The organism is Pseudomonas batumici, from assembly GCF_000820515.1.
GTDB lineage: Bacteria > Pseudomonadota > Gammaproteobacteria > Pseudomonadales > Pseudomonadaceae > Aquipseudomonas > Aquipseudomonas batumici.
Window position 1 is genome coordinate 286,895 of record NZ_JXDG01000003.1, and the last position, 115,343, is coordinate 402,237.

The 115,343-nt window shown below is 57.6% G+C and carries 61 protein-coding genes, 1 tRNA gene and 2 pseudogenes (2 of these 64 running past the window's edge); 52 read left to right on the forward strand and 12 right to left on the reverse strand.

The features are described from left to right. The 30 genes and pseudogenes from UCMB321_RS29390 to UCMB321_RS01995 all read left to right on the forward strand — a co-directional run. Nucleotides 1-4,054: the 3' portion of an SDR family NAD(P)-dependent oxidoreductase gene (locus UCMB321_RS29390; RefSeq protein ID WP_167337408.1), read on the forward strand. The gene continues 2,654 nt to the left of window position 1, outside the view; 4,054 of the gene's 6,708 nt are visible here — the last part of the coding sequence; its start codon lies beyond the left edge, outside the window; the stop codon is at nt 4,052-4,054. A gap of 11 nt (nt 4,055-4,065) precedes the next feature. Then, on the forward strand, nt 4,066-28,107 hold the full coding sequence (locus UCMB321_RS30540; RefSeq protein WP_157015836.1) for a non-ribosomal peptide synthetase: 24,042 nt from the start codon (nt 4,066-4,068) through the stop codon (nt 28,105-28,107). A gap of 59 nt (nt 28,108-28,166) precedes the next feature. Further along, complete coding sequence (locus UCMB321_RS30545; protein WP_052451044.1) at nt 28,167-43,616, forward strand: SDR family NAD(P)-dependent oxidoreductase; 15,450 nt, start codon at nt 28,167-28,169, stop codon at nt 43,614-43,616. A 129-nt stretch (nt 43,617-43,745) separates the two neighbouring features. Continuing rightward, complete coding sequence (locus tag UCMB321_RS01865; protein ID WP_040063574.1) at nt 43,746-43,994, forward strand: acyl carrier protein; 249 nt, start codon at nt 43,746-43,748, stop codon at nt 43,992-43,994. Then, nucleotides 43,984-45,201 carry a beta-ketoacyl synthase N-terminal-like domain-containing protein gene (locus tag UCMB321_RS01870; RefSeq protein ID WP_040063402.1) on the forward strand — a complete coding sequence of 406 codons (1,218 nt, stop codon included), beginning with the start codon at nt 43,984-43,986 and terminating at the stop codon, nt 45,199-45,201. The genes UCMB321_RS01865 and UCMB321_RS01870 overlap by 11 nt, the downstream gene beginning before the upstream one ends. Nucleotides 45,202-45,231: 30 nt before the next feature. Beyond that, a complete protein-coding gene (locus UCMB321_RS01875; protein ID WP_040063403.1) occupies nt 45,232-46,494 on the forward strand; it encodes a hydroxymethylglutaryl-CoA synthase family protein in 1,263 nt (420 codons plus the stop codon). Beyond that, on the forward strand, nt 46,491-47,258 hold the full coding sequence (locus UCMB321_RS01880; RefSeq protein ID WP_040063576.1) for an enoyl-CoA hydratase/isomerase: 768 nt from the start codon (nt 46,491-46,493) through the stop codon (nt 47,256-47,258). Before UCMB321_RS01875 ends, UCMB321_RS01880 begins: the two co-directional genes overlap by 4 nt. Continuing rightward, entirely contained in the window at nt 47,255-48,007 is a 753-nt protein-coding gene (locus UCMB321_RS01885; RefSeq protein WP_040063404.1) for a polyketide synthase, read from the forward strand. Before UCMB321_RS01880 ends, UCMB321_RS01885 begins: the two co-directional genes overlap by 4 nt. Nucleotides 48,008-48,132: 125 nt before the next feature. Further along, the gene (locus UCMB321_RS01890) at nt 48,133-49,881 is read left to right on the forward strand and encodes a carbamoyltransferase family protein (RefSeq protein ID WP_040063405.1); all 1,749 of its coding nucleotides are present in this window, start codon (nt 48,133-48,135) and stop codon (nt 49,879-49,881) included. A 118-nt stretch (nt 49,882-49,999) separates the two neighbouring features. Further along, a complete protein-coding gene (gene fabV / locus UCMB321_RS01895) occupies nt 50,000-51,190 on the forward strand; it encodes an enoyl-ACP reductase FabV (RefSeq protein WP_040063406.1) in 1,191 nt (396 codons plus the stop codon). Nucleotides 51,191-51,309: 119 nt separating this feature from the next. After that, nucleotides 51,310-52,275 (forward strand): acyltransferase domain-containing protein, encoded by a 966-nt coding sequence (locus UCMB321_RS01900; RefSeq protein WP_040063407.1) that lies wholly within the window; start codon nt 51,310-51,312, stop codon nt 52,273-52,275. Next, a complete protein-coding gene (locus tag UCMB321_RS01905) occupies nt 52,269-53,066 on the forward strand; it encodes a 4'-phosphopantetheinyl transferase family protein (protein WP_040063408.1) in 798 nt (265 codons plus the stop codon). Before UCMB321_RS01900 ends, UCMB321_RS01905 begins: the two co-directional genes overlap by 7 nt. Before the next feature lie 27 nt (nt 53,067-53,093). Then, nucleotides 53,094-53,960, forward strand: a complete 867-nt coding sequence (gene fabD / locus UCMB321_RS31180) for an ACP S-malonyltransferase (protein WP_040063409.1) — start codon at nt 53,094-53,096, stop codon at nt 53,958-53,960. A gap of 48 nt (nt 53,961-54,008) precedes the next feature. Next, nucleotides 54,009-55,376, forward strand: coding sequence for a PfaD family polyunsaturated fatty acid/polyketide biosynthesis protein (locus UCMB321_RS31185; RefSeq protein ID WP_040063577.1), 1,368 nt, complete (start codon nt 54,009-54,011; stop codon nt 55,374-55,376). Between the two features lie 49 nt (nt 55,377-55,425). Then, nucleotides 55,426-57,591 carry an SAM-dependent methyltransferase gene (locus UCMB321_RS01920; RefSeq protein WP_167337409.1) on the forward strand — a complete coding sequence of 722 codons (2,166 nt, stop codon included), beginning with the start codon at nt 55,426-55,428 and terminating at the stop codon, nt 57,589-57,591. 70 nt (nt 57,592-57,661) lie between these two features. Beyond that, nucleotides 57,662-58,558: an SDR family NAD(P)-dependent oxidoreductase gene (locus UCMB321_RS01925; RefSeq protein WP_040063411.1), complete on the forward strand. Its 897-nt coding sequence runs from the start codon at nt 57,662-57,664 to the stop codon at nt 58,556-58,558. A gap of 902 nt (nt 58,559-59,460) precedes the next feature. Next, on the forward strand, nt 59,461-60,549 hold the full coding sequence (locus UCMB321_RS01930; RefSeq protein ID WP_040063412.1) for an acyl-CoA dehydrogenase family protein: 1,089 nt from the start codon (nt 59,461-59,463) through the stop codon (nt 60,547-60,549). After that, nucleotides 60,546-63,125, forward strand: coding sequence for an aminotransferase class III-fold pyridoxal phosphate-dependent enzyme (locus UCMB321_RS01935; protein WP_052451046.1), 2,580 nt, complete (start codon nt 60,546-60,548; stop codon nt 63,123-63,125). Before UCMB321_RS01930 ends, UCMB321_RS01935 begins: the two co-directional genes overlap by 4 nt. Before the next feature lie 57 nt (nt 63,126-63,182). Continuing rightward, a complete protein-coding gene (locus tag UCMB321_RS01940) occupies nt 63,183-64,634 on the forward strand; it encodes a DUF2156 domain-containing protein (RefSeq protein ID WP_052451047.1) in 1,452 nt (483 codons plus the stop codon). 10 nt (nt 64,635-64,644) lie between these two features. Next, a complete protein-coding gene (locus tag UCMB321_RS01945; RefSeq protein WP_084614762.1) occupies nt 64,645-65,958 on the forward strand; it encodes an NAD(P)/FAD-dependent oxidoreductase in 1,314 nt (437 codons plus the stop codon). A gap of 40 nt (nt 65,959-65,998) precedes the next feature. Further along, nucleotides 65,999-67,672: a choline/carnitine O-acyltransferase gene (locus tag UCMB321_RS01950; RefSeq protein WP_040063415.1), complete on the forward strand. Its 1,674-nt coding sequence runs from the start codon at nt 65,999-66,001 to the stop codon at nt 67,670-67,672. 16 nt (nt 67,673-67,688) lie between these two features. Beyond that, a complete protein-coding gene (locus UCMB321_RS01955; RefSeq protein WP_040063416.1) occupies nt 67,689-68,474 on the forward strand; it encodes an SDR family NAD(P)-dependent oxidoreductase in 786 nt (261 codons plus the stop codon). Between the two features lie 19 nt (nt 68,475-68,493). Continuing rightward, a complete protein-coding gene (locus tag UCMB321_RS29805) occupies nt 68,494-69,522 on the forward strand; it encodes a 2Fe-2S iron-sulfur cluster-binding protein (RefSeq protein ID WP_084614766.1) in 1,029 nt (342 codons plus the stop codon). A 16-nt stretch (nt 69,523-69,538) separates the two neighbouring features. After that, on the forward strand, nt 69,539-70,675 hold the full coding sequence (locus UCMB321_RS01965; RefSeq protein ID WP_040063419.1) for a fatty acid desaturase: 1,137 nt from the start codon (nt 69,539-69,541) through the stop codon (nt 70,673-70,675). Further along, nucleotides 70,668-71,489 (forward strand): fatty acid desaturase family protein, encoded by an 822-nt coding sequence (locus tag UCMB321_RS01970; protein WP_040063420.1) that lies wholly within the window; start codon nt 70,668-70,670, stop codon nt 71,487-71,489. Before UCMB321_RS01965 ends, UCMB321_RS01970 begins: the two co-directional genes overlap by 8 nt. Nucleotides 71,490-71,593: 104 nt before the next feature. Further along, entirely contained in the window at nt 71,594-71,749 is a 156-nt protein-coding gene (locus tag UCMB321_RS30550; RefSeq protein WP_157015837.1) for an acyl carrier protein, read from the forward strand. 99 nt (nt 71,750-71,848) lie between these two features. Then, on the forward strand, nt 71,849-73,585 hold the full coding sequence (locus tag UCMB321_RS01980; protein ID WP_052451049.1) for a fatty acyl-AMP ligase: 1,737 nt from the start codon (nt 71,849-71,851) through the stop codon (nt 73,583-73,585). 39 nt (nt 73,586-73,624) lie between these two features. Continuing rightward, nucleotides 73,625-74,650 (forward strand): fatty acid desaturase family protein, encoded by a 1,026-nt coding sequence (locus UCMB321_RS01985; protein WP_167337410.1) that lies wholly within the window; start codon nt 73,625-73,627, stop codon nt 74,648-74,650. A gap of 3 nt (nt 74,651-74,653) precedes the next feature. Next, nucleotides 74,654-75,511: pseudogene (locus tag UCMB321_RS01990) on the forward strand (aminopeptidase N C-terminal domain-containing protein); the annotation flags it as partial. Nucleotides 75,512-75,844: 333 nt separating this feature from the next. Further along, nucleotides 75,845-76,816, forward strand: coding sequence for an IS110 family RNA-guided transposase (locus UCMB321_RS01995; RefSeq protein ID WP_040063012.1), 972 nt, complete (start codon nt 75,845-75,847; stop codon nt 76,814-76,816). Nucleotides 76,817-76,915: 99 nt separating this feature from the next. Here the strand turns inward: UCMB321_RS01995 and UCMB321_RS02000 are convergent, their stop codons facing one another. Further along, the gene (locus tag UCMB321_RS02000) at nt 76,916-79,309 is read right to left on the reverse strand and encodes a PAS domain-containing sensor histidine kinase (protein WP_040063424.1); all 2,394 of its coding nucleotides are present in this window, start codon (nt 79,307-79,309) and stop codon (nt 76,916-76,918) included. A gap of 72 nt (nt 79,310-79,381) precedes the next feature. Here UCMB321_RS02000 and UCMB321_RS02005 point away from each other — a divergent pair, with 72 nt between their 5' ends. Further along, the gene (locus tag UCMB321_RS02005; protein ID WP_040063425.1) at nt 79,382-80,371 is read left to right on the forward strand and encodes an alpha/beta hydrolase family protein; all 990 of its coding nucleotides are present in this window, start codon (nt 79,382-79,384) and stop codon (nt 80,369-80,371) included. 172 nt (nt 80,372-80,543) lie between these two features. On the opposite strand, the gene UCMB321_RS02010 is transcribed toward UCMB321_RS02005, so the two are convergent. The 3 genes from UCMB321_RS02010 to UCMB321_RS02020 are packed head-to-tail and all read right to left on the reverse strand — an operon-like array spanning nt 80,544 to nt 83,010. Next, nucleotides 80,544-81,311: a TerB family tellurite resistance protein gene (locus UCMB321_RS02010; RefSeq protein WP_040063426.1), complete on the reverse strand. Its 768-nt coding sequence runs from the start codon at nt 81,309-81,311 to the stop codon at nt 80,544-80,546. 2 nt (nt 81,312-81,313) lie between these two features. Further along, nucleotides 81,314-81,988, reverse strand: coding sequence for an N-acetylmuramate alpha-1-phosphate uridylyltransferase MurU (gene murU / locus UCMB321_RS02015; protein ID WP_040063428.1), 675 nt, complete (start codon nt 81,986-81,988; stop codon nt 81,314-81,316). Further along, nucleotides 81,985-83,010 carry an aminoglycoside phosphotransferase family protein gene (locus UCMB321_RS02020; RefSeq protein ID WP_040063430.1) on the reverse strand — a complete coding sequence of 342 codons (1,026 nt, stop codon included), beginning with the start codon at nt 83,008-83,010 and terminating at the stop codon, nt 81,985-81,987. The genes murU and UCMB321_RS02020 overlap by 4 nt, the downstream gene beginning before the upstream one ends. A gap of 130 nt (nt 83,011-83,140) precedes the next feature. Here UCMB321_RS02020 and UCMB321_RS02025 point away from each other — a divergent pair, with 130 nt between their 5' ends. The 11 genes from UCMB321_RS02025 to UCMB321_RS02075 all read left to right on the forward strand — a co-directional run bounded on the left by UCMB321_RS02025 (nt 83,141) and on the right by UCMB321_RS02075 (nt 97,277). After that, nucleotides 83,141-85,951 (forward strand): LPS-assembly protein LptD, encoded by a 2,811-nt coding sequence (locus UCMB321_RS02025; protein ID WP_040063433.1) that lies wholly within the window; start codon nt 83,141-83,143, stop codon nt 85,949-85,951. Next, nucleotides 85,932-87,248 carry a peptidylprolyl isomerase gene (locus UCMB321_RS02030; protein ID WP_040063584.1) on the forward strand — a complete coding sequence of 439 codons (1,317 nt, stop codon included), beginning with the start codon at nt 85,932-85,934 and terminating at the stop codon, nt 87,246-87,248. The genes UCMB321_RS02025 and UCMB321_RS02030 overlap by 20 nt, the downstream gene beginning before the upstream one ends. Beyond that, a complete protein-coding gene (gene pdxA / locus UCMB321_RS02035; protein ID WP_040063435.1) occupies nt 87,245-88,234 on the forward strand; it encodes a 4-hydroxythreonine-4-phosphate dehydrogenase PdxA in 990 nt (329 codons plus the stop codon). Before UCMB321_RS02030 ends, pdxA begins: the two co-directional genes overlap by 4 nt. Continuing rightward, on the forward strand, nt 88,231-89,049 hold the full coding sequence (gene rsmA, locus UCMB321_RS02040) for a 16S rRNA (adenine(1518)-N(6)/adenine(1519)-N(6))-dimethyltransferase RsmA (protein ID WP_040063437.1): 819 nt from the start codon (nt 88,231-88,233) through the stop codon (nt 89,047-89,049). Before pdxA ends, rsmA begins: the two co-directional genes overlap by 4 nt. Before the next feature lie 108 nt (nt 89,050-89,157). Next, entirely contained in the window at nt 89,158-89,538 is a 381-nt protein-coding gene (gene apaG, locus UCMB321_RS02045; RefSeq protein ID WP_040063438.1) for a Co2+/Mg2+ efflux protein ApaG, read from the forward strand. Beyond that, complete coding sequence (locus UCMB321_RS02050) at nt 89,538-90,413, forward strand: symmetrical bis(5'-nucleosyl)-tetraphosphatase (RefSeq protein ID WP_040063440.1); 876 nt, start codon at nt 89,538-89,540, stop codon at nt 90,411-90,413. Before apaG ends, UCMB321_RS02050 begins: the two co-directional genes overlap by 1 nt. A 35-nt stretch (nt 90,414-90,448) precedes the next feature. Next, nucleotides 90,449-90,778 carry a thiosulfate sulfurtransferase GlpE gene (glpE, locus tag UCMB321_RS02055; RefSeq protein WP_040063441.1) on the forward strand — a complete coding sequence of 110 codons (330 nt, stop codon included), beginning with the start codon at nt 90,449-90,451 and terminating at the stop codon, nt 90,776-90,778. A 299-nt stretch (nt 90,779-91,077) separates the two neighbouring features. Further along, on the forward strand, nt 91,078-93,000 hold the full coding sequence (locus UCMB321_RS02060; RefSeq protein WP_040063444.1) for a PrkA family serine protein kinase: 1,923 nt from the start codon (nt 91,078-91,080) through the stop codon (nt 92,998-93,000). Between the two features lie 140 nt (nt 93,001-93,140). Further along, the gene (locus UCMB321_RS02065) at nt 93,141-94,412 is read left to right on the forward strand and encodes a YeaH/YhbH family protein (RefSeq protein ID WP_040063445.1); all 1,272 of its coding nucleotides are present in this window, start codon (nt 93,141-93,143) and stop codon (nt 94,410-94,412) included. Next, nucleotides 94,409-95,983, forward strand: coding sequence for a SpoVR family protein (locus UCMB321_RS02070; protein WP_040063448.1), 1,575 nt, complete (start codon nt 94,409-94,411; stop codon nt 95,981-95,983). Before UCMB321_RS02065 ends, UCMB321_RS02070 begins: the two co-directional genes overlap by 4 nt. Nucleotides 95,984-96,047: 64 nt before the next feature. Beyond that, a complete protein-coding gene (locus tag UCMB321_RS02075; protein WP_040063449.1) occupies nt 96,048-97,277 on the forward strand; it encodes a multifunctional CCA addition/repair protein in 1,230 nt (409 codons plus the stop codon). Nucleotides 97,278-97,286: 9 nt separating this feature from the next. Here UCMB321_RS02075 and folK read toward each other — a convergent pair whose 3' ends face one another. After that, nucleotides 97,287-97,805, reverse strand: coding sequence for a 2-amino-4-hydroxy-6-hydroxymethyldihydropteridine diphosphokinase (folK, locus tag UCMB321_RS02080; protein WP_040063451.1), 519 nt, complete (start codon nt 97,803-97,805; stop codon nt 97,287-97,289). Further along, nucleotides 97,796-98,149, reverse strand: a complete 354-nt coding sequence (gene folB, locus UCMB321_RS02085) for a dihydroneopterin aldolase (protein WP_040063453.1) — start codon at nt 98,147-98,149, stop codon at nt 97,796-97,798. The genes folK and folB overlap by 10 nt, the downstream gene beginning before the upstream one ends. A gap of 74 nt (nt 98,150-98,223) precedes the next feature. Between folB and plsY the strand changes: the two genes are divergently transcribed. Beyond that, nucleotides 98,224-98,793 (forward strand): glycerol-3-phosphate 1-O-acyltransferase PlsY, encoded by a 570-nt coding sequence (gene plsY, locus UCMB321_RS02090; protein WP_040063455.1) that lies wholly within the window; start codon nt 98,224-98,226, stop codon nt 98,791-98,793. Between the two features lie 47 nt (nt 98,794-98,840). On the opposite strand, the gene tsaD is transcribed toward plsY, so the two are convergent. Further along, entirely contained in the window at nt 98,841-99,866 is a 1,026-nt protein-coding gene (tsaD, locus tag UCMB321_RS02095) for a tRNA (adenosine(37)-N6)-threonylcarbamoyltransferase complex transferase subunit TsaD (RefSeq protein ID WP_040063458.1), read from the reverse strand. 195 nt (nt 99,867-100,061) lie between these two features. On the opposite strand from tsaD, the gene rpsU reads away from it, so the two are divergent. The 5 genes from rpsU (at nt 100,062) to UCMB321_RS02120 (ending at nt 108,336) form a co-directional block, all read left to right on the forward strand. After that, nucleotides 100,062-100,277 (forward strand): 30S ribosomal protein S21, encoded by a 216-nt coding sequence (rpsU, locus tag UCMB321_RS29810; protein ID WP_002551877.1) that lies wholly within the window; start codon nt 100,062-100,064, stop codon nt 100,275-100,277. Between the two features lie 242 nt (nt 100,278-100,519). After that, on the forward strand, nt 100,520-102,481 hold the full coding sequence (gene dnaG / locus UCMB321_RS02105) for a DNA primase (protein ID WP_040063461.1): 1,962 nt from the start codon (nt 100,520-100,522) through the stop codon (nt 102,479-102,481). A gap of 67 nt (nt 102,482-102,548) precedes the next feature. Continuing rightward, nucleotides 102,549-104,396, forward strand: a complete 1,848-nt coding sequence (gene rpoD, locus UCMB321_RS02110) for an RNA polymerase sigma factor RpoD (RefSeq protein WP_040063462.1) — start codon at nt 102,549-102,551, stop codon at nt 104,394-104,396. A gap of 107 nt (nt 104,397-104,503) precedes the next feature. Beyond that, nucleotides 104,504-108,244: a bifunctional diguanylate cyclase/phosphodiesterase gene (locus UCMB321_RS02115; protein ID WP_040063463.1), complete on the forward strand. Its 3,741-nt coding sequence runs from the start codon at nt 104,504-104,506 to the stop codon at nt 108,242-108,244. 15 nt (nt 108,245-108,259) lie between these two features. After that, nucleotides 108,260-108,336: transfer RNA gene (locus tag UCMB321_RS02120), tRNA-Ile, on the forward strand. Between the two features lie 135 nt (nt 108,337-108,471). On the opposite strand, the gene UCMB321_RS02125 is transcribed toward UCMB321_RS02120, so the two are convergent. The 5 genes from UCMB321_RS02125 to UCMB321_RS02145 form a co-directional block, all read right to left on the reverse strand. Further along, on the reverse strand, nt 108,472-108,696 hold the full coding sequence (locus tag UCMB321_RS02125) for a type II toxin-antitoxin system RelB/DinJ family antitoxin (protein ID WP_040063464.1): 225 nt from the start codon (nt 108,694-108,696) through the stop codon (nt 108,472-108,474). Between the two features lie 120 nt (nt 108,697-108,816). After that, on the reverse strand, nt 108,817-109,212 hold the full coding sequence (locus UCMB321_RS02130) for a hypothetical protein (RefSeq protein WP_040063465.1): 396 nt from the start codon (nt 109,210-109,212) through the stop codon (nt 108,817-108,819). Between the two features lie 610 nt (nt 109,213-109,822). Then, nucleotides 109,823-110,845, reverse strand: a complete 1,023-nt coding sequence (locus UCMB321_RS02135; protein WP_040063586.1) for a type II toxin-antitoxin system PemK/MazF family toxin — start codon at nt 110,843-110,845, stop codon at nt 109,823-109,825. Nucleotides 110,846-111,781: 936 nt separating this feature from the next. Beyond that, nucleotides 111,782-112,552, reverse strand: coding sequence for a nuclease-related domain-containing protein (locus UCMB321_RS02140; protein ID WP_040063466.1), 771 nt, complete (start codon nt 112,550-112,552; stop codon nt 111,782-111,784). Nucleotides 112,553-112,557: 5 nt separating this feature from the next. Beyond that, nucleotides 112,558-113,127 carry a hypothetical protein gene (locus tag UCMB321_RS02145; RefSeq protein ID WP_040063468.1) on the reverse strand — a complete coding sequence of 190 codons (570 nt, stop codon included), beginning with the start codon at nt 113,125-113,127 and terminating at the stop codon, nt 112,558-112,560. A 796-nt stretch (nt 113,128-113,923) separates the two neighbouring features. On the opposite strand from UCMB321_RS02145, the pseudogene UCMB321_RS02150 reads away from it, so the two are divergent. The 4 genes and pseudogenes from UCMB321_RS02150 to UCMB321_RS02165 form a co-directional block, all read left to right on the forward strand. Then, a pseudogene (locus tag UCMB321_RS02150) lies at nt 113,924-114,307 on the forward strand (type II toxin-antitoxin system HicB family antitoxin). 169 nt (nt 114,308-114,476) lie between these two features. Continuing rightward, nucleotides 114,477-114,749, forward strand: a complete 273-nt coding sequence (locus UCMB321_RS02155) for a CopG family ribbon-helix-helix protein (protein WP_040063587.1) — start codon at nt 114,477-114,479, stop codon at nt 114,747-114,749. After that, nucleotides 114,749-115,024, forward strand: coding sequence for a type II toxin-antitoxin system RelE/ParE family toxin (locus UCMB321_RS02160; RefSeq protein WP_040063469.1), 276 nt, complete (start codon nt 114,749-114,751; stop codon nt 115,022-115,024). Before UCMB321_RS02155 ends, UCMB321_RS02160 begins: the two co-directional genes overlap by 1 nt. Nucleotides 115,025-115,322: 298 nt before the next feature. Beyond that, nucleotides 115,323-115,343, forward strand: the beginning of a protein-coding gene (locus tag UCMB321_RS02165; protein ID WP_209437116.1) for a LysR family transcriptional regulator. Its footprint extends 948 nt past the window's final position; 21 of the gene's 969 nt are visible here — the first part of the coding sequence; its start codon is at nt 115,323-115,325; its stop codon lies beyond the right edge, outside the window.

Sequence of the window (115,343 nt, forward strand, 5' to 3'; positions counted from 1 at the left end):
CACAGCGGACGGTGACCCAGTGAATGCCCGATGCGGGCTCGGCTCACTCAAGACCAATTTTGGACATCTCGAGGCCGCCGCGGGCATCGCCGGATTGCTCAAGGCGATGTTATGCCTACGGCATAACGTGATTCCCGGGTCGTTGAATTTCGATCGCTTGAATCCGCTTATCGACCTTTCGGGCACCCCGTTCCATGTCGTCGACGCTACGACAGCATGGCCCGCCTCCCATGAGGAACCACGTCGTGCTGGCGTCAGCAGCTTCGGATCCGGTGGGACCAATGCGCATGTGATCGTTGAGGAACACCGTCTGCCGCTGGCAGTCGAAACACCAGGGTTGGCCGTCTCACCGCAACGCCTGGTTTTGATTCTGCTTTGCGCGAAGAGTGCGCAGCGTCTGCTGGAAAGTGCGCATTCACTGCGGACCTGCCTTTCCCATGACCGCTTCGCCGATAAGGATCTCGTCGATATCGCTTATACGTTGCAGGTGGGCCGGGAGTCGATGGAGCATCGACTTGCCTTGACTGCTACCTCAATACGTGAACTTCACGAGAAGCTTGACGCTTATATCGCAGCGGCGGCCGTGCAGGTCGAATACGGCGACGTTCACGTAGGGGAAGTGAAAAAGGGCAGCGAGGGGCTGATTGCATTGGGCCAAGACGCGGACTTCTTGAACTTATTGAATATCTGGATCGCGAAAGGCAAACATAGCCCATTACTCGCTTTATGGGTGCGCGGTCTCGATGTCGACTGGTCGAGCCTGTATCGCGAGGGCGGTGCCTACGAGGCGCTGTCGCCACGCCGAGTCAGTCTTGCGACCTATAGCTTCGAACGCACACCGCATTGGGTCGGTCGGCTGGCGAGTGCGAATGGGCGTATCGGTTCAGTCGCGACGTTGTGCGAGTCAACGCGGGCGTCTTCCTTTCCGGATGACAGCGTGACGGGCGGGGCGTCAACCGAGCCGGCTTTCCTCGTTCCGGTGTGGGATGCATGGGTCGGTGAATCGGTGGACGAGCCGAGTGCCGATGAACGTATCGTGGTGCTCGGTGGTACAGCAAGACAAAAAAGCTCAATCCTCGAACGGTATCCGCAGGCGCGCTTTGTCGCGTTCGAAGAGGGCGAGGGGGGCGAAGCACTAATCGAGCGTTTGCGGGCACACGAGGTGATCGAGCACATTGTGTGGATCACGCCACAACAGTCCGACACCAGTACCACGATGCTCGATAACGAATTGATCGCGGGTCAGCAACGGGGTGTGATCAATGGCTTTCGCTTGATCAAGGCCTTGCTGCAGTTGGGCTATGGTAGAAAAACACTCGGATGGACCGTCGTCACCTGGCAAACGCAAGCGGTGCATCCGCAGGACGTCATCGATCCGACGCATGCCAGTGTGCACGGATTGATCGGCTCGCTGGCGAAAGAGCACGCGCAATGGAAGATTCGCTTGGTCGACTTGCCCGGCGACGATGAATGGCCGTTGGAGCAGAGCATGAGATTGCCTGCCGATGGGGAAGGGAATGCTTACGCTTATCGTCAGGGAGAATGGCATCGTCAGGTGCTAGTGTATTGCGATGTACCGTCGCTGCAACCGGCCCCGTACCGCAAGGCCGGCGTGTATGTCGTCATTGGCGGAGCGGGTGGTCTCGGGGAGGTATTCAGTCGTGTCCTTATCGAACGCTACCAGGCGCAAGTGATTTGGATCGGACGTCGCCCCGTCGACGCGGTGATCGAGCAGAAGATCAACCGGCTCGGTGCGCTAGGCGTCACGCCGACTTACGTGCGCGCCGATGCGACCGATTACGCCGAACTGGAAGGCGCCTATCGTCAGATCAAGGCGCGTTATGGTGCTATCCACGGTGTGATCCATGCCGCAATTACACTGCAAGACAAGACCATTGCGAATATGGACGAAGAGCGGTTCAGGTCCGGGCTTGCCGCGAAGGTGGATGTCAGCGTGCGTCTTGGACAGGTCTTTGCCCAGGAACCATTGGATTTCGTGCTGTTCTTCTCGTCCATCCAGAGTTTTTTCAAACCTGCTGGGCAAAGTAATTATGCGGCGGGCTGCACGTTCAAAGACGCTTACGCACACGCGCTCGGCCGGGCATGGCCATGCCCGGTGAAATGTATGAATTGGGGATACTGGGGGACCGTCGGCATCGTGGCGTCGCCGGCGTACCGAGCGAGGTTGGCGAGTCAAGGCATCGGCTCGATTGAGCCTGCCATTGGCATGGATGCAGTGGACGTGTTGTTGCAAAGTCCATTTGAACGATTGGCCTTCATGCAGCTGAGTAAAAAATCTGCTGTGGCGAAAATGATCGGGGATGAATGGTTGTTGCAATTGCCAGCGGGAGGACAAAGCGCAAGTGACGCGCAGCAGTCGCCGGCGGTGCTGTCGATCATCGACAGGCCGGTCGAGCGGGACACAGTTGGCATGGAGTGCGCTGTTTCGAGTGAATTGCTGGCGCGGCTGCTGTTTGTCCAACTACGTTCGCTGGGGTTTGAGATCGACGCAGAGGGTGATCTGCACGGTCACAACGTCGCGCATTGGAAAAAGAACATCGGACTGTCCGCACTCTACGAGCGCTGGTTGCATCATGGTGTCCGTATTGCACACCCGTACCTGCGTGGGGACATGACCGGCTCTGGCTCGTTTGACACCGTGTCGATGAGCGATGCACAACTATGGGGTCAGTGGAACGAACACAAGCGTGAATTGTCGGCGCAGCCCGGCATGCGCGCTCAGGCCGAGTTCGTGGAAGCCGCACTACGTGCGTTACCAGACATTCTGGCCGGACGACGTGCGGCGACTGATGTGCTCTTTGCGCGCGGATCGCTTGATTTCGTCAGCGCGGTATATCGAGGCAATCCGGTATCCGACTTCTTCAACGATGCACTGGTCGAGGAGCTGATTGCCTATATCGAGGAGCGTGTGCGCAACGATCCAGCGGCGCGCATCCGGATCCTTGAAATCGGTGCCGGGACCGGAGCAACGACGGCGCGCATTATCAGCAGTCTTGGGGCGTTGCGTGAATGCATCGACGAGTATTGCTACACGGACTTGTCGAAAGTGTTTCTTCTGGATGCCCAGCAGCAATTCGCGGCGCATGCCGATTACTTCAACTATACGTTGTTCAATGTCGAGCACCCACTTTGCGAGCAGGCGATTGAAGTCGGCAAGTACGATGTCGTCGTCGCCAGCAACGTTCTGCATGCCACCCAGAATATTCGTCAGACGTTGCGCAATACAAAGGCCTGTCTGAAACGACAGGGTTTGCTCCTTCTCAACGAGTTGTCCGGAATTAGCCTGATTCATCATCTGACCTTCGGTTTGCTTGAAGGCTGGTGGCGATACCAGGACAAAGTGACGCGTATTGCAGGTTCACCTGCACTGGAAACCGAGCAATGGAGGCGAGTACTCGAAGGAGAAGGTTTCAAACACATCCATTTCCCTGTTTTGGATGCCCATCGTTTTGGACAGCAGATTGTCGTTGCAACCAGTGATGGATGGGTCCGTCAGAAAGGCCGTTCAGCTGTGTCCGATTCGAACTCGGTTCTCGAGCGGTTCCTGAAGGCTAATGAAAAAGATGCACGGGCTGTGGCAGCCGAGGCTGTCGATACCGGACCGATTGCGTTCCCAGCGCGATCGGCAGCGTCACTAGAAGAGACACTGGATCGGGTGATCCGACGCATGTCTCCGGTCATTGGCATGCACATGGAAAAGATCGATGTGGACACCGATTTCATGGTGTACGGCATCGATTCGATTCTCTCCATGAAGGTGCTCCATGAGTTGGAGCTGGAGTTCTCGATACAGCTATCCAACAGCATGCTGTTCGAGCATAGAACCATCGCTGATCTATCGACGGCCATTGTGCGGATCGTGAGCGCACAGCCTCGCGAGGCGTCATCGGCGCGGACGCTTGATGTGGTCGTGGGTGAACGCTTGGACACTCAGTCCTCTGATGATCGGACGATGAAAATGCTTGAAGATTTCAGAGACGGAAACGTAAAGATCGAAGAGGTCGAAGGGATTCTGGATCGCTGGACAAAATAGGGATTATTTTTGTGACTCGTCGCGATTTGTTATTTGCTTACAAGAACCGCTCACTTACAACTCAGGAACTGGTAGCAGCGCTGACCGAATTGAACACCGAAAGACGGTTTTCGCTGACGGCTGGGCAGCAGGGCCTCTGGGTGGCAGGGCATTTGTCTGATCAGGCATATGCATACAACGTTCCGCTGTGTTTCCGTATCGCAGCGACGATCGATGTGCCGACATTGCGCACGGCGTGGAGCCTGACGCTTCTCGAACATCCCTCTTTGCGTTCGGTTATCGAGCAACAGGCTGACGGTCAACCGCTTCAGTGTGTGCGGCCGTGGGAGGTCTTGCCGTTTAAACATGAAGATGTATCGGCACTGGACGAGAATGCCATCGAATCTTTGATTCAACAGCATGCGCGCGCGCCGATATCGTTGTGCAACGGCCCCTTGTGCAGATTACATCTGTTGTCGAAGGGGGAGCACGAGCACATTGCCCTGATCATCGTTCATCACATCGTATTCGATGGTGGCTCGGCGGAACCTCTGCTCGAGTCGCTGCTCGGCAAGTATCGGGCTTTGCAGCGTCAGGAGTCGATTGTAGCGCCTCTGCCGTCATCTGTGGATTACGCCGATTTCGTGGAATGGGAGCGCGAGTACTTCGAAAGCGATGCCGTACAGCAGCATCGACAGTATTGGCAAGATCAACTCACCGGTACGTTACCTGTTCTGGCGTTGCCCACGGACCGTCCGCGGTCGACAGTGTCCGGCGTCGATGGGCGTACCCACGCTCATGTGCTGCCTGCAGGGCTGGTCGAACGGATCCGCCAAGCCGCCCAGGCGCTGCGGGTCAATGTCAGCGTGTTGCTGCTCGGAGTATTCAAGCTTCTATTGCATCGTTATACCGGCGAGTCAGAACTCGTCGTCGGGGTGCCGACCCTCGGGCGTCCTCAATCCCGGTTCGACAAGATCGTCGGATATTTCGTCAACACCATCGCATTGCGCAGTCGGATCGAGAGCGACCGGCCATTCGCCGAGTGGGTGCAGTCGCTGCAACGAACGATGAATGACGGCCTCGACCACGCCGCGTATCCCTTCGCACGGGTTGTGAGCGATCTTCAAGGGCCACGGGACGGTACCCATCAGGCGGTGTTTCAGGTCGCCTATGAGTATGAGAGTGGCAGCATGTTTGACTTTCGTCGCACATTGGAGCGCTTCGAAGAGTTGCTGCTCGAACCGTACGAGTGTGTCCAGCAGGATGGCTACTACGAATTCGTACTGGAAGTGGTGGAGCGTGATGCAGGTCTGGTGGCGAACTTCAAATACGACGCGAACCTGTTCGACGAAGGTACCGTCGCGAGGATGGCCGTTCACTACGAAAACATCCTGACACAGGTGTTGAACCAGCCTCATCTGGCGTTGGGCGCCTTTCATCCAATGACTGACGAAGAAGCGCAGCGGCAACTCGTTCAGTGGAATGCGACAGATGCTGCCTATCCTGAAGACCGCTGTGTACACCAGTTGATCGACGATGTGGCGAGCCGTACACCGAAAGCGACCGCCGTGGTTTTCGGCGAACAGTCGCTCACCTATCGGGAGTTGAGCGAACACAGTGAGCGGCTTGCCGCACGTCTTGCGGACAGCGGTGTACGACCTGGTGATCGTGTCGGCGTTTGCCTGGAGCGCTCGCTGGCGTTACCAGTCTGTCTGCTTGGCATATTGAAGGCCGGAGCTGCCTACGTTCCGCTTGACCCGGCATTTCCTCGTGATCGCCTGCAGCACATGCTGCAGGACAGCGGTGCACGGTGTGTGGTCGTCCAAGAGCGGCAGCGCAGTTTGGTCGAAGAGGTGGCTGGCGATGCTACGCAGATCGTGTGTATCGACCAGGACGAATGGCATAAGAACCAACCACCCGCCCCGGCAGCGGCCGAGTGGCACGCTGCGCTGGCCAGCCGGACAACAAGTTCCACCGCACTGGCCTATGTGATGTACACATCGGGGAGTACCGGTCAGCCCAAAGGTGTAATGATAACGCATCAGTCATTGACGAATTTTCTGATCTCGATGAGTCGTGAACCCGGAATAACGGCTGATGACCGGCTCTTGGCAGTGACAACCTACAGTTTCGATATTGCCGGACTCGAGTTGTATTTGCCGCTCATTGTGGGTGCGACCTGCCATTTATGCGATGCGGCCCTGGTCAAGGATGCCGAGCAGTTGAAGCAGGAAATCGCCCGAGTCCGCCCGACGATGATGCAAGCGACACCAGTGACTTGGTCGATGCTGCTGCAGGTAGGCTGGCGCAATGAAACCCGCACGAAGATTCTGTGCGGTGGCGAAGCGCTTTCGCAGGCGTTGCGTACGTGCTTCGTCGAGTCTGGATGGGACGCGTGGAATCTGTACGGTCCCACAGAGACCACTATCTGGTCGACCGTCGAAAGAGTCAGTGACATCGATGCGCATTCCATTGGCAGGCCAATCGCCAATACCCAGATCTACATTCTCGATCAATATCAGCAACCGGCTCCGATTCTCGTGCCTGGTGAGTTATGCATTGGGGGCGCCGGGCTTGCCTCGGGCTACTTCAATCAGCCGACGCTGACGCAGATAAAATTCACCGATAACCCGTTCAAACCAGGTAGCAAGCTCTACAGGACCGGCGACCTGGCGTATTGGCGGGCTGACGGTACGCTCGGCTATATCGGTCGTATCGACGGGCAGGTGAAAATTCGGGGTTATCGCCTTGAACTGGACGAAATAGAAGGCTGCCTAAATCGGCATCCGCAGGTTCGCAGTTGCGCAGTTGCGGTCGTGGAACTGGACGGGCACAAGTCCCTTGTCGCTTGCTGCATGCTGGACCACGGTTTTGACTTGAAGTCCAAGGCGGCAGTGCGCTCCTTACGCGATCATCTCGGTGTGACGCTGCCGGAATACATGATTCCGGTGCAATTCATCGAAGTCGACGGGTTGCCGCTAACTCCGAACGGCAAGTTGGATCGACGGCAACTGACGGCGATGGCCTCGGCCGTGATCACGACCGATCGTGATACGTCCGAGTCGGCGCCAGAGCAATCCGGTGCACCTGGCGAAGCCTCACGCACAAGTATCGAACTGCGCGTGCGGCGTATCTGGCAGAGCGTGCTGATCACGAACAACCTGGGGAGCGATGAAGGATTCTTCGACGCCGGTGGAGACTCGATGTCAGCGGTTATTGTGGCAGCGCGAATCAAGGCGGATTTCGACTGCCAGTTCGATGCCACCGACATGTTCCGTTTCGGCACGATTCGACGAATCGCTGAGCATCTGGCAGATTCATTGACCGATCATATGCAGTCTGTCGGGCAGCATTGTGTCAGCGAGCAAGCCGCACGGCATTCGCCGGAGCCGCAAGGACTGCCGGTCAACGCTGAACCGACGTCCGACATACCGGATTACTACGATGAAAGTGTCGCGATTATCGGTATTTCCTGTCAGCTCCCGGGAGCTGAAAGCCATCGCGCGTTCTGGAAGAATCTGGCTGACGGCACCCAGAGCATAGAGGTTCTATCACACCAGGCGCTGCGTGACGCCAATGTTCCTGACGAGATTCTCGCCCGGGATGATTTTGTACCCGCCCTGGGACGCATTACCGGCAGAGAGTTCTTCGACGCCGAGTTTTTCAAGGTTTCGCCGCGTGATGCCGAACTCATGGACCCCCAATTGCGCCTTCTGCTGCAGCATGCGTGGAACGCCATCGAAGATGCGGGCTACGTGTCAAAGGAAATCCCCGATACCTGCGTGCTGATCGCCAGCAGCCGCAACGGTTATGCGACCGGACAGACAGGAACCAGCGGTGCCGACGTGCTACACAGTAGCGAGCAATACGTGTCCTGGCTGCTGTCGCAGAGCGGTACGATTCCGACGATGATTTCCCATCGACTCGGACTCAAAGGTCCCAGTCTGGCCGTTCACTCGAACTGCTCGTCTTCCCTGGTTGCCTTGAATGTGGCCTACCGCAGCCTGCTTGCAGGCGAAGCACGGCAGGCGTTGGTCGGTGCGGCCGCTCTCCTTTCCCCGTGCGACTTGGGCTACGTCTATCAGAAGGGCCTGAATTTTTCGAGCGACGGGCGCGTCAGAACCTTTGATGCATCCGCCGACGGAATGGTCGGAGGCGAAGGCGTGGCGGCGGTGTTGCTCAAGCGCGCGACCGAGGCGGTTGCCGATGGTGATCACATCTACGCATTGATTCGTGGTATTGCGCTTAATAACGACGGTGATGCCAAAGTAGGGTTTTATGCGCCAAGCATGGAAGGTCAGACAGATGTCATCGAGAAGGTGCTGCGTGAAACCGGCATCGATCCGCAGTCCATCAGCTACGTAGAAGCGCACGGTACGGGCACAGAGCTCGGTGATCCGATCGAGCTGGCGGCGCTCAGCAACGCATACCGGCTCCACACAGATCGAACACAGTTCTGTGGAATAGGCTCGGTCAAGACCAACATCGGCCACCTGGATACCGCTGCGGGTCTGGCGGGCCTGATCAAGGTGGCATTGAGCCTTTCAAAGGGCGCGATGCCGCCGACTCTGAACTACCATACGCCTAATCCCCAGTTCGCCCTCGACCGCTCGCCGTTCTATGTTGTCGACCATTACACCGCCTGGCACCAGGATCACGGCCCGAGACGGGCAGCGCTGAGTTCCTTCGGTATCGGTGGCACCAATGCCCATGCGATCCTTGAGGAGGTGACAGCACCGGTACGCCGACAGTTGTCTCCGTTGTCGATTTATCCGGTACTGCTGTCTGCCAGAAACGATGCACGCCTGCATGACCGTGTAGTTGCGCTGTATCGCTATTTGCTCGAGAGCGAACCGGCGTCAATCGACATCGCTGATCTTGCCTATACCTTGCAGGTCGGGCGTGAACCGATGGAGCAGCGGCTGGCGATAGTTGTCACCTCACTGGAGGACTTGCAGGAAAAGTTGAGCGCCTGCATCGAGCATCTTGCCGATGCCAGCCAGATACCGGGCTGCTATCGTGGCCACACGCAGGGTAGCGATGAGCAGTTATCGATCTTCAATACCGACGACGTACTGCAGCAGGCTATCGGAACCTGGATCGAGCGCGGTCAATACGATCGGTTGTTGGAGCTGTGGGTAAAGGGCCTGGCGTTTGACTGGAAGAGCCTGTACCGCACAGAGGGACCGCTCGCGCAGACACAACCGCGGCGGATGCCGCTTGCGACGTATCCCTTTGCCAAGGAACCCTACTGGAAACCGTCGCCGGCACCGGCGAGCGGGGAGGAGCGTTCAGACACGCGCCGTGTAGCATCAAAGGGAAGTGAATGCCTGTTGTTCGGCGAAGAGTGGCAGGATCTCGCGTTGAGCCAAAGTCCGCAGAATGCGCCACAGACCGTCGCGATGTTTCTCACCGATCCAGGCCTCCAGCGCGAAGTGGCGCAAGCTGTCGAGCAACTTTGCCCAGGCGTGCGCTTGGTATTTATCCAGCAAGCCGTTGCGCATGAAATCATCCCGCCGCACGCAGGCATGGCGCTCGAAGCGGATACGTTGGTTCGCTACACGGTACGGCGAGAGGAGTCGCAATCCTACGCTCGGGTGTTTACCCGTATCCAGCAGGCGCAAGGTTCCATCGATGCGATCTGGTATGGCTGGGCGCTGGAAGACGCAACGTGCGTAACTGATCGGCAGCCGATTACCGGCCTTCTACAGGCGCTGGCCCATGCAGGCACCGGAAATATTCGCGTGATATTGGCGGGCGTCTACGACACTGACGTGGCGCGCTGCCACATCGAATCGTGGATCGGCTATGAGCGTTCGGTACCGCGAATTCTGCCGGCGGTTCAGACCGCCGTCATTCTTGAGGAATTGAACGGACATGCCTCTGCCGACAATCACATCAGCACCTTGGCGATGGGGCCGTGGGCGCAACGGCTGTGGCGTGAGTCGTGTGCCCGGACCCTCGAGAGTGCACATTATGTCGATGGTCGCCGTCAGGTGTTGCGCGTCACCCCGCTCGAATGGTTTGGTGATGAAGCGGCCGAAGTCTTTCGCGAACACGGTACTTATCTGATCACTGGCGGTCTGGGCAGTCTCGGCTACGCGTTTGCCAGGCACCTGGCGCAGCGCTATTCAGCTAACCTCATCCTGACCGGCCGTTCCAGTCTGAGTGCCGACGGGCAGGCCATGCTTGATGTATTGCACGCCTCGGGTGGGCGCGCGCGCTATGTTGCCGCGCACATGAGCGACGCAGAGCAGATGCGCTCGGCCTTGGAACAGGGCGAGGAGTTGTTCGGCGAAGTGCACGGGGTGATTCACGCGGCCGGGGCGGACAGCGATGCGACTCTCCTGACAGCGGGCTTGCGAGATATCGACGCGGTGACACCGCCGAAGATTGCCGGGACTCTGGTGCTGGCCGAACTCCTCAAATGTCGCCAACTGGACTTTGTCTGCTATTTCTCGTCCAGCGCCGCCATTCTGGGTGATTTCGGTCTTTGCGATTATGCGGTGGGCAATCGTTTCGAACTCGCCCATGCCAAGTACACGAAACACAAGGCCCTGGCTATCTGCTGGCCGCTGTGGGCGGATGGTGGGATGGGATTGAAGGACGCCGCCGGGACCCGGCTTTATCTGCAGTCGAGCGGGCAACGCACGCTCGGGACGCAGGAAGGCATCGACGTGTGCGAACGGCTGCTTGCGCAGCATCGTCTCGATGGGTTACGTCATGGGCTGGTGATGGTTGGGGAGCGCGACCGGATTCACAAGATGCTCGGCGTGGCGTCGGCCGAACCGGCTGGCACCCTGTCATCCTCGTCTGTGCACAGCGAGCAACCGAGCGCTGAAGAGCAGGGCTTATCCGTCGACCAATACGTGCTGTGGCAACTGAAAGAACAGGCCAGAGAGCTGTTGAAGCTGCCGTACGACCGGTTGGGCCAGGAAGTGAATCTGGTTGATTTCGGGTTCGATTCCATTGCATTGGTGACGTTTGCGAAAAAATTGTCCCAGTGCTTTGGTTTCGATGTGTTACCCAGCGTTTTTTTCAGCCATTCGACATTGGGCAAGCTGACGAGCCATTTCGTCGCGGAACATGCCGACCTGCTGAGGTATCGCCAGCAAGAGCACGTCGGCGCGCGAACGCGGGTTACCGTCCGTGGCGAAGTGTCCATGCCGGCAGTTGATATCCCAGGGTTGGCTCGCGAGGCGGTGCCGGCCGACTCGCAGGCGTCCACTGTTGCGCGGCGTGGCCTCGCGCCGCAGGAACCGATGGCAATCATCGGCATGAGCGGACGTTTTCCCGGTGCACGCGATGTTGACGAGTTCTGGCATGTGCTTCTGGAAGGACGGGATGCCGTACAGGAAATACCTCTTACACGCTTCGATTGGCGAAACTACTACTGCGCGCCAGACACATCGGTCGGCGCGCAACAGATACCCGTCGGCAAGACCAACGGCAAATGGCTGGGGATGATTGATGGGGTCGAGGAGTTCGATCCGTTGTTCTTCGAGATATCGCCGAAGGAAGCGCAGTTGATGGATCCGCGGCAACGTCTGCTATTGCAAGAGTCGTTCAAGGCGCTCGAGGATGCAGGTTATGGCAATACTCAGTTGTGTGAGCACAGAATCGGCATGTTCGTCGGCGCGGAACAGGGCGACTACCAGACACTGGTCGGTAATGCCGGAAATGTAACGGCCAATCACGACGGCGTCTTGGCGGCTCGTCTGTCGTACTTCCTGAACCTGCGCGGCCCAGCGATGGCGATCAACACATCGTGCTCGTCGGGACTGGTCGCTGTGCATCAAGCCTGTGCAAGCCTGCGGGCCGGGGAATGTGATACCGCGATCGCGGCAGGCGTAAACCTCATTCTCACACCGCAGGTGTACGTGGATTTGGGGCAGGCGGGAATGCTTTCGTCGAATGGGCGGTGTCATGCCTTCGATCAGCGTGCCAGTGGAATGGTCCCTGGCGAGGCAGTTGTGGCGATAGTGCTCAAGCCACTGTCACAAGCGGAGGCGCAGGGCGATACCATCTATGCGGTGATTCGCGGCAGTGGTCTCAATCATGACGGCAAGACTAATGGCTTGACGGCACCGAGCGGGACATCGCAAACAGAACTGATCAACGATGTTTATGATCGGGCTGATATACGTCACGCGGACATCGACTACATCGTGACTCACGGCACGGGGACACGGCTGGGAGATCCGGTAGAGATCAATGCGTTGCGAGATGCCTTCAAACGCACGTCGGCGGCAATGCCGTTCTGCGCGCTGACGTCGACGAAGTCGAATGTAGGCCATGCTTTTGCGGCCTCGGGTCTTGTCAGTCTGGTGAGCCTGGTACAGGCACTGCGGCACCAGACTATTCCGGCGAGTCTGCACTGCGAACAGTTGAGTGACTATATCGACTGGACCCAAAGTCCGTTCTACGTGAACACCTGCAACCGGGAATGGAAAAGGGCGGCGAACAAGGCCCGCTTCGGCGCAGTGAGCGCATTCGGCATGAGCGGTACGAACGCGCATATGGTTCTACAGGGGTACGAAGCCAAGCGTCGAGACAGTTCTTTCGACATACGTCCCTGCTATTTGCTGGTCTTGTCGGCCAAGTCGGAGCAAGCGCTACGCCAGCGCGCCGATGATCTGATCGCCTTCCTGAAGGAGGGGCGAGAGCAGTGGTGCAACTCCACGTTGGCAGCGCTGAGCCATACGTTGCTCAATCATCGTCAGCACTTCAACTTCCGTTCCGCGATGTGGGTCACTGATTTCGATGAAGCACTTCATGCTCTGGAGCGGGTCAACACCGAAAATGGCTCACCGCTAGGCGTGTGGGCAAGGGTCTCCCGGGATTTCGAGGAGCAGGCGGCGCTCAGGCAGCAGGGGCAGACCATACTCGACAGCATCGGCACGCTTTCAAACGACCCACATCTCTATAGGCAATCGCTCGCGGTGCTTGCCGATCTCTATTGCCAGGGCTATGAATTGCCGTGGCGCAGGCTGTTCGGCAAGGAGCCGCCGCAGCGCATCTCCCTTCCCACGTATCCGTTCCTGAGGGAGCGATATTGGATCGATGAGGATCGATCCAATGAATGGGAGTGGATGCGAGAGCCGGTGAACGATCAGATGGCACAGGTGAACTCGCCTCGATCCGAAGACAAAACAGTATTGTTACTGGCCCCGTCCTGGGAGCCGAAAACCCTGTCGGAACAGAGTGCCGGAGCAGACCGCTGGGCAGAGCAGCGGGTGATGCTGGCGGGAGGTTTTGCGGCGCACCTGAGCGAGCTGCAAGCGCGTGGACCGCTGGCGCAGTGGGTGTTGCTCAATGGCGGGTCGAGCGGCGAAGGCTTTTCTGCCGAGCCCCTGCTGGCGGTGGGTGCGCAGGTGTTTGCCGATGTGCAGTCGATGTTGAAGGCCAAACCCAGGCAGCCGGTGCTCCTGCAGGTGGTGACCGAGAGCACTTCTGACCAGGGCCAGATGATGCTCGCGTTGGCCGGATTGTTCCACAGCGCAAGGTTGGAGAACCCGGCGTTCGTGGGGCAGGTGATTGCCCTGCCGCGAACGGTCACGGCGGATGAGATGGGCCGGGTGCTGGTAGAAAACGCGGGCGCGGCGGGCCGCGAGGATACGCAGATTCGCTATGTGGCGGGTCGACGGCAAGTGGCCGTGTGCACGCCGCTGAAGGGTGGAACAGGGGGGACACCGTGGACCGTGGGCGGGGTGTACCTGATCACCGGTGGTGCCGGAGGTCTGGGGCTGATCGTTGCGCAGGAGATCGTGCGCCAGGTGCGCGATGTGACGATAGTGCTGGCCGGTCGCTCGCAACTGAGCGAGGCGAAACGCCTGGAGCTTGAGGCGCTGCAGGCCCGAGGCAAGGGCGTTCGGATCGAATACCGTGAGATGGATGTGAGCGATGCCGATGCGACACGGGCCGGTGTGGCGCAGATTGTGGAACGACACGGCGGGCTCAACGGGATCATCCACAGCGCCGGCATTATTCATGACGGTTTCATCATCAAGAAGAGCTCTGCGCAGTTCCGTTCGGTGCTGGAGCCCAAGGTGCTCGGTGCGTGGCATCTGGACGAGGCGACGCGCGACCTTGAGCTGGACTTCATGATCCTGTTCGCCTCGATGTCGGGGGTGGCGGGCAACGTAGGGCAGAGCGATTACGCGATGGCTAACGCGTTCCTGGATGCGTATGCGCACTATCGCAACGGGTTGGTCCGGGTAGGACTGCGACAGGGCCGAACGCTGTCGATCGATTGGCCGCTGTGGGCGGAAGGTGGGATGGGCGTCGATGAGAAGACGCTGGAGCAGATGCGTGCGCAGGGTCTGGACACACTTGAAACGGCGGCCGGCATCGATGCTTTGTACCTTGCATGGGCCAGTGAGGAGTCTCAGGTGATGGTATCGGTACAGCTGCAAAACGTACCGAATGAACGTGCACTGTCTGTGCTCGAAATGTCGTCGCCGAACGATGCTGCAACGTCCATGGAGGATCAGATCATCGTCGACTCCATTGCCCTGCAGTCTCGTAGCCTGCAACGTTTGAGACAGTTGTTCAGTGATGTCACGAAACTGGGCGCGGAGAGGATAGATGTGGACGAGCCATTGACGGCTTACGGCATCGATTCGCTGATGATCCTGCATCTGAATCGCAAGCTCGACGAAGTCTTCAGCAAGTTGTCGAGGACGCTGTTTTTCGAATACCCGACGCTCAGAAAGCTGGGCGAGTACCTGACCAGTGTGCGGCAAGTCGAATGCATGCGCTGGTGCGGACTGCAGTTGAATCCACCGATGCCGGCTACCCGACACGAAGAGGTTGCGAGAGACGACAGAGCCCCGGACGAAAAACGGCTTGAGCGTCCACATCCTGTGCGTTCGTCGGCCGATCCGATTATGCGCGAAGGCATCGCGATTATCGGCTTGAGCGGTCGTTACCCGGGAGCACGAACAGTCGCAGAGTTCTGGGAGAATCTACGCGATGCAAAAAACTGCATCAGCGAGATACCTGGCGAACGCTGGTCCTTGACTGGCTTCTATGAACCCGACATGGAGACGGCGCTGGACCAGGGCAAGAGCTATAGCAAGTGGGGGGGATTCGTTGAAGGCTTTGCGGATTTCGATCCACTGTTCTTCGGTATCTCTCCGCGAGAGGCCACCAACATCGATCCGCAGGAGCGGCTGTTTCTGGAAGCCAGTTGGAGCGTGCTTGAAGATGCCGGTTATACGCGGGAAAGCCTAGCCGCACGGCATGCTGGAAATGTCGGGGTGTATGTTGGCATCACCAAAGCGGGATTCAACCTCTATGGTCCGCCGCTGTGGCAGCGCGGAGAGAAGAGCATGCCCTACACGAGCTTCAGCTCGGTCGCGAACAGGGTATCTTATGTACTCGATCTGCATGGTCCGAGCATGCCGATCGACACCATGTGTTCTGCTTCGCTTACAGCGATCCATGAGGCTTGCGAGAACCTGCTGCGAGGCGAATGTGAACTGGCGATCGCCGGTGGCGTCAATCTGTATCTTCATCCCAGCAGTTATATCGGTCTATGCGCACAACGCATGCTGTCCCTCGATGGGCAGTGCAAGAGTTTCGGCGCGCAGGGCAACGGATTCGTGCCGGGTGAGGGCGTTGGTGCGGTGTTGCTCAAGCCTTTGGGTAGAGCCATTGCCGATGGCGATCACATCTATGGCGTGATCAAGGGCACGAGCGTCAACCACGGAGGTAGGACGAACGGCTATACAGTGCCGAGCCCGACGGCGCAGCGCGATCTGGTGCTTGCAGCGCTGAGGAAGGCCAACGTCGATCCGCGAACGATGAGCTACATCGAGGCGCATGGCACCGGCACGGAGTTGGGCGATCCGATCGAGATCGAGGGGTTGGTGCAGGCGTTCGAACAGTACACGCACGACAAGCAGTTCTGCGCCCTGGGCTCGGCGAAATCCAATATCGGCCATCTGGAAAGCGCAGCGGGTATTGCGGGGGTCACCAAAGTGCTGCTGCAAATGCGGCATCGCACCCTTGTGCCCAGCTTGCATTCACACCACTTGAATCCACTGATCGATTTCGCGCGTACACCCTTCAGGGTCCAGCAAGCGGTAGGTGAGTGGCCTCGTCCGGTCATCGACAGCAATGGCATGTCAATGGAGCATCCGCGGATCGCAGGCGTTAGCTCCTTCGGTGCCGGTGGCGCGAATGCCCATGTGATTATTGAGGAGTATGTCGAACCACACTCGGGATCGACCCATGGACCTCGGTCGACACTGAACCAGCCGGCACTGATCGTCCTGTCGGCCAGGACACATGAGCGGCTGAACCGGTATGCGCAGCAGTTGCTGGTGCATGTGTCGGGGCCTTTGGTGACCGATTCGGACCTCTACCGTATAGCCTACACGTTACAAGTAGGCCGAGAGGCGATGGAGCATCGACTGGCCTTCACGGCAATGACAATAGACGGGTTGCGGCAAGCGCTGACGGCGTTCATCGAAGGTCGTGTCGAAGCCGGCGGCATCGAGTTGCTTTATTGCAATGACGTCAGGAAGCACAAGGATGTTGTTTCAGTCTTCAATACTGACACCACAATGCGCCAGGCGGTTGCGCAGTGGATTGGGCAAAGGGAGCACGCACAGTTTCTTGAGCTTTGGACCAAGGGCCTTTCCTTTGACTGGGCACAGCTTTACGAAGATGCCGGTGTATATGGGCCGGAAGGCGCCTGCCGCATCTCGTTGCCCACCTATCCTTTTGCGTGCAAGAAGTACTGGCCGGGTGACGCACATGACAGGAGTGACGCCGCCAAACCTGCACCCGAACCCAGTATGGTTGTACCACCTCGCATAGCAGAGACATCGAGCAACGGCCAATCGTTCGGCATCGCGCTGACTGACCCGGCGAGCGGCAGTATCCCGTCGGGCATCACTGCGCAGCGCCAACTCGTCCTTCAGGACATCGTCGTAGCCGGTGATTCGGTCGATGACGCCACATCGGTGGACGCGCTCAGGCTGGCGCTCATCGAAGGTCTCGCGAAGGTGCTTTACCTGGAAAGCAGCAACCTGGACATCGATACGGCGTTCAGTGAACTGGGTCTGGATTCGATTACTGGAGTCGAGTGGATCCGTACGCTGAATCAGCAGTACGGCACGACGCTGGCGGCCACACGTCTCTATGACCATCCGACAGTCCGAGCGCTGGCCGATTATCTGCTCGCTCAGCAAGTTTTGCCGAACCGTTATCCGTCGGTGCCGCACAAACGACCAACCGCCTTGTTTCAGTGTGCAGCAAGCTCCTCGCAGCGACATTCACATGATGTGCTGAACGTTTCGGCTGCCGACGAAATTGACTCTATCTACCCCATGGACGGTGCAATGTCTCTAGATGACTTCAGAAGCGAACTGGCCGAAGGCTTGGCGAAGGTGCTCTATCTGGAAGGCCAGGATGTCGAAATGGACACGGCGTTCAGCGAGCTGGGACTGGATTCGATTACTGGCGTTGAATGGGTACGCAACCTCAATAAGCGATATGACTTGGCGTTGGTGGCGACACGACTTTATGACTATCCGACGATCACCAGACTGGCCGATTATCTGCTTGCACAAACATCGGTCCGGCCACCTGTCTCAGGCCGGGAGGACTCGCCGGCTGTGATGTTGCAGGCCGGTGGCAAACCGTCCGCTATTGCGTTGCCGGATCTGTCAGCGGTGCCCGATCCTGACTACCTGAGGCAGGATCATGCGCGCTTGGGCCAATCTGTGACAGATGACGTGTCGGCGCAAACCGTCCGGACGTTCGCAGGCGCGAGAAGCCCCGCGATGTCACATGAAGAACTCAGTGCCGAGCTCGTTCAGGGGCTGGCGAAGGTGCTGTACCTGGAACACGATGATATCGATAGGGATACAGCCTTCAGTGAGTTGGGGCTGGACTCGATTACCGGGGTCGAATGGGTCCGCGACCTGAACCGTCGATACCAAACCTCGCTGGGAGCGTCGCGACTTTACGATTACTCCACTATCAAGATGTTGGCGAGCCATTTGCTGAGCCAGGAAGCGTTCCGCTCGCGTGACGCATCCATGAACGCTCCTGCACCTGGGCCGACAAGCGGATGGATGGCTACCGCGACTGCATCGGACAAGCGGAATGAGCCGGTGAGCATTGCATTCGTGAAGACGCTGGCGCCCCCGCAATCTTGGGCACCCAAGCCTGCATCACCACCTGAAGAGTTGGTCTCCGGCACGCAGCAAGTGCTTCTGGATGGCATCGCGGTGATCGGTCTGTCGGGTGCATTCCCCAAGGCGCGTAATGCGCAGGTGTTCTGGGAGAACCTGGCGCAGGGGTTGGATTGTGTGTCGGAAATTCCATCGAGCCGCTGGTCGATCGAGGAGCATTACGACCCGAACCCTGAAGCCGTGGGCAAGACGTATTGCAAGTGGATGGGATGTCTGGAAGAAGCGGACCGGTTCGATCCGTTGTTTTTCAACATTTCACCGGCAGAAGCGATTTCCATGGATCCGCAGCAGCGTCTGTTTCTGGAGCACAGCTGGAGCTGCATCGAGAACGCCGGGATCGATCCGCAGAGTCTGTCGGGCAGCCGGTGTGGGGTATACGCGGGTTGCGGGCCGGGTGACTACGGGTACACGCCGGGGGGCAGCGGCCTGACGGCACAGGTGCTGACGGGCAACTCATCGTCGATTCTGTCGGCGCGGATCTCTTACTTTCTGAACTTGAGAGGGCCGTGCGTGGCGCTCGACACTGCGTGCTCGTCGTCCCTGGTGGCGATCGCGCTGGCGTGCGACAGCCTGGTGGGCGGCAGTTGCGATGTGGCACTTGCCGGTGGTGTCTGTGTGCTGACCGGGCCGAGCTTGCACATCATGACGAGCAAGGCGCGCATGTTATCGCCGCAAGGCCGTAGCTTCGCCTTCGATGCTCGGGCGGATGGTTTCGTCCCGGGTGAGGGCGTGGGTGTGTTGCTGCTCAAGCGTTTCGCGGACGCAGTACGAGACGGTGATCAAATCCAGGGCGTGGTACGCGGCTGGGGCGTGAATCACGACGGGAAGACCAACGGGATGACGGCGCCGAGTGCCAATTCCCAAGCCAGCCTGGAGAAGGACGTGTACGCGCGGTTCGAAATCGATCCGGCAACGATCACGCTGGTCGAGGCGCACGGTACCGGCACGAAGCTGGGTGACCCCATCGAGGTGGAGGCACTGACGGCCTCGTTCCAGGCCTACACGCAGCAACGTCATTACTGTGCGCTGGGCTCGGTGAAGAGCAATATCGGCCATCTGCTGGCGGCGGCGGGGGTCAGCGGGGTGATCAAGGCATTGCTGGCGTTGCAGCACCGGATGCTGCCCCCGACCATCCAGTACCAATCGCTGAATGAGCACGTGATGCTCGACGGTGGACCGTTCTATATCAATGAGGCGCTCAAGCCCTGGTCGTTGGAGGGCAGCGGTTCACGACGTGCCGCGGTGAGTTCGTTCGGGTTCAGCGGTACCAATGCGCACGTGGTACTTGAAGAGTACGCGGCGCGGCGCGGCGGGCCGACGACGGAGCCGGTCACAGTTGAACGCCCGGGGTTGATCGTCTTGTCTGCCAGGAGCGATGAACGCCTGAAGGCGCAGGCGCTACAGTTGCTGGATCACCTGCAGGCGCAACCGCGCAGCGGCGCTGACCTGGCGGACATCGCCTATACCTTGCAGACCGGTCGGGAGGGCATGGAGTACCGGGCGGCGTTGATGGCGCGAACGCCGGAGCAGGTTGTCGCCGCGCTGAACGATTTCATTGCGGACAAGCGCAGTGTCGATGTGCAGGTTGGGCGCGTGCAGAAGACGAAGGAGGCCGGCTGGTTATTTGAAGGCGATGAGGATGTCGGCACGCTGATCGAGGCTTGGATCAGCAAGAACCGATTGAAGAAGTTGGCCGAGGCGTGGGTGCGCGGGCTGGATATCGACTGGAACCGGCTGTACCCGTCCACTCGCCCAAAACGGGTTTCGTTGCCCACCTACCCATTCCTCAGAGAGCGGTATTGGTTGGAAACACCGCAGCGCTCGGGCGCAGCACTGGTTTCGGTCGCAGCCAGGTTACATCCGTTGTTGCATCAGAATACTTCCAGCCTGAGCGAACAACGCTTCAGCACATTATTGAGCCGTGAAGATTTCTTCCTGTCGGACCATGTCGTTCAGGGACAGCCTGTGCTGCCAGGTGTGGCTTATCTGGAGATGGCGCGTGCGGCAGTGCTGGCGTCGCTGGACCTGCAAAACCCCGATCCATCAGCCATCGAACTGAGGGACGTGGTATGGGCACGGCCGCTGACGGTCCATGACACCCGACACGTGCACATCTGCCTGAACGGCGATGAAAATGGGCAGGTCGAGTTTCAGGTATACACCGACGAGGATGAGCGAATTGTTCACGCTTGGGGGCGAGCCTCGACGAACGTTGCCACGACTGACGAAAACCCGATTGATCTGTCGCTGCTGCGCAGTCAGTGTGAAATGTCGTTTGAGGCCGAGCAGTGCTATCAAGCGTTCAACTCGGTGGGCCTGGACTATGGTCCCGCCCATCAGGGGTTGACTGTTGTCCGGAAAGGGACGGACGCCGCGCACATCCCTTTTGTGTTGGCACGTGTGGCCTTGCCGGTCTGCATAAGCGGCACGAGGGACCAATACGTCCTGCACCCGAGTGTGCTGGACAGTGCGCTGCAGGCATCCATCGGTCTACTGCTTGATCAGCACGATGAGGCGATCAGGCCTGCATTGCCGTTTGCGCTCGAACGCTTACAGATTCGCGAGCATAGCCCCGACCAGGCGTGGGTGATTGTGCAATCGGATGCGAAGCATGACGGGGCTGTCACTGACGGCAGCCGTAAATGGGATGTCACGATATGCGATGACAACGGTCATATCTGTGTCCGCTTGAGTGGCTTGACCTCACGGGTGATGAGCAGCGAGGGGGCGAGCGCGGTGCAATCCGAAGACAAAACAGTATTGTTACTGGCCCCGTCCTGGGAGCCGAAAACCCTGTCGGAACAGAGTGCCGGAGCAGACCGCTGGGCAGAGCAGCGGGTGATGCTGGCGGGAGGTTTTGCGGCGCACCTGAGCGAGCTGCAAGCGCGTGGACCGCTGGCGCAGTGGGTGTTGCTCAATGGCGGGTCGAGCGGCGAAGGCTTTTCTGCCGAGCCCCTGCTGGCGGTGGGTGCGCAGGTGTTTGCCGATGTGCAGTCGATGTTGAAGGCCAAACCCAGGCAGCCGGTGCTCCTGCAGGTGGTGACCGAGAGCACTTCTGACCAGGGCCAGATGATGCTCGCGTTGGCCGGATTGTTCCACAGCGCAAGGTTGGAGAACCCGGCGTTCGTGGGGCAGGTGATTGCCCTGCCGCGAACGGTCACGGCGGATGAGATGGGCCGGGTGCTGGTAGAAAACGCGGGCGCGGCGGGCCGCGAGGATACGCAGATTCGCTATGTGGCGGGTCGACGGCAAGTGGCCGTGTGCACGCCGCTGAAGGGTGGAACAGGGGGGACACCGTGGACCGTGGGCGGGGTGTACCTGATCACCGGTGGTGCCGGAGGTCTGGGGCTGATCGTTGCGCAGGAGATCGTGCGCCAGGTGCGCGATGTGACGATAGTGCTGGCCGGTCGCTCGCAACTGAGCGAGGCGAAACGGCTGGAGCTTGAGGCGCTGCAGGCCCGAGGCAAGGGCGTTCGGATCGAATACCGTGAGATGGATGTGAGCGATGCCGATGCGACACGGGCCGGTGTGGCGCAGATTGTGGAACGACACGGCGGGCTCAACGGGATCATCCACAGCGCCGGCATTATTCATGACGGTTTCATCATCAAGAAGAGTTCTGCGCAGTTCCGTTCGGTGCTGGAGCCCAAGGTGCTCGGTGCGTGGCATCTGGACGAGGCGACACGCGACCTTGAGCTGGACTTCATGATCCTGTTCGCCTCGATGTCGGGGGTGGCGGGCAACGTAGGGCAGAGCGATTACGCGATGGCTAACGCGTTCCTGGATGCGTATGCGCACTATCGCAACGGGTTGGTCCGGGTAGGACTGCGACAGGGCCGAACGCTGTCGATCGATTGGCCGCTGTGGGCGGAAGGTGGGATGGGCGTCGATGAGAAGACGCTGGAGCAGATGCGTGCGCAGGGTCTGGACACACTTGAAACGGCGGCCGGCATCGATGCTTTGTACCTTGCATGGGCCAGCGAGGAGCCTCAGGTGATGGTATCGGCCGGCGATGGAAACAAGCTTGAACGCTTGCACGGATTGCTCGCACCAACCGCATGGGTAACGCCAGAAACGCAGGCAATGAAGGCGGCGAGCGCAAACCATGTTGAACCCGCCGCCCTTGGTCAGGGTGAGCTGCAAGAGAAAACCCTGCGTTTTCTGACAACGCTGCTATCGGCACCATTGAAGCTCGCTGCGGACCGTATCGAGCCTGATGTGGGGCTAGAAAAATACGGCATTGATTCGATCCTGGCGCTGCAATTGGTGAGCGAACTGGAGCGTCCGTTCGGCCCGTTGCCGAAGACCTTGATGTTTGAATGCCAGAGCGTTGCCGAATTGGCCGGCTATTTCATCGAGCATCATCGTCAGGCGCTCGTTAGCGCGTTGAAACTGACGACGCAGGCACCGGCGAAGGCTGCGGCGGCACCGGCTGCAAGCAAGGGGGCGGTCGCTGCGATGGCCGCAACCGGTATGCAGAAGCCTCGTCGCGAAAGATTTGTCGCGCCGTTACCATCGCATCGCAACGCTGTTAGACGCTCCAAAGCGATCGATATCGCGATTATCGGCTTGAGCGGCCGTTATCCGGGGGCCTGCGACGTCAACGTATTCTGGGACAACCTGAAAGCGGGGACGGACAGCATCGTTGAAATCCCGGCCGAGCGTTGGGACCATCGCGAATATTTCGACGCAGACAAAGGCAAACCGGGCAAGAGCTACAGCAAGTGGGGTGGATTCATCGACGGTATTGATGAGTTCGATTCGCTGTTTTTCAATATATCGCCGATCGAAGCGCAGCACATGGATCCGCAGGAACGATTGTTCCTGCAAACGGTGTATCGAACCATCGAGGACGCCGGATATACCACCGGGACGTTGAGCCGCGGGGGCAGCCCGGAGTCAGACCGCGACATCGGCGTCTTTGTCGGCGTGATGTACGATGAATACCAACTCTATGGCGCGCAGGCACAGGCGCTCGGCGAGCCTTTCGCTTTAGGCACAAATCCGGCGTCGATTGCCAATCGCGTGTCCTACTTCTGCAACTTTCACGGGCCTAGCCTGGCCATCAATACAATGTGCTCGAGTTCGCTGACGGCGATTCATCTGGCCTGCCAAAGTATCCGGCAACATGAGTGCGGTCTCGCGATCGCGGGCGGGGTGAATGTATCGATTCATCCCAATAAGTATCTGGCGTTGGCACAAGGTCAGTTCGCCTCAAGCAATGGGCGTTGCAAAAGTTTTGGTGCTGATGGGGATGGTTATGTCCCCGGCGAAGGTGTGGGTGCCGTGCTCCTGAAGCCGTTGGCCGACGCTTTGGAGGATCGCGATCACATTTATGGTGTGATCAAGGGCACGAGCATCAATCACGGTGGTAAGACCAATGGCTATACCGTGCCGAATCCGAACGCACAGGCGCAGGCAATCGTTTCGGCACTGCGAAGCGCTGACGTGGACGCGCGAGCGGTCAGTTATATCGAAGCGCACGGCACGGGAACGAGCCTCGGCGACCCGATCGAGATTGCCGGTTTGACCCAGGCATTCTCGCGGCATACATCCGATAAGCAGTATTGCGCCATCGGCTCTGCGAAATCGAACATCGGCCATCTGGAAAGCGCAGCGGGTATTGCCGCGCTGACTAAGGTGCTGCTCCAGATGAAGCATCGAATGCTGGTGCCGAGCCTGCATGCTACCTCGCTCAATCCGCATATCGACTTCGCAAAGACGCCGTTCGTGATGCAACAAGGTCTGGGCGAATGGAAGCGGCCCGTCGCCAAGGTCGATGGAGCGATTCATGAGTTTCCACGAATAGCCGGGATCTCCTCGTTCGGCGCGGGGGGGGCGAACGCACACGTGATCGTTGAGGAATATCGCCCAGCGCAGCAGGACCACACCCGGGATGAGATTGTCAGATCAGGACATCCCCTGCTCATTGTGCTGTCCGCCAGGAGTCAGGAACAGTTGGCGGAACAGGTGAAGCAACTGCTTGCCCATGTTTCTACCGGTTCCGTTGCGGACACCGACCTCCCGCATATCGCCTATACGTTGCAGGTCGGGCGACAGGCGATGGACTACCGGCTGGCGATGACCGTGATCACGGTCGAAGAACTCACCGTCAAACTCGCTCGCTGCGTTGAAGACAAGGCCGAGTCGGGAGTATTCGACGAGTGCTATCGGGGCGATACGAAGAAGAGTAAGGATGCACTGGCGATCTTCGGAGTCGACGATACCCTGCAACAGGCCATATCGCAGTGGGTCGAGCAGGGCCACTACACACGGCTGCTGGAACTGTGGGTCAAGGGGTTGCCATTCGAGTGGGAGCGTTTGTACGAGGAGAGCTCGAGTTACTGTCTCATGAGACCAAGGCGTGTTTCGTTGCCAACCTATCCTTTTGCTCGGGACCGGCACTGGATCCCGAAAATGCCGACCCTGGGTAGCACTGCCGCAGCGCTTACGTTGTCGCCGCAGACCGTTGTGCTCGAGCCATCCGACGCATCGGCCGGCGCAGCCATGGTGCGCGGCGAACGCCTGTTGAGCAAGACTTGGCAAGACAGTCCGACCCTTACTCGTACAAGCGAACTGCCGAGCATGGTGATTGTGTGCACCAGGGCGACTCGAACGCTGGCGGATCGACTGGCCCAACGGTCGACGAAAAGCCTGGTATTCGTCCTGGACGACGAGCTGTCGCAACCTGTTGTTCCGAGTGCTTTGCGCGGCTACTCGACCTGGATCGATCTGGAAGGATGCGACGCCGTGAGCCGGCGCTCGCTTGACTGGTTTGCCTCGTTGCAAGACTGGATCAAGGGTGATCCTGGGACAGACGCGCTGGCACTTTGCGTGACATGTGGGTTGGAAGCTTACGAAAACCCGACGCCAACGCTGAGCGGTGCGGATCGAGTCGGTTTATACCGGATGCTCTCAAGCGAGCATACGCGACTGCGCTCGCGTCATGTGGACGTCGACCCCAACGAGGACGAAACGGCGTTCATCGAGCAGATCCTGGCGGAGTGTGACACCGGCCTCGACGAACTCGAAGTGTGTTATCGCCAGGGCGTACGCTACCGCGCCGTTCTCCAGGAGATGCCTCAGGGCGACGATGCGTGGACAGTGGATGCCGCCCGGTCTCCGGTGTTTCCGGACGGACAGGTGCTATGGATAACAGGAGGAACACGCGGGCTTGGATTGGCGTGCGCGCAGCATTACGTACGTGAGCACGGCGTCAGGAAGCTGGTCTTGATGGGGCGGGATGTATTTCCGGCGCGAGCCGACTGGGCACGCGTGCAGTCGGAAAATACGCCGCTCAGCGAGAAGATCCGCGCCGTGCTCGCACTGGAATCGCAAGGGGCTCAGGTCCGGGTGCTGTCGGTGCCTCTTGCCCAGGTGACGGCGCTCAAGGCGAGTCTGCAAGCGGTCAAGGACGAGTGGGGCCCGGCCGGCGGCATTATTCATTGTGCGGGGGCCGCTGATACCGAGACTCTGGCGTTTCTCGACAAGTCTGCTGCAAGTATGCGCCAGGTCCTCGAGCCGAAGGTGACCGGGCTCGATAACCTGATCGATTGCTTCTCCGGTGAGCCGTTGCAGTTTTTCCTGTTGTTTTCGTCGATTGCCAGCGCGGTACCGAGCCTTGCGGTCGGTTATAGCGACTACGCGATGGCGAACGCCTACATGGACTATGTAGCGCAGACTTTTGCGGCGCGACTGCCGATTCGCAGTATTCAGTGGCCTAGCTGGAAGGAAACCGGCATGGGTGAGACGAAGAGTGTGAGGTATCGGGAGCTCGGCTTCATCAGTCACACCAACGATGAGGGGCTCGGAATGCTGGATAACCTGCTTGCGCGGCAGACAGCCCCGACGATATTACCGGCAGTCGTCGATGCCAGCCGTTGGCAGCCGGAAAAGCTGCTGCAGGCCGTTGTCAGACAGACGCCCGCTACACCGCGCCGAGCACTATCCGGTGCAACACCTGACTCGACGATGACAAGCGCATCCCGCACCGACGTGCAGTTGTGGGTGACGCAACTCGTTTCACAGGCGCTACACATGGATGCATCACGAATTGAAATGGATACGCCATTGCCCGACTACGGCGTGGATTCCATCATGCTGGCGCAGTTGCTGCGCCTGGTCAGCGAGCGGGTCGGCCAACCCATTGATCCGTCGATACTGTTCGAACATCAGACCATAGAGGGATTCGCGAAATGGCTGACGGACACCTTCGGCGCAGTATTGAGGAACCCGCAAGCCTCTGACGCTGCGAGCACGAACTCGGAGCCTCGGGTCGCAGAGCAAAGAAGCGCTGAGTCTATGTCGTTGCCACACCGCGAGTCTCGCACGGAGCCGATGCACTTGCCCGATACGCAATCCGGCACCGCCGGGCTCGATATTGCGGTCGTGGGAATGTCCTGCCGGTTCTCGGGGGCAAGCGACATTGACGAGTATTGGCGTCTGCTGTCCCAAGGCCGCTCGGCCATTCGCCGTGTGCCGCACACCCGCTGGGGGCAGGCGAGCAACTACCATGCGGCCACCTTCGATAACGCTACGTCGTTTGATCGGGAGTTTTTCCGGATCTCGCAGGCCGATGCTCAGGCAATGGACCCGCAGGCATTGCTGGTGCTGGAGGAGAGCCTGAAGCTTTGGTATCAAGCAGGTTATACGCCAGAGCAGATCAAGGGCCGCTCGATAGGTGTGTACCTGGGAGCGCGTAGCCAGCCGACCACGGATGCGGCCGCGCTCGCAGCGGCGGACAACCCGATCATGGCCGTGGGTGCAAACTACCTGACAGCCAATGTCTCCCGATTTTTTGATTTGAGAGGCCCCAGCGTTGTCATCGACACGGCCTGCTCATCGGCCTTGGTCGCCATGAATATCGCGATCCAGTCATTGCGCAGTGCAGAGATCGAATCGGCGCTGGTCGGTGGTGTGAGCCTGCTCGACGGCGATCACGCACTTCGTTTGTTTGAGCAGCGAGGAATACTCAGCCCGGAGCCGGCGTTCCATCTGTTCGATCGACGCGCCCGTGGCGCGATCCTTGGTGAAGGTGCCGGTCTGGTCTGGCTCAAGACGCTGGATCAGGCCCTTCTCGACGGCGATACCGTCTATGCGGTGATCAAAGGGCTGGCGATCAATAATGATGGACGAACGGCCGGTCCCACGGCGCCGAGTCTGCAGGCTCAGAAGGAAGTAATGGAGCAGGCGCTCGCCCGCAGCGGCAAGCAGGCAGAGGATATCGACTATATCGATGTGAACGGCTCAGGAACGGAAGTGACTGATCTACTTGAGTTGAAGGCCATTGAGGCCGTTTACCGGCCATCCAGTCAGCGTGTGTGCGAGCTGGGTTCGATCAAACCCAATATCGGGCATCCGCTGTGCGCCGAAGGTATCGCCAGCTTCATCAAGAGCGTGCTCATGCTCCACCACGGCCGACGTGTTCCGTTCCTGTCCGGCCAGGAGCCGATGCAGCACTACGATCTGTCGGCATCGCCGTTTCGCTTTACGCGCTGTGGCGACTCGCTCGAGTCGGGCCCCAGCGTTACCGCGATCAACAGCTTCGCTGACGGCGGTACCAACGCACATGTGATCTTGGAGGCATGGCGCGACACGCAAGCCCGATCTGTCGCTCACTCACCGATCACGCCGCCGACCTTGCAACCGGTCGAGTGCCGTGGTTCAGCAGCGGATCACACCGGCGAGTCGAGGGCGGCGCAGCAACCGGAGCACACCACGCCCGCTGCGATACCGCAAGAAAACCCGAAAACCTCAGTAGAGACCATGGTGAGGGAGGAAATGTTGTTTGTGCAAAACGCTATCGAGAGGCTCTCGAATCAGCGTGGCGCCGGATGGGGACAGACACATAATTTCTGGAAGTGATTCTGGATCGACGCCGCGTGGACGACGCGTCTTTTAACGAGCTTTGAGGTAGAACAGGGATGAAAGAGCAACTGGTTATCGATATTGGGAACCCCATCGTTCGTGATCACCGAGTATTGGGGCGGCAGACGCTGCCCGGATTGGCGTACATCGATGTGCTGTTTCAGGTGTTCCGCGACCAGGGCTACGACTATCGCTCACTCGAATTAATGAATGTGACACTCTATCGGCCGCTGGTCGTTTCCGACCAGGAAGCTTTATTGCTAGAGGTTCAGGCCAGCGACGTGCAACCGGGCTTGTGGAACGTGTCGATCGACGGCAGAGCGCTGCGCAATGGCGAGCCTTGCGAAGAGGTGCAGCGGTACGCGACCGCACAGATGCGGCAGATTGAACCCGTGGAGTTTCATGAAGTCATCGATATGGAGTCGGTAGCGCGCTCTTCGGATCATAAAATGAAGCTGCAGGACCTCTATGCCGGGTATCGGGACGTGGGACTCGTGCATCACGGTTTCATGCAGGCGCAAGGCGAGCTCTGCCTCCTGGACTCGGCGATTTACGTCGACTGCCGGTTGGGCGAAGAGGCGCTGGCGGCTTGCAGGAACCTGATGTTCCATCCGGCACTGATCGACGCTAGCGCCGTTTGCGCCGGTGGAGCATTGGCTTCACTTGAACCGGACCGGGAGCGCCAACTCGCGTTGCCGATTTTCTATGAGTCCTTTCGTGCTGCCGAGTTGTTGCAGCAAAGCTGTGTCGCACGACTGCAGCTGGCGTCGTCGAGGGAGTCGAATGAACTCGGCTACTACACGCTAGAGTTTTTCAATGATGCAGGACGTAAAGTTGCTGAACTGAAGAACTTCGCCAGCAAGTTGGTGCGTGATTCTAGCTTCGCCGATCCCGTACAAGCGGAACGCACGGTGCCGCCAATGCAGACCCGAGATCAAGCCCGCGAGCATTCGCAGAGCGGTGCATATTCCGACATCGAACGTTTCCTGCAAGGCCTGATAGCGGACAAGCTCGGTGTTGCACCTGAGCAGATCGATCGGGATTCCGGGTACTACGAACTGGGGGTGAAGTCGGCGGGGTTACTGGAACTTGTAGATGACATCGAGCAGAAAATTGACGCATCGCTGCCACCGACATTGTTGTTCGAATACGTCACTATCGGGAAGCTTGCGGCGTATCTGGTTGAGCGTTACCCCTCCGAGCTTGCGCTTGGCCTCAAGATCGACGACACCCAGAGAGCGAAGCAGCCAGCAGCGGTAGTCAGCCGTACTACCTCGAGCGATCCCGAGGCTGGCGTCAACGCTCAGCGCACCTTGCTCTCCACTGGTGAGCCGAGCCAAGAAGCGATCGCCATTGTCGGAATGGCTGGGCGTTTCCCGGCGGCGCAAAATGTCGATGAGTTTTGGGATAACCTCAAAGCTGGCAAAGATTGCATTACCGAGATACCCGCGTCTCGCTGGGACTGGCGACGTTTCGACTCGTTGCGATCACCCACCGGTAAGCGTTTGTCCCGTTGGGGTGGTTTTCTCGACGACGTGGACTGCTTTGATGCACAGTTCTTCCGTATTTCACCCCGGGAAGCAGAGAGTCTGGATCCTCAGGAGCGGCTTTTCCTGCAAACCTGCTGGGAAGCCATGGAGGATGCCGGGTATACGCCTGCCGCGCTGAAGGTTAGCAATGGCGCGACCGCTGCCGTGGGTGTATTTGCCGGTGTAATGCACAAAGACTATGCACTGATCGCCAACGAGGCCCAGTCACCTGGGCATCCGGTCATGTTTTCACAGAGCAACGCGGCAATCGCCAATCGCGTTTCCTATTTTTGTGATTTCCATGGACCGAGCCTGACCATCGACACCGTATGTTCGTCCTCTCTGATTGCGGTGCATCTGGCGCTGCAGAGCTTGCGGGCGGGGGAGTGTACGGCGGCCCTGGTAGGGGGGGTGAATCTATCGCTGCACCCTGCGAAGTATCAGGCTTATGGCTCGATGGACATGCACGCCAGCGATGGTCGGTGCCGTACGTTTGGCACTGGCGGAGACGGCTATGTCTCAAGTGAAGCTGTGGCGGCGGTGCTGCTCAAGCCGCTCAGTCGGGCGATCGAGGATGGAGACCAGGTCTATGCGGTGATAAGGGGCAGTGCTACCAATCATGTCGGTGCGGTGAGCGGGTTCACGGTGCCAAGCCCGACGGCGCAGGCCGATCTCATCGCGGCGTGCATGGACGACGCTGGTGTCGAACCGCGCAGCATCAGCTACATCGAGGCGCATGGCACGGGCACGTCGCTCGGCGATCCGATTGAGATCGATGGCCTGTCGAAGGCTTTCGCACGAGGTACGCAGGATAGACAGTTCTGTGCGATCGGTTCAGTCAAGTCCAACATCGGCCATGCCGAATCGGCCGCTGGTGTGTGCGGGCTGATTAAAGTGGCGTTGCAGTTGCACCATCGGACCCTGGTGCCGTCGCTGCACTCGGAGACGCTCAACCCGTTGATCGATTTTGCTCGTACACCTTTCAAGGTGCAACGCACGGTTGGCGTGTGGCAACGCCCGGTGCTGGAAGGCGCCGAGGGTGCTAAGGAGTCTCCGCTAATTGCCGGGCTCAGTTCCTTCGGTGCCAGTGGTTCGAACGCCCATCTGTTGCTGGAAGAGTATTCGCCGCCGGAGCAAGCCCAGTTGCCAGCCACGGATCCGGTGTTGATCGTGCTGTCGGCTAAAAACGCGACACAGATCAAAGCGCAGGCGAAGCGCTTGCGCGACTACCTCCAGGCGCGTGCCGCCTGCGATATAGAGATTCACCGCATGGCCTACACGCTGCAAGTGGGGCGGGTGGCGATGGATCATCGACTGGCGCTGATTGTCAGTGAGAAAGATCAGCTTCTGGCAATGCTGGAAGACTTTATCGACGACCGCCGCAATGACAACGTCTTTATCGGCCAGGTCAAAAAGAACGATGAAGACGCCAAAATGTTCGGGGCGGACGACGATGTCGACGGCCTAATGGATGTTTGGATTGCTAAAAGAAAACTGCAGAAACTGGCGTTGGCGTGGGTACGGGGACTGGCGCCGGACTGGCATGGCCTATACACGAATGCCAGGCCAATCCGTATGTCCTTGCCCACCTATCCGTTCGTGCGCGAGCGCCATTGGCTCGAAGCTCCCGCACGCGATATCGACCGCAAAAACGCAGGGAGCCACCAGGTGTTGCATCCATTGGTGCAACGCAACACGTCGACGTTGAGCGAGCAACGTTTCAGCTCGACGCTCACAGGCGAAGAGTTCTTTTTGTCGGATCACCGGGTCAAGGGGGCGTGCGTACTCCCCGGTGTGGCCTTACTCGAGATGGCGCGAGTGGCTGTGTTGGAGTCGTTGGGGCAAGGCGATGGCGGGCAGACGGGCCTCGAACTGAGGAATGTCGTGTGGCTGCAGCCACTGGTGGTCGGCGCTGTCACGGACGTGCATATCGGTCTGTACGAACAGCAAAGTGGGGACGTTGAATTCGAAATCTATACGTCAACGCGCAACGACGCTCAACCTGAGGCGTCGGTGGTGATTGCTCAGGGGCGAGCGACGCGCACGGCTGCGTCGTTGTCCACGGCACCACTCTCAGCGGATCTGGCCGGGTTACGTTCGCGTTGCCATCGTGCTGTCGACGTTGCGCACTGCTATGAAGCGTTCAGTGCGATGCGAATCGACTACGGGCTGGCTCATCGCGGCTTGACCGATGTAAAAGTCGGGACCGATGCCGAGGGACAGCCATTTGTGCTCGCGCAGGTGGCGCTGCCCGAGTGTGTGAGCGATACCCACGATCACTATGTTTTGCATCCGAGCGTACTGGACAGTGCGCTGCAAGCGGCGATCGGCTTTTCGCTGGGCGACGGCGCAGAAAGGGTTGGCGACGGTTCTGTACCGACTGCATTGCCATTTTCCCTCGGAAAACTGCAGTTGCTTCATCCTTGCCCGGCAACGGCAACGGTGATCGTTCGCCCGAACCTTGGGGCTATTGTCGATGGGTCGGTCGCGGGCGCTCTGCAAAAACTCGATTTCGATATTTGCGATGATATCGGTCGGGTATGTGTCCGCCTGCAGGCTGTGGCTTCTCGGGTATTGAAGGGTGATTTCGGCGCATCGCCAGCGCGTACCCAGCGTAGCGGTGTACTACTTTTCTCTCCCGGTTGGGAGCCAAGGCAGCTTCCCGTCAACGACAGGTCGGTCGACTATGACGAGCAGTGGATATTACTGGCACCGCAGTACCAGTCACACCTGCGTGAGCTTGAGGCCCGGTATCCATCGCTGAACTGGGCCGTACTGCCGGACGACCTCGGCGCATCGGCTGCCCAATGGTGTTCACGCATTGGCGAAGACGTATTCGGGCGCGTGCAAACGCTGTTGCGGAACAAGCCGAAGCGCGCGGTCCTGATGCAGGTTTTGCTGGCGACGGACGGGGTGCATGGGGAAGTCTTCGGCGCATTGAGCGGGCTGCTGAAAAGTGCGCACCACGAAAATGCGAAGTTTTTCGGCCAGCTTGTTGGGTTGCCCTCGACGGTGAGCGTCGAGCACATCGCCGATGTCGTCGTTGGCGATGCCCGGGAAGCCATGAACGGCGACGTCGAGATCCGTTATTTGGGCACCCGACGTGAAGTCGCACGCTTTGAGCAATGGAGCGAATCCACCGGCTCGACACTGACGGACATGCCATGGAAAGACGGCGGTGTGTACCTGTGCACCGGTGGTGCAGGCGGGCTGGGAGTGGTGGTGGCGCGAGAGATTGCGAGCCAGGCTCGAGGTGCCAAGATCATTCTCGCTGGCCGTTCAGCATTGAATGAAGAGCGGTACGCGCAGCTGAAGTCCCTAGGGAACAATGGCTGTGAGATTGAGTATCGGGTCATGGATGTCACTGACGCTGCGGCAGTGGACCAATGCGTGGGTTCATTGATCGAGCAATATGGTCGGCTCAATGGTGTCATAAACAGTGCGGGCTTGATCAAGGATAGCCTCATCATCAGCAAGAGCCGCGAGGACTTCCTTGCGGTGCTGGCGCCCAAGACACTGGGGACGCAGAACCTCGACCACGCGACACAGTCGATCGAGTTGGACTTCATGATTTTGTTCTCGTCCGCCGCTGGTGCGCTTGGGAATGTGGGGCAATGCGACTACGCGATGGCCAACGCGTTCATGGATCGCTACGCGGCCTATCGCAATCGGCTGGTACAGAGTGGTGGCCGTTATGGTCGTACGGTATCGATCAATTGGCCGCTGTGGGCAGAGGGCGGGATGGGCGTGGACGACGCAGCGTACGAAAGGATGCAGCGCCATGGGTTCGACGCATTGTCGACCCGCGATGGCCTTGCCGCGCTGTATCGCGCATGGTCCGCAGATGCGGCACAGGTCATGGTGCTGGCCGGCGATCTCGATCGTCTCGGCGAGCGGGTATCGGCACGCCCGCTTGCCGTCGAAGAACTGGATCGTCCGGCCGGTTCCCCTGGAGCGTCCATCGCGATCGCCTTGCAAGAGTCGGACAAGGCAATCGGGGCGGCGGATAACGTGCTGGAGTGGGTCCTTGAGGCACTGATGCAGGCGATCTCCCGGCAATTGAAGGTGAAAGTGGAGAATGTCGATGTCGATGCCGAGATAAGCGAGTTCGGTTTCGACTCGATCAGCTTGACGACGCTGGGCAACCATTTGAACCGGACTTATGGCCTGGAGCTGAGCCCGACGATCTTTTTCGAATACTCGACAATTCGAGACTTCGCGGTCTATCTGGTCGAGAAACATGGGGAGGCGTTCGTCGGGTTCACGCCACCAGTGCAGACCTCAGGGTCGAAAGAGCAGCCAGTGCCACGTGCGCCGGTACCTGTATCCGTCGATGCTGCTGTGCATCGCCGATCCCGACTCAACGACTTGCCTCATCCAGTGCCACTGCGGCCGCAAGTGCCGGAACCAATTGCAATCGTCGGCATCAGCGGACGTTTCCCGGGGGCACGAGACCTCGACGATTTCTGGACGAATCTTCAGGGCGGCAAGGACTGCATCAGCGAGATTCCGCCCGAGCGCTGGGACTGGCGAGAGATCTACGGCGACCCGCATCGCGAGGCGAACAAAACGAATATCAAGTGGGGCGGCTTCATCGAAGGTGTCGACGAGTTCGATGCGCTCTTCTTTGGCATTTCGCCGAAAGAAGCTGAGGTGATGGACCCCCAGCAACGCCTGTTGATGATGTACGCGTGGAAGGCGATCGAGGACGCAGGCTATGCGCCTCACAGTTTGTCGGGAAGCCGGACCGGTATTTTCGTCGGCACTGCCAGCACCGGCTATGGCGAATTGATCGCACGAGCAAACGTCGCGATCGAAGGTTACAGCTCGACGGGAACGGCTTCATCAATCGGCCCTAACCGGATGAGCTATCTGCTGAATCTCCATGGGCCGAGCGAGCCGATTGAGACCGCCTGCTCAAGCTCCTTGGTGGCGATCCATCGGGCGATTCGCGCGATGCAAAGCGGCGACTGCGATGCAGCATTGGTGGGTGGCGTAAACACGATCATCACTCCGTGGGCACACATCAGCTTCAGCAAGGCGGGAATGCTTTGCGAGGATGGACGTTGCAAGACGTTCTCCAAACAGGCCAACGGTTATGTGCGCGGGGAAGGCGTGGGCATGTTGTTCCTCAAGAAATTGAGCGATGCCGAACGTGATGGCGATCACATCTACGCTTTGATCCGGGGCAGTGCCGAAAATCACGGCGGACGCGCGAATTCACTGACGGCACCGAATCCTAAAGCCCAGGCGCAATTGCTCAAGGCCGCCTATCGCGAAGCTCAGGTCGACCCTCACGCGGTGAGCTATGTGGAGATGCATGGTACCGGCACGCCGCTGGGCGATCCGATCGAGATCAACGGGTTGAAGAGCGCCTTCGCCGATCTGTATACCGAGTGTGCCCCCGATGAAAGTTTGGCCTTGCAGACACGGTGCGGTATCGGGTCGGTGAAGACCAATATTGGCCATCTGGAACTGGCCGCAGGCGTGGCTGGTGTGATCAAGGTCGTCTTGCAACTCCAGCACAAGACGCTTGTGCCGACCTTGCACTGCGACGAACTCAATCCCTATATCCAGTTGGAAGAAAGTCCGTTCTATGTCGTCAACGAGACACAACCCTGGCCGTCGGTGCAGGACAGCCACGGGCGTGCGATGAAAAGAACTGCTGGCGTCAGCTCATTCGGGTTCGGCGGGGCGAACGCCCATGTGATCCTTGAAGAATATGGTGTACCTGAGCAGGTCGAGCGTTCAATGAAGGCCTGGTCTGCGGACCGACCTGCGCTGATCGTACTGTCAGCCCGTGTCGATGCACAGCTGACTGAGCAAGCCAGGCAGTTGTTGGCTTTTATCCATGCTCGCGCCTTTACCGATGCCGATCTCGCGGACATCGCCTACACGTTGCAAGTGGGCAGGAATGCGATGGAGCACCGGCTTGCATTTGCCGTTACATCGATCGAAGAGTTGAAACGCAAGCTCGGTGTCTGCCTGGAGGGCGTGCAGCACAGCGACGGGATTTTTCGAGGCCATGGGAAGAAAAATCGTGAAACGCCTGGCGCGCAGGATGGCGAGGGGGTGTTCGAAGAAACCCTCGATAACGCGACGGAGCACGGCGGTTACGAAAGACTTCTGGAGCGCTGGGTAAACGGCCTTGCTCTTTCTTGGGCGCAATGGCATGCCATCGACGAAGCCAAAGGTGCGACCAGACCGCGGCGAATCAGTTTGCCGAGCTATCCGTTTGCAAAGCGGAGATGCTGGATCGATGTCGAGAGGAAAAACACGTCGCCCGACGCGATGACCACGACCGAGGTTCAGTGGTTGTCGGGTGCGAGCGTTGGCCAACTGCCCCCGCGCCGCGAACGTGTGGAAATGAAACCGCACCGCGTGTCGCTACGTTCGTTATCCAGCTCTGCGATGGCAATGGACGATCATTGGACGGGAGCGTTTGCATACGGCGACGACCAGGTATCGATGCGCTCGATCTCGCTCGAATGTCCGGCCCCCGATGCTGACCACGGTATCCCCGATCAATCCACCTATGCCTCGGATGACGGGGCCAATCGGAACTTCGCTCTCGAAATGGAAGATATGCTCAGAAGAATCGACGCAACGACACTCTCGATGTCGCAGCTGGCCGACTCCGAGGACTCGGTCTTTGCAGGCACAGTGGGCGCTCACACCATCATTGCGCCAGCCTTGGCGAGTGCACCTTCTGCGGACATCGCCGAAGGCGCTGCGAGTCGCGTGCACAAAACCCTGAAACAAACGCTTTCGTCGGTGCTGGGCATCGACATTTTGGAAATCGGTGATGACGACGCGTTCGTCGACTTGGGCCTCGATTCAATTGTGGGTGTTCAGTGGGTCAGGATTATTAACGACCGGTTCGGTATCGACATTGATGCCGTCAGGATCTATGACTACCCCAGTCTCACTGCATTGGTGAATTACGTTACCAGGGAAACCGAACTCGCCAAGAGAGCGCAACGTACGCTTGTGGATGACACTGGTGCTGCGACCGCCCAGGCCGCATCCGATAAGCCGCAGGCCGCCGTGTTCGCTCATCTGACGCAGTCATCCGATGCCAGTACCGAGCCAGCGTTACCGCGCCGTTCTGGCAGGGCCATGAGTCAGGTCAAAGAGGGGTTGCGAAGAACGCTCTCGACGGTATTGGGTCTGGAGCCCGGCGACATCGCAGATGATGACGTTTTTGTTGATATCGGGCTGGATTCGATCATGGCCATTCAATGGGTTCGTGTGATCAACAGTCAGTTCAGCCTTGATCTGGAGGCGGTGCGTGTCTACGACTATCCGACTCTCGACGGCTTGACGGATTACGTGATCAAGGAGTCGGAGCTGGCGACCAGAACGCCGGTTTCGCCCGCCAAGAGTGATCCGGAGCACTCACCCATTCCGAGGGCGAGTGCACGCGAGGCTAAACAGACGCACGGCGATGATGAGAATAGAAGGGGGCATGCCGCAGTCTTCGAGTCAGTGGTCCGCATGCAGGAGATCGAACCCGGCATCGTCCAGATCACCATGGCGGACCGGGAACACAAGAACATGTTTTCCAATGCCTTGATCAGCGGTCTGACACAGGCGTTCGAAGCAATAAGGAACAACGAGACGTACAAAGTCGTGGTGTTGACTGGATACGACACCTATTTCTGTTGCGGCGGCACCAAGGAGAGTTTGCTGGACATTCAGTCCGGCCGCGTGAGTTTTACCGATGCTTCGGTATTCAGTATCCCGCTCGACTGCAAGATTCCAGTGATCGCCGCGTTGCAGGGGCATGCTATCGGTGCCGGTTGGGCGTTGGCGATGTTCAGTGATTTCGTTGTTTTCAGCCAGCAAGGTTGCTACGAAAGCAACTATATGAAGTTTGGCTTCACCCCGGGCGCTGGCGCGACGCTCATATTTCCGGAGAAATTTTCGTCCGGGCTTGCACACGAAATCCTATTCACCGGGCGGCAATTCACCGGTTCGGATCTTGAGCAAAGAGGCATTCCATACCCTGTCGTCCATCGAGATCAGGTGTTGGTGCAGGCAATTGATCTGGCGCGCTCGCTGTGCCAGTCGCCGCGCATCGCACTCATGGAATTGAAGGAGCATACGGCTAACCCCATCCGCGAGAAGTTGCAACGGACCTATGAAAAGGAAGTTGCAATGCATCAAAAAACCTTTGTCGACAACCCGGAAGTACTCGCACGGCTGGACGCGCTGCATGACCATAGAGCGAAATCCGACTCAACGCAGGCCCCGAGCGATGTTTCAACTGTTGCGCTGAACGTCGAGCGTCCATCGGCGCAGGGCAAAGCGCGCGATACGATGCAGAGTCCGGCGTCGACATCTGCTATTGCGATTGTCGGTATGTCCGGCGCATTTGCGAATTCGCGGTCAGTCGATGAGTTTTGGCGCAATCTCCTCGAAGGCAACGAGAGTGTCGACGAAGTGCCCTTGCACCGCTGGCCGGTCGAGAAGTTTTACGACCCGGATCCGCTGGCAATGAAGAAAACGTACAGCAAGTGGATGGGGACGCTGCAGGACGTGGATCGGTTCGACGCGCAGTTCTTCAACATCTCCCGCGCCGAGGCGGAGGTTATCGATCCGCAGCAACGGCTGTTTTTGGAGCACAGTTGGAGCTGTATCGAGGACGCGGGAATTAATCCGCGCAGTTTGTCCGCGAGCCGCTGCGGCGTTTTCGTCGGCTGCGGATCGGGCGACTATGCGGCCTACGCCGATTTTTCGGCCGAAGGCATGATGGGGAACGCGCCATCGATCCTTGCCGCCCGCATTTCCTACTTCCTCAATCTCAAGGGGCCGTGTCTTGCGATTGATACGGCCTGCTCTTCAGCGCTGGTCGCGATCGCCGAGGCGTGCGACAGCCTGCTGCTTGGCAGGAGCGACCTCGCATTGGCGGGTGGCGTCAATGTGCTAACCGGGCCAGGCATGCATATCATGGCCAGCAGGGCCGGAATGCTTTCCAAGCAGGGTCGCTGTTTTACATTCGATGATCGTGCCGACGGGTTTGTGCCGGGGGAGGGCGTCGGCGTGGTCTTGTTGAAACGATACAGCGATGCACTGCGGGACGAAGACATCATTCACGGCGTTATTCGCGGATGGGGTGTAAACCAGGACGGCAAGACCAATGGGATTACTGCTCCCAGCGTCACATCGCAAATCGCGCTCGAGAAAGATGTGTACAAACAATTCTGTATCGATCCGCAAACTATCGGCCTGGTGGAGGCTCACGGGACAGGAACCGGGCTGGGCGACCCGATAGAGGTGCAAGCGCTCACCGAGACGTTCCGCAGTTTCACTGAACGTCAGAACTTCTGTGCGCTGGGCTCGGTGAAAAGCAACATTGGACATCTGCTGGCGGCTGCAGGTATCGCCGGGGTGATTAAGGTTCTTCTGGCAATGCGGCATCAGACGCTGCCGCCGACGATCAATTTCAAGCAACTCAACAGCCGTATCAATCTCGAGGGCAGCCCCTTCTTTATCAATACCGAAGCGTGTGTATGGAATGCAGGTGCAGGAGGCGTGCGCCGCGCAGCAGTCAGTTCTTTTGGGTTCAGTGGCACTAACTCGCATATCGTGATCGACGAGTCCCCTGTCAGGCAAGCAACCACACCGTATGAGCATAACGCCAACCCTGTGTTTATCGTACTTTCCGCAAAAAATGAGGAGCGCTTGAAAGCTCAGGTGAGCCGCCTGCTGGACTGTATCGAAGAGCATTCGTATGACGATGCCTGGCTCGTCGATATTGCCTATACGTTGCAGGTTGGTCGGGATGCGATGGAAAGCCGCCTGGCAGTAATGGCGACGTCGATGCAGGAGCTGGTGGGTGCACTAGGGAATTACCTTGAAGGCAAGGCGGAGCTTGGGGAGATCGAGTTCTGTTTCCAGGGTGAAGTCAAGAAACACAAGGAAGTGATGTCGGTTCTCAATGCCGATGGAGCGTTCAAGCAGACCATCGCCGAATGGCTCGGACAAGGGCGCTACGCTGCACTTCTGGAACTGTGGGTCAAAGGCCTGTCATTTGACTGGACAGCCTTGTATGGCGCCAAGTCGATCTACGGGACACGCAGGCCGAAACGTATCAGCCTGCCCACCTATCCTTTTGCGCGGGAACGTTTTTGGCCGAAGAACGCGCCAGAAATAGCCGTCGGCTATGCATTCGATGATAAACGTGCCGATGGCTCGCCAGACGAGCCCATCGAGCTGCCGGTGCTGGTAAAAGCGGGTGAGCCGGCGAGTCGGGAGAGTGGCAAGTCGCTGGGGATTACCCTGGCGGAGCTGACACCCGTCTCGAACCTCCAGCCGGCGGTCGTGCCGGGGAATGGACACGATGTCGACGCCTTGCGTGTGTCTTTGCGGGAGACGTCTGTGATGCAGCAGGGGCTTGGTGAGACCGCTGTTCAGGTAAACGCTTTGTTGTCTGTTGCTGACTTGCGAATGGAGTTGGCTGAGAGCCTGGCGAAGGTGCTGTACCTGGAAAACGATGACGTCGATATGGACACGGCGTTCAGCGAGTTGGGACTCGATTCTGTGACTGGTGTTGGCTGGATTCGTGAGTTGAATCAGCGCTACGGTACATCGCTAGGGGCCTCGCAGCTCTACGACTATCCCACTATCAAAGTGTTGGCGAGCCATTTGTTGACCCGAGGTTCCCTGCGCTCGCGCGAAGCGTCGGAACCCGCGCAAGCATTGGTGGCAACTCCGCTCGCCACACTTATTCAGCCTGTCGAATGCAACGAGCGGGTCATCAGCACAGCCATAACGACATTGGAGACTCTGGCACCTTTGCCACCTTTGGCACCCAAGCCTGCATCACCACCTGAAGAGTCGGTCCCCGGCACGCAGCAAGTGCTTCTGGATGGCATCGCGGTGATCGGTCTGTCGGGTGCATTCCCCAAGGCGCGTAATGCGCAGGTGTTCTGGGAGAACCTGGCGCAGGGGTTGGATTGTGTGTCGGAAATTCCATCGAGCCGCTGGTCGATCGAGGAGCATTACGACCCGAACCCTGAAGCCGTGGGCAAGACGTATTGCAAGTGGATGGGATGTCTGGAAGAAGCGGACCGGTTCGATCCGTTGTTTTTCAACATTTCACCGGCAGAAGCGATTTCCATGGATCCGCAGCAGCGTCTGTTTCTGGAGCACAGCTGGAGCTGCATCGAGAACGCCGGGATCGATCCGCAGAGTCTGTCGGGCAGCCGGTGTGGGGTATACGCGGGTTGCGGGCCGGGTGACTACGGGTACACGCCGGGGGGCAGCGGCCTGACGGCACAGGTGCTGACGGGCAACTCATCGTCGATTCTGTCGGCGCGGATCTCTTACTTTCTGAACTTGAGAGGGCCGTGCGTGGCGCTTGACACTGCGTGCTCGTCGTCCCTGGTGGCGATCGCGCTGGCGTGCGACAGCCTGGTGGGCGGCAGTTGCGATGTGGCACTTGCCGGTGGTGTCTGTGTGCTGACCGGGCCGAGCTTGCACATCATGACGAGCAGGGCGCGCATGTTATCGCCGCAAGGCCGTAGCTTCGCCTTCGATGCTCGGGCGGATGGTTTCGTCCCGGGTGAGGGCGTGGGTGTGTTGCTGCTCAAGCGTTTCGCGGACGCAGTACGAGACGGTGATCAAATCCAGGGCGTGGTACGCGGCTGGGGCGTGAATCACGACGGGAAGACCAACGGGATGACGGCGCCGAGTGCCAATTCCCAAGCCAGCCTGGAGAAGGACGTGTACGCGCGGTTCGAAATCGATCCGGCAACGATCACGCTGGTCGAGGCGCACGGTACCGGCACGAAGCTGGGTGACCCCATCGAGGTGGAGGCACTGACGGCCTCGTTCCAGGCCTACACGCAGCAACGTCATTACTGTGCGCTGGGCTCGGTGAAGAGCAATATCGGCCATCTGCTGGCGGCGGCGGGGGTCAGCGGGGTGATCAAGGCATTGCTGGCGTTGCAGCACCGGATGCTGCCCCCGACCATCCAGTACCAATCGCTGAATGAGCACGTGATGCTCGACGGTGGACCGTTCTATATCAATGAGGCGCTCAAGCCCTGGTCGTTGGAGGGCAGCGGTTCACGACGTGCCGCGGTGAGTTCGTTCGGGTTCAGCGGTACCAATGCGCACGTGGTACTTGAAGAGTACGCGGCGCGGCGCGGCGGGCCGACGACGGAGCCGGTCACAGTTGAACGCCCGGGATTGATCGTCTTGTCTGCCAGGAGCGATGAACGCCTGAAGGCGCAGGCGCTACAGTTGCTGGATCACCTGCAGGCGCAACCGCGCAGCGGTGCTGACCTGGCGGACATCGCCTATACCTTGCAGACCGGTCGGGAGGGCATGGAGTACCGGGCGGCGGTGATGGCGCGAACGCCGGAGCAGGTTGTCGCTGCGCTGAACGATTTCATTGCGGACAAGCGCAGTGTCGATGTACAGGTTGGGCGCGTGCAGAAGACGAAGGAGGCCGGCTGGTTATTTGAAGGCGATGAGGATGTCGGCACGCTGATCGAGGCTTGGATCAGCAAGAACCGATTGAAGAAGTTGGCCGAGGCGTGGGTGCGCGGGCTGGATATCGACTGGAACCGGCTGTACCCGTCCACTCGCCCAAAACGGGTTTCGTTGCCCACTTACCCATTCCTCAGAGAGCGGTATTGGCTGCAGGGCGAACGCAAGGGGCCTACTGCAACCTCCGCAGGCATCACAACGGGTTTTGCCGACAAGCTGCGAGGTATTGCATTGCAAAACCTGTCACAACACGCCGACCTAGCGCAAGTCGAGCATCATGGGCCGGCATCGGCGCGAGTGCTGTTGACCGAGGAGCCGATATCCAGAGCAAATGCTGCCGCTTCTCCAACGCCGCAGATGGTTGATGAACCGAGCGTTCAGGAAAGGCAATCGGATACCGATCTCTCAAAGCTGGAGGCAGAGCTCTGTGAAATGCTCAGCAGCACCTTGTTTATGCCGGTGACCGCTGCTGACTGTGAGAAGCCATTTTCTGAACTGGGCGTGGATTCGATCATCGGGCTGGAGTGGATTCAGGCTGTCAATCGCCGATATCAGACCTCGCTTACCGCATCGATGCTTTATCAGCATGCCACTCTCAAGCGCTTCACTCTGTTCCTGGCGGAGCAGAGTTCGGTCATCGGTGAGGCGCCGATGCTGAATCGTGATACTGGGGCTAATGCAATGCCGCCAACCGAGTCTCGCCTGGCAAGCGGTGCTGTGTCCGATCTGCAGGGTAGTCATGCATACGGCGAATATGACGATCGCACTGTACGTTGCATCAGGCCCTCTGATAGCGCGACGTCACGGCTGCTGCTGTTTTTCTGCCTCGCTCATGGCGAAGGGAGCTATCAGTGGGTCAATCAGTTGCCATCAGAGATTGAGGTGTGGAGCGTCGGAACGACCGTGCACACCCATTGGGATGAGATGGTCGAGTTTCTTGCACAAAGTGTTCATGAGTTATTCGACAAACCGGTGGTGGCATGGGGGCACTGCATGGGGGGCGTTTGCGCGTTCGACGTGCTGTCCTACCTGGAACAACATTATTCATTGAAGGCAAAAACCGCTGTGCTATCATCCAGTTGCACGCCGGATCTGTTTGAGTCTCTCAAGTGTTTTCCACCGTTTAGCGAGTTTGATTCTTCAATGTCGGATGAAAAAATCGAACAGACATTAGTCGATAAAAAATTGGTATTCCCCAAATCATGGGGCATGAAAATTATTTCTCCATCGGCTATTCGAAATGATATTGAATTGATTAAAACCTATCGCTATAATCAGGCTAAAATAGTCTCTGCGCCTCTCAGGGTCGTTAAAGCAAAAAATGACATTTTGATGGCGGATCCATTGTTGTTTTCCCGTTGGGGGGAGATGACAACGGAAGAGTGCCTTTATGAAGAGGTCGACGGAACGCATTTGTTCTTTATCAGTCCGTTACAGGGTTTTATCGACATCGTTGTAGCGGCATGTACAGATTGAGATGAAGCATGAGTAAATATAGCGCGTCGTCACGTTGATGCCGTTATGGCGCGCTAATGCATTCGATGTTTAATCTAAGGACTGGTCGGGGAGGTATTGTGCCCGGACATATTGTAAATAGGGATGCTTATGACAAGGGAAGGACTCATCAAACTCATAGGGAAGACGGCACAAGAAATACTTCCCGATATCGAAGATCATCAATTTTCCGGCTCTGATCGGTTGATAGACCTGGGCGCGAATTCGGTGGATCGTGCTGAAATCGTGATGCTGGTTCAGGAGGCGCTTCAATTATCGATTCCACGCGTGGAGCTCTTCGGCCCCAAGAATATTGGCGAGCTGGCTGATTTGTTCTGGGGCAAAATGAATGCGTCGTGAACTGGTCGCTACCGGCATAGGCGTGATCTCTGCTATCGGGCAAGGCAAGACGACATTCGTCAATGCATTGCTCGAAGGTGTGAGCGCTTTTGACGTCATGCGGCGGCCGGGGCGGCAGTATGAGTCCGCCTACCTGGGGGCGGAAATTCGGGAGATCGAGTTTCCGTCCAGTATTCCAAAACAGGTGCAGCGGGCGGCATCGCTATCTGCGCAAGCTGCGTTGGTCGTGCTACAGGAGGCTTGGGACGAGGCCAGGCTATCCGAAGTAGACCCATGTCGGATCGGCTTGATCGTAGGCGGCTCGAATGTGCAACAGCGCGAATTGATACTCCTGCATGACAGGTATCGTGATAATCCAGAATTTCTGAAACCTACCTACGCGCTGTCATTCATGGACTCGGATCTTTGCGGCTTTTGCACGGCGCAGTTCGGCATTCGTGGTCTCTCGCACACGGTGGGTGGCGCGTCGGCGAGCGGGCAACTTGCGCTCATCCAGGCATCGCAGGCGGTCCTTGCCGATCAGGTCGATGTCTGTATTGCGCTAGGCGGACTGATGGATCTGTCGTTCTGGGAGTGTCAGGCGTTTCGTTCGCTCGGGGCAATGGGCTCTGATCGCTACGCGCATGAGCCCGCTCTGGCGTGCCGTCCATTCGATCTGGATCACGATGGGTTCGTGTTCGGCGAATGTTCTGGTGCCGTGGTCATCGAGTCCAGAGCCTCCAGCGAGCGTCGTGGTGTGAAAGCCTATGCCGTCTTGCGGGGGTGGGGAGCCGAAATGGACTGCAATCGCAATCCTGACCCTTCTTTGGAGGGGGAGATGGCGGCCATTCAGAGCGCCCTGCAGGCGGCAGATTGGGCAGCGGAAAAGGTCGACTATATTAATCCGCACGGTACCGGCTCTATTGTCGGCGATGAAACCGAACTCAAGGCATTACATGCTTGCGGCTTGAGTGGCGCATACCTGAATGCGACGAAATCATTGATCGGGCATGGTTTGAGTGCTGCCGGGTTAGTGGAAGTTATTGCAACTTTGCTGCAAATGGAATTTGCTCGATTGCATCCAACGCTAAACTTGGATAATCCCATTGATTCTTCATTTAACTGGGTGAGGCATAGAGCGTTTGATCATCAAATCGAGCAGGCGCTGACCTTGAGTATGGGGTTTGGGGGAATAAATACAGCGCTGTGTTGGCAACGGAGCCGATAAATACACACGATTCTTCTGGAGTGCAATGGAATGTCCTTAGTCGGAATTGAAGCAATGAATGTGTTTGGTGGCACAACGTACCTCGATGTCGCTGAGTTGGCCCGTCATCGTCAGTTGGACAGTGCGCGATTCGCAAATTTGCTGATGAAAGAAAAAGCAGTGGCGCTGCCTTATGAAGATCCTGTCACGTTTGGTGTGAATGCCGCGAAACCTATTATCGATGCAATGTCGCCGGCGGAAAGAGATCGTATCGAACTGCTGATTACTTGTACGGAGTCGGGTATCGATTTTGGGAAGTCGATGAGTACCTACATTCATCATTACCTGGGTTTGAATCGTAACTGCCGACTGTTCGAACTTAAGCAGGCTTGTTATTCGGGAACCGCAGGTTTCCAAATGGCAATCAATTTCATACTTTCACAGGTATCGCCCGGCGCCAAGGCATTGATCGTTGCCACGGACATTTCGCGATTTCTGGCATCCGAGGCCGGCAGTGAACTGACCGAGGACTGGTCTTTCGCTGAACCGAGCGCAGGGGCAGGAGCGGTGGCACTGCTCGTCAGCGATCAGCCTCACGTATTCCAGGTGGACGTCGGTGCAAATGGCTATTACGGGTACGAGGTTATGGATACTTGTCGCCCTATGCCGGACAGTGAGGCGGGGGATGCCGACCTCTCACTGCTGTCTTACCTGGACTGCTGCGAAAACGCCTACCTGGAATACACCAAGCGGGTGACCAACGCGCATTATCGCGATTCTTTCCAATACCTGACCTTCCATACGCCGTTTGGCGGCATGGTTAAGGGTGCGCATCGCACCATGATGCGTAAGCTGTTGCAGGCCAAAACTGCAGAAATCGAAGAGGATTTCCAGCGTCGAGTGATGTCCGGGATGACGTACTGTCAGCGTGTGGGCAACATCATGGGGGCGACTTCGTTTCTGTCACTCGCCAGCACCATCGATAATGGTCAGTTTACCGCGCCGCGCCGAATCGGTTGCTTCTCCTATGGCTCGGGATGCTGTTCGGAATTCTATAGTGGGGTCGTCACTCCCGACAGCCAGGTGCGGCAACGGCGCTTCGCGATCAAAGAACATTTGAATGGGCGATATCGTCTATCGATGGCGGAGTATGAGTCGATTATTCAAGCCAGCAACGCGGTTAAATTTGGCTCGCGCAACGTTGAACTGGACAAGAGTTTCATCGGCGAAGCCTACGAGTCGTGTCGTGGTAAAGGGCAGTTGTTTTTGCGTGAAATCAAGGAGTTTCACCGCCAGTACGAGTGGCTATCGTGAGTTATCAAACCATCAAGGTTCGCTTCGAGGAGTCGATCTGCTTCTTGCAATTGGACCGGCTGGAAAGTGCCAACGCGATCAACGGCCAACTTGTCGCAGAGTGCAGCGAAGTCTTATCGATCTGCCAAGAGGCCGCCACTGTCGTGGTCCTGAGTGGTTCGCCCGAAGCGTTCTGCGTCGGTGCTGATTTCGGGGCTTTGGCAGACCCGGCGACAGACTCGTACGGCGCCTACAACGGCCCTGGACCACTCTACGATTTATGGCTCAAGTTGGCCACAGGTCCGTATGTGACTGTCGCGCATGTGCGCGGCAAGGCAAATGCTGGAGGGATCGGGTTTGTCGCTGCGTGCGATATCGTTCTTGCGGATGCGACGGCGCAATTCAGTTTGTCGGAGCTGCTATTCGGACTGTATCCCGCCTGCGTACTGCCGTTTCTGATACGCCGTATCAGCCATCAACGAGCGCATTATTTGACGTTGATGACCCACCCAATCTCGGCGGAACAGGCGTTTACATGGGGTTTGGTGGATGCGCTGGAGTCGGATAGCGAAGCGTTGCTTCGGCGTCATTTGCTGAGGTTGCGACGCCTGTCGAAGGTCGCGGTAACGCGCTACAAAGACTACATGAGCACAATCGGAGTGCCCCTGGCGGGCCTGAAGTCATCCGCCATTGCCGGTAACCTCGAAGTCTTTTCCGACCCGGCCAACTTGAAGGCAATCATTCGCTATGTCGAAAGCGGGGTATTTCCGTGGGAGAAGTTTTGAACAGATCTGACGTCGTTCAGTTTTCGGAAGTCGAGCCCGGCATCATTCAAATCACGATGCAGGATCGCGAGAACAAGAACACGTTTTCCAGAGAACTGGTCAAGGGGCTGATAAATGCCTTTCGTCATATCCGGGAGAGCGAACGATATCGGGTCGTTGTCTTGACAGGCTATGACACTTACTTTTGCTCCGGCGGTACAAAAGAGGGACTGCTGATGCTGCATGAAGGGCAGGGCAAGTTTACTGACATGAATATCTATAGTGTTCCGCTGGAGTGCGAAATCCCGGTGATTTCGGCGATGCAGGGTCATGGCATTGGCGGGGGATTTGTATTCGGTCTGTTTGCTGATTGTGTGGTGTTGAGTCGAGAGAGCGTTTACACGACCAATTTCATGAAGTACGGCTTTACACCCGGCATGGGGGCGACCTATGTACTACCCGAGAAGCTGGGACTTGGACTCGCTGAGGAAATGCTGCTGAGCGCACGCACTTATCGCGGAGCTGATCTTGAGAAACGCGGTGTCCCATTTCCGGTTCTGCCACGGGCAGAAGTACTGGAATATGCCCTGCAACTGGCACGTGATCTGGCCGAGAAACCACGTATTTCGCTGGTGACGCTCAAGAGCCATCTTGTTGCCGAAATGCGCGCCCGGTTACCGACTATCGTAGAGCAGGAAATCGCGATGCATGACAAGACATTCCATCAGCCTGAGGTAAAGGCGCGTATTGAAAATGTGTTCGGCAATTAGGCGGCTTAATTTATACATTGTGCCGTTTGAGTACTTGCAAAGATGCGCTAGCAAGGTAGTGCGCAGTAAGTTCGTTAATTCGCCTTGACGGTGAACGTCGAGCTAACCAGGAGGGTAGTTGCGCGATGAAGAGAAATTATATTGGATTGGCTTGCACGGGGCATGATAATGCGCTGGCCGTTGTAAATAGTCGCGGCGAAATAGTTTTTGCCGAGGCGACAGAGAGATTTCTTCAGAATAAGAGATCTTATAACTGTATACCGGACAATCCAGTCTTGATTGGAAAAATCATCAAGCAATATTGCGAGGCGGATGCAGAGATCGTGATTGCGAAGTCATGGAGTGAGGACGCTGCCGAAATCCTGGAGCAAGAACGCGCAAAGGCCGGTGAACGACTGAATCTTGACTATCGCCCTTACTCTTCAGGATTCATAAAATATGACATCGGTGCCTATCAATATGTGCTCAAGTCAGTCACTGATAGTATTCAAAGCTCCGGTGTAAATCTCAAGTTTTATTGTGAGGCAGTCCTTGGAAAGAAAACCGAGTTTCGCTCATTCAATCATCATCTGACCCACGCGGCTACGGCCTGCTATACCAGCCCCTATTCTACGGCTGCCTGTATCGTTGTCGATGGCATGGGAGAGGGTATTAGTGTTAGTTGCTATTCATATCGTGATAACAAGATCGAAGAATTGAAGTTTCCGTCTCAATCAATGCTGGGTAATCTGGCAAAAAGTCTCGGGTTCTTTTATTCACATCTTTGTGGGTGGTGCGGGTTCGATCCATGGGCCGGTGAGGAATGGAAAGTCATGGGGCTGGCGCCCTATGGAAAGTTCGATCAGGCTATTTATGAGATTCTTCGCGAGCGGATCGCCGTCGACAACGTTGATGTTTACTGTCCCGATCCCGACTGGGCGTCGGCATCGAAGCTGCTGAAGTATATCCGTACGCCGGATATGCCTAGCCTCGCCGCAGCGGACCTGGCGCATACGGGGCAGGTGGTATTTTCTGAAGTGATGACGTCTCTGTTGAATAACCTCTACGATCTGGGTATTTCAGAAAATCTCGTCTTTGGTGGTGGCTGTGCACTTAACTCCTCTTATAACGGAAAAATTTTGGAGTCTACAAAGTTCAAGAGTGTGCATGTGTTTTCTGCTCCGGGCGATGATGGAAATGCGGTAGGAGCGGCACTGTTGGCTTATGAGCAGGATAATCCACAACCCGCTCGCAATCGTTCCCTGGCTTCGCCTTATTTAGGATCAACCATCTCCAGGTCATCCTTGGAAAATCTTGTGAAATATGGAGGCGTCACCAATCTCCAGCACCGACCCGATGATGTTTGCGAAAGAGTGGCTCAACTGTTGAGTCAGGGGAAGATTGTCGGTTGGGTGCAGGGCCGTGCAGAGTTTGGGCCGCGTTCATTGGGAAACAGGTCTATTCTGGCGGACCCTCGACGCAGCGACATGAAAAACAGTATCAATTCGCGCGTTAAGTTTCGCGAAGAATTTCGTCCTTTCGCACCCTCGGTTCTAGAGGAGTATGGAGATGAATACTTTATAAATTATCAGGACTCTCCTTATATGGAGAGAACGCTGAAATTTCGGGAGGGAGTCCGAGGAAAAGTTCCAGCCGTCGTCCATGTTGATGGCACAGGAAGATTGCAAAGCGTGAAAAAAAAATGGAATAACCGGTTTTACCGGCTTATTGAGGAGTTCCACAGGTTGACGGATGTTCCGATGGTCCTGAATACGAGTCTCAATGTTATGGGTAAACCCATCATTCACTCGGTAGAAGATGCGCTGGCGGTTTTTTATACTAGCGGGCTGGATGTTCTGGTGATTGAAGATTACGTAATAGAAAAAAGCTATTAAGTTCGGGTTGCACAGTTTTTGTGCGGTGCGATTGTGCGCAAATGTGCTTGCCGAAGATTGCCCGTCGTCGGTTGATGGGGCATTCAATACTGTTACTAAAAAGGTGTCTGGTTAAACTATGATTGTTAATCCAAGAGTTAAAGGGTTCATCTGCACTACTGCGCATCCTGCGGGATGTCGAGCCAATGTTGATGAGCAGATCCGCTTCATACGGGAACAAGCGCCGATCGCCAATGCACCCAAGCGTGTACTGGTAATCGGGGCATCCACCGGTTATGGGTTGGCATCACGCATCACTGCCGCGTTCGGCTGTAACGCTCGCACCATTGGAGTGTTCTTCGAAAAGCCCGCCAGTCGCAATCGAACCGCCAGTGCCGGCTGGTATAACTCGGCGGCATTTCAATGCGCGGCTGACAACGCAGGTCTGTATGCGAAAAGTATCAACGGAGATGCCTTTTCCGATGCGGTAAAAGAAAAAACCATCGAGATGATCAAGGCTGACCTGGGTCAAATTGATCTGCTGGTCTACAGCCTGGCGTCGCCACGCCGTCTGCATCCAGTGACAGGTACGCTCCATTCATCTGTCCTGAAACCTATCGGCAAGACGGTAACGCAGATCGGTCTGGATACTGATCGCGAACTCATCAAGTCATTTACGCTCCAGCCCGCAGTACAGCAGGAGATTGATGATACGGTCGTCGTGATGGGCGCAGACGACTGGGAGCGTTGGGTTCACCAATTGTCCGAAGCTGGCGTGTTGGCGCCCGGCTGCAAGACTACGGTTTACACCTACATCGGCGAGAAGGTCACGAGAGATATTTACTGGGACGGCACTATTGGAGCGGCGAAAAAAGACTTGGATCGCGCCGCTGCTATGCTCTCCAGCAATGGAGTCGAGGCTAGCGTCTCGGTACTTAAAGCCGTCGTTACCCAATCAAGTGCGGCCATCCCTGTCATGCCGCTTTACCTGGCCCTGCTGTTCAAGTTGATGAAGCAGGATGGCTCCCACGAAGGCTGTATCGAGCAGATCTACAGGCTGTTCAGCGAATGCCTGTATAACACCGATCCTCGTCTGGATGAGGGTGGCCGTAACCGGGTCGATGATCGAGAGACCCGCCATGAAATTCAGGCCGAAGTGGAAAAACTGTGGCCCCAGGTGACAACGGAAAATCTCAACTCCATTAGCGACTTTCAGGGTTTCCGTGCCGAGTTCCTGAAGCTGTTCGGTTTTGGTCTGACGGAGATCGATTACGAGACTGACTTCGATGTCGACGTGAAGATTAACGGGCTCTTGGACCTCACACAGTAAGAACATGAAGGGTGCGGGCTGTCGATCATTGGACCCATCGAACGGCCCGCAGCAGATGGATTTGCATGCGCTACGCCGCTTCGAATCGAATCGACCTATTACGAAATTGAGGGAGAGTAATGTCGACAGTCGCAACAGTGTTCATGTTTTCCGGACAGGGTTCGCAGTACTACGGAATGGGTCGGGAGTTGTTTGCTCGACAAGGGGATTTTCGTGATGCAATGGTCAGCATGGACGACGTTTTTCGTCAGTTGTCCGGTCATTCGGTCATCGAGATGCTCTATGAAGGCGGCCGGGGTAAAGGAGAGACCTTTGACAGGACGCTATTCTCCAGTGCGGCGATATTCATGGTTGAATACGCGTTGGCGCAAGCGCTGATACGCGCCGGCGTAGTACCAGACATAACGTTGGGTGCCAGTGCCGGATCATTTGCTGCAGCCGCTGTGGCGGGCTTCATCGACGTCGAAGACGCCCTCGCAGCGGTGGTCATGCAAGCCGGTATTTTCGAGAAGCATTGCGAGCCAGGAGGGATGCTTGCCATCCTGGCCGAACCTGAACTTTACACCCAGAGACAGCTGGAGAGCGTCTGTGAAGTGGCCGCGGTCAATTTCTCGTCGCATTTCGTGGTGTCCGCGCTACAACCCGCGCTTATCGGGATCAGGGATGAACTGAGAAGGCTGGACATCATCTGCGAGCCATTGCCTGTCTCGTATGCCTTTCATTCGAAATGGATCGATTGCGCAAGAGCGCCTCATGAGGCGTTAATGCGGACCGTTCGATTTAGGCCGGGAACGCTGCCGTTGATGTGCTGCGATCAAGCCGATTTAATGGTCAACCTTCCTGAAAACTACTTTTGGCATGCCGCACGACATCCGATCAGATTTCGAGAGGCGATTTCAAACCTCGAGCGACGAAGTGCCTGGCGCTACATCGATGTGGGGCCTGCGGGTACGCTTGCTACGTTTCTGAAATACGGACTGCCGGTTGCATCGACTTCCGAAGTGCACAGTGTTCTGACCCCTTACGGTCACGACGTACGCAATTTCAATGCATTACTGACGCGCATAGGTGTCGCGGCATGCTGAACCAACTCGGCACTGGCGCAATTCACTTGTGGCTTGCGTTGTATGAGCTTATTGATGATGAGCGGCTGCTCAACGCGTACCGGGAGCTGTTGAGTCGTGCCGAAAGAGAACAGGAACGACGCTTCCAATTTACTTCGGATCGACGCCGCTATCTTGTTACCCGAGCGCTTGTGCGCATCGTGCTGTCACGTTACTTGCCGGTCTTGCCCAAGGACTGGTTGTTTTGCACGAACGCCTATGGAAGACCGCAAGCAGTGAACGTCGAGGCACGGCAGGCGCAGCTATCTTTTAATATCTCACATACACACGGTCTGATCGCCATGGGCGTTACCCGTTATCGCCTGTTAGGTCTGGATGTGGAGAACGTCAATGGGCCAGCGTTTTGCTCCGGGATCGTCGATCGGTATTTTGCCGCGGACGAGGTGCTGGCTTTCTATCGCGTGCCGCCCGAACAACGCCGGGACCGGTACTTTGAATATTGGACGTTCAAGGAGTCCTACATCAAGGCGAGGGGCATGGGCTTATCTATCCCCCTAGACAAGTTCAGTTTTGATTATCCGCACCAGCGAGGTGTCAGGATTACCATCGATCCCGTACTGGCTGACCATGCCGAGCGATGGCAGTTCTGGCAGTTTCGCCCGTCAACGGAGTATCTGATGGCGGTCTGCATTGAACGCAAGCGCTTTGATAGACCCGAATTCATCATCAGGAAAATCATTCCCGGCTCAACGGAGGAACTGTTGGCGCCGGTCTTTTCGCGCAGCTCTGAAGAGCAGCTCGTTTTCAGTTAGCCAAGTATATCTATAGGGAGATAGTAGATGATTGCATTCGTCTTTCCGGGACAGGGTTCTCAGGTCCGTGGCATGGGGAAAGGGCTTTTCGACGAAGTCCAGGAATATGCACGTATCGAAGAACAGGTCGACAGCCTACTGGGATACTCGATGCGTAAATTGTGTCTGGAAGATCCGGAAAACCTACTCAAGGAGACACAATACACACAGCCCAGCCTGTACGTTGTTAACGCGTTGCATTACTACAAAGCCGTCGAGCAGGGTTGTTATCCTGATTTCGTCGCGGGGCACAGCCTGGGTGAATACAATGCGCTTCTTGCGGCAGGCGTATTCGATTTTCTGACGGGGTTGCGACTTGTCCAGCAGCGGGGCGAGCTTATGGCCCAGGCGAAAAGTGGCAGCATGGGGGCGGTGATCGGCCTCAGCACGTCCAGAATCGGTCAGGTTCTAAGAGTTAATGACCTGACAACGATCGATGTCGCCAATTTCAATTCTCCGACCCAGACCGTCATTTCCGGGCCGAAAGAAGACATCATGCGCGTGGGCCCGCTTTTCGAAAGTGCAGGTGCACGCCTCTACATGCCTCTGCAAGTCAGCGCCGCCTTCCACTCGCGTTATGTCGCCCCAGCCGCCGATGCGTTTGCCGATGCGCTGGCGTCGTTGCCGTTTGCCGCCCCTAGAATTCCAGTCATCGCTAATGTAACCGCGCAGCCATATCCAACTGATACGTCTCAGATCAAGTCTCTATTGGTCCGTCAGATTAAAAGTCCGGTGAAATGGACGCAGAGCATTCGCTATCTGTTGAGTCAGGGCGTTTCAGAGTTCAAAGAGCTGGGGCCGGGTAATGTGTTGACCCGCCTCGTGCAACAGATACAACAAGAAAAAGACGACTGAATCCGGTTGTCATCGGAGCTTATGCAGGGAAGCAAGGGAATGATGCCTATGGCTACCATTACGGCAGAGACGCTGGGAAATGCTCAGTTCAAACGGGACTATGGTTTGCGTTATGCCTATCTGGGCGGTGCCTTATACAAAGGCATTGCCTCGAAGGAATTAGTGGTAGCAATGGGGAACTCCGGGATGATGGCGTATCTGGGGACGGGCGGCATGTGTTTCGAGGAAATCGAAGCGTCGATCAGATTCATTCAGTCTCAGCTTTCGAGTGGACAGCCGTACGGCATGAATCTGATCTGCCACCTCGAGAAACCGGACCTTGAGGAGCAGACGGTGGAGTTGTTTATCCGGCACGGCGTTCCATTTATCGAGTGTGCTGCATTTTTGCATATGACGCCGAGCCTGGTTCGGTGTCGGCTTTCGGGGTTGAGACGCTCGGCCGTCGGCGAGATTGAGCGTCCACGTCGAATGCTTGCCAAAGTCTCCAGGCCTGAGGTGGCGGCCGCATTCATGCGGCCCGCACCAGAGGCGATCGTTCGCCAGTTGCTCGAGGAAGGTAAGGTCACGCCCTACGAAGCCGAGCTGAGTCAGTCAATTCCCATGGCGGACGAAGTCTGCGTTGAAGCCGATTCCGGAGGTCACACCGATCAAGGTGTCGCTTATGCGCTGATGCCCGCGATGTTCGCGTTGCGCGACGAGATGATGGCGCAGTATTGCTACGATAAACCCATTTGTGTGGGGGCTGCGGGTGGTATCGGCACTCCACATGCTGCTGCTGCAGCCTTCACTATGGGCGCGGATTTCATTCTGACTGGCTCGATAAATCAATGTACTGTCGAAGCCCGCACGAGCGATGCCGTCAAAGATCTGCTCCAGGATCTCAATGTGCAGGATACCGACTATGCGCCGGCCGGCGACATGTTCGAGATAGGCGCTCGCGTTCAGGTCGCTAAACGTGGACTCTTCTTCGCCGCCCGAGCCAACAAGCTGTTCGAGCTGTATCAGCGACACAATTCTCTGGAGGAAATCGATCCGAAGGTGCGCCAACGAATAGAGGAGCGTTACTTCAGGCGCTCGTTCGATGAGGTGTGGGCAGAAACCCGGAATTACTACCTGAGAACAGAGCCCGCCAAAGTCGCGGACCTCGAAAGCAATCCCAAACAGAAGATGGCGTTGATCTTCCGATGGTACTTCGTCCACTCCACGCGTCTTGCCCTGAGCGGCAATGAGGATCAGAAAGTCGATTATCAGGTCCACTGCGGTCCGGCGATGGGCGCCTTCAATCAGTGGGTCAAGGGAACTGAATTGCAATCGTGGCGAAACCGTTATGTTGCCAAGATCGGAATTCACCTGATGCAGGAAACAGCTCGGCTTCTAAATGCGCGCTTTGTGTCCATGTCGGGTTATCTGGCGTAAAAAACGCGTCCCGTTAGTCGCTTTCCTTAACTACATGCCGAGAGATTACATGACAGCTCCAGAAGTACTTGGGACGGCGCCACACGCCGAATCGCCGACTCTCCCACGGATTACGTTCGATCCGGCATTGCTGGATGATCCATCGATACCGGAGTCAATCGACGCAGCCATGATCGATGGCCTCAAGCGACATTTACAGGGCTACAGTGCTCATCGCGCTCCGACCAACAGCCTGGCGCGGATTGAGGATGAGGTGTGGATGGACGCTTGGGACAGCGCGTTGTCCGCTGTACAGGGAGCCAGGGTGCTGTTGCGTGGCAGCGAGCTGGGCTTGTTCGCCTTACGCGCGGTCGGGCATGGCGCCGTCCACGCTCTGGCCGTCGAGAGCTCGCCGTTCAATGCCCGAATCGCGATGGGCATCGTGCATAAACACTTTCTGAAGCAGTGGCATACAGTGCACGGTTCAGACATTCAGCGATGGTCCGAAGACGAGCGACGCGCATCTTTTGAGTCGTACGCTGACACGGTTGATATAGTGTCTACGCAGAGTGAGCGACTGGCGGATGCAGCATGTGATTATTTCGTGTTTCCCGCTATCGACCATTCGCTCTTGGGTACCGGAATCGTGAAGGCTGTTCGTCAACATCGAGGGCAAGGACTGGCCGCCGACGCCCGAATCTTGCCAGCCAAAGCAACGGTTTTTGCGATGGCCATACAGTGGGCCTACCCGGCGACGCAGTATCAATTGCCGCCTATGAACCAGTTTCGCTGGAGTCTCTATCCGCAGGCGTTGAACCTGTCCTCGGAAAACTGGATAGCCCTCACCGATCCGGTGCGGGTTGGTGAAATCAATTTTGAGGATTTTGTCGAGGGAACCTGGGACGTCGAGCTTCCTGTCATCAAAGAAGGCACCGTCGATGCGATTATCTATTGGTTTAATCTGGAACTCGGAAACGCGCAGATCGACAATGCCCCCGGCAGCGCACTGAAGTGCATAAAGCCAGCGGTGCAATATACAGATCCGATTGAAGGGGTAAAACCCGGTCAGTCGCTCGCTATCCGTGCTCACGTCAAGGAAGACCGGCTGTATCTTCAGACTCAACCAGCCGCGACGCAGCTCAGGGCACAGAGTTTACCTTCCTGGTACCTGCCGATGCTACTGGACCGGCGCCGTAACCATGCCTATTGCGCATCATTGGAACGAGCGATTGCCTCCCGACCTCCAGAGCTCGTGCTGGATATTGGTGCTGGATGCGGTCTGCTCTCGATGATGGCGGCAGGGGCGAGGGCGGCTCAAGTTGTGGGCTGCGAGGTCAATCCGGATATTTGTAGCGCTGGCCATGAAGTGATTGGCCTGAACCGGCTAGGTGAAAATATTACGCTCATTAATAAGGATTGTCGGGACCTGAAGATTCCAGAAGATTTGGCCCGGCGTGCAGATCTCGCAGTGTTCGAGTTGTTTGATTGCAGTCTGATCGGTGAGGGCGTGTTGCATTTCCTTGCTCATGCGCGGGAGCATCTGCTTACCGAAAACGCGTGTTATCTGCCGATGGCGGCACGGATTCGGGCGATGGTGATTGAGTATCGGCTTGAGCATATCTGGGGCATTGACGTTAATTTGCTCAATCCTTATCGATTCTCGCCGTCCTTTATCAATGTGGATGCGAGCACATTGCCTTATCGCAGGCTGACCGAACCGGTCGATCTGTTCGCCTTCGATTTTTCCACGGCGACTGCTAAGGCGGACGAAAAGGCGTTGCTTGTTCCCTCTATCGCGGCAGGTACGGCGGGTGCCGTAATGTTCTGGTTCGATCTGCAGCTAGACGGGACCACCTGGATCTCGAATGGGCCGGACGCAAGCGATTCGTTGCATTGGAAACAGGGTTTGCAATTTTTGCCGGAGATCAGTGTTGACAGCAACTTGGAGCTGCCGTTGATCGCGAGTCATGATGGTAGCAGGCTGAGTTTCCAATGGAAGCAGAGTGCAATACCCAAGGAGGCATGGTCGACACTGCCGCGGCTGGATCCGCGCATGCTGGCCGCTGCCAAAGAGCTTGAGCAACAAACCTGTGGGCTGCTGCAACACTGCACGCAAGATACCGACGAATACCTGAAAGTTGCAGAGCTCGCGAAGCGTTTTGCAGTTGAGCCGGCCGCTCATGATCTCGACCCCGTTGTGGCACAAAATTTTGCGGCAATTTTTCTGAATAATTAGCCAACGATGTTGCACTCCGTGGTGGGTAAGTATGTCTCGGCTGTTTGACTGGGTGTTCTATGGAGTGGGTATGAAAGAATTCAAGGACAAGGTCGCAGTGATTACAGGGGCGGCAAGCGGCATAGGCCGTGGCATGGCTGAGGTTTTTGCGGCGGTGGGTATGAAGGTCGTATTGAGCGATGTCGAGCAGCCTGCGCTCGAGGCAACGACGCGTTTGCTACGCGCAGCCGGTGCCGATGTGCATTCCGTACTGTGCGATGTCTCAAAAGCGGATCAGGTTGACGAACTTGCGCGGCAGACGCTGTGCAAATATGGAGCGGTGCACGTTCTGTGTAATAACGCTGGTGTCGGCGTCCGCGCCAGTCCCAGCTGGGTCAATAGCCTTAACGACTGGAACTGGATCCTTGGTGTGAATCTGATGGGTGTCGTCCATGGGCTCCGCTCGTTCTTACCGATTATGATCGAACAGGGCACTGAGGCGCACATCGTCAATACGGCTTCGACCGCAGGACTGATATCTGATGACAACACGTTATATGGCGTGTCGAAGTCTGCGGTAGTGGCGTTGTCTGAAGGCGTATATTGGGAGCTTCGGCATGGTCGTTTCAAGCCGAAGATATCGTTGTTGTGTCCAGGCTGTGTGGATACCAACATTCTCGCGTCACAACGCAATCGTCCGCTTGACCTTGCGAGTGATTCGTCGATTTCCGCCGACCCTGCTGCGCGTGTCGTGCAGGATTGGTACGCAGAGCAACTGAAGCAGGGCCTGACCCCGCGTATGGTTGGCAAGCAAGTGCTCGCCGCGATTCGTGACGAGCACTTTTATATTATGACCCACGGGGAGGATTATCATCCCTACATTGAGCGGCGGATGAAAGACATCTTGAGCGCAAGTAACCCGACGTTCTTGCCTCCGCGTGGTATCGCTTCGTTGATGCAGAAACTGAATGCGCTCGGTACGCGTTGAATTTGCTTCATTCTGTTTCTCGATTGACCATCCACACTACACCACGCCAAATCAACCAACATACTGAGGCGTGCAGCCCAGAGCCTTTTCCCATTAGCATCTGAAGGGGGCTCTGGTCTACCGGTTAGGTGAGCACTCGCTCGACTTTGACTATGTTGGTGCGGACAGGTCACTTCCGTGCGTATGGATGTATTGTAGGCAGCCGCTGCAGAGTTCCACTGAGTTCTGTAAGTGATTGAAATAATAGCCTTTATGCCATTTTTTTCGTTCCGGCGGTAGCTAGCATGAATCAGTTCGTGAGTAAGTGAAGTTGCGGAAGCTTCAAAAACAGGGCCCGGGCGGTGTCTATTGAGTTAGGCATTTGATTGCGCGGCGTATATTTTTATTTGAGCGCTTGCTTTTAAGTGTTCACCTTGCTAAGGTGTGGCACGAGTTTTCCTGCAGGGGAAGACTCTCAAGGAAGAACAAAGTGAAGCTCGGAGTGGCTTATGAAAAACATGAAAGAACCATCTTATTTAAAAGTGTCGAGCCCTATGGCTTTAGCTTTTTCGCTCTCTCCCCCATCTCCCGATTTAACCATTTATTGATTTTCCGCTGATGCCAGACTTCCTGAGCCTTTCGTGAAGGCTGCGTAGTTTCGTCACAAGATTGGTCGCGGCTTCTCATAAGCTTTTCCCTTTGTATATAGGGATAGTTAAAAGCATGGTTGGTCACGTAGTGTCTGTCTGCCTCATTTATAGGCGCTGAATTTTTAATATTTGATGATGATCAAATTTCCATCGCTATGGAATAGCTCCGCGTCTGCGTATTAGCTGCATGCTGTTTGCGGCAGCCTTGGTGCACGCAATTTTGCGCCAAGCTGGACTATTGGCAAGAAACTCAAAAATAAGGATGTTGCTGCGATGTCAATTCATGAAGTGTTGCGGCCTGGTGTGGATCAGGCAAACTATTTTCTAAAGTTAACAGAGGGTAGATCGCTGCTCGAATTGGAGCAGTTATCACCGCAAGAAGTTAAGTGCCTACTCTCCAAAACAAAGCTTCCAGCTTTGATTATTCCGAAAGTGTACGGCGGGCTCCAGCTGCCACTCAAAGAAGCGCTTGATGCTGTAGGATTGGTTGCTGCTGTATGTCCTTCGGCAGCCCTGATGCTATGTATGCACTATCATGTCGTATCGACGATAGCAATGTATCCTACCGCGTTTCCATTTGCAGAAATCGTGCTCAAAGATATTTCACTGAATGGTAAGCTGATGGCATCGGCGTTTGCCGAAAGTTCAGGAAATCAGGATATTTTTCACACTAGCGTCGCCGCGAGCGTAAGTGACGAAGGTGTTATTAAAATTACAGGCAGTAAAAAGCCTTGCACGATGAGTCATGTCGCTGATTATTACGCAGTGTCGATTATTACTGCAGAAGGCTTGCCGGGAATTGCTATATTGTCTAATGGCGATGCGGGACTGAAGCGTAAAGCCTTTTGGCCTGGGGACATTTTACTTGCAACAGACAGTCATGAAATAATATTTGACAACGTAATAGTTAAGGAAGATTGGGTTGTTTGGGCGGAAAACGAATCGTTCGAACTATATCTCAATACGGGTTTGGTTAGCTTCAATCTATTCATATGTGCCGCTTACACTGGAGCCTGCCAAGCACTCTCCGAGCGTCTTAGCCCTGGCGCAATGGCTAGTCCGGCGATTTTCATCCCCATCAAAGGTGGACTTGCCCAGTGCCGATACAGCGTGTTGGGAATCGCAGAAAACGTGATGCCGGACAATATTGCATGGCTCGTGCCTGAGGTGCTGGCGTTGCGGTATCAAATTCAGCGTGCACTAAAAGAAATCAAAATACACATATTTGAAAACTTCGGTGCACAACGATACCTCTCCGATACCGAAGCGCACTATCTTGCGAAGGCGGTCGACTTACTTGCATTCCACCCTGTGACGCGCTTCGGATTCGAGCAGCAGATGAGCAAAGGTTGCGAGCCATGAACATCCAGCCTTACCGTCAGTCGATACTAAAAAAATTCAAGCTCGATTTGGATATTGTACGAAGCAAAGGCTCTTATCACTACGATGCTCAGGGTAAAAAAATATTAGATGGCGTTGCGCAATATGGGGCATTGCCTTTTGGGCATAACCCCAGCGAGTTGAACGCCATCGCCATTGAATATTTGCAGAGTGAACGGCCGAACTTTATTCAACCCTTTGTCGCAGCCAGCACCCAGCAATTGGCTGATCGCCTGATCCAGATCGCAGGCCCCAAATATGAGCACGTGGTGTTCACAAATACGGGCACAGAAACAGTTGAGGCCGCCTTGAAGCTGAGTCGGCTGAAAACTGGCAGAAGAGCAGTACTATCTGCCAACAATTCATTCCATGGCAAAACGTACGCTGCATTATCTGCGACGGGTAGCAAGCGCTACAGCAACCCCAACATTGTAGATAGCGAAAACTTCAGTAAAGTGCAGTACAACGATTTGGTAGAGCTGCAGGCGGCCCTAGAAACCAGAAGGTTTTCTGCTTTTATTGTGGAGCCCATTCAAGGTGAGGGGGGGATGACGCCCGCCGATAGCAATTACCTGGTCGAGGCCGAGAGATTGTGCCGCGCTTATGGAACGCTATTGGTATTGGATGAAATTCAGACCGGCCTGGGGCGCTCTGGGGCCGTTCTCGCCGCCCACCGTTTTGGGGTCGAACCTGACGTCATCCTGCTCTCTAAAGCCCTAGGGGGTGGAATTATCCCCATCGGGGCCATGATTATTAAGCGTGGTGTCTATAGCGCCGAATTCGACAGTAAGCACAGCTCTACATTCGCTAACGGAGGTTTGGCATGTGCTGTTGGGCTAGGTGTCATTGACTCACTGATAGGCGAGCAAAGCGCGCTGCTTGAGCATGTGAGGGAATGCGAAACGATCATCAGCCAGCGGCTTGCGTTACTGGCGGAGAAATACAGTAGTTTTACTTATAGCGGCCTTGGGCTGATGTACGCATTGCATTTCAGTGATCCGGCGACCCAAGGTAACTACATAGTCAGTTATGCGCAGAAAAGCGATTTAATGTCGCTGCTGATCTGTGGCTATCTGGTTCACGTTAAAGGCATCTTTTGCATGCCGCTGCTAAACGATGCCGAGCGTGGGAGTATTCGCTTTCAGCCAGCGCTGAATATTAGCAAATCAGAGCTGAACCGATTCCTCGGCGCCTTCGAGGAGGTCTGTGCGATTCTGCAGAGCAAGCGTTACGACAAGCTAATGGGTTACCTGGTGGGGTATGTGCCAGCAGTAAGCGATGCGCCAGTGAATGGTAATAAGAAGAAAAAAACCCGGCCACTGTCGCCACGGCCGGTGGAGGGAGACCATGTGCAGTTCGCATTTCTCCTGCACTCTACGAGTGCCGAGGATATTTGCAGAGGCTTGCCAGAAGCAGTTATTGAATACTTCTCCGAAGCACAGAGGCTCGCGTTAGCCCATTGGTTTTTCTCGTTCGGGCAGATTGAAAACAGCCCTGAAGTTGTATTCGAATTCTCAATGGCTAGCCCTCATGGCCGGGTAGTCAATGGCGCAATGATTTACAGCCCTATCAGCCCGCAGGCGATGCTTAAGCTGAGTCGTGCCGATAAGGCCGATTTGCTGAAAAAGTATCTGCAGAAAGCCCAGGATGTCGGCGCCGTTGTGGTGGGGCTAGGAGCTTATACCTCGGTTATTTCAAAAGGTGGTTTGGACATTGCCGATGCTCCTTTCCGTTTGACCACTGGCAACAGCCTGACTGCTATATCCAGTTGTAACTTAATCCGCGAGGTTTTCGGCCGGTCGGCGTTGCAAAAGCGCCTGATGATATTCGGTGCGCGGGGGTCTGTAGGTCGTGTCGCGCTAATGGATCTATGCCAGTATTTTGGAAAGATAGACATCGTTGGCAGCATGAGTTCTACGGTCGAAGAGCAGTACATCAATTTGCGTAGTGCGCTGATCGAGGTGCTCTTGCAAGGTGAATGTCTTAGTGATGACTCCGCCGCCGGGAAGTTCTGGGGAGTTTGCAGGAATCTTGATCTTGAACAGGCGCTGCTCCATAGCCCAGTAGAACAAGTTCCCACATTGATGCAATCGATCGTGGATGCAGGTGCAGCCAGTGGCGTCCAGTCGTTCGAGATCCACATTGGACTGGAGCAGACCGTAATCGCGCAGGATATTGATTGCGTGTATTCGGCGACCAGCGAAGGCAAACCCTTCATCACAGCAGACGTTTTTCCGAAGACTTGTAAGATTTTCGACGTGGCTCGCCCCTTCGATGTGTTGCGTGAGGGGGGAGCCCGGGAGGTGTACGAGGGTGGACTGGTTACCCTGCCCGATGCACAAGCGATGTTGAGTGACTGCAACATCATCGGTTGTGAGCCTGGTGTGAGTCTGGCATGCCTCTCGGAAACCATATTGCTCAGTATGGAGAATGTGAGTTCCAGTTACAGCATTGGTAAAGAAATTGCCTACGGCGAAGCCAAGGAGGTAGGTGAATTGGCTGCTCATCATGGGTTCAGCCATTACATTGATCGTAAAAAGGACAGCTTGCCAGCTTGACGAGGGCCACTGCGCAGCATCGTCGATGGGACGCCGTTCAGTCACCAGAGGTACTAAATGGATACAGTAAATAGTTTCGAAAGTCCCAACACTCGGGCAATGGCGCGTTTGGAGTACGGGTTTTTGTTGGTGGCAAGTGTCGCGATCACACTGTACCACTGGGGGGATGTTCGAATCATTCCGCTCATTATCCTGTTCTCTTATATTGATATCATCGGTTACTTCCCGGGTGCAATTGCATACAGGCGGTGCAAAGGCAAGGTGGCCGACTTTTACTATGTTCTGTATAACGGTGCACATAATTTCTTGACGGCAGCGCTAGTTGCTGCGCTGTGGTGCTATTTCGTAGAGGTTGAATGGGCGCTGATGGGGATTCTCATTCATCTATTTGGTGATCGCAGTCTATTCGGTAATGGATTTAAATCTAGAGCGATGTCTTTCGAACCGCGCATACATCCGTTATATGAGAAGTTTGAAGCTTTGATGGCGCGGGAGCGAAAGCTGAACGGTACTGTGGTGGATATCGGACGAAAATTTCTCTGGGCTGAGCGCTTCGGGAATCACCCGTCGCTGTTTCTGACCCTTAGCAGTGATATCTCGACATTTACTGTCGAGGGCCTGGCCGGATACCTGCCTTTTCAGGATGATGGCAAGTGCCTGTTCATCCTCACTGGTGTTATCAGTGCTGCGGACAATCGAGAGTCGCTGTTGAAGGCATTCATAAGCCACGCGGTGGAGCATGGCCGGGAACTGTGTTGCGTTCAGTTGCGTCAGGATCAAGCCCCGCTTTTCGAAAGGCTAGGTTTTCAAGTGAACCAGATGGGGTGCTCATACACACTGGACTTGGAGCGCTTTTCGATGGCCGGTAGCCCCTTCATGAGCTTACGAAACAAGATCAAACGGGCCGAAAAGGCCGGGGTCATCGTGAAGGAGCTGGGTGTTGACCTGCCTAATGGGCCGGATCAACAGCGCATGCTGTCGTCTATTACCGAAGAGTGGTTGAAGGCTAAGGGCAGCAAAAAACTGTTGTCGTTTATGGTCGGCGACCTTGCTGCAAATGGGCTGAACAAAGAGCGGATTTTCGTCGCCGTGCTGAACGACAAGATCGTAGGCTTTATCAGCTACGTGCCAGCTTTTGGCGAATATAACGGGTGGATGCATGACCTGACTCGTCGTTTGGCCGAGGTGCCTCCCGGCACGATGGAGTTGGTCAATGTCGAGGCTATCAAGCGCTTCAAGCAAGAGGGCGAGAAGTACCTGAATTTTGGGCTGACTCCCTTCTATGGTGTGGATGATGAATTTGATACGTACACATCGCGTAGTCATCTATTGAAATGGATATTGAGTGCTTTAGAAAAATATGGGCAGCGCATTTATCCTGCCGCCAGTCAGGTGGCTTACAAGTTGAAGTGGCAGCCGATGGTAGTAACGCCTGAATACTTCGCCACTTATGGAAAGTTCCGTGTTGGGATTCTGCTTCGGTTGATGAAGTTAACTAACGCTCTCTAGGTTTATTGAAATGAACTTTACATCAAACCTTGTCTGGAACCGCACGGGGGCTGAGCTTTCCTTGCCATCACTGTGCACGGACGCAGAGTGCGATCATCTGATCATAGGTGCGGGGTTGGCTGGTTTGTCTGCGGCTTACCACATACTGAAAAAGTTCGGGGCGCGCCGGAAAGTTATCGTAGTCGATGCACACCCTCTAGGTAGTGGTGCTAGTGGTCGAAACTCAGGGATGATGGGGCCAGGTATTGGCAAGCAATACCATCTTCTGGTGAAGCAGTATGGTGACGTCAAGGCGCGGGAGATTTTTGCCCATACCATGGAAGCACTGAGCTACAGCACACAGTTAATCCGCAACGAAAAGCTAGACTGCGATCTTTTGATTGGTAGCCAGTTCAAAGTATCCACCAATGCGGCCAATGACCGCCAACTCCAGTTGGAGGGCGAAGCGTTGATTGCGGCGGGTTTTGAAGTACGTGCCTACGACCGGAAGGCAATCAAAGGGATCGTGGACAGCCCGGTTTACCTGGCAGGGCTCGAGTATAAAGGCACGGCGACCATTAACCCCATGAAGCTGGTAGTGTCGTTGGCCAAGGAAGTCCTCGCCATGGGTGGCGAGATTTACGTCAATACCCGCTGTGCCAGTCCTCAGGAACATACCGTTGAGGCGAATGGGCATACTCTGCACTTTTCGAGGGCCCTGCTGGCGACGAACGGTTTTACGCCCTCGTTGAATAGGTTGCGCGGGCGAGTGATGCCGATCTCGACTTCGCTCATGCTTTCGGCGCCGTTGCTTCCTAGCCAAAGGGCACAACTTGGGTTACAGCCGAACAATGCGATCGTCGATGTACGAAGAGTATTCAATTACTTCCGCATCACCCCTGATCATCGTTTGTTGTTCGGTGGAGGGGCACCGTTTTATTCAACGGAAAATGTGCAGAGGCGGCAACGCGATGGAACCCCGGAGGCATACAAGATCTATGAAAGCCTGAACGAGGGCCTGAGCAAATTTCTACCTCAACTGGCAAACATCAGGATCGAAAAAGTCTGGAGCGGAACCATTGGTGTTACGCTGGATAATTTTCCGGTCATCACCCGTGGGCAATCATCGGTCGACAGCATGGCAGGGTGCTGCGGGCACGGCCTGGCATTGTCGTTGGCCTATGGCGCCTCCTATGCCAACTGGCTAGAAGAATTGTCGTACTCACCTGAACTGCCATGGTACCGCAGCAGCGCCCCTTATCTGGCTCCGCCAGCGTTATTGCCACTAGCCTCTAACTCGTACATTAAGTTCTTGCGTTGGGCTGATAGTTTCAGTGGCGCTTGAGCGGTCGGAATAATAATTAATTGCCAGGAGGGCAAACGCAGTGCATTACAAAAAACGGTTGCCAGCACTGGGCATTCGCGCGCTGTATCGAGCACTGTTCGAGCAGGTTCAAAATATTCAAGGGCTCGGCAGATGGTGTGCACACTTTGTATCGAGCTCATTCCTCTTGTCCGTTAGTTTTTTCCACGGATTAAGCTTATTGCGTCGATGGGGTAGCGGCGACCAGAGCAGTTACAAGGACAGTACGGCGCACTTTTACCTGACGTGCCGGGAAGGGTTGCCGTTTTACAATAATTACCCTCTAGTCTTTTCGACTGGTCAGGACGATGATGCAGACGTCGAGCGTTTTACGCGACTGATCTCTGGTATTCACCAGGCCTGCCTAGCGAGCGACGAAGTTGCCCGGGCGTTTCGTGTCTGGCGTTCGCCAAGGGCTTTTTGCGACACACTGGTCTGCCCCGAAAGTTACCCCTATTTCGCCATCTTGCACGCAGGTGCCATTTTCAAGGTGCCTATTAACGCCTGCTTGGATGTCGACCAGCTTCGAACTTTATTAATCGACATCATCTCCAGGCCGAACCCTTGCCATCAGCATGACGGTATGCTGACTTTGTCGGAGTGTGCGTCCTATCGTCGCCACGGGTGGTCTGCAATTGCGACGCGTCTATATGCTGACCCGGTGGCGGGGGAAGGGCTAAGGGTTTTGCGGCAGTGCAGTTTCCTGCTGTGTATTGACCAGGCGGAGAGTAATGGCGGTGTTTCGGGGCGTTTTGCAAATCTGAATAATAGATTTGCTGACAAGGCATTGCAGGTGTGTATGCGCCTTGGCAGTAATGAAGTGCTCGTGCTCTGCGAGCATGCAAGCTTCACTGGCGCTCAAGCGGCATCAATCGTCTCGGCAGTCATGCAGTACCAGAACGCTCCGGCGAGGCCCTCGGTCGACTTGATCCAAGAAGAGGTTGCCTGCTATGACAACGCTGTTGCGGAGACATGGCTGGGGTATGTAGGGACGGCTTCGATCAAGGCTTATCTACAAGGTCAACTCGAACGACTTGAGCACCGTATGCTTTCCGTCAGGGATCTGAATCTGGACGCGGTGAAGCGGCGCGGTATCTCTTTGGACATGTTGGTGCAGTTAGCCATTTACGAAGCGTATAGAACGACGACCGGATTGCCACCGACACTGTTCGAACCTGTTGCACTTGACCACTTGCCTGGCCGCGCACTTGATTTCATCAACCCGGTAAGTATGGCCTTCAAACGTTATCAGTTGGCATCTAGTTCACAACAGAAATTTGACGTGCTCGTGCAAGCTACGCACGAGCATAAACGAGCGATTTCGCAATCTAAGCAAGGGTACGGATTGCTATCCCATCTTCTGCAGATCAGTTACTTGCGCTGGGCAGGCGGGACGATCAACGCGATCGTCCAGAGGGTGGTGAAGTATACGGTTCTGGCAGGTCTGCCGGCATTTCGCTTTATTTATGATAGAACTATTATGGCTTCCAACGGCGGCAGTGAAGAAAAGTTACTGCGGTTTGGAACTCTTTGCCATGTTCCTGGGATGTTAGGTGTGGGTTATCTCATTAAGGAAGATTCGGTACGTCTGGATATTCTCCTAAATAAGCCATTGCACCCGTCTGTATCGCTAGAGCGATTTTCAGAGTGCCTGGCATATCAATTGAAAAGCAGCACTGCTGTCGTGCAATCTTGACGAATAGGCTTAGTTTATGAAAGAAGGGAAATATGCAGTCGTTACCGGAGCATCCTCCGGTATTGGCTACGCGCTTAGCCAGGAGGCTGCTAGCCGAGGTTACAATCTTATTATGGTCGCTAATGAAAAAGAGCGACTAAGATCTGCTGCAGAGCGTCTTGCTGCGGAATATCGGGTGACGGTTAAGTGTTTGAGTTTTGATCTGTCGAGTGCTAGTGAGCTAAGCCAGTTGACAGAACAGCTTTCGCCATACCTTGAAGTAATTGAAGTGTTCATCAATAACGCAGGTATTGGGCGCGGTGGTAGCTTTCTGAGCACGGATGTGGCCAATCACAGTGTGCTTCTTGATACTAATATCCGGGCACTTACGCTTTTGAGCCATTTTATTGCACAGCATTTTGTACGCTCAGGTAAAGGATATTTGCTAAATGTTGCGTCCCTAGCTGCTTTCCAGCCTGGGCCTTATTATGCGAACTATTACGCCTCAAAAGCCTATGTCTTGCACTTTACCGAAGCTTTGGCGGTGGAACTGCGCAAGCAGGGAGTGTCCTGCGCAGTATTATGCCCAGGGACGACCCAGACACCTTTCCATCAAAGGGCGGGCTCGGCGGACTCAGGCCTTGCCAAGGGGTTGTTCGGTATTGTCATGAGTCCAGAAGAAGTTGCGAGGATCGGTTTCAAAGGTCTGTTAAGTAATCGCATAGTTATTGTTCCCGGGCTGGTCAATAAGTTGGCCATGTATTCGGTTCGTATCAGCCCTCGTTGGCTGGCTCGGCAAATCACCGCGATGATCAATCAGTAACTTGTAACAGGTAGGTCCGATGCTTTCCTTTTTTAAGAAAAAATCTCCCTTTGTTGGTCAGGTCGGCAGTACGCCGTGTCAGTTGCACCAAAAAAAAACGATCTTGGACAGCCTTCTGGAGCAAGGGCTTGATGTGCCGTATTCCTGTCAAGTTGGCGCATGCCAGAAATGTCTTGTGAAGGTAGTGCATGGGCAGGCCAGATCGCTGATTGACTTGAGCCACTGCCTGACGCCATCGCAAATTGCACAGGGGTACGTCTTGGCCTGCCAAGCCGTGCCGCAGAGTGACGTCCATCTGGATTTTCTGCATAAGCTCGATGGAGCTACGGATTCGCTGTCGGCCCGTATTGAAAATATTGAGCCGATGAACGAATACATTTCTCGAGTGACTTTATCCAGCGGTTGCGCCGTTCAGGTAGGGCAGAGCGTGACGCTGACCATACCGGGTACAACAGACGGACGTAGTTATTCCGTTGTTAACGTGAGTCCAGGAAGATTGGCTGTAGATGTAGCGCGACGGGAAAGCGGGATTTATTCGCAGTGGCTATGTGATAGCGCTCATATCCATCAAGAATTAAATATTAGCGCCGCGTTTGGGAAATTTGGAGCTTCTCTAAACGAGTTATCTGCAGAAGCCGATCGCTGTGTTGCCGTAGCCGGTGGATCAGGTTTGGGGGTGGTGCTGGGAGTGCTTGAAGGTCGGCTGCGAGAGTATCCGATGGCCTCCGTGCTGTTAATGCATGCGGTGCGTTATTCCTCTCACCGCTATGACGGCAGCCGCCTTGAAGCGATGAAAAAAAAATACTCGGCGTTTGATTATCGCGTGGCAGTTTCAAGAGAACCCAGCCCCAGCAGCGCTATGGTCGCTGAGCGTGTGCCTGCAATGTTGCATGAGATGTTTCAGGCAAAGGAGGGAGATCGACTAAAAGGAACAGAACATTTCCTGATGTGTGGTTCGCAATCTCTGGTCAATGCCTGCCTGGAAGTATTGAAGACTCATGCCGTGAAAAGCCATCAGTGGGAAATTGAATCGTTCGGTAATAATTGAACTGTGTAGGTGATGCGTGAAGTATTTAAAATTTTCAGCTGTACCTTTGTTTTATATGCCCCTGTTAGTGTTCTCGACTTTGTGGGGTGGCTGGGCGCCCTTGTTTAACTTGTTGTTTATCTTGGCCTGCTACTTCGTACTTGATCGGTTCTCCGATCGCGGCGATGTTCAGGACGCCGGGCGTTGGCCGTTGATTCTCGACGGGCTTATGTATATGTATATTGTTCAGTCGCTGATAGCGGTAGGAGCGGTGCTGCTCGTGGCCAGCGGACACGCTCACGGGGTTATGCAAGAGCTAGCCCGCCTGGTTGATGCGCCCGTATTGGCCGAACGACAGTGGACGCTTGTACAGATTCTTATCGCATCCGTAAGCACGGGGTTCGTACTCAGCATCAATATGGTGGTGGGGCATGAACTGACCCACCGTACAGTCAGTAAGCTCGACATGGCGGCAGGCAATCTAGCCTTGGCTATTGTCGCTGACAGCCAGTTCGCCATTTCCCACGTACATTGCCATCACAAAAATGTTGCGACGCCTCAAGACGCTGCTACAGCACGTCGAGGTGAAAGTATTTATCGGTTTATTGTCCGCTCCTCCTGGGAACAATATGTCGAAGCTTGGACATTCGAGAAGGCACGGTTGAATAGATTGTCGAGATCGGTCTATGGTCTCGGGAATAGACTAATTCCGGGTTTCATCATCACGCTGATAATCATCGCTATTTCAATATCCGTTGCAGGCGAAATGGGTTTTGCTTTGTATCTGGTTGTTGTGGTGACCTCAAAAATCACCTATGAATGCACTAATTACATTCAACATTATGGCCTGGTACGAGTGCCAGGAAGTAAGGTTAGGCTTGCACACAGCTGGGATTGCCACAGCATGTTTTCGTCTGCAGTGCTGCTGAATTTGACACGGCACTCGGATCATCATGCAAACCCAAACAAGAAATACTGGTCACTGGGCAGTCTCGAAAGCCCAGTGCTGATTGAGCACGGTTATGTTGTGCAGATTGTTCGCTCGCTGTTTCCACGCTATTGGTTTCGAGTTATGGAGAGAAAGCTGGAATATTGGGAAAACCATCATGCCACGGTAGAGGAGGTTGCAATCATGTCGGAACAGCGTCGTAAGTGGAGAATAGAGAATGTTTAAATACAGTAGGCTGGATGGTGTGCTGGTGGCGTTGGGTTTAGCGCATATCGCTTGCTGGGTCGTTCCGGTCGTTTGGTTTGGCGAGCTTTCGACTCAAAATCTACTCATTCTGGCTTTGGTCAACATTATATTGATGTGTACCAACTATCAATGTGTGGCGCATAACTTTATTCACAATGCGTTTTTCAAATCGCGAATTGGTAATTCGGTATTTTCAGTAATCAACACACTGGCGTTGGGCATGCCACAATCGTTCTACAAGGCACACCATATCAATCACCACGTTTTCAACAACGATGGTTGGGTGGGCGATCAGCCGCCAAAGGACAGGTCATCACTCTATTTGTACGGCAGCGACGCCGGGGAGGAGAGCCTATTACGCTACACGCTGCTCAGTTATTTCAGGCTATCTATCACTGAGCTGTTTAAGGATGCCTATCAACGCGTCGGCGGACTGGTGATTATCGAGATCGGCGCCTTGGTCTGTGCAGTAATTTTGATTATTATCTATCAGCCACTTGCTTTTGTTCTGTTCGTGATTCCTGTTCACTATCTTGGAACATCAATGGCGTCGCTAGAAAATTATGCAGAGCATTACGGCTGTGATCCGACCAATAGCATGAGCAACTCCGTGAGCAGTTATTCACGACTATATAATTTACTCTGGTTCAATAACGGCTATCATCAAGAGCATCATTGTATGCCTGACATTCATTGGGCTCGGTTACCGGAGATTAGAAGTAATATGCTGGATGAGCGCGAGCGTAAGGTCATCAGCGGAACCCATTTTTTCAGTGTGTTTAAGGAGTCGTAAGCGTGGGGCACTGTAAGTTTTTCAATCTACTATATGAGGCTGTGGGCACTGTTCGCTCTGAGTCTCTCGCTGTTCTTGATTCGCTTGAGGGAGAGGAGTCGCTGATGAGTCTGCTTATTCCTTCCTTGGGTCTTGACTCAGTTGAAATATTTGAGCTTGTTGGTTACCTAGAAGATAACTCCGGCGTTAACATTCCTGAGTCGAAGATTTTTTCATTCAGGACAATTGGCGAGCTGAAAGCGTTCATGGCTCTAGATTGAACTTGGATTTAGCACTCTTTTGCGGGCATCGCTGAAAAGCGACGCGGCGTGGGTGAAATACCATATTCAATGAGTACCCAGCAAGGAAGGAGGGTCAGCGTGCCCGATAAAAATTTTTATAAAGTTCCGAATACTGATGTAGGTTGCGCGGTAAAATCGATAGTTGAGGTGTGCCAATGGCGAGGTATTTACCAACCCGATAACATCGCCTATAGGTTTCTCAATAATGGATTGGACGACTGCGAAACATTGACGTATGGTGAGTTGCTTGTTCGCCTCCAGACTATTGCTGGGCACTTTGATGTATGCGATAGCGGAGAGCGCGCGATTCTGCTTTTTCCATCAGGGTTTGACTACATATCAAGTTTTTATGCATGCCTCTTTGCGGGCATCGTCGCGGTGCCAGCTTACCCCATGGTTTCGCACTCGGAACATGTCAGGCTGCGGGTCATCATCAAAGACTGCAACCCTCGGTATATTCTTACTACCTCTGTATTGAAAGACTCCCTGCTTCAGTGGCTGGAGAAAGAGGGGTTGGCCCAAACTACTTTCAAGATCATCGTCGTAGATGAACTGGCTGGCTCGAAGATCGGGCCACGTCAGGTCATAAGCCAGGGCGAGGTTGCGTTCTTGCAGTACACCTCCGGGTCGACGGGAAATCCGAAAGGCGTCATCGTCACGAACCAAAATCTGCTCCATAACTCTGCCGTCATCTATCGAAAATTCGAACATGATGCCGATAGCTCCGTCGTAAGCTGGTTACCACCTTTTCACGACATGGGGCTGGTGGGCGGAATTATCCAACCGCTGTTTGCAGGCTTTACGGCGAACATTATGTCTCCGATGACTTTTTTGCGAAGGCCGTTGCGCTGGCTCCAAGCAATCTCGCTGTATGGAGCAACCTCCAGCGGTGGGCCTAACTTTTCCTACAAACTGTGCGCCAAGCACTTCAACAGTAAACAGATGGCAGGTATTGACCTATCGTCCTGGCGGGTTGCGTTCAACGGTGCTGAGCCCATTCGGGCGCAGACACTCAAGTCGTTTTTCGAGCTGTTCTCACCATACGGTTTCAGTCACGAAGCTTTCTATCCCTGCTACGGGCTTGCTGAATCGACACTCTTCGTTAGCGGTGGTAGCCCACGGGAGGTGCATCAGCAGATCAGTATCGACAGTGGGCAGCTTTCCCTGGGGCGAGCCGTGCATGTCGCCGATCATTCTGACGCGAAAACCGTGGTCGGTTCGGGGCAAGTGCTGGGAAATGAAGTAGTGATTGTTGATCCGCAGGGCCGCCAAGTCTTGAATGATCGGGACATTGGCGAGATCTGGGTATCGGGGGAAAGCGTCGCCCAAGGTTACTGGCAGCGTCCCGAGGAAAGCGAAGTGGTGTTCCAGGCCATGACCCAAGATGGACGAGGGCCATTCATGAGAACAGGTGATTACGGATTTTTCGATGGGCAGGAGCTGTTCATTACTGGGCGCTTGAAGGAAGTCATCATCATCAATGGGAAAAACTATTTCCCATCGGATATCGAGAGCTCCGTGCAGGCCCTTTCCAGTGCCTTCAAAGCTGATGCGGGAGCCGCCATTTCCATTGACGCGCAGGGTGAGCAACTTGTCGTCATTCAGGAAGTCGAGCGCTCTCAGCGTAACGCCCATACAGTGGAAGCGCTTGAGGCATTGATCAGGGAGCACTGCTACACCGCACACGGGATCCGGCCTCATGACGTGATTTGCGTGGATCAGTCACATATCCCGAAAACCACGAGCGGCAAGATCAAAAGACTTCAGGTTCGACAGGACTACCTGCAAGGTAAATTCCGGAGTGCTGAGGCATGACAGGCCGGCTACAACCCACGGATGGCGGCGGAGAGCAACGTGCTGAGTTCATCTGAAAAACGTAAGTTGTTTGATACTGTTCAAGGTTTTGCTCATGAACGGGTCGGGTACTCGTACTTCTGCCTGTTTTCCACCGTAGTGCTATGGCTGGCGGCCTATGCCCTCATTGTTTTCTCTGACGATGTCGTCCTTGGCGTGCTCGGGTGTGTGGCGGCCGTGGCCTTGAATATTAGGTTGTTTGTCATCTACCACGACCATTGCCATGGTGCGTTGTTGAAGCATGCAAACTTTCTGGCTAAGTCTATTTTCGGCTTTTTCGGTGTGTTTATCTTCTTTCCGCCAGCGCAATGGACGCGTAGCCACGATGAGCATCACCGTACCAATTCGATTCTCAATTTTGGTGCGCACTCGATGACTGAGAGCTACCTGTCCGGCTATTTCATGGTCGTGAACACTGAGCAGTGGGCAGCGTTTTCGCCAAGGCAGAAGGCGCTCTACAAATTGAGGCGTTCTGGCTGTTCTATGGTGCTGGGTTTATTAGTTTTCTTCGTGCTGCCGACGCTGGTCAAGGGTGTCATTGATTTTCGCCGCTGCTGGACGTCGTTCCTGTCTGTGCTTTTGCATGGAGCACTGCTGCTGGGCCTGTACAGCTTCGCGGGTGGCCTGAGCGTGCTCTTGTATATAGCCTCGCTAATGACCGCCACGGCGGTGGGCAGTTACCTTTTCTATGCTCAGCACAACTTTCGGGGAGCGAAGATCTATGCGACCGCTGATTGGGACTATTTAGATGCGGCGTTCGACAGCACATCTTTCTTCAGCATGGGTCGGTTGGGGCACTGGGTAACCGCCAACATTGGTTACCACCAAGTGCATCACGTTAATGCAAAAGTGCCATTTTACCACCTTCCAGCGGCTATGGCAGCCATTGAGGGCATCGCGCCAGTGCATCGTACCACTTGGCGAATAACGGATATTGTAAGCAATTTGTCGTGCCATGTATGGGACGAAAAAAGGCAGCGGTTCATTCGCTACGAAGAGATTGATCGCCCTACGGATGCGAATTAAGCGCTCCATCCGCTTCTGGTTCCGGCCTTGCGCAATGTGCTGGCCAACGAGCAACTGGACCCGGCGATGGTGGCCGAAATGCTTTCGTTGCCGAGCGAGGCCTACCTCGCCGAAATCAGCGAAGTGGCTGATGTCGAGGCGATCCATACCGCTCGCGAGTTCCTCCGCCGGCGACTGTCCGAGCAGTTGTTCGGCGAGCTGTGGCAGCGTTACCAGGCCAATCGGGCGCTGTCGAGAGACACCCCTTACGTTGCCGAGAACGAGCATTTCGCCCGCCGTGCCTTGCAGAACATCGCGTTGTCGTACCTGATGCTCAGCGGCAGGACCGAAGTGGTGGAGGCGGCCCTGGAACAGTTCGAAAGCAGCGACAACATGACCGAGCGCCTGACCGCCCTGGCGGTGTTGGTGAACTCGCCGTTCGAAACCCAGAAGGCCCTGGCGTTGGCCAGTTTCGCCGAGCACTTCAAGGACAACCCGCTGGTCATGGACCAGTGGTTCAGTGTCCAGGCCGGCAGTGTATTGCCGGGTGGTTTGCAGCGGGTCAAGGCATTGATGGAGCACCCGGCGTTCAACATCAAGAATCCGAACAAGGTGCGGGCGTTGATCGGTGCCTTCGCCGGGCAGAACCTGATCAACTTCCATGCGGCGGACGGTTCCGGTTACCGCTTCCTGGCGGACATCGTGATCCAGCTCAATGCGCTGAACCCGCAGATCGCTTCCCGCCAGTTGGCACCGCTGACCCGCTGGCGCAAATACGACGCGGCCCGTCAGGCGCTGATGAAGGCCGAGCTGGAGCGGATTCGCGGTTCGGGTGAACTGTCGGCCGATGTGTACGAGGTGGTCAGCAAAAGCCTGGCCTGAGGTTAGATACCGACCCCTGTAGGAGCCGGCTTGCCGGCGATGGCGTCCGGATGGGCGCCGCAAGGCTCAAGGGCCTCATCGCTGGCAAGCCAGCTCCTTGTATCTCGACTAACGCCTCGTCAGAGGCGATAGTTCTCGACTGATCATCGAGGGAAGACCGAGAAGCCGTCCAGCTCCTAGGGCCTCGAGCCCGCATTATAGATACGTGCTCCGGCCTTCCACACTCACTCAGCAAGTTCGAACGGTATCTAGTGGCCCGCTTCGGCGTGAGCACGTATTGGCAAGGCAGAACCGAGTGCAGTGGTGATCTTTTCGGATTTCAGGGAGAAGACCATGTCCGCTTTCGTGGGTATCGACACAGCCAAAAACACCTTCGACATCGCTACGCCGTTGGACAACGGCAAGTTCCGTACGAAGGCCAAGCTGCCCAATAACGCTTCAGGCTTCAGCGAGGTCGAGGCCTGGCTGGAGAAACATGCCGATCCGCAAGCCTGGGTCGTCATGGAGGCTACCGGCACCTATCACGAGGCTCTCGCAGACTTCCTGCATGCAAAAGGTTATCGAGTTTGCATCGTTAACCCTGCCGTCATTCATGCGTTCGGCAAGGAGGATTTGCGTCGGGTCAAAACCGACAAAGCCGATGCCAAACTGATCGCCGCCTATGCCCAGCAGAAGCAGCACAAACTCAGAGCCTGGGTACCAGAACTGCCTGCTCGCCGTCGTTTAAGGGCTTTAGTCCGGCGACTGGAGGATCTCCAGGAAATCCTGCAAATGGAGACCAACCGCCTGGACGTCGCCCAAGCCAACGTCCAAGCCTCGATCCTGTCCGTGATCAATCACGTGAAAAGTGAGATTGCCGCGACTCAGAAGGCCATCAAAGACAACATTGATGACGATCCTGACCTACGTCAGAAGCGTGATTTGATCGTGTCCATCGACGGGTTGGGTGAAACGAGCGCCGCCTTGATCCTCGCCGAACTGGGCGACCCTCTGGACTACAGTGGCCCTCGCGCTGTTGTGGCATTTGCAGGCCTGAATCCATTGATAGACCAATCAGGTAACTACGTTGGTCCGACGCCGATATCCAAGACCGGCTCGGCCAGCCTACGGACCGGAATGTACATGCCTGCGATGGTGGCGATGAGATGGAACCCGGCGGTCAGGGCACTGAGCGAGCGCCTGAAAGCCAAAGGAAAGGCCCCTAAACAGATCATCTGTGCAGCAATGCGCAAGCTGTTACATCTGGTCTACGGAGTGCTCAAATCAGGCATACCGTTTGACCCAAACATCGCGCTTGCGCGATGAGGGTCAAGACGGTATCTACAATGTTCGCGTCGAATGGTGATATTGCATACACCCGATACCTTGTGGGAGCTGGCTTGCCAGCGATAGGGCCATCAGGGCCTACACATCCAACGGCACCCGTACGCTCAGGGTCGTCCCCTCGCCCACCTCGCTTTCCAGCCGCATCGTGCCGCCGAGCATCAACACCCGCTCACGCATGCCTACCACCCCAAAGGAGGTCGGCCTGCCGCCGGCGGAGACGAATCCTACGCCATCATCACTGATGGTCAGGCATAAATCCTTGCCTTCAACGGCCAATGTCAGTTCAACAGTATGCGCCTGGGCATGGCGCATGACATTGGTCAGTGCTTCCTGAAGGATACGGAACAAGCCAGTGGCCTTTGCATCGCTGAGGGCCGGCAGATGCTCCGGCACCTGCACCAGGCAGGGAATCTGCGTCCGCGATTCGAACCGCCGGGCCTGCCACTCGATGGCCGAGGCGATGCCGGCGTCGAGAATCGGCGGGCGCAAGGCAGTCGCCACATCCCGGACCAGTTGGAACAACTGGGCGATCAGCTTCTTCATGCTGTTGAGCCGGTCATTCAAACCGGGATCGAGCTGGGCATAAGCCAGTTCGCACATGGACGTTTCCAGCTTGAGCACCGTCAGCATCTGGCCCAACTCGTCGTGGACTTCCCGGGCGATACGGGCCTTTTCCTCTTCTCGGACGCTTTCCAGGTGGGCCGACAGCTCACGCAACTGTTCGCGGGAGGCGGCCAGTTCCAGCTCGATGCGCTTGCTTTCGCTGATATCCCAGACGATGCCGTCCCAGACCACGGTGCCATCCTCCAGCCGCCGGGTGATGGCCTTGATCTCGGCCCAGCGTTGCCGGCCTTCGCGCGTCATGATCCGCCCCTGCCAGGACCAGTCGCTGTCCGAATCCAGCGCCCGGTCCTGGGTCTGGTGGTAGCTGGCCCTGTCGTCCGGATGCACCAGGCTGCGCAAGCCGATGTCCTGCTGGCGCAGGGTCGCCGGGGCATAGCCCACCAGGCTCTCGCTGCCTTCGCTGATGTAGGGAAAATGCAACTCGCCGGTCTGGGGCACACGCTCCAGGCGGAACACCAGGCCCGGCACGTTGGCGGCGATCGCCTTCAAGCGCGCTTCACTTTCCTGCACCGCCGCCAGAGCCCGGCGCCGTTCGGTGACGTCGTTGAGGTAGACCACCAGGTATTCGCCCTCGCGAAAGCGCAGAAAGCTCAAGGACACATCGGCGGGCAGGATGCTGCCATCGGCGCGGATACACTGGGTTTCAAAACTCTGCGGGCCTTCGTCACTGGCCCGGGCCCGCTTCCACAGGTTCAGCCAGCGGTCCATGTGCAGGTTGGGCTCGAAGTCGATCAGGGGCCGATCGAACACCCCGCCCGGCGGATAGCCGAGCATCTCTTCCGCCGCCCGGTTGGCGTAACGGACATGGCTGTCCCAGTTGACCCAGAGAATCCCCACCGTGCTCTGGTCGATGGAAAACTGGGTCAGGCGCAGGGCTTCTTCGCTCGCCTCGCGCCGGGCCAGGGCTTCCCGGGCCGCGAGCAAGTCATGCTCCAGGGCGCTGCGCTGGCGCCGCAGCCAGAAGACGATAGCCAAGCCCGCAAGAAGCAATACTGCCAGCAGCAGGCACAGGTTCTGCCAGAAACCGGGGGACTCGGCCAGACGCGGATACTTCGGTTGCAGCCAGCGGGCATGCAATTGCTCCAGATCCCGCGCCGGGATGGCGTGCAGGGCCTTTTCCACGGCAGCGGCCAGTTCCGGCCAGTCACGCCGCGTCGCGACCCTCAGCAGCTGCGGCAAGCCGATATCGCCGACCACCGCCAGCCCGGCGAACTCTTCTTCATTGGAGAGGCGACTGAGTTGCGCCTCATCGATCACCGCGTAGCGGGCCTGCTGGCTGGACAACAATTGCAGGGCCTGGCGCTCCAGCGGGACGCCCTGCAGATTGAGATTGGGGTAAGTACTGCGCAGGTAGTCGGCGACCGCGCTGGGCATGCGCACGGCCACGCGGGTCTGGGCGTCGAGCTTCTCAAGTTCCACGGCGCCGGCACCGTTGCGCTCGCCCACCACCAGTTGCGGTACGCGCATGTAGGGATCGGAGAACAGCCACAGACGCAACCCGGCGGGGGTCTGGGTCAGCCCCGGCGCCAGGTCGATCTCGCCCTCGCGCAAGGCTTTGTCCAACTGGGCCTGATCGGGAAAGTTACGCCAGGTCAGCTCGACATCGAGGCTGTTGGCGACCCAGTTCATGAGCTCCACATTGGCCCCGGACAAGCGCTGCAAGCGGCGATCGTATTGCGCGTAGGGCGCCTGCAGGACCAGGCCGACCCGCAACTCCCGGTGCTGGTCGAGCCACTGGCGTTGTTCGCCGGACAAGGCGATGCCCTGCCCATGGGGAGCAGGCGCCGCCCAGGCAATCAAGGGAAAACACAAACAGCCGATAACCCACAGGCAGCAAAACCGTATCATCCGACACTCACACACTGACAAATGCAGACCAACCTATTAGGCTGCCAGGATGACTCTGGCCTGGAAAATCCGATGCCCCTTCTCTACCGCCTGGCACTGCCTGCGCTGTGCCTGTCGCTGATACTACCCTGTACCGCGCCCGTCATGGCGGCCGACCCGACACCCGCCCCGGCGCAGAAGCCCGCCGACAAGCCAGTGGAGCGCCAGCCCCTGCCCGAGCGTAGCCAGGAAGACGCCGCCGCCCTGGAGCGACAAGTGCCCCAGCAGGAACAGCAGCAGCTGCAAGCCGGCGGCGACAGTTTCCTGGCCTTGTGGAAACCGGCCAACACACCTTCGCCCCAAGGCGCCGTGATCCTGATTCCCGGTGCCGGCGAAACGGCTGACTGGCCCCAGGTGATCGGTCCGTTGCGCGGCAAGTTCCCGGATGCCCGGTGGAGCAGCCTGAGCCTGACCTTGCCGGACCTGCAAAGCGATGCGATCCAGCCACGGGTGGCCGAAGCGCCCAAGGAGCCGGCGGCGACCGCCACCAACAGCAAGGATGCCAGCACCACGGCCAAGCCCATCGAACAGGCGGCCAGCGCCGAAGCCGAGGTGGTCGACCACGCCGCCGCACAAACCGCTGAAGACCAGTTGAAGGCCGATGCTGAGCGAATCTTCGCACGAATCGACGCAGCGATTGCCTACGCAAAACAGCAAAATGCCCGCAGCGTGGTCCTATTGGGTCATGGCACCGGTGCTTACTGGGCAGCCCGCTACATGAGCGAGAGGCCCTCGCCGCAGATACAAAAACTGCTGCTGGTGGCCGCGCAGACGCCGACCAGTGCCACGCAGAGCCTGGCCCAGCTCACGCCCGGGCTGAAACTGGCAACGGCAGACTTCTACTATCAGGACCGGCCGCTGGACCGCAAAGCCGCACTGGAGCGCTTGCAGGCCAGCAAACGGCAGAAAACCTCGAGCTACAGCCAGGTTGCCCTGAAGATGCTGCCGGGCAATGCCGGGCAGGAGCAATTGTTCCGGCGCATTCGCGGTTGGTTGAATCCGCAGGCTGTGGGCAACCTCTGAGAACCTGTAGAGGGCGTCTTGCCCTCTGACTCGCAACGCGGTCAATTGTAGGAGCCGGCTTGCTGCGGGCGGCGTTCCGACGATGACGGCCGCAAGATCGATGCAAGACTTGCTGGCCTCATCGCCAGCAAGCCGGCTCCCACAGGTATACGACATCGGTCTCGCTTCCGACCTAACGGAAATCCCTTCGCTCGCGAATCAGCCCATAGGCATGGTGCAGCTCGCGGGTTTTCTCCGTGGCCTCGCGCACTTGCAACGGCGTCGCGCCGCTGCCCGCGACCTTGTCGGGGTGGTGTCGGCTGAGCAGGCGCCGATAAGCCCGCTTGATTTGCGCCGGCTCACTGTTGGCCGCCACCCCCAACAGCAGCAACGCCTCCTCGTAAGTCACGGTACTGCTCGACAGTGACCGGCGAGCGGGCTCGTAGTCACTGGCCAGGGCCTGGACCTGATAGCTCGTCCAGCCCAGCCATTTGCCCCAGAGCATGATCAGTTCACGCTCCTTCGGCCCGACCCGGCCATCGGCCCAGACCATTCGCCAGCACGCCCGCAAAACGCCTTCGGCGGCATGGGGCTGGGCCTTCAGATGGTTCAGGTAGCCGCGCAGTCGATCACGTCCCGACTTGCCCCGGTTGAACGCGGCAATCGCCCGGCGCTGCGCAGCATCGTGCATGTCCAGTTGGCGCATCTCCTCGCGTGCCTGCTGGATATGCCCATCGACCACCCGCCCGTCACTCTTGGCCAAGCGTCCCAGCAAGACAAACAGCAATTCATCGTTGCGCAACGCGGGCTTGCCCCCCAGGCGTTCGCGCAAATGCGCAAGGCTGTGCAATTGCAGGCGCCGGTCCAGCGCCTGTCCAAGCAATGCGCCCAGCATGGCCCCCGGGATGCTGGCGATGACAAATCCCGCCCCGGCTCCAATCAGAGTCCCTGGCCACAACATAATCAGTGTCTCTCTTTCAACAATTGCTCGACTTGCGCCAGGCGCTCCTGCGTGCCGACATCAATCCAGTGTCCGCGCATGTGCTCTCCGGTCACCAACCCCCGCGCCATCGCCTCGCGCCACAGCGGCGCAATCTTGAAAGCGCCGTCCGTGCAGTCAGCAAACAGCTTCGGGTGCAGGACCGAAATGCCGCTATAGGTCAGTTTCTCGCCCGCCGTCCCGCCGTCGTGCAGTTGACCGTCGAGCAGGTTGAAGTCGCCCCCGGACGGGTGATGCGGCGGATTGTCGACCATGACCAGATGCGCGAGGCCGGCGATCGGCCGACGCAGGGAGGCAAAATCATAGTCGGTCCAGATATCGCCGTTGACCACCAGGAAAGGCTCATCCCCCAGCAACGGCAACGCCCGGAAAATACCGCCGCCGGTTTCCAGCGGCTCGCCCTCGGGCGAATAGGCGATGCTCAGGCCGTAGCGCGAACCGTCGCCCAGGTAATCCTCGATCTGCTGCCCCAGCCAGGCGTGATTGATCACCACCTCCTTGAAACCGGCCGCCGCCAGCGCGTGCAGGTGATAGTCGATCAAGGGGGTGCCTGCCGCACGGATCAGCGGCTTGGGGGTGTGCAAGGTCAACGGACGCATGCGCTCGCCTTTGCCGGCGGCCAGGATCATCGCCTTCATACGGCGGCACCCACCGGCTGACGCAGACCGGCCAGCAACTCACCCAACTCGGCCAGCTCGGGACGACGCGCCACCACTGCCTCTATATAAGCAAAGAAGCGCGGTACGTCCGCCAGGTAACGCGGCTTGCCGTCGCGATGGCAGATGCGCGCGAAGATCCCGATCACTTTCAGATGGCGCTGCACCCCCATCAGGTCGCTGGCCCGCAGGAACGCCTCGAAATCGGCCTGTACCGCGATGCCGGCGTCACCGGCCCGTTGCCAGTAATCCTGCAGCCAACCACGCACCCGGGCTTCGGGCCAACTGAGGAAGGCGTCCTTGAACAGGCAGGTAATGTCGTAGGTCACCGGCCCGTAGACCGCATCCTGGAAATCCAGCACGCCGGGGTTGGGCTCGCTGGCCATCAGGTTGCGTGGCATATAGTCACGGTGCACCAGCACTTTCGGCTGGGCCAGGGCACTGTCGATCAGCAGGTCGCTGACCCGCTGCCACAGCGCCAGTTGCGTGGAATCGAACGCGCGACCGAGTTCATGCCCCACGTACCACTCGGGAAACAGCTCCAGCTCGCGGCGCAGCAATGCCACGTCATAACTCGGCAGTTCGCTGTCCATCGGCAGTTGCTGGAATGCCAGCAGTGCGTCGATGGCATCGGCGAACAACGCATCGGCGTTGTCGGCGTCGATCACATCCAGATAGGTCCGGTTGCCGAGGTCATTGAGCAAAAGAAAACCGTTTTCCAGATCCTGCGCATGAATTTTCGGCACATTGATGCCGGATTTCGCCAGCAGATGAGCGATATCCACGAAGGGCTTGCAGTTTTCCCGGGGCGGCGGCGCATCCATCACGATCAGGCTGCGGCCCTCGCCCTCCCAGCGAAAATAGCGCCGGAAACTCGCGTCACTGCTGGCCGCGGTCAACGTGGCCGGGGGTATGGCGCCCCAGCCTTCGGCCAGGAAAAGTTTTTCCAACTGCTGATCCAACCAAACTTTCAGGTGTTGCAGGCGTACATCTTGATCAGGCATTACATGGGTCTCCGACGACGCTAGCCGTCAAGCGGGTGTTGCTTTATTATCCAGCATCTTTTTCTGACCATCGATAGGCGTGTGGCCCCCACCGCGGGCAGATGGCACGCAGGAAGCCCGGACTAATAAGATGGCATTGAAATCCCCCGCGTTTCGTAAAAAATTCCCGTTGCTGGTGACTGGCGGTTTGCTGGCTCTGCAACCTCTTGCCACCCCGTTCGCGGTCGCCGCGGAGCAGTTTGACTGCGCCGCCTCGGCTTCCGGTTCCTGGGACTGCGCACCCAAGACCACTGCGGCCCCGTTGCCGCCACGTCCCGTGCATGACACCAATGCCGTGGCCTCGGGCGCTGCAACCCCGGCAGACAGCGGTTCCAGCAGCGGCAAGGCCGCCGGCCCGGTACTGGTCACCGAGGCCAAGGGTCGCGGCCTGCAGTCGCGCAGTGCCGACTACAGTCACCTCGACTGGGTCCCACGTGAGAAGCTGACGCCCGCACAGTTGGCCGAAGCCGGTCCTTACTGCTCTGGTTCCTATATCGAACCGATTCGTCCTGGCATGAATGACACGACGAAGAAAAGTGATTCGCCGACCTTCATCGGGGCCAAGGCCTCGCGTTACGAACAGGATAAGCAGGTCGCCACACTGGCCGGCGACGTGGTCATGCGCCAGGGCAGCATGCAGGTCGAGGCCGACGAGGCCAGCCTGTACCAGGCCGAAAACCGTGGCGAGCTGAACGGCAACGTTCGCGTTCGCGACCAGGGCGCCCTGCTGGTCGGTGACCATGCCGAGGTGCAGCTGGACACGGGCGAGTCGCAGGTCGACAACGCCGAATACGTGATGCACAAGTCGCGTGTGCGCGGCAACGCGCTGTACGCCAAGCGCGCCGAGAACGCGATCATTCGTCTCAAGGACGGTACGTACACCACGTGTGAGCCGAACAGCAACGCCTGGCAGCTCAAGGGCAACAACATCACCTTGAACCCGGCGACCGGCTTCGGTACGGCCACCAACGTGACCTTGCGGGTCAAGGACATTCCGGTCTTCTATACCCCGTACATCTATTTCCCGATCGATGACCGTCGCCAGTCCGGTTTCCTGCCGCCAAGCATCTCCAGCGACACCACCTCGGGTCTTAACCTGACCACACCTTACTACTTCAACCTGGCACCGAACTACGATGCCACGTTGTATCCGCACTACATGAGCAAGCGCGGTCTGTTGACCGAAGGCGAGTTCCGCTACCTGACCAAGTCCAGCGAAGGGCAGTTCGGCGGCGCGTTCCTGAACGACGAGAGCAACGATCGCGCCAAGCAATCGGACGCGACGAAAGATCGCTACATGGTCAACTGGCAGCACAAGGGCGGGCTGGACTCGCGGGTACTGACCACGGTCGACTACACCAAGATCAGCGATCCGTACTACTTCCAGGACCTGCAGAGCAACCAGATCGGCGTCAAGAACGTTGACTATGTGAATCAGCAGGCAACGACGACCTATCGTGGTGACAGCTTCACCGCCCAGCTGAACGTACAGGCCTATCAGTTGGCGAGTGTGGCCCTGATCACACCGTATAACCGCTTGCCACAGATCACCTTCAACGGCACCTTGCCTTATCATCCGGAAGGTCTCAATTTCAGCTACGAAACCGAAGCCGTTCGCTTCGAGCGAAGCCTGCAAACCGGTACTTTCGCCGACAAGGATGGCGTCACCTCGCCGCGTCTGGATACCAACGTGACCGGCCTGGCCCGCGCCAACGGCGATCGCCTGAACCTCAAGCCGGGTGTCAACCTGCCGCTCAACTGGACGTATGGCTTCCTCACGCCATCGCTCAAATACCAGTACACCCAATACGACCTGGACCTGGGAGCGCAGGGCAAAGCCGATATCGTGGCCGCCCAGTTCGCAGCGGCCGCTGCGGGCAAAGACTATATCGGCGGAGTCTACAACCGCTCGCAAAGTCGTGGCGTCCCTATCGCCAGCATCGACAGCGGCCTGTACTTCGACCGCAACACCGAACTGTTCGGCAACAACTACCGTCAGACCCTGGAGCCTCGCCTGTTCTATCTCTATGTTCCGGAGAAGGACCAGAAAAACATTCCCGTGTTCGACACCGGCGAGTACAGCTTCAACTATGCCGCGCTGTTTCGTGAAAACCGTTTCTCCGGCTCCGACCGTGTCGGCGACGAGAACAAGCTGTCCCTGGGTGTCACCAGCCGCTGGATCGAGGATAACGGTTTCGAGCGTCAGCGCGTAAGCGTTGGCCAGGCGTACTATTTCAAGGATCGCACCGTGCAGTTGCCGGGCGTTGATTTCACCACCCGTGCCGACGCCAAGACCAACGTGTCGCCGTACGCCCTGGAGTACGCCTACAACTTCAACCGCGACTGGCGTGCAACCGCCGACTACAACTGGGACCCGAAAAGTCACCAGCCGCGTTCCGGCAGTGCAATGTTCCACTACCAGCCTGAAGACAACCCGAACAAGGTGATCAACGCCGGCTATCGCTATCGCAACGACCAGGTGATCTACAACCAGAACACCGGCCAATGGCAGTTCGGCGGCGACTACGGCACACCGGGCCAACCCGGCTTCGTGAAGGACTACTACAAGATCGAGCAGCACGACTTCTCGGTCATCTGGCCTGTCGTTCCGCAGTGGAACGTCATCAGCCGCTGGCAGTACGACTACAACCGCAACCGTACACTGGAAGCCTTCGGTGGCTTCGAGTACGACAACTGCTGCTGGAAAATGCGCCTGATCAACCGCTACTGGGTCCAGTATGACGAGTTCAGTCAACAGGCCCCGCAAAACGAACGAGGCGACCACGGTATCTTCCTTCAGTTTGTACTGAAGGGCCTGGGTGGCGTCATGGGCAACAAGGTCGAGAGCTTCCTCGACAAAGGCATCCAAGGTTATCGTGAACGTGAAGATCAAGCTTTCTGATTGTCTGCGCCCGCTGATGCTGGGCGCGCTGGTCCTGAGTGCGGCGGTTCACGCCGCCGTGCAACCCCTCGACACCGTCGCGGCCATCGTCGACAACGATGTGATCATGAAGAGCCAACTGGACCAGCGCGTCCACGAGGTTCAGCAGACCATCGCCAAGCGCGGTGGTGGCGTGCCGCCTACCAGCGTGCTCGACCAGCAGGTCCTGGACCGCCTGATCGTCGAGAACCTGCAATTGCAGATCGGCGAGCGCTCCGGCATTCGCATCAGCGACGATGAGCTGAACCAGGCCGTTGGTACCATTGCCCAGCGCAACAACATGAGCATCGATCAATTCCGCGCCGCCCTGGCGCACGACGGCCTCTCCTATGAGGACGCCCGTGACCAGATTCGCCGGGAAATGATCATCAGCCGCGTGCGTCAGCGTCGTGTCGCCGAGCGCGTCCAGGTTTCGGAACAGGAAGTGAAGAACTTCCTCGCCTCGGACCTGGGCAAGATGCAGCTCTCCGAAGAACTGCACCTGGCCAATATCCTGATTCCGACACCGGACAGCGCCAGTTCGCAAGCCATCCAGACGGCCGCGGCCCAGGCCCAGGACCTCTATCGGCAACTCAAGCAAGGCGCTGATTTCAGTCAGTTGGCCATTGCCCACTCCGGCAGCGACAACGCCCTGGAAGGCGGCGACATGGGCTGGCGCAAGCCGGCTCAACTGCCACCACCGTTCGACCGCATGCTGAGCAGCATGGCGATTGGCGACATCAGCGAGCCGACACGCACCCCGGGGGGCTTCATCATCCTGAAGGTCCTGGAGAAGCGCGGTGGCGAGATGCAGATGCGTGACGAAGTCCATGTTCGTCACATCCTGATCAAACCCAACGCCATTCGCAGCGAAACCGAAACCCAGGCCCTGGCGCAGAGGCTCTACGAGCGGATCTCCAACGGCGAAGATTTCGCCACGCTGGCCAAGAGCTTCTCGGAAGACCCGGGCTCGGCGCTCAACGGCGGCGACCTGAACTGGGTCGACCCGAACGCGCTGGTGCCGGAATTCCGCGAAGTGATGGCGAAGACCCCGCAAGGTGTCCTGTCCAAGCCGTTCAAGACCCAATACGGCTGGCACGTACTGGAAGTTCTCGGCCGTCGCGCCACCGACAGCACCACCCAGGCCCGCGAACAGCAGGCCATGACCGTGCTGCGTAATCGCAAATACGATGAAGAGCTGCAAACCTGGCTGCGTCAGATCCGTGACGAGGCCTACGTTGAAATCAAGCTCCCCGGCGCGGAACAGGCGCCAAAGTGAAACCCCGGCGTTTCGCATTGACACCCGGCGAGCCGGCGGGCATCGGTCCAGACCTTTGCCTGCTGCTCGCCGCGCAGTCCCAGCCCTACCCCCTGATCGCCATTACCAGCCGTGACCTGCTCCGTGAGCGGGCCACGCAACTGGGCGTGACCGTCGATCTGCAGCCAGTGGCACCGGGCCAGTGGCCCGAGCAACCGGCCCCGGCGGGCAGCCTGTATGTCTGGGACACCCCGTTGTCGACCCCGGTCGTCGCCGGGCAACTGGACAAGGCCAATGCCGCCTTTGTCCTGGAAACCCTGACCCGTGCGGGTAAAGGCTGCCTGGACGGCGACTTCGCCGGCATGATCACCGCCCCGGTGCACAAGGGCGTGATCAACGAGTCCGGGATCGCCTTTTCCGGCCACACCGAGTTCCTTGCCGACCTGACCCACACCGCCCAGGTGGTGATGATGCTGGCGACCCGAGGACTGCGCGTGGCCCTGGTGACCACCCACCTGCCCCTGCGGCACGTCGCCGATGCCATTACCCCGGAGCGCCTGGAGCGGGTCACCCGCATCCTGCATGGCGACCTGCGGGAAAAGTTCGGCATTGCCAAACCGCGCATCCTGGTCTGTGGGCTCAACCCCCATGCCGGCGAAGGCGGGCACCTGGGTCACGAAGAAATCGACATCATCGAACCGACATTGGAGCGCCTGCGCGGCGAAGGTATGGACCTGCGTGGCCCGCTGCCCGCCGACACTCTGTTTACCCCCAAATATCTGGAGCACTGCGACGCAGTGCTGGCGATGTACCACGACCAGGGCCTGCCCGTGCTGAAATACAAAGGTTTCGGCGCCGCGGTCAACGTGACCCTGGGCTTGCCGATCATCCGCACTTCGGTCGACCACGGCACCGCCCTGGACCTGGCCGGCAGCGGCAAGATCGACACCGGCAGCCTGCAAGTCGCCCTGGAAACCGCCTACCAGATGGCCGAGACCCGTTTATGACCGAGCAATACCAACACCGGGCGCGCAAGCGTTTCGGACAGAACTTCCTGCACGACGCCGGCGTGATCGACCGCATCCTGCGCGCCATCAATGCCAAGGCCGAAGACCGCCTGCTGGAAATCGGCCCGGGCCAGGGCGCCTTGACCGAAGGCCTGCTGGGCAGTGGCGCACAGCTGGATGTCGTCGAACTGGACAAGGATCTGGTGCCGATCCTCAACCAGCAATTCGCCGGCAGGCCGAATTTCAACCTGCACCAGGGCGATGCGCTGAAGTTCGACTTCACCCGCCTGAACCCGGCGCCCAACAGCCTGCGGGTGGTCGGCAACCTGCCCTACAACATCTCCACGCCGCTGATCTTCCACCTGCTGCACAACGCCAGCCTGATTCGCGACATGCACTTCATGCTGCAAAAGGAAGTGGTCGAACGCCTGGCCGCTGGCCCCGGCGGCGGCGACTGGGGACGCCTGTCGATCATGGTCCAGTACCATTGCCGCGTGGAACACCTGTTCAATGTCGGCCCGGGCGCCTTCAACCCGCCGCCCAAGGTCGACTCGGCCATCGTGCGCCTGGTGCCCCACGCCGTCCTGCCCCACCCGGCCAAGGATCACCGCCTGCTGGAGCGCATCGTTCGCGAAGCCTTCAACCAGCGCCGCAAGACCCTGCGCAACACCCTCAAGGCCCTGCTCGGCAGCGCCGAGATCGAGGCCGCCGGCGTCGACGGCAGCCTGCGCCCGGAACAGCTCGACCTGGCCGCCTTCGTGCGCCTGGCCGACAAACTCAGCGAGCAGACCGCCAGGACACCCGACGTCAACTGATCCCACCGGTAGCGGGCCAGCGTACATGTCTGGCCTACTACCCGGCACATGACCTAGACTGGGCTTAATCCCTGCGTCTCTTGCGCTTCAGCTTCCAAGGCCTCTTGCATGTCCGATCCTCGTTACCAGGTCGACGTCAGCGTCGTCACCCGCTTCCTCGCAGAACAATCGCAACCCGAGCAGAACCGCTTTGCCTTCGCCTATACCATCACGGTGCAGAACAACGGCCAACTGTCCGCGCGGTTGATGTCACGGCACTGGGTGATCACCGATGGCGACGGCCATGTGGAAGAAGTGCGCGGTGCCGGGGTCGTGGGCCAGCAACCGCTGATCGAGGCCGGCCAGAGCCACACCTACAGCAGTGGCACGGTGATGACAACGAAAGTCGGCAACATGCAGGGCAGTTACCAGATGCTGGCCGAAGACGGCAAGCACTTCGAAGCCGTGATCGCCCCCTTCCGCCTTGCCGTACCCGGGGCCCTGCACTGATGGCGGTGTATGCCGTCGGCGACCTGCAAGGCTGCCTGGAACCGCTCCAATGCCTGCTCGAGCGCGTCAAGTTCGATCCGGTCCGGGATAAGCTGTGGGTGGTAGGCGACCTGGTCAACCGGGGCCCGCAATCCCTGGAAACCCTGCGTTTTCTCTATCGCATGCGCGAGTCGCTGGTTTGCGTACTGGGCAACCATGACCTGCACCTGCTCGCGGCCGGCCATAACATCGAACGCCTGAAAAAAAGCGATACGCTGCACGAGATCCTCGACGCGCCGGATCGCGCCGAACTGCTGGACTGGCTGCGCCGCCAAAAGCTGCTGCACCATGACGCCGAGCGCAACGTGGCCCTGGTCCACGCCGGCATTCCGCCCCAGTGGAGCCTGAAGAAAGCCCTCAAACTCGCCGCTGAAGTGGAAACCGCCTTGCGCGACGACAACCTCCTGCCCGCCTTCCTCGACGGCATGTACGGCAATGAGCCGAACAAGTGGGATGGCGCCCTGCAGGGCGTGACCCGCCTGCGGGTGATCACCAACTATTTCACCCGCATGCGCTTCTGCACCGCCGACGGCAAGCTCGACCTCAAGGGCAAGGAAGGCGCCGACACCGCGCCCCGCGGCTACGCCCCCTGGTTCAGCTACAAGGCGCGCAGGACCCAGGACCTGAAGATCATCTTCGGCCACTGGGCGGCCCTTGAGGGCCAATGCGACGAGCCCGGCATCTTCGCCCTCGATACCGGTTGCGTCTGGGGCGGCGCCATGACCCTGATGAACGTCGACACCGGCGAACGCCTGAGCTGCAAATGTGACGCCCAGGGGGGTGTCGCCCCGCCACCGACCCTGCGCGAGCGATTCCGCGCCTGGTTATATCGCTAGACTGTACGACCTACCCGCCCCCGACGGAGCCCAGCATGACCGAATTCAAACGCATCCCGCCCGACCAAGCCCAGACCCTGCGCGAGCAAGGCGCCGTGGTCGTCGACATCCGCGACCCGCAGGCCTTCTCCCAGAGCCACATCAGCGGCGCCCGGCATCTGGATAACCACAACATCGCCGATTTCATTCGCGCCGCCGACCTCGATGCGCCACTGGTGGTGTGCTGCTACCACGGCAATTCGAGCCAGAGCGCGGCCGCCTACCTGGTCAGCCAGGGCTTCAGTGACGTCTATAGCCTGGACGGTGGCTTCGAGCTGTGGCGCACGACCTATCCGTCAGAAATTGCTCAGGATATTTCAGAATAATTTTTTCTCCTGCTGGAGCCCGCTTGATCCGCGGGCTAGAGCCATTCCTGACGAACGGTCAGGCGCAACTAATTGCTCATCTTGACTTGCCCCCGCCGATTCCGAACTATCCTTAAGCGCAGGCCATCCAAATCAGGGGAGAGCCGGTACACCGGCGTTCGGGTCATCGGTAGCAATTTTCAAGGCGATCGTCGCCTTGAAGGTGTTCTGGGGGGTAAACGGCAACGGCTTCGTGGTTGCATGCCAGCACGGGACTGACTGATCCGGCACCGGCTCCACGTATCGAGCGAGGTGACGTCATGAGCATTTTCAGCCATTTCCAACAACGCTTCGAATCCACACGGCAAGAAGAACTCACGCTGCAGGAGTATCTCGAGCTGTGCAAAAAGGATCGCAGTGCCTATGCGTCATCGGCCGAGCGCCTGCTATTGGCCATCGGCGACCCCGAACTGCTGGATACGTCCACCAACTCGCGGTTGTCGCGCATCTTCTCCAACAAGGTGATTCGTCGCTATCCGGCCTTTGAAGACTTCCATGGGATGGAAGAATGCATCGACCAGATCGTTTCGTATTTCCGCCATGCCGCCCAGGGCCTGGAAGAGAAGAAACAGATCCTTTACCTGCTGGGTCCGGTCGGCGGCGGTAAATCGTCCCTGGCGGAAAAGCTGAAACAACTGATCGAGAAAGTGCCTTTCTATGCCATCAAGGGCTCACCGGTCTTCGAATCCCCCCTGGGTCTGTTCAACGCCACGGAAGATGGCGCGATCCTCGAGGAGGACTTCGGCATTCCCCGGCGTTACCTGAACACCATCATGTCGCCCTGGGCCACCAAGCGCCTGGCCGAGTTCGGCGGTGACATCAGCCAGTTCCGCGTGGTCAAGCTCTACCCTTCGATCCTCAACCAGATCGCCGTGGCCAAGACCGAACCGGGTGACGAAAACAACCAGGACATCTCCGCCCTCGTGGGCAAGGTCGATATCCGCAAGCTGGAAGAGTTTCCACAGAACGACGCCGACGCCTACAGCTACTCGGGCGCCCTGTGCCGGTCCAACCAGGGCCTGATGGAGTTCGTGGAAATGTTCAAGGCACCGATCAAGGTGCTGCACCCTCTGCTCACCGCCACCCAGGAAGGCAACTACAACAGCACCGAGGGCCTGGGGGCGATTCCGTTCACCGGTATCCTGCTGGCCCACTCCAACGAATCGGAATGGCACACCTTCCGCAACAACAAGAACAACGAAGCCTTCATCGACCGGATCTACATCGTCAAGGTCCCATATTGCCTGCGGGTCAGCGACGAGGTGAAGATCTACGACAAGTTGCTGTTCAACAGCTCCCTGTCCAAGGCCCACTGCGCCCCCGACACCCTGAAGATGCTGGCCCAGTTCACCGTGCTCTCGCGCCTCAAGGAGCCGGAAAACTCCAACATCTACTCCAAGATGCGGGTGTACGACGGCGAAAACCTCAAGGACACCGACCCCAAGGCCAAGTCGATCCAGGAATACCGCGACGTGGCAGGCGTGGACGAAGGCATGAACGGCCTGTCGACCCGCTTCGCGTTCAAGATCCTCTCGAAGGTCTTCAACTTCGATCCCCACGAGATCGCCGCCAACCCGGTCCACCTGCTGTACGTGCTGGAACAGCAGATCGAACAGGAACAGTTCCAGGCCGAAACCCGTGAGCGCTACCTGCGCTACCTCAAGGAATACCTGGCACCGCGCTATATCGAGTTCATCGGCAAGGAAATCCAGACCGCGTACCTGGAGTCCTACAGCGAGTATGGCCAGAACATCTTCGATCGCTACGTGCTGTACGCCGACTTCTGGATCCAGGACCAGGAATACCGCGACCCGGAAACCGGCGAAATCCTCAATCGCGTGGCTCTGAACGAAGAGCTGGAGAAAATCGAAAAGCCGGCCGGCATCAGCAATCCGAAGGATTTCCGCAACGAGATCGTCAACTTCGTCCTGCGCGCCCGGGCCAACAACAACGGCAAGAACCCGACCTGGCTCAGCTACGAGAAGCTGCGGGTGGTCATCGAGAAGAAAATGTTCTCCAACACCGAGGATCTGCTGCCGGTCATCAGCTTCAACGCCAAAGCCAGCAAAGAGGATCAAAAGAAACACAACGACTTCGTCACACGCATGGTCGAACGCGGCTACACCGACAAACAGGTACGCCTGCTCTCCGAGTGGTACCTGCGGGTCAGAAAATCGCAGTAGTAACGGCAGCTGCAAGCGGTACGCGACAAGCCGCAGGCACGCTCATCGGCATGCTTGCGGTGCGGGAGGCGACCGCTTGTCTTTAAGCTTCCAGCTTGGCGCTTGAAGCTTGTAACTTGAAGCTGTCCGGAGGGCTCCTCATGAGCTATGTGATCGACCGACGTCTCAACGGCAAGAACAAGAGCACAGTGAACCGCCAGCGCTTCCTGCGGCGCTACCGTGACCATATCAAAAAGGCTGTCGAGGAAGCCGTGAGCCGGCGCTCCATTACCGACATGGAGCATGGCGAGCAGATCAGCATCCCCGGCCGCGACATCGATGAGCCCGTGCTGCACCACGGCCGTGGCGGCAAGCAGACCGTGGTGCATCCCGGCAACAAGGAGTTCGTCAGCGGCGAGCATATCCCCCGACCTCCCGGCGGCGGTGGCGGCCGCGGCCCGGGCAAGGCCGGCAACTCGGGCGAAGGGATGGACGAGTTCGTCTTCCAGATCACCCAGGAAGAGTTTCTCGAATTCATGTTCGAGGATCTGGAGCTGCCGAACCTGGTCAAGCGCAACCTCACCGGCACCGACACCTTCAAGACCGTCCGCGCCGGGATCAGCAACGAGGGCAACCCCTCGCGCATCAACATCATCCGCACCCTGCGCTCGGCCCACGCCCGACGGATCGCCCTGTCCGGCAGCAGCCGGGCCAAACTCAAGGAAGCCAAGGCCGAACTGGAGCGACTGAGGCGGGAAGAACCGGACAACTTCGGCGATATTCAGGAAATCGAGGCAGAAATCGAGAAACTCATCGCGCGTATCTATCGCATACCGTTCCTCGACACCTTCGACCTCAAGTACAACCTGCTGGTCAAGCAACCCAACCCCAGCTCCAAGGCCGTGATGTTCTGCCTGATGGACGTGTCCGGCTCCATGACCCAGGCGACCAAGGACATCGCCAAGCGCTTCTTCATCCTGCTGTACCTGTTTCTCAAACGGAACTACGACAAGATCGAGGTGGTGTTCATCCGCCATCACACCAGCGCCCGGGAGGTTGACGAAGAGGAGTTCTTCTACTCACGGGAAACCGGCGGCACCATCGTTTCCAGCGCCTTGAAGCTGATGCAGGAGATCATGGCCGAGCGCTACCCGACCAACGAGTGGAACATCTACGCCGCCCAGGCGTCCGACGGCGACAACTGGAACGATGACTCGCCGATCTGCCGCGATATCCTGATCAACCAGATCATGCCGTTCGTGCAGTACTACACTTACGTAGAGATCACCCCCCGCGAACACCAGGCCCTGTGGTACGAATACGAGCGCATCAGCGAAGCGTTCAGCGACACGTTTGCCCAGCAGCAGCTGGTGTCGGCCGCCGATATCTATCCGGTTTTCCGTGAACTCTTCCAGCGCAGGTTAGTGACATGACCGCCAAAGAGCAGAAACAACAGCAGAAACGCCAACCCATTTCCACCGGTTCCGAATGGACCTTCGAGCTGATCCAGGCCTACGACCGCGAAATCAGCCGTATTGCCAATCGCTATGCCCTGGATACCTACCCCAACCAGATCGAGGTGATTACCGCCGAGCAGATGATGGACGCCTACGCCTCCGTCGGCATGCCCCTGGGTTATCACCATTGGTCCTACGGCAAGCACTTCCTCAGCACGGAAAAATCCTATAGCCGCGGCCAGATGGGCCTGGCCTACGAAATCGTGATCAACTCGGACCCCTGCATCGCCTACCTGATGGAAGAGAACACCATCTGCATGCAAGCGCTGGTGGTGGCCCACGCCTGCTATGGCCACAACAGCTTCTTCAAGGGCAATTACCTGTTCCGCACCTGGACCGACGCCAGCTCGATCATCGACTACCTGGTCTTCGCCAAGCAGTACATCATGCAATGCGAGGAGCGCCATGGCATCGACGCGGTCGAAGACCTGCTCGACTCCTGCCACGCCCTGATGAACTACGGCGTCGACCGCTACAAACGCCCCTACCCGATTTCCGCGGAAGAGGAGCGACGGCGCCAGAAGGACCGCGAGGAGCACCTGCAGAAGCAGATCAACGACCTGTGGCGCACCATTCCCAAGGGCGCGGACAAGTTCAGCGACAAGGACAACGCACGCTTCCCCCCCGAACCCCAGGAAAACATTCTCTATTTCATCGAAAAACACGCGCCGCTGCTGGAGCCCTGGCAGCGGGAAATCGTGCGGATCGTGCGCAAGATCGCCCAGTACTTCTACCCGCAGCGCCAGACCCAGGTGATGAACGAAGGCTGGGCGACGTTCTGGCACTACACCCTGATGAACGATCTCTACGACGAAGGGCTGGTCACCGACGGCTTCATGATGGAGTTCCTGACCTCCCACACCAGCGTGGTGTTCCAACCGGGCTTCGACAGCCCCTACTACAACGGCATCAATCCCTACACCCTGGGGTTTGCCATGTACCGCGACATTCGGCGGATCTGCGAGGAGCCGACGGAGGAAGACCGTCGCTGGTTCCCGGAACTGGCCGGCAGCGACTGGCTCTCGAGCATCAAGTTCGCCATGAGCAGCTTCAAGGACGAGAGTTTCATCCTGCAGTACCTGTCACCGAAAGTGATTCGCGACCTCAAGCTGTTCAGCATCCTCGATGACGACCAGCGCGACGACCTGCTGGTACCGGCCATTCATGACGAAGGCGGTTACCGGATCATTCGCGAAACCCTGGCCGCCCAGTACAACCTGGGCAACCGCGAGCCCAACGTGCAGATCTGGAGCATCGACCGTCGCGGCGACCGCTCGCTGACCCTGCGTCACCAGCAACACGACCGCAAACCCCTGGGCGATTCGACCGACGAAGTGCTCAAGCACCTGCACCGGCTCTGGGGCTTCGATATCCACCTGGAAACCCTGCAAGGCGACCAGGTCATGAAAACCCACCACATCCCCCCCAAGGGTGACCACAGCGATGGGGAATACGGGCGACTGGACCTGGCCGTGATTCATCTCTGAACAGCACCCTCGCCTCCGCTGGCGCGATCCACGGGTTATCCTGTCGTGCCAACGGAGGTTTTTCATGCAGATTTATAAAGTCGGCGGCGCGGTTCGCGATCGCCTGCTGGGCCGGCCGGTTACCGATATCGACTGGGTGGTGGTGGGTGCCAGCGCCGAAGAGATGCTCGCCAGGGGATTTCGCCCGGTCGGTGCGGACTTTCCGGTTTTTCTCCACCCTTCGAGCGGTGAGGAATATGCCCTGGCCCGGACCGAGCGCAAGAGCGGACACGGTTATGGCGGGTTCACGTTCCACGCCAGCCCCGATGTCACGCTGGAAGAGGACCTGATCCGCCGGGACCTGACCATCAATGCCATGGCTGAAGACGAGCACGGCAACCTGACCGACCCCTATCATGGCCAGGCGGATCTCGATGCCCGCCTTTTGCGTCATGTTTCCCCCGCCTTCGCCGAAGATCCCCTCCGGGTCCTGCGGGTTGCCCGCTTTGCCGCGCGTTATGCCGCCCTGGGTTTCAAGGTGGTCCCCGAGACCCTGGCGCTGATGCGCCAACTGGCCGAATCGGGCGAGCTGCAAGCCCTGACGCCGGAGCGCAGCTGGAAGGAAATCTCCCGCGCCCTGATGGAAGACCAACCCCAGGTGTTCATCCAGGTGCTGCGCGACTGCGGTGCGCTTGCCGTGCTGTTTCCGGAAGTCGACGCCCTGTTCGGGGTGCCGCAACCCGAGGCCCATCATCCGGAAATCGACAGCGGCGTGCATACCTTGAGCGTGCTGGAGCAAGCGGCACGCCATCGGCAACCGCTGACCGTCCGCTGGGCCTGCCTGCTGCACGACCTCGGCAAGGGACTGACGCCCGAAGACCAATGGCCGAAACACATTGCCCACGAGTCCAAGGGACTGAAGCTGATCAAGGCGGTGAATGAGCGCTACAAGGTACCGCGCGACTGCCAGGAACTGGCGTTGCTGGTGGGTGAGTACCACACCCATGGCCATCGCGCCCTGGAACTCAGGGCCTCGACCTTGCTGGAGTTGCTGCAGAGCTTCGATGTCTATCGACGACCGCAGCGTTTCGAGGAATTTATCGCCGCCTGCGAGATGGATGCCCGCGGGCGCCTGGGGCTGGAGGAGCGGGCTTATCCACAGGCGGACTATCTGCGAGGGGCGGCGGCGGCGGCCAAGGCGGTTGCCGTTCAGCCGCTGCTGGAACAGGGATTCAAGGGGCCGGAACTGGGCGAAGCGCTCAAGCGCGAACGCCTGAAAGCGCTCAAGGCCTACAAGGAGCAGGCCGCAGGCTAAGTGCGCGACCTACAGCAGGTCCGGGGGCGTCAACTGCCCCCCACGCCATTCAAATGCCACGGGAGCCAGCACCTGATCGATCCGCGCCTCTGCCCACAACGTCGCGAAAGGTTTCCCCGCCTCGGGATGCAGCCGGTCCGGCGCGATCAGCGCCAAAGGCCACAACACAAAGGCATTCTTGAGAATTTCCGCCCGAGGCAGGATCAGCCCGTCGAAATTCCCCACCCATTCGCCATACAACAGCACATCGATGTCCAGCGGCAGCCCTTTGCGATCCGGCGCATAGCGACCATTGTCGGCCTCGATGAATTTCAAGCGCCGATCCAGCTCCAGCAACGGCAGGTCGGTAAACGCCGACACCACCAGATTGAAGAACGGCCCGCTCTTGATGCCCACCGGCTGGCTTTCGAACACCGCCGAACAGCGGATATCCACCAGGAAACCGGCCAGCGCGTCCAACCCGGCGCGCAAGTGGGTTTCGCGCTCGATATTACTGCCGAGCCCGAGATAAACCTGAGTTAGCGACATCCGCGCTCGATCTCCACGCCCACGCCCTTGGCCGCCGCAACGGCCCCCGGCTTGGTCAGCTTGAGGTGCAACCAGGGAATCTGGAACTCGCTCATCAGCACCTGTGCCAGGCGTTCGGCGAAGGTTTCCACCAACTGGAACTGCGACTGCTCGGCAAACAGCTGGATGCGCGCAGAAACGCTCGCATAATCGAGGGCCAGGCTCAGATCGTCACCGGCCGCAGCCGGGCGGTTGTCCCAGGCAAAACTGAGATCAAGGCGCAGGCACTGACGGATGCCGCGCTCCCAGTCATAGGCGCCGATCACGGTGTCGACTTCCAGGCCCTCGATAAACACTCTGTCCAAGCACTTCTCTCCGCAGCACGACAAGGGCGCAATGCGCCGTTAGAATCAGGGCGTCCCCGCCCGGAATAGTTAGCATGTTTTGGTTACTGGCGATCCTCGCCTACCTGCTCGGCTCTCTGTCCTTCGCCATTTTGCTCAGCCGCCTCACGGGAAGCCCCGATCCGCGAATGAGTGGCTCGGGCAATGCCGGCGCCACCAACATGCTGCGCCTGGCCGGCAAGAAGCTGGCCATCCTGACCTTGCTCGGCGACCTCTGCAAAGGCTTGCTGCCGGTGCTGATCGCCGGTGCCGCCGGGTTGTCGCTCCAGCAGCAAGCCTGGGTCGGGCTCTGCGCCGTCCTCGGCCACCTGTTTCCATTGTACTTCCGCTTTCGCGGCGGCAAGGGCGTCGCCACGGCGGCCGGCATGCTGCTGGGGTTGTACCCACCCGCCGCCCTGCTGGCCCTCGCGACCTGGCTCCTGACCTTCTACCTCACTCGCACCAGCTCCCTGGCCGCCTTGATCGCCACCCCACTGACCCTGCCGCTGCTGGCCTGGCAGGAACCGGCCGCCTTGCTGCCGATGAGCGTGGTGACCGGACTGATCGTCTGGCGCCATCGCGGCAATCTACGCGACCTTTTCGCAGGGCGCGAACGACATTTCTGATCCTGACCGTGAAGATGGCTCACACGCCGCCTTCCATCGACCGCCGCTCAAATCGCCGACAACTGCTCCATGGGCCAGCGTGCCTGCACACTGATCGCCAGGCTTTCCTTCTGTCCGGCCTGCAAACGCTGACACCCGGCAAACGCAATCATCGCGCCATTGTCGGTACAGAACTCGGGGCGGGCGTAGAACACACTGCCCTTCATGTCACCCAGCATCTTTTCCAGCGAAACCCGCAAGGCCTTGTTGGCACTGACGCCTCCGGCGATCACCAGGCGCTTCATGCCCGCCTGTTTCAGCGCACGCTTGCACTTGATGGTCAAAGTCTCCACCACCGCCTGCTGGAAGGCCAGCGAGATGTCGCAACGGGTTTGCTCGCCGTCGTCCCCAGCGCTGACGCACTGCTGCCAGGTATTCAGGGCGAAGGTCTTCAGACCGCTGAAACTGAAATCCAGCCCCGGGCGATCGCACATCGGTCGCGGGAAGACGAAACGCCCCGCCACACCCTGCTCGGCCAAGCGGGCGATTTCCGGACCACCCGGATAATTGAGACCAATCATCTTCGCCGTCTTGTCGAATGCTTCGCCGGCCGCATCGTCCAGGGTTTCCCCCAGCAAGGCGTATTGGCCGATGCCGTCCACGCGAACGAGCTGGGTATGCCCGCCGGAGACCAACAAAGCGACGAACGGAAACGCCGGCGGCTGCTCTTCCAGCATCGGCGCCAGCAGATGGCCTTCCATGTGATGCACGCCCAGGGCCGGCACATCCCAGGCAAAGGCCAGGGCCTGGGCGCACGAAGCCCCGACCAGCAAGGCCCCGACCAGGCCAGGACCGGCCGTGTAGGCGATCGCATCGATCTCGGTCGGCGCGCAGTCGGCCTCGGCCAGGACCTGGCGGATCAACGGCAGCATGCGCTTGACGTGGTCCCGCGAGGCCAGCTCCGGCACCACGCCACCATAGGCGCGGTGCAGGTCGATCTGACTGAACAGCGCATCGGCGAGAAGCCCGCGTTCACTGTCGTACAGCGCGACGCCGGTTTCGTCGCAGGAGGTTTCTAATCCCAGTACTAGCATGGGTTTGCGCCCTGAGGCTAAATTCGAAGGCGCGAATAATAGTCGTCACTCCGGGCCCCGACCAGCGGTTTTCGATCAGAGGCTTTGCATTCCTCGCCACGAGGGGTTAACATCCGCAACCCTTAAAAACCGACGATCTCCAGTGCGCTTTTGCCTGAGGACGTTGACCCCGGTAATGAATGAAGGTAGCTCTGGATGCCAGCCGTCAAAGTTAAAGAGAACGAACCCTTCGACGTAGCTCTGCGTCGTTTCAAGCGCTCCTGCGAAAAAGCCGGTGTTCTGGCTGAAGTTCGTAGCCGCGAATTTTACGAGAAGCCGACTTCCGAGCGTAAGCGTAAGGCAGCTGCTGCTGTCAAGCGTCACGCCAAGAAAGTTCAGCGCGAACAGCGCCGCGCCGTTCGTCTGTACTAATACACAGACGTTCGTTGCAAGCTTCTGCCAAGCCCGGCCCTCAGCCGGGCTAATGGCATTTGCGGATATCGCTTGATGCTTCACCGTCAAAGCCGCCGATGCGACCCAGACGAACCCGCTTCACCCCGTCAGACCTGGCACTCGCCAGCGGTGCACGTCTTTACTGACGAGCCTTCCAAGGCTAATGACGAGCACACCCTTTCCGTTCCAGCTATCGAGCACTCTGCGATGATGAGAACGCCATGGCGGGGCTGATTCCCCAAAGTTTCATTGACGACCTTCTCAACCGCACCGACATCGTCGACGTGGTGAGTTCGCGCGTGCAACTGAAAAAGGCCGGCAAGAACTACACCGCCTGCTGCCCGTTCCACAAGGAAAAGACACCGTCCTTCAGCGTCAGCCCGGACAAGCAGTTCTACTACTGCTTTGGCTGCGGCGCTGGCGGCAACGCCCTCGGCTTCCTCATGGACCACGACAACCTGGATTTCCCCCAGGCCGTCGAGGACCTGGCCAAAGCCGCCGGCATGGAAATCCCCCGCGAGGAAAGCGGCCGCGCGCACAAACCGCGCCAGCCGACCGATTCGCCGCTCTACCCGCTCCTGACGGCGGCCGCCGACTTCTATCGCCAGGCGCTGAAAAGCCATCCGGCGCGCAAGGCGGCGGTGGACTACCTCAAGGGTCGTGGCCTGACCGGGGAGATCGCGCGGGATTTCGGCCTGGGCTTTGCCCCGCCGGGCTGGGATAACCTGTTCAAGCACCTGTCCAGCGACACCCTCCAGCAGAAAGCCATGATCGACGCCGGCCTGCTGATCGAGAACGCCGAAACCGGCAAGCGCTACGACCGCTTCCGCGACCGTGTGATGTTCCCCATCCGCGATACCCGCGGCCGGATCATCGCCTTCGGCGGCCGGGTGCTGGGCGACGACAAGCCCAAATACCTGAACTCGCCGGAAACCCCGGTGTTTCACAAGGGCCAGGAACTCTACGGCCTGTACGAGGCTCGCAAGAACAACCGCAACCTCGACGAAATCATCGTCGTCGAGGGCTACATGGACGTCATCGCCCTGGCCCAGCAAGGCCTGCGCAACGCCGTCGCGACCCTGGGCACCGCCACTAGCGAAGAACACCTCAAGCGCCTGTTTCGCGTGGTGCCCAACGTCCTGTTCTGCTTCGACGGCGACCAGGCAGGCCGCAACGCCGCCTGGCGCGCACTGGAAGCGACCCTGAGCAGCCTGCAGGACGGCCGTCGCGCACGCTTCCTGTTCCTGCCCGAAGGCGAAGACCCGGACACCCTGATTCGCGCCGAAGGCACTGACGCCTTCCGCGCCCGGATCAACCAGCACGCACAGCCGCTGGCGGATTATTTCTTCCAGCAACTGAGCGAAGAGGCGGACCCGCGCTCACTGGAAGGCAAGGCGCACATGGCCACCCTCGCCGCACCGCTGATCGACAAGGTGCCGGGGGCGAACCTGCGCACCCTGATGCGCCAACGCCTCACACAGATTACCGGCCTGACCAGCGAAACCGTCAGCCAACTGGCGCACAGCGCGCCGGCCGAAGCGCCACCGCCCTACGACCCCGGCATCGACTACGACGCCATGCCCGACTATTCGGACTACCATGCGCCGCAGGAGGCCTACGCCCCCCAGCAGGAGTGGACCCCGAAGAAGCCCGGCGCGGGCGGCAAGAAATGGGAAAAGAAGCCCTGGGACAAGAACGGCAAGCGCGGCGGCGACCGCGACGAGCCCCGCGGCCCGCGCACCCCGGCGCCGGTCGAGCCGCCGACGCTCACCGCCCTGCGCACATTGGTCCATCACCCGCAACTGGCCGCCAAGGTCGAGACCGCCGGTCACCTCGCGGATGAAGAAAACGTCCATGCACAGCTGCTCGTGGCCTTGCTCGAAGCCGTACAAAAGAATCCTGAGCTAAGCTCATTTCAACTACTTTCGCGCTGGCACGGCACCGACCAGGGTCGATTACTCACCCGTTTGGCGGAAAAGGAGTGGCTGATCGAAGGAGATAACCTTGAACAACAGTTTTTCGACACCATAACCAGCTTGTCGACCCGTCAACGCGAGCGAAAGCTGGAGCAACTCATCAGGAAGTCGCGGCAAGGCGAATTGAGCGCTGAAGACAAAAATCAGCTGCTTGAACTGCTAAAACGCAATCTTCCTGCATCAAACCCGACCTCAACTGGCGCGTGAGGTCATAGCTCGGGTATAATCCTCGGCTTGTTTTTTGCCCGCCAAGACCTTCAGTGGATAGGGTGTTATGTCCGGAAAAGCGCAACAGCAGTCTCGCCTCAAAGAGTTGATCAGCCGTGGTCGTGAGCAGGGTTACCTGACTTACGCGGAGGTCAACGACCACCTGCCGGAGGATATTTCAGATCCGGAACAGGTGGAAGACATCATCCGCATGATCAACGACATGGGGATCAACGTATTCGAGAGTGCTCCGGATGCGGATGCCCTTTTGTTGGCCGAAGCCGATACCGACGAAGCCGCTGCCGAAGAAGCAGCAGCAGCGTTGGCGGCCGTGGAAACCGACATCGGTCGCACTACCGACCCGGTGCGCATGTACATGCGCGAAATGGGTACGGTAGAGCTGCTCACACGTGAAGGCGAAATCGAAATCGCCAAGCGTATCGAAGAGGGCATCCGTGAAGTGATGGGCGCCATCGCGCACTTCCCCGGCACGGTTGAGCACATCCTCAGCGAATACGATCGCGTCACCAGCGAAGGTGGTCGCCTGTCCGACGTCCTGAGCGGCTATATCGACCCGGACGACGGCACTGCGCCGCCGGCCGCCGAAGTACCGCCACCTGTCGATGCCAAGGCCGTGAAAGCGGACGACGACAGCGACGACGATGACGCCGAAGCCAGCGACGACGAAGAAGAAGCCGAAAGCGGTCCAGACCCGATCATTGCCGCACAGCGCTTCGGCGCCGTGGCCGAGCAGATGGAAATCACCCGCAAGGCCCTGAAAAAGCACGGTCGCCATCACAAGCTGGCAGTTGCCGAACTGGTGGCCCTGGCCGACCTGTTCATGCCGATCAAGCTGGTGCCCAAGCAGTTCGAAGGCCTGGTCGAGCGCGTTCGCGACGCCCTGGACCGCCTGCGCCAGCAGGAACGCGCCATCATGCAGCTGTGTGTGCGTGATGCCCGCATGCCGCGTGCCGACTTCCTGCGCCAGTTCCCGGGCAATGAAGTCGACGAAAGCTGGTCCGACGCCCTGGCCAAAGGCAAGAGCAAGTACGCCGAAGCCATTGGTCGCGTGCAGGCCGATATCGTTCGTTGCCAGCAGAAGCTGACCGCGCTCGAGACCGAAACCGGCCTGACCATCGTCGAAATCAAGGACATCAACCGTCGCATGTCGATCGGTGAGGCCAAGGCCCGCCGCGCGAAGAAAGAGATGGTTGAAGCGAACCTGCGTCTGGTGATCTCCATCGCCAAGAAGTACACCAACCGCGGCCTGCAGTTCCTCGATCTGATCCAGGAAGGCAACATCGGCCTGATGAAGGCGGTGGACAAGTTCGAATACCGTCGCGGCTACAAGTTCTCGACCTATGCCACCTGGTGGATCCGTCAGGCGATCACTCGCTCGATCGCCGACCAGGCCCGCACCATCCGTATTCCGGTGCACATGATCGAGACGATCAACAAGCTCAACCGTATTTCCCGGCAGATGCTGCAGGAAATGGGTCGTGAACCGACCCCGGAAGAGCTGGGCGAACGCATGGAAATGCCTGAGGACAAGATCCGCAAGGTATTGAAGATCGCTAAAGAGCCGATCTCCATGGAAACCCCGATCGGTGATGACGAAGACTCTCATCTGGGTGACTTCATCGAAGACTCGACCATGCAGTCGCCCATCGATGTCGCCACCGTTGAAAGCCTCAAGGAAGCGACTCGCGAAGTGCTCTCCGGCCTCACTGCCCGTGAAGCCAAGGTACTGCGCATGCGCTTCGGTATCGACATGAATACCGACCACACCCTTGAGGAAGTCGGCAAGCAGTTCGATGTCACCCGTGAGCGGATTCGCCAGATCGAAGCCAAGGCGCTGCGCAAGCTGCGCCACCCGACGCGAAGCGAGCACCTGCGCTCCTTCCTCGACGAGTGATACCAAAACCCCCGGCTTGCCGGGGGTTTTGCTTTGTGCAGATTCCCTTTTCTCCAGCCGCCGTCCGTCTACACTCGAATCATCCCCCGCGCCATAACGAGACCGTTATGCCCAGACTGACAGCCCTGCTTCTGTTGCTGCTGCTTACCTGGACCGCAACGGCTGGAGCGTTGAATCTCACCGATGAGGAACGTGACTGGCTCAAGGCCCACCCGCAACTGCGCCTGGGTGTCGATGCGTCGTGGCCACCATTCGAGTTCAGGGGGGAAGACGGCGTCTACCAGGGCCTGGCGGCCGACTACATCCACCTGATCGAAGACCGCCTGAACATCAAGCTCACCCCCATCGAACCGGTGAGCTGGACCGAGGTGCTGCAACTGGCGAAGGTGGGCCAGGTCGACCTGCTGCCTGGCATCATGTCGACCCCGGAACGGCAGGCCTACCTGTCCTTTACCCGCCCTTACCTGGATTTTCCGATTGTCATCCTCGCCCATGAAGGCGGCGCCAAACCCCATGACATGAAAGATCTCTATGGCCTGAAGATCGCCGTGGTGGAGAACTACGCGCCCCACGAGCTGTTGCGCAGCCATCATCCGGACCTCAACCTCGTGGCCCTGCCCAACGTCAGCTCGGCCCTGCAGGCCCTGGCCACCGACAAGGTCGACGCGGTCATCGGCGATCTCGCCTCCAGTGTCTGGAGCCTACGCCAGCTCAAGCTCGAAGGGCTCTACGTCAGCGGCGAAACGCCCTATCGCTACCAGTTGGCGATGGCCGTGCCCCAGGACCAGAAAATTTTCGTGGGCATTCTCGACAAGGTCATGGCCGACATGAGCGTCGCCGAGACCGAGGCCATCCAGAAACGCTGGGTGGGCAACATCCCGATCAACCCCTCTTCCTGGACCGACCTGCTGCTCTACGGCCTGCCCGGCTTCCTGCTGCTGGTCAGCGTGCTGGCCGTGGTGATCCGCATCAACCGCCGCCTGAGCTCGGAAATCGCCCGGCGCGTGGCCCTCGAGCAGGAACTGCGTAGCAGCGAATACCATTACCGCGGCCTGGTGGAGAGCCTGTCGGCCATCGCCTGGGAAGCGCGGATGGACTTCACCTACACCTATGTCTCGCCCCATGCCGAAGCCTTGCTGGGTTATCCGCTGGCCCATTGGCTGATTCCCGGATTCTGGCGCAGCATCACCCACCCCGCCGACCTGACCCGTGCCCAGGCGTTCTGTGACAAGGAAATAACCGAAGGGCGCGACCACACCCTCGACTATCGGGTGATCAGCGCCGATGGCCGCACGCTATGGGTGCGCGATCTGGTCAGCCTGATCGAACACGACCACGAGCCACTCATACGCGGCCTGATGATCGACATCAGCGAAATCAAGCGCACCGAGGAAGCGCTGCGCCTGTCGGAACAGAAATTCGCCTCGGTCTTCCAGCAATGCCCAGACATCCTGGTCATCGCCCGCCTGTCCGACGGCCACCTGCTGGAAGTCAACAAAGCCTTCGAGGAACAGATAGGCCTGAACGCCCGGGACGTGATCGGACGCACCGCCACCGAGCTCAACATCTGGGCCGTCGACGGCGTGGGCGCGGGATTACTACAACGCTTGCAGGGCGGCAGTATCCGCAACCTGGAAATGCCCTTCAGACGCAGCAATGGCCAACTGTTCACCGGCCTGATCTCCGCCGAGCCTTTCGAACTCGACACCACGCCCGCCCTGGTGGTGGTGGTCCGGGACATCAGCCAGCTCAAGCAAACCCAGCAACAACTGCAAACCTCCGAAGAGAAGTTCGCCAAGGCCTTCCATGCCTCCCCCGACGGTCTGCTGCTGAGCCGGCAAAGCGACGGCCTGCTGCTGGAAGTCAACGACGGTTTCAGTCGCCTGACCGGCTACAACAGCGCCACCTCGCTGGACCGTTCGACCCTGGACCTGGGCCTGTGGGTCAACCTGAACGAACGCAAGCACCTGCTCGAACTGCTGCATCGCGATGGTTTTGTCCGTGACTTCAGTTGCCATATCCGCCGCAGCGACGGGCAGGTCCGCCTGTGCGAACTCTCCAGCCGGCCGCTGCCCATCGGCGGCGAGGACTGCATGCTGACCATCGCCCGGGACATCACCGAGCGCCACGTCATGCAGGAAAAGCTGCAACAGGCCGCCACCGTCTTCGAAAGCACCGCCGAAGGCGTATTGATCACCGACACCCAACAACACATCAGCGCGGTCAATCGGGCCTTCAGCGAAATCACCGGCTACAGCGAAACCGAAGCCCTGGGCCATACCCCGCGCCTGCTAGCCTCCGGCCAGCACGACAGCGCCTTCTACGCGGCCATGTGGCACCAACTGACTGCCGAAGGCCATTGGCAGGGCGAGATCTGCAACCGGCGCAAGAACGGCGAGCTCTACCCCAGCTGGCTGACTATCAGTGCCGTACGTAACCGCGATACGGTGGTCACCCACTTCGTCGCCGTGTTCGCCGACATTTCCAGCCTCAAGCATGCCCAGGCCCGCCTGGACTACCAGGCCCACCACGACCCGTTGACCGGCCTGCCCAACCGCAGCCTGTTCGAAAGCCGTCTGCTGGCCGCGTTGCACAGCCAGACCGAAAACGGTGGCCAGGGCGCCGTGCTGTTTCTCGACCTCGACCGTTTCAAGCATATCAACGACAGCCTCGGCCATCCGGTCGGAGACCTGTTGCTCAAAGGCATTGCCGTCCGGCTCAAGGACCAGTTGCGCGACATCGACACCGTGGCCCGGCTGGGCGGCGACGAGTTCATCATCCTGCTGCCGGGCCTGCACCAGGCCAGCGATGCCCTGCACCTGGCCAACAAGCTGCTGGGTTGCTTCAGCGCGCCATTCCAGGCCGGTGAACACGAGTTCTTCATCAGCGCCAGCATCGGCACCAGCCTCTACCCCAAGGACGGCAACGATGTCGCCACCTTGATCAAGAACGCCGACGCGGCGATGTACCGCTCCAAGGCCAAGGGCCGTAACCGGGTCGAAAGCTACACCCGCGACCTCACGGCCCAGGCCAGCGAGCGTGTGGCCCTGGAGCACGAACTGCGCCGGGCCATCGAGCGCCAGGAACTGCACCTGCTCTACCAGCCGAAGATCAGTCTCGACGGCGGGCAACTGGTGGGGGCCGAAGCCTTGATTCGCTGGCAGCACCCGACCCTTGGCGAGGTGCCACCTGAGCATTTCATTCCGTTGGCCGAAGAGAACGGCATGATCCTGCAGATTGGCGACTGGGTGCTGGAGCGCGCCTGCCGGCAGATGCAACGCTGGAACAGAACCCATCGCGACTTCGGCCCGCTCTCGGTCAACCTCGCCGGCGCGCAGTTGCGCCAACCGAACCTGCTCGCGCGGATCGAACAGTTGCTCAAGGATTACTGTCTCGAGCCCGGCTGCCTGCAACTGGAGATCACCGAAAACTTCATCATGAGCCAGGCCGAGGAGGCCCTGGAGGTCCTGCACCAGCTCAAGCGCCTGGGGGTGCAATTGGCCATTGACGACTTCGGCACCGGCTATTCGTCGCTGAGCTACCTCAAGCGCCTGCCGCTGGACGTGCTGAAAATCGACCAATCGTTCGTTCGCGGCCTGCCGGATGATCCCCACGATGTCGCCATCGTCCGCGCCATCATCGCCCTGGGGCGCAGCATGCAGTTCATGGTGATTGCCGAGGGTGTGGAGAACCAGGCCCAGCAGGCTTTCCTGGCCGCCGAGGGTTGCGAACAGATCCAGGGCTACATCGTCAGCCTGCCGTTGCCGGCCGAAGAATTCGCCGCGACTTTTCTTCATATGACGCTTTCGGAGTTTTCGGATAGCACCCGCGAGAAACCATCGCTATAATTCGCGGCCTACTGAGGGCCTATAGCTCAGTTGGTTAGAGCAGAGGACTCATAATCCTTTGGTCCACGGTTCAAGTCCGTGTGGGCCCACCACCTCTGAAAGCCGCGCATTGCGCGGCTTTCGTCGTTTTTGCCCCTAGTCAGATTCCCTGCCTGAAAATCGAAAAGGCAGCTTTCCGTCCACAAAACGTCCACATCTGAAAAAACGCCGGCACATCGAACTCAAGGCTATAGCTCTTCCAGTGAAACCTTAACTCGTTGGGGAGCTGCCAATCGCTCTCGCACCGTGACGTCCTCGGTCATCAGAATGAGCTTAAACGGCAGCTGGCCGCGCTCTGCTACGTACTGCAAGGCTTGACGCACCAGCTCGGAAGGAGTGACACCGAGTTTTTCCAGCTCATGGTAAGCACGTGCTTTGAGGTCGTCGTCAATGCGGACGTTGATGGATGCCATGGGATACCTCTCGCTGTAATGACATTTGTCATTACAGCGAGACAAAAAGGCCTTTTTTGCAGGCCCGTACGGTGGCCGTTCAGCTTGCTGATCAGCAACCCAACTGCAGCATGCGCCACTTCAATCAAAAGGGTGGTCGTCTAATGCCGCCGAGGCATGTTGGGGTGAGGGCCCCCCCTCAAGCAGCGCATCCACCACAGCCCGCGCCATTTCTACCGAGTGAAGCATGCCCCAGAACAGAGACCGCTCCACCGGGTTCGTATGCAAGCTGATTTCGTCACCGTTCAGTTCGGCGACTTCGAGCAATTTCGACACGTAGGTCAGCGCGTCCTGAGCGTTGACGCCAGGCTGGATGGCAAAAATTGTGGGTCTGAGAGGGTCAGCGTAATTGACGGTTTTGGATAGGGTTAACGCGAGGGTATCGAGCAAGCGGGCTGTATCGGGCCGTGCCGATTTCACAGAGCTGTTGGCACTTTTGGACGTGGGAGGCGGATCGGGGGTGATTTTCTTGGTCATGAGTAAAACTCCTTCCGAATTACTTGAGAGGAGTTCGCCAATTTTCTCTTGTCCAGTGAAAAGGTGGCGAACTGTACGCGGGTGGACAAACCGGGGGATTAGGACCCGGCACACACAAAGTGTCCCACGCACAGCCCGCCATAACGCAGGCACAACGACACCGTTCTCACGGCGTTGTGCGATTAATCCTAAATAAACCACGGGTGTCCAGTCCGCATCGCTGATTTTGCAGCGACAGTTCAACACTAGACGCCGACCCGGGCGGAATCAACGAGTCGAGCGTACGAAAAGTTAACGTGATGGCCTTCTCTTTTCCCTATTTGAGGGGGGAAAATTCATGACCGAGCATCGCGACTGAGTGCAGCCTTGCATCGATCTTGGACTTCTCCTCTTACCGAGGGGGCGGGAAGAAAGTTTGCGAATTTTGGGCATAAAAAAACCGCCTTTAAGGGCGGCTTTTTTGACACTTTACTTTCACAGGAAACGGTATTAGCCGTGTCGCCGAGGTAGAGTCCTGCTCTCTTTGCTCGACCATGTACGGCACATCGTATTGTCAGTTGACGCCTGTGTCAACTCGTCTGGTTTGTCAACGGAGGGTGTCAGCAGTGGCTTACTGAGCGTTCTCTGCATCAACAGCACGACAGAATTCTAGCTCTTCATCGTAGTCAAGCCCCATGGATGCCGCCCAGTTTTTTGCCAGAGCTTCAACTGGAGCGAGTTGTGCCAGCTCGGCAGTGCGGGCAGCCAGATCTGCGCTCAACTGGTTGATGGTTTCTTGCAGTTGATTGGCCCTGATCTCGGCCTGCAGCATGTCGTTGTAAGGCACGTAGCCTGAGGCGCCGACGGCGTGAATCAGGGCTGCTTTCAGTAGCTTTGTTTCAGATTTGCTCAGCGCGACAGTGTAATTGACGTTCCTGCCGGAGTTCTTTCCTCCGCCAAAATAGCTGATGGGAGGGAGAATGCGCTGCACAGAGACACACTCAAGCATGCTGCAGAGCACATAGCTATCTTTTCCGCTGTTTTGGTACCGAGGCATTTTGTCCAAAGTTGTCTGCTCAATCTTGAAGGCAGACTTGTCGCCTGGGGTTGTCGGTGACGACGTTACAGGCGCCACTTGAACCAAATTGCCAGAAATCACTTTCACAACGACAGCGAGCCGCCGCTTGTGCATTTCGGCCTCAAGCAGCGTATCCATGTATCGCTTATTGGTCTTGCTGCTAGCGTCGGTACGTCCAGTCTGTTGGACAAACCCGTAGTCCACTTCGATCAGCGTTCCTTGGCGACCTAGAAGCTTATGAGCCGTTTGGTTTTTGTTTTTCTTCAGCGTTTGATTGAGGAAGACCTCTTTTGACACGTCGTGCCTTTGAATCAGGACTGAGAATACGGCTGGCCCCTGGGTGGTGGCTGGTGTGGCTGTAACAGACTTCAACCTCCAGAGGTGGTTGCTGACGTTGACGAAGCATTTGGTGATGAATACTGGATGCGGGGTTTTACCGGGCTTAGGACGCGGTATACCAGGCATCAGCGCTTCGCGGATATCATCGTAAGTCTCCATCCCCAGCAAGACTTGGCTAGGCGCACCCGTAGTGTTGTCGATCACTGTTTCGAAATAGCGGACAACAATCGTTTGCATGTGCGCCCCTGGTACGTTGATAACAGCGCACATTTTGTCTGTCAGTTAGTATGAAAGGGAAGGGTGGTGCAGTAGTTTGCAATAATTTTGCTCACCCTTGCTTGGATTGCCTTCATTGCGCGGTCTGGGTGCTGTGCTGATTACTACAATCCTGCATGCCACGCATCTTTCGATATTTCTCAACGCTGTTTTGAATTTTCTGCGGTCGCAAATATCACTAATTATGGATTCCAATAAATAACGAATTGTCCTACGTATGGTGCGCCATGCGATGAATCGAAGGAAATGAGCGGCAACCACTAGGTGGTAGTCTTGAAGAACCCCAAGGGCTCATTGATCCTGGAGCCGAGGAGCGAACGGTGAGGATTTGGTTACTACGTTGTCACCTGGTATCCGAGACGGCGCGCTGAGGGGACCTTGGTCGGTACGGTTGCCAGGTCCGCCAAAACTGCATAAAAAAGGCGCTCGATGAGCGCCTTTCAAAATGTTATTGAGGAGTAGTCGCAGCGATTCTTTAGCTCCGGATCATTGCTGACCGTGGGTTCAGAATCCGACCAAAGCCTTGGTCGTCACTACTTCAGAGAGCGCCAGTTCTCTGCTGCCGAAGTTCTGGGGGGGCATTACTGGAGCCCAAGCCCAAAGATGCGCAGTTGCAGTCCTCGCCGATCATTTTTAAGCGAGTTGTCAACACTGTCAACATGCTTGACCTCCAGGGGCGTCAAGCTCCCTGCGCTCAGGTACTTACTGCGGTTCGAGATATGTGATCAGGGTTTTGATTGAGTGATTGGGTCACAACCCTGAATAAGGTAAAATTTTTTACCTTAATTTGAGAAAAGGTGACCGATTTATTTTCTGCCTTTGTCGAGATCCACCGATCTCACCGATAGCCCACGCCACCACTACCCCCCTATCTGTCAGCTCATATCCGAAAGCCGGCTATAGGCCTTGCCTCACTCTGCACTTGGGAAACATCGAACAGCCCCAGAATTGCTGCCCTGCCTTCGGACCAGAGTGCACGGTGCGGATCACCAGGTCGCCGCCGCATTTCGGGCATTGCCGCTCGGCTGTTGGGTCGCTACGGCGTTTCAGGTTTTGCACATGTTCGCGGTGAGTCGCGAGGGATGGAGTACGCCGGCTGGTTTGCAGGGCACGCATGAGGGCGTCGACCTCGGCCTCTGTGAATACCTTCTGCTGGAATGACTTCATGTAGCGGATAAAACCAATGCCCTGGGTGACGTTGGCCGGCATCTGAGTCTTGAAGGTGCTGCTACCGACGAAGGTGATGACCGAGTGCAGGTGCTCGGCGCTAACGCCAAGTGTGGCTTCCAGGGCTTTGAGGTGTTTGTAGTTCTGCCGAAGTGGGTTCTGGAACTTGAACGTGCGTTTGTAGAGCTTTTGCGTCCACTGTGGCTGCTGCTCGCCGCCAAAGATCCAGCCACTCATGTTCTTCGTTTCCAGCACGAAGATTCCGTAAGGCGAGAGGAAGACGTGGTCGATCTGCGTGGTGCCGTCAGGTGTGCTCAGGGTGACGTTGTGCAGGCTGCGGTAGGTCTGCTTATCCAGTTGCCAATGGGCGAACAGACGCACCAGGAGTTCGCCGATGTGACCCTTGGCCCAGGGCGACTTGAGCAGGCCGATCAGCAGCATCAGTGGGATGAACCAACCAAGCATGGCCCAGACCTGCGCGATGATGGGGGTGAGGCCCATAACCATCATTCTGTTTGAGCCATCGACGCAGGCGGGAAAATCACTTCCTTGGTGTCGAGGTTTTTGATGCTCGATTGCACCTTGATCTCAAGAGACTCCCGACCGGGCGGCCCTTTGATACTTTCGTCGGTTTGGAATGTCACGACGTAGCGCTGCCCAGGCTGGAGCTCAACGTCAGTCGCGGCAAAATTGCACATTGCCCCTCCGGTGCCCAGGGCATTCATCGAGAGCCAACACCACTGCAGGGAGTGTTTACCGGGCTTTAGCTTCAGCGCCTGTTCGCCCGAGACATCCAGTATGGATCGGCGCCCGGCGCCCTTGATCCGCTGACCATCCACAGCGGTGGCGAGCAACAGTCGATGAAAGGGCACGCCCAAGGCTCGATATCGGATCGTATCGAAGTACACGAGCGCGGCATCGGTGGTGTTGTCGGACAGGTCGTAGGGCGTGAGCCGTTCAGGGGCCCAATCGCCTTGATAATTCTTGTAGTGGTAGTCCGAACAGCCGCCCAGCCATGCGACTGTGAGAAGCAGTGCCGCCCATTTAAGTGGCGTCATTGCATAGCGTCTGAACATAGGTCGTCCTTGAGGTCGAGTACTGATTCCTTCAGTGCTGAGCGGTTGTAGCGCCGCTAGCCGCGGTTTTGGCGTTGGTGGCGCAGGCGCTACAGGTTGCGAATCCAACGACCCAAAAGCGTGAGCCATCATATTGGCATTATCGGTGTTTAGAAAGTCGGAATTGACCAGTACTTTCTCTGGCGCTCCCTGCTGTAGGGAATGTGCTGCTGTTCAGGGGCAACAAAGCCCCTGGTGAAGTCGCACAGTAATACATCGCCCTGCTTTGGGTGGTAGTAGAGAGTCATCCTTGATCCCCGTAAAAAGCAAAGCCGCCCGAAGGCGGCCGCAATCGACACGCAGTTGAGCTTGCATCGCCCTTTCTGCGCCGCTGGATCAACCCAGTAGGGATCCAGACTCCTGCCAGCTCTCGCTGGTGACGTCTCAATGATGGTGTGGTTTTTCGAGGTAAAAAAACCGCACGATTTGAGCATGCTGACTGTGGGTCAACCTAGGCTTGGCGGGTATATTGGGCCGCATTGTAGGCAGGTGTATGAGCCCGTCAACGTCGCGCTGATGTGAAATTGTAACGGGTATGCGTACAGGGCCGTTCACGGTCTTGAAAGCAAAGCTGAAGCTACGGCTGGTCTAGGAATACGTGTTTTCCATGATCGGTACGCCAATGCAACGGACGAGGATCAATATTTTCGGGGCCATTTTAGAAATGAGTAGAAAATATTTTCTCAGATGTGGACGTTTTAAAGCCTCACCAGGTTCGTGATGCTCGGGCTTTCCTTGAACAAGCAGGGGTTACCCCATGAGCGTGATGAATTACCAGGGCTATGCCGCCCGAATCGAGTACAGCGAAGAGGACGGCCTTTTTGTAGGCCATATCGCAGGCATTAAAGATGTCGTTGGATTCCATGGCGAGTCGGTTCAGGTGTTTCGAGCGGCGTTTGAGGAGGCTGTCGTCGATTACCTCGACACTTGCGCCAAGCTCGGTCGTGCGCCCTAGAAGCCCTACTCCGGAAATCTGAGCCTGCGACTGGCTCCGGCTCTTCATGCCACAGTGGCTATGAAGGCATAGTTGGCTCACAAGAGCATCAATCAGTGGGTTTCCGATGCCCTGGATCGCGAAGTCCACGCCGGCCCCTTCTCACTCCAGGTGCGCAGCCGTCTCAATAGGCTGGGCGGCTCATAACTGACCTTCAATCGGCATGATCGTGGTGTCGATGATCCTTGACGATGCTTGATTATTAATTATGATTAACTATGAATCGAAATTCATCGCGATGGTTGGTCGCAATATCCGAAGCGACCATCTATCTAGCGAGAGTCTGCTGGCTCTCGCAACACAGGAGTCACCCACCATGGCAGCTACCGCGAAAACCCGCTCCGTCACGGCTCACGTCCCGGTGCAGTTGGCCGAGAGGATCGATTTGATGGCCGAGCGGCTGGAGCGCTCCAAGAACTGGATCCTCAAGCAGGCCCTGTCCGCCTGGATAGACCAGGAAGAAGAGCGCAGTCGCCTGACTCGCGAGGCTCTGGCCGATGTGGATGCCGGTCGTGTGATTGACCACCAAGCGGTCCAGGCTTGGGCCGACAGCCTTAGTACTGATACCCCGCTGCCGGTACCGCGCTGATGGAGTTGAAGTGGACCAGCAAGGCGCTTTCAGACATTGCTCGGCTTTACGAGTTTCTGGCTACAGTGAACCGGCCCGCCGCCGCGCATACGGTTCAACAGCTCACGGCGGCTCCAGGCATACTGCTGACTAATCCGCGCATTGGTGAACGGCTGGAAGAGTTCGAGCCACGAGATGTGCGCCGAATCCTGATCGGCCATTATGAAATGCGCTACGAGATTCAGGACTCCACCGTCTATTTGCTGCGACTGTGGCATACGCGTGAAGATCGATAGGTCGCCCTCGATTGATTGAGAAGGGCGCCTTGGATTATTTAGAGCTCAGCACGTTGTCAATCTGCAAGTAATTCAGAGCCACATACGGAATGGTAAGCCTCCTGAATTCGAACGTTGTCGATCATTCCTTCCGTAGAGAATAGGCAGGAACCCGTCAAAAGCTGCCGTGGTGACAGGCAATAGACGACCCATAGCAGCCAGTCGGCATAACAGTTTTCAACCAATCGCCGGAACAATGTGGCTGCTTCACCCAACCCCTTCTCGTATCATCAGCGCCTTCGCATCTGGAACGAACTGTGTGAAATCGCCAATTGGAAAA

Excerpts from the sequence above, each read along its gene's own strand:
- UCMB321_RS01920 (WP_167337409.1), top strand. The coding sequence starts at position 55,426 with ATGACAGCTCCAGAAGTACTTGGGACGGCGCCACACGCCGAATCGCCG.
- UCMB321_RS02140 (WP_040063466.1), bottom strand. The coding sequence starts at position 112,552 with ATGGGCCTCACCCCCATCATCGCGCAGGTCTGGGCCATGCTTGGTTGG.
- folK (WP_040063451.1), bottom strand. The coding sequence starts at position 97,805 with ATGTCGCTAACTCAGGTTTATCTCGGGCTCGGCAGTAATATCGAGCGC.
- UCMB321_RS01870 (WP_040063402.1), top strand. The coding sequence starts at position 43,984 with ATGCGTCGTGAACTGGTCGCTACCGGCATAGGCGTGATCTCTGCTATC.
- UCMB321_RS30550 (WP_157015837.1), top strand. The coding sequence starts at position 71,594 with ATGAGTCTGCTTATTCCTTCCTTGGGTCTTGACTCAGTTGAAATATTT.
- UCMB321_RS01970 (WP_040063420.1), top strand. The coding sequence starts at position 70,668 with ATGTTTAAATACAGTAGGCTGGATGGTGTGCTGGTGGCGTTGGGTTTA.
- UCMB321_RS02060 (WP_040063444.1), top strand. The coding sequence starts at position 91,078 with ATGAGCATTTTCAGCCATTTCCAACAACGCTTCGAATCCACACGGCAA.
- UCMB321_RS01945 (WP_084614762.1), top strand. The coding sequence starts at position 64,645 with ATGAACTTTACATCAAACCTTGTCTGGAACCGCACGGGGGCTGAGCTT.
- UCMB321_RS02155 (WP_040063587.1), top strand. The coding sequence starts at position 114,477 with ATGGCAGCTACCGCGAAAACCCGCTCCGTCACGGCTCACGTCCCGGTG.
- UCMB321_RS02075 (WP_040063449.1), top strand. The coding sequence starts at position 96,048 with ATGCAGATTTATAAAGTCGGCGGCGCGGTTCGCGATCGCCTGCTGGGC.
- rpoD (WP_040063462.1), top strand. The coding sequence starts at position 102,549 with ATGTCCGGAAAAGCGCAACAGCAGTCTCGCCTCAAAGAGTTGATCAGC.
- murU (WP_040063428.1), bottom strand. The coding sequence starts at position 81,988 with ATGAAGGCGATGATCCTGGCCGCCGGCAAAGGCGAGCGCATGCGTCCG.
- UCMB321_RS01925 (WP_040063411.1), top strand. The coding sequence starts at position 57,662 with ATGAAAGAATTCAAGGACAAGGTCGCAGTGATTACAGGGGCGGCAAGC.
- UCMB321_RS01995 (WP_040063012.1), top strand. The coding sequence starts at position 75,845 with ATGTCCGCTTTCGTGGGTATCGACACAGCCAAAAACACCTTCGACATC.
- UCMB321_RS02070 (WP_040063448.1), top strand. The coding sequence starts at position 94,409 with ATGACCGCCAAAGAGCAGAAACAACAGCAGAAACGCCAACCCATTTCC.
- UCMB321_RS02020 (WP_040063430.1), bottom strand. The coding sequence starts at position 83,010 with ATGCCTGATCAAGATGTACGCCTGCAACACCTGAAAGTTTGGTTGGAT.
- plsY (WP_040063455.1), top strand. The coding sequence starts at position 98,224 with ATGTTTTGGTTACTGGCGATCCTCGCCTACCTGCTCGGCTCTCTGTCC.
- UCMB321_RS02065 (WP_040063445.1), top strand. The coding sequence starts at position 93,141 with ATGAGCTATGTGATCGACCGACGTCTCAACGGCAAGAACAAGAGCACA.
- UCMB321_RS31185 (WP_040063577.1), top strand. The coding sequence starts at position 54,009 with ATGGCTACCATTACGGCAGAGACGCTGGGAAATGCTCAGTTCAAACGG.
- UCMB321_RS02025 (WP_040063433.1), top strand. The coding sequence starts at position 83,141 with ATGGCATTGAAATCCCCCGCGTTTCGTAAAAAATTCCCGTTGCTGGTG.
- tsaD (WP_040063458.1), bottom strand. The coding sequence starts at position 99,866 with ATGCTAGTACTGGGATTAGAAACCTCCTGCGACGAAACCGGCGTCGCG.
- UCMB321_RS01890 (WP_040063405.1), top strand. The coding sequence starts at position 48,133 with ATGAAGAGAAATTATATTGGATTGGCTTGCACGGGGCATGATAATGCG.
- rpsU (WP_002551877.1), top strand. The coding sequence starts at position 100,062 with ATGCCAGCCGTCAAAGTTAAAGAGAACGAACCCTTCGACGTAGCTCTG.
- rsmA (WP_040063437.1), top strand. The coding sequence starts at position 88,231 with ATGACCGAGCAATACCAACACCGGGCGCGCAAGCGTTTCGGACAGAAC.
- UCMB321_RS01935 (WP_052451046.1), top strand. The coding sequence starts at position 60,546 with ATGAACATCCAGCCTTACCGTCAGTCGATACTAAAAAAATTCAAGCTC.
- UCMB321_RS01955 (WP_040063416.1), top strand. The coding sequence starts at position 67,689 with ATGAAAGAAGGGAAATATGCAGTCGTTACCGGAGCATCCTCCGGTATT.
- UCMB321_RS30545 (WP_052451044.1), top strand. The coding sequence starts at position 28,167 with ATGAAAGAGCAACTGGTTATCGATATTGGGAACCCCATCGTTCGTGAT.
- UCMB321_RS02000 (WP_040063424.1), bottom strand. The coding sequence starts at position 79,309 with ATGATACGGTTTTGCTGCCTGTGGGTTATCGGCTGTTTGTGTTTTCCC.
- UCMB321_RS02005 (WP_040063425.1), top strand. The coding sequence starts at position 79,382 with ATGCCCCTTCTCTACCGCCTGGCACTGCCTGCGCTGTGCCTGTCGCTG.
- UCMB321_RS02050 (WP_040063440.1), top strand. The coding sequence starts at position 89,538 with ATGGCGGTGTATGCCGTCGGCGACCTGCAAGGCTGCCTGGAACCGCTC.
- UCMB321_RS01905 (WP_040063408.1), top strand. The coding sequence starts at position 52,269 with ATGCTGAACCAACTCGGCACTGGCGCAATTCACTTGTGGCTTGCGTTG.
- UCMB321_RS02130 (WP_040063465.1), bottom strand. The coding sequence starts at position 109,212 with ATGACCAAGAAAATCACCCCCGATCCGCCTCCCACGTCCAAAAGTGCC.
- UCMB321_RS01900 (WP_040063407.1), top strand. The coding sequence starts at position 51,310 with ATGTCGACAGTCGCAACAGTGTTCATGTTTTCCGGACAGGGTTCGCAG.
- UCMB321_RS02145 (WP_040063468.1), bottom strand. The coding sequence starts at position 113,127 with ATGTTCAGACGCTATGCAATGACGCCACTTAAATGGGCGGCACTGCTT.
- UCMB321_RS01930 (WP_040063412.1), top strand. The coding sequence starts at position 59,461 with ATGTCAATTCATGAAGTGTTGCGGCCTGGTGTGGATCAGGCAAACTAT.
- dnaG (WP_040063461.1), top strand. The coding sequence starts at position 100,520 with ATGGCGGGGCTGATTCCCCAAAGTTTCATTGACGACCTTCTCAACCGC.
- UCMB321_RS02010 (WP_040063426.1), bottom strand. The coding sequence starts at position 81,311 with ATGTTGTGGCCAGGGACTCTGATTGGAGCCGGGGCGGGATTTGTCATC.
- UCMB321_RS02135 (WP_040063586.1), bottom strand. The coding sequence starts at position 110,845 with ATGCAAACGATTGTTGTCCGCTATTTCGAAACAGTGATCGACAACACT.
- UCMB321_RS02160 (WP_040063469.1), top strand. The coding sequence starts at position 114,749 with ATGGAGTTGAAGTGGACCAGCAAGGCGCTTTCAGACATTGCTCGGCTT.
- UCMB321_RS01940 (WP_052451047.1), top strand. The coding sequence starts at position 63,183 with ATGGATACAGTAAATAGTTTCGAAAGTCCCAACACTCGGGCAATGGCG.
- UCMB321_RS02115 (WP_040063463.1), top strand. The coding sequence starts at position 104,504 with ATGCCCAGACTGACAGCCCTGCTTCTGTTGCTGCTGCTTACCTGGACC.
- fabD (WP_040063409.1), top strand. The coding sequence starts at position 53,094 with ATGATTGCATTCGTCTTTCCGGGACAGGGTTCTCAGGTCCGTGGCATG.
- UCMB321_RS02125 (WP_040063464.1), bottom strand. The coding sequence starts at position 108,696 with ATGGCATCCATCAACGTCCGCATTGACGACGACCTCAAAGCACGTGCT.
- UCMB321_RS29805 (WP_084614766.1), top strand. The coding sequence starts at position 68,494 with ATGCTTTCCTTTTTTAAGAAAAAATCTCCCTTTGTTGGTCAGGTCGGC.
- UCMB321_RS01875 (WP_040063403.1), top strand. The coding sequence starts at position 45,232 with ATGTCCTTAGTCGGAATTGAAGCAATGAATGTGTTTGGTGGCACAACG.
- fabV (WP_040063406.1), top strand. The coding sequence starts at position 50,000 with ATGATTGTTAATCCAAGAGTTAAAGGGTTCATCTGCACTACTGCGCAT.
- apaG (WP_040063438.1), top strand. The coding sequence starts at position 89,158 with ATGTCCGATCCTCGTTACCAGGTCGACGTCAGCGTCGTCACCCGCTTC.
- glpE (WP_040063441.1), top strand. The coding sequence starts at position 90,449 with ATGACCGAATTCAAACGCATCCCGCCCGACCAAGCCCAGACCCTGCGC.
- UCMB321_RS01865 (WP_040063574.1), top strand. The coding sequence starts at position 43,746 with ATGACAAGGGAAGGACTCATCAAACTCATAGGGAAGACGGCACAAGAA.